General features: G+C 48.4%; 111 protein-coding genes and 2 pseudogenes (1 of these 113 only partly in view). 71 read left to right on the top strand and 42 right to left on the bottom strand.

The annotated features are described in order from the left end of the window. Positions 1-99 precede the first annotated feature (99 nt). The gene (locus tag ABIA61_RS18115) at positions 100-840 is read left to right on the top strand and encodes a metallophosphoesterase family protein (RefSeq protein ID WP_283653156.1); all 741 of its coding nucleotides are present in this window, start codon (positions 100-102) and stop codon (positions 838-840) included. Positions 841-892: 52 nt separating this feature from the next. Beyond that, entirely contained in the window at positions 893-1,516 is a 624-nt protein-coding gene (locus ABIA61_RS18110; protein ID WP_283653155.1) for a GNAT family N-acetyltransferase, read from the top strand. 182 nt (positions 1,517-1,698) lie between these two features. Here the strand turns inward: ABIA61_RS18110 and ABIA61_RS18105 are convergent, their stop codons facing one another. From ABIA61_RS18105 to ABIA61_RS18080, 6 genes and pseudogenes are all read right to left on the bottom strand, one after another. Further along, positions 1,699-2,586, bottom strand: a complete 888-nt coding sequence (locus ABIA61_RS18105; protein WP_404581099.1) for an NAD-dependent epimerase/dehydratase family protein — start codon at positions 2,584-2,586, stop codon at positions 1,699-1,701. Positions 2,587-2,782: 196 nt separating this feature from the next. Beyond that, positions 2,783-2,956: a hypothetical protein gene (locus ABIA61_RS18100; RefSeq protein ID WP_283653153.1), complete on the bottom strand. Its 174-nt coding sequence runs from the start codon at positions 2,954-2,956 to the stop codon at positions 2,783-2,785. A gap of 259 nt (positions 2,957-3,215) precedes the next feature. Further along, positions 3,216-3,704 carry a hypothetical protein gene (locus ABIA61_RS18095; protein WP_283653152.1) on the bottom strand — a complete coding sequence of 163 codons (489 nt, stop codon included), beginning with the start codon at positions 3,702-3,704 and terminating at the stop codon, positions 3,216-3,218. A 1-nt stretch (position 3,705) separates the two neighbouring features. Further along, a pseudogene (locus ABIA61_RS18090) lies at positions 3,706-6,815 on the bottom strand (contractile injection system protein, VgrG/Pvc8 family). 959 nt (positions 6,816-7,774) lie between these two features. Beyond that, the gene (locus ABIA61_RS18085; RefSeq protein ID WP_283653150.1) at positions 7,775-7,987 is read right to left on the bottom strand and encodes a helix-turn-helix domain-containing protein; all 213 of its coding nucleotides are present in this window, start codon (positions 7,985-7,987) and stop codon (positions 7,775-7,777) included. A gap of 34 nt (positions 7,988-8,021) precedes the next feature. After that, positions 8,022-8,237 (bottom strand): helix-turn-helix domain-containing protein, encoded by a 216-nt coding sequence (locus tag ABIA61_RS18080; RefSeq protein WP_283653149.1) that lies wholly within the window; start codon positions 8,235-8,237, stop codon positions 8,022-8,024. A 153-nt stretch (positions 8,238-8,390) separates the two neighbouring features. Between ABIA61_RS18080 and ABIA61_RS18075 the strand changes: the two genes are divergently transcribed. Then, positions 8,391-9,050 (top strand): hypothetical protein, encoded by a 660-nt coding sequence (locus tag ABIA61_RS18075; RefSeq protein WP_283653148.1) that lies wholly within the window; start codon positions 8,391-8,393, stop codon positions 9,048-9,050. Between the two features lie 270 nt (positions 9,051-9,320). Here ABIA61_RS18075 and ABIA61_RS18070 read toward each other — a convergent pair whose 3' ends face one another. The 3 genes from ABIA61_RS18070 to ABIA61_RS18060 form a co-directional block, all read right to left on the bottom strand. Then, a complete protein-coding gene (locus tag ABIA61_RS18070; protein ID WP_283653147.1) occupies positions 9,321-10,061 on the bottom strand; it encodes a GTP pyrophosphokinase in 741 nt (246 codons plus the stop codon). A gap of 114 nt (positions 10,062-10,175) precedes the next feature. Next, positions 10,176-10,985, bottom strand: a complete 810-nt coding sequence (locus tag ABIA61_RS18065; protein WP_283653146.1) for a histidinol-phosphatase — start codon at positions 10,983-10,985, stop codon at positions 10,176-10,178. Between the two features lie 60 nt (positions 10,986-11,045). After that, entirely contained in the window at positions 11,046-11,948 is a 903-nt protein-coding gene (locus ABIA61_RS18060) for a LysR family transcriptional regulator (protein ID WP_014277800.1), read from the bottom strand. Between the two features lie 427 nt (positions 11,949-12,375). Between ABIA61_RS18060 and ABIA61_RS18055 the strand changes: the two genes are divergently transcribed. From ABIA61_RS18055 to ABIA61_RS18035, 5 genes are all read left to right on the top strand, one after another. Next, a complete protein-coding gene (locus ABIA61_RS18055) occupies positions 12,376-12,834 on the top strand; it encodes a chemotaxis protein CheX (protein ID WP_283653145.1) in 459 nt (152 codons plus the stop codon). A gap of 39 nt (positions 12,835-12,873) precedes the next feature. Continuing rightward, entirely contained in the window at positions 12,874-13,653 is a 780-nt protein-coding gene (locus ABIA61_RS18050; protein ID WP_404581098.1) for an SDR family NAD(P)-dependent oxidoreductase, read from the top strand. Between the two features lie 155 nt (positions 13,654-13,808). After that, positions 13,809-15,200: a DEAD/DEAH box helicase gene (locus ABIA61_RS18045; protein WP_404581097.1), complete on the top strand. Its 1,392-nt coding sequence runs from the start codon at positions 13,809-13,811 to the stop codon at positions 15,198-15,200. Between the two features lie 18 nt (positions 15,201-15,218). Further along, positions 15,219-15,965, top strand: a complete 747-nt coding sequence (locus tag ABIA61_RS18040; protein ID WP_025685414.1) for an ABC transporter ATP-binding protein — start codon at positions 15,219-15,221, stop codon at positions 15,963-15,965. 2 nt (positions 15,966-15,967) lie between these two features. After that, complete coding sequence (locus ABIA61_RS18035) at positions 15,968-17,191, top strand: ABC transporter permease (RefSeq protein WP_404581095.1); 1,224 nt, start codon at positions 15,968-15,970, stop codon at positions 17,189-17,191. Between the two features lie 113 nt (positions 17,192-17,304). Here ABIA61_RS18035 and ABIA61_RS18030 read toward each other — a convergent pair whose 3' ends face one another. Beyond that, positions 17,305-17,430: a hypothetical protein gene (locus tag ABIA61_RS18030; RefSeq protein WP_014277794.1), complete on the bottom strand. Its 126-nt coding sequence runs from the start codon at positions 17,428-17,430 to the stop codon at positions 17,305-17,307. A gap of 149 nt (positions 17,431-17,579) precedes the next feature. Between ABIA61_RS18030 and ABIA61_RS18025 the strand changes: the two genes are divergently transcribed. Then, positions 17,580-18,890, top strand: coding sequence for an ATP-binding protein (locus ABIA61_RS18025; RefSeq protein ID WP_283653141.1), 1,311 nt, complete (start codon positions 17,580-17,582; stop codon positions 18,888-18,890). 138 nt (positions 18,891-19,028) lie between these two features. On the opposite strand, the gene ABIA61_RS18020 is transcribed toward ABIA61_RS18025, so the two are convergent. Next, positions 19,029-20,327 carry an aminotransferase class I/II-fold pyridoxal phosphate-dependent enzyme gene (locus tag ABIA61_RS18020; protein ID WP_404580073.1) on the bottom strand — a complete coding sequence of 433 codons (1,299 nt, stop codon included), beginning with the start codon at positions 20,325-20,327 and terminating at the stop codon, positions 19,029-19,031. 392 nt (positions 20,328-20,719) lie between these two features. Between ABIA61_RS18020 and ABIA61_RS18015 the strand changes: the two genes are divergently transcribed. Further along, entirely contained in the window at positions 20,720-21,505 is a 786-nt protein-coding gene (locus ABIA61_RS18015) for a helix-turn-helix domain-containing protein (protein WP_404519564.1), read from the top strand. Between the two features lie 170 nt (positions 21,506-21,675). Here the strand turns inward: ABIA61_RS18015 and asd are convergent, their stop codons facing one another. Both asd and ABIA61_RS18005 read right to left on the bottom strand, forming a co-directional pair. Further along, positions 21,676-22,473, bottom strand: coding sequence for an archaetidylserine decarboxylase (gene asd, locus ABIA61_RS18010; protein ID WP_283653139.1), 798 nt, complete (start codon positions 22,471-22,473; stop codon positions 21,676-21,678). Positions 22,474-22,561: 88 nt separating this feature from the next. After that, positions 22,562-23,689, bottom strand: a complete 1,128-nt coding sequence (locus tag ABIA61_RS18005) for a YheC/YheD family endospore coat-associated protein (RefSeq protein WP_404581094.1) — start codon at positions 23,687-23,689, stop codon at positions 22,562-22,564. Positions 23,690-23,912: 223 nt separating this feature from the next. Between ABIA61_RS18005 and ABIA61_RS18000 the strand changes: the two genes are divergently transcribed. Together ABIA61_RS18000 and ABIA61_RS17995 are read left to right on the top strand one after the other, a co-directional pair. Next, on the top strand, positions 23,913-25,073 hold the full coding sequence (locus tag ABIA61_RS18000; RefSeq protein ID WP_283653137.1) for a glycosyltransferase family 4 protein: 1,161 nt from the start codon (positions 23,913-23,915) through the stop codon (positions 25,071-25,073). 114 nt (positions 25,074-25,187) lie between these two features. Beyond that, complete coding sequence (locus ABIA61_RS17995; RefSeq protein ID WP_283653136.1) at positions 25,188-25,976, top strand: WIAG-tail domain; 789 nt, start codon at positions 25,188-25,190, stop codon at positions 25,974-25,976. Positions 25,977-26,140: 164 nt separating this feature from the next. Here ABIA61_RS17995 and ABIA61_RS17990 read toward each other — a convergent pair whose 3' ends face one another. From ABIA61_RS17990 to ABIA61_RS17980, 3 genes are all read right to left on the bottom strand, one after another. After that, the gene (locus ABIA61_RS17990; RefSeq protein WP_283653135.1) at positions 26,141-27,937 is read right to left on the bottom strand and encodes a M4 family metallopeptidase; all 1,797 of its coding nucleotides are present in this window, start codon (positions 27,935-27,937) and stop codon (positions 26,141-26,143) included. A 505-nt stretch (positions 27,938-28,442) separates the two neighbouring features. Next, positions 28,443-30,158, bottom strand: coding sequence for a M4 family metallopeptidase (locus ABIA61_RS17985; protein ID WP_283653134.1), 1,716 nt, complete (start codon positions 30,156-30,158; stop codon positions 28,443-28,445). Between the two features lie 537 nt (positions 30,159-30,695). Then, positions 30,696-32,471: a M4 family metallopeptidase gene (locus tag ABIA61_RS17980; RefSeq protein ID WP_283653133.1), complete on the bottom strand. Its 1,776-nt coding sequence runs from the start codon at positions 32,469-32,471 to the stop codon at positions 30,696-30,698. 563 nt (positions 32,472-33,034) lie between these two features. On the opposite strand from ABIA61_RS17980, the gene ABIA61_RS17975 reads away from it, so the two are divergent. From ABIA61_RS17975 to ABIA61_RS17890, 18 genes are all read left to right on the top strand, one after another. Then, positions 33,035-33,973 carry a glycosyltransferase family 2 protein gene (locus ABIA61_RS17975; protein WP_283653132.1) on the top strand — a complete coding sequence of 313 codons (939 nt, stop codon included), beginning with the start codon at positions 33,035-33,037 and terminating at the stop codon, positions 33,971-33,973. After that, a complete protein-coding gene (locus ABIA61_RS17970; protein WP_349361867.1) occupies positions 33,970-34,905 on the top strand; it encodes a glycosyltransferase family 2 protein in 936 nt (311 codons plus the stop codon). Before ABIA61_RS17975 ends, ABIA61_RS17970 begins: the two co-directional genes overlap by 4 nt. Further along, positions 34,902-35,702 (top strand): glycosyltransferase family 2 protein, encoded by an 801-nt coding sequence (locus tag ABIA61_RS17965; RefSeq protein WP_404581093.1) that lies wholly within the window; start codon positions 34,902-34,904, stop codon positions 35,700-35,702. Before ABIA61_RS17970 ends, ABIA61_RS17965 begins: the two co-directional genes overlap by 4 nt. Continuing rightward, positions 35,699-36,430, top strand: a complete 732-nt coding sequence (locus ABIA61_RS17960) for a sugar phosphate nucleotidyltransferase (RefSeq protein ID WP_283653130.1) — start codon at positions 35,699-35,701, stop codon at positions 36,428-36,430. The genes ABIA61_RS17965 and ABIA61_RS17960 overlap by 4 nt, the downstream gene beginning before the upstream one ends. Positions 36,431-36,502: 72 nt before the next feature. Then, a complete protein-coding gene (locus ABIA61_RS17955) occupies positions 36,503-37,984 on the top strand; it encodes a glycosyltransferase family 2 protein (protein ID WP_404581092.1) in 1,482 nt (493 codons plus the stop codon). Between the two features lie 119 nt (positions 37,985-38,103). Continuing rightward, entirely contained in the window at positions 38,104-38,391 is a 288-nt protein-coding gene (locus ABIA61_RS17950; RefSeq protein WP_025684990.1) for a hypothetical protein, read from the top strand. 29 nt (positions 38,392-38,420) lie between these two features. Continuing rightward, a complete protein-coding gene (locus tag ABIA61_RS17945; protein ID WP_137060081.1) occupies positions 38,421-38,753 on the top strand; it encodes an alpha-helical endospore appendage domain-containing protein in 333 nt (110 codons plus the stop codon). Further along, on the top strand, positions 38,753-39,037 hold the full coding sequence (locus ABIA61_RS17940; protein WP_283653128.1) for a hypothetical protein: 285 nt from the start codon (positions 38,753-38,755) through the stop codon (positions 39,035-39,037). The genes ABIA61_RS17945 and ABIA61_RS17940 overlap by 1 nt, the downstream gene beginning before the upstream one ends. 12 nt (positions 39,038-39,049) lie before the next feature. Then, entirely contained in the window at positions 39,050-39,409 is a 360-nt protein-coding gene (locus ABIA61_RS17935; protein WP_283653127.1) for a FliH/SctL family protein, read from the top strand. A gap of 181 nt (positions 39,410-39,590) precedes the next feature. Then, positions 39,591-40,682 (top strand): CgeB family protein, encoded by a 1,092-nt coding sequence (locus tag ABIA61_RS17930; RefSeq protein WP_283653126.1) that lies wholly within the window; start codon positions 39,591-39,593, stop codon positions 40,680-40,682. Positions 40,683-40,715: 33 nt separating this feature from the next. Next, positions 40,716-41,834: a CgeB family protein gene (locus ABIA61_RS17925; RefSeq protein WP_404581091.1), complete on the top strand. Its 1,119-nt coding sequence runs from the start codon at positions 40,716-40,718 to the stop codon at positions 41,832-41,834. A 60-nt stretch (positions 41,835-41,894) separates the two neighbouring features. Next, positions 41,895-43,574 (top strand): glycosyltransferase, encoded by a 1,680-nt coding sequence (locus tag ABIA61_RS17920; RefSeq protein ID WP_404581090.1) that lies wholly within the window; start codon positions 41,895-41,897, stop codon positions 43,572-43,574. Between the two features lie 123 nt (positions 43,575-43,697). Further along, complete coding sequence (gene wecB, locus ABIA61_RS17915) at positions 43,698-44,789, top strand: non-hydrolyzing UDP-N-acetylglucosamine 2-epimerase (RefSeq protein WP_404581089.1); 1,092 nt, start codon at positions 43,698-43,700, stop codon at positions 44,787-44,789. After that, positions 44,782-45,768, top strand: coding sequence for a polysaccharide biosynthesis protein (locus ABIA61_RS17910; protein WP_283653122.1), 987 nt, complete (start codon positions 44,782-44,784; stop codon positions 45,766-45,768). Before wecB ends, ABIA61_RS17910 begins: the two co-directional genes overlap by 8 nt. Further along, positions 45,765-46,622: a dTDP-4-dehydrorhamnose reductase family protein gene (locus tag ABIA61_RS17905; RefSeq protein WP_283653121.1), complete on the top strand. Its 858-nt coding sequence runs from the start codon at positions 45,765-45,767 to the stop codon at positions 46,620-46,622. The genes ABIA61_RS17910 and ABIA61_RS17905 overlap by 4 nt, the downstream gene beginning before the upstream one ends. Then, positions 46,580-47,608, top strand: coding sequence for an NAD-dependent epimerase/dehydratase family protein (locus tag ABIA61_RS17900; RefSeq protein WP_404519572.1), 1,029 nt, complete (start codon positions 46,580-46,582; stop codon positions 47,606-47,608). The genes ABIA61_RS17905 and ABIA61_RS17900 overlap by 43 nt, the downstream gene beginning before the upstream one ends. After that, positions 47,605-48,321 carry a glycosyltransferase gene (locus ABIA61_RS17895; RefSeq protein ID WP_283653119.1) on the top strand — a complete coding sequence of 239 codons (717 nt, stop codon included), beginning with the start codon at positions 47,605-47,607 and terminating at the stop codon, positions 48,319-48,321. The genes ABIA61_RS17900 and ABIA61_RS17895 overlap by 4 nt, the downstream gene beginning before the upstream one ends. Positions 48,322-48,350: 29 nt before the next feature. Continuing rightward, a complete protein-coding gene (locus ABIA61_RS17890) occupies positions 48,351-49,550 on the top strand; it encodes a glycosyltransferase family 2 protein (RefSeq protein ID WP_283653118.1) in 1,200 nt (399 codons plus the stop codon). On the opposite strand, the gene ABIA61_RS17885 is transcribed toward ABIA61_RS17890, so the two are convergent. Next, positions 49,547-49,903, bottom strand: a complete 357-nt coding sequence (locus ABIA61_RS17885; RefSeq protein ID WP_404529636.1) for a hypothetical protein — start codon at positions 49,901-49,903, stop codon at positions 49,547-49,549. The genes ABIA61_RS17890 and ABIA61_RS17885 overlap by 4 nt on opposite strands. A 346-nt stretch (positions 49,904-50,249) precedes the next feature. Here ABIA61_RS17885 and ABIA61_RS17880 point away from each other — a divergent pair, with 346 nt between their 5' ends. Both ABIA61_RS17880 and ABIA61_RS17875 read left to right on the top strand, forming a co-directional pair. Beyond that, the gene (locus ABIA61_RS17880; RefSeq protein WP_283653115.1) at positions 50,250-51,470 is read left to right on the top strand and encodes a glycosyltransferase family 4 protein; all 1,221 of its coding nucleotides are present in this window, start codon (positions 50,250-50,252) and stop codon (positions 51,468-51,470) included. Between the two features lie 22 nt (positions 51,471-51,492). Then, positions 51,493-51,666, top strand: a complete 174-nt coding sequence (locus ABIA61_RS17875; protein ID WP_283653114.1) for a hypothetical protein — start codon at positions 51,493-51,495, stop codon at positions 51,664-51,666. 132 nt (positions 51,667-51,798) lie between these two features. On the opposite strand, the gene ABIA61_RS17870 is transcribed toward ABIA61_RS17875, so the two are convergent. After that, on the bottom strand, positions 51,799-52,221 hold the full coding sequence (locus ABIA61_RS17870) for a hypothetical protein (RefSeq protein ID WP_283653113.1): 423 nt from the start codon (positions 52,219-52,221) through the stop codon (positions 51,799-51,801). A gap of 25 nt (positions 52,222-52,246) precedes the next feature. Further along, positions 52,247-52,594 (bottom strand): hypothetical protein, encoded by a 348-nt coding sequence (locus ABIA61_RS17865; RefSeq protein WP_283653112.1) that lies wholly within the window; start codon positions 52,592-52,594, stop codon positions 52,247-52,249. A 200-nt stretch (positions 52,595-52,794) separates the two neighbouring features. Here ABIA61_RS17865 and ABIA61_RS17860 point away from each other — a divergent pair, with 200 nt between their 5' ends. From ABIA61_RS17860 to ABIA61_RS17840, 5 genes are all read left to right on the top strand, one after another. After that, the gene (locus ABIA61_RS17860; protein ID WP_404519576.1) at positions 52,795-53,442 is read left to right on the top strand and encodes a DUF1796 family putative cysteine peptidase; all 648 of its coding nucleotides are present in this window, start codon (positions 52,795-52,797) and stop codon (positions 53,440-53,442) included. Positions 53,443-53,506: 64 nt separating this feature from the next. Continuing rightward, positions 53,507-54,061, top strand: coding sequence for a DUF1796 family putative cysteine peptidase (locus ABIA61_RS17855; RefSeq protein WP_404581123.1), 555 nt, complete (start codon positions 53,507-53,509; stop codon positions 54,059-54,061). Positions 54,062-54,187: 126 nt separating this feature from the next. Beyond that, positions 54,188-55,117: an NAD-dependent epimerase/dehydratase family protein gene (locus tag ABIA61_RS17850; protein ID WP_404581088.1), complete on the top strand. Its 930-nt coding sequence runs from the start codon at positions 54,188-54,190 to the stop codon at positions 55,115-55,117. Between the two features lie 142 nt (positions 55,118-55,259). After that, positions 55,260-56,024: a M15 family metallopeptidase gene (locus ABIA61_RS17845; RefSeq protein ID WP_283653108.1), complete on the top strand. Its 765-nt coding sequence runs from the start codon at positions 55,260-55,262 to the stop codon at positions 56,022-56,024. A gap of 100 nt (positions 56,025-56,124) precedes the next feature. Beyond that, positions 56,125-57,852, top strand: coding sequence for a methyl-accepting chemotaxis protein (locus tag ABIA61_RS17840; protein ID WP_283653107.1), 1,728 nt, complete (start codon positions 56,125-56,127; stop codon positions 57,850-57,852). Between the two features lie 97 nt (positions 57,853-57,949). Here the strand turns inward: ABIA61_RS17840 and ABIA61_RS17835 are convergent, their stop codons facing one another. From ABIA61_RS17835 to ABIA61_RS17810, 6 genes are all read right to left on the bottom strand, one after another. Next, positions 57,950-58,273 (bottom strand): PTS sugar transporter subunit IIB, encoded by a 324-nt coding sequence (locus ABIA61_RS17835; RefSeq protein ID WP_283653106.1) that lies wholly within the window; start codon positions 58,271-58,273, stop codon positions 57,950-57,952. Between the two features lie 30 nt (positions 58,274-58,303). Then, positions 58,304-59,740, bottom strand: coding sequence for a glycoside hydrolase family 1 protein (locus ABIA61_RS17830; protein WP_404519580.1), 1,437 nt, complete (start codon positions 59,738-59,740; stop codon positions 58,304-58,306). Continuing rightward, a complete protein-coding gene (gene uxuA, locus ABIA61_RS17825) occupies positions 59,733-60,791 on the bottom strand; it encodes a mannonate dehydratase (RefSeq protein ID WP_283656321.1) in 1,059 nt (352 codons plus the stop codon). The genes ABIA61_RS17830 and uxuA overlap by 8 nt, the downstream gene beginning before the upstream one ends. Before the next feature lie 90 nt (positions 60,792-60,881). Beyond that, positions 60,882-62,177 (bottom strand): PTS sugar transporter subunit IIC, encoded by a 1,296-nt coding sequence (locus ABIA61_RS17820; RefSeq protein ID WP_044645745.1) that lies wholly within the window; start codon positions 62,175-62,177, stop codon positions 60,882-60,884. An 18-nt stretch (positions 62,178-62,195) separates the two neighbouring features. Then, positions 62,196-62,564, bottom strand: coding sequence for a PTS lactose/cellobiose transporter subunit IIA (locus ABIA61_RS17815; protein ID WP_082067130.1), 369 nt, complete (start codon positions 62,562-62,564; stop codon positions 62,196-62,198). Between the two features lie 193 nt (positions 62,565-62,757). Then, positions 62,758-64,683, bottom strand: coding sequence for a BglG family transcription antiterminator (locus ABIA61_RS17810; protein ID WP_283653104.1), 1,926 nt, complete (start codon positions 64,681-64,683; stop codon positions 62,758-62,760). Between the two features lie 164 nt (positions 64,684-64,847). On the opposite strand from ABIA61_RS17810, the gene ABIA61_RS17805 reads away from it, so the two are divergent. From ABIA61_RS17805 to arsC, 3 genes are all read left to right on the top strand, one after another. Beyond that, entirely contained in the window at positions 64,848-65,198 is a 351-nt protein-coding gene (locus tag ABIA61_RS17805) for an ArsR/SmtB family transcription factor (protein ID WP_044645743.1), read from the top strand. Between the two features lie 112 nt (positions 65,199-65,310). After that, positions 65,311-66,606: an arsenic transporter gene (locus ABIA61_RS17800; protein ID WP_283653103.1), complete on the top strand. Its 1,296-nt coding sequence runs from the start codon at positions 65,311-65,313 to the stop codon at positions 66,604-66,606. A 26-nt stretch (positions 66,607-66,632) separates the two neighbouring features. After that, a complete protein-coding gene (arsC, locus tag ABIA61_RS17795) occupies positions 66,633-67,052 on the top strand; it encodes an arsenate reductase (thioredoxin) (RefSeq protein WP_404581086.1) in 420 nt (139 codons plus the stop codon). Positions 67,053-67,229: 177 nt separating this feature from the next. On the opposite strand, the gene ABIA61_RS17790 is transcribed toward arsC, so the two are convergent. Beyond that, positions 67,230-68,258, bottom strand: a complete 1,029-nt coding sequence (locus ABIA61_RS17790; RefSeq protein WP_283653102.1) for a LacI family DNA-binding transcriptional regulator — start codon at positions 68,256-68,258, stop codon at positions 67,230-67,232. 243 nt (positions 68,259-68,501) lie between these two features. On the opposite strand from ABIA61_RS17790, the gene ABIA61_RS17785 reads away from it, so the two are divergent. Both ABIA61_RS17785 and ABIA61_RS17780 read left to right on the top strand, forming a co-directional pair. Then, positions 68,502-69,782 (top strand): glycoside hydrolase family 140 protein, encoded by a 1,281-nt coding sequence (locus tag ABIA61_RS17785; protein ID WP_404519583.1) that lies wholly within the window; start codon positions 68,502-68,504, stop codon positions 69,780-69,782. A gap of 139 nt (positions 69,783-69,921) precedes the next feature. Beyond that, positions 69,922-71,772, top strand: a complete 1,851-nt coding sequence (locus ABIA61_RS17780) for a beta-glucoside-specific PTS transporter subunit IIABC (RefSeq protein WP_404581085.1) — start codon at positions 69,922-69,924, stop codon at positions 71,770-71,772. Positions 71,773-71,938: 166 nt separating this feature from the next. Here the strand turns inward: ABIA61_RS17780 and ABIA61_RS17775 are convergent, their stop codons facing one another. Continuing rightward, positions 71,939-72,973: a glycosyltransferase family 4 protein gene (locus ABIA61_RS17775; RefSeq protein WP_404519585.1), complete on the bottom strand. Its 1,035-nt coding sequence runs from the start codon at positions 72,971-72,973 to the stop codon at positions 71,939-71,941. Between the two features lie 489 nt (positions 72,974-73,462). Between ABIA61_RS17775 and ABIA61_RS17770 the strand changes: the two genes are divergently transcribed. From ABIA61_RS17770 to ABIA61_RS17755, 4 genes are read left to right on the top strand one after another with little or no spacing between them, the layout of a single operon-like run. Further along, positions 73,463-74,608 (top strand): ABC transporter ATP-binding protein, encoded by a 1,146-nt coding sequence (locus ABIA61_RS17770; protein WP_404581084.1) that lies wholly within the window; start codon positions 73,463-73,465, stop codon positions 74,606-74,608. Further along, entirely contained in the window at positions 74,605-75,327 is a 723-nt protein-coding gene (locus ABIA61_RS17765) for an ABC transporter permease (RefSeq protein WP_283653098.1), read from the top strand. The genes ABIA61_RS17770 and ABIA61_RS17765 overlap by 4 nt, the downstream gene beginning before the upstream one ends. 5 nt (positions 75,328-75,332) lie before the next feature. Beyond that, positions 75,333-76,724, top strand: a complete 1,392-nt coding sequence (locus ABIA61_RS17760; RefSeq protein WP_404581083.1) for a GldG family protein — start codon at positions 75,333-75,335, stop codon at positions 76,722-76,724. Beyond that, positions 76,721-77,662: a DUF4340 domain-containing protein gene (locus ABIA61_RS17755; RefSeq protein ID WP_283653096.1), complete on the top strand. Its 942-nt coding sequence runs from the start codon at positions 76,721-76,723 to the stop codon at positions 77,660-77,662. Before ABIA61_RS17760 ends, ABIA61_RS17755 begins: the two co-directional genes overlap by 4 nt. Positions 77,663-77,779: 117 nt before the next feature. Here ABIA61_RS17755 and ABIA61_RS17750 read toward each other — a convergent pair whose 3' ends face one another. After that, entirely contained in the window at positions 77,780-77,977 is a 198-nt protein-coding gene (locus ABIA61_RS17750; RefSeq protein ID WP_283656319.1) for a hypothetical protein, read from the bottom strand. A gap of 191 nt (positions 77,978-78,168) precedes the next feature. Between ABIA61_RS17750 and ABIA61_RS17745 the strand changes: the two genes are divergently transcribed. Together ABIA61_RS17745 and ABIA61_RS17740 are read left to right on the top strand one after the other, a co-directional pair. Further along, a complete protein-coding gene (locus ABIA61_RS17745) occupies positions 78,169-78,531 on the top strand; it encodes a sigma-70 family RNA polymerase sigma factor (RefSeq protein ID WP_283656318.1) in 363 nt (120 codons plus the stop codon). Between the two features lie 23 nt (positions 78,532-78,554). Further along, positions 78,555-78,686 (top strand): hypothetical protein, encoded by a 132-nt coding sequence (locus ABIA61_RS17740; RefSeq protein ID WP_252361499.1) that lies wholly within the window; start codon positions 78,555-78,557, stop codon positions 78,684-78,686. 111 nt (positions 78,687-78,797) lie between these two features. Here ABIA61_RS17740 and ABIA61_RS17735 read toward each other — a convergent pair whose 3' ends face one another. Next, entirely contained in the window at positions 78,798-80,375 is a 1,578-nt protein-coding gene (locus ABIA61_RS17735; RefSeq protein ID WP_404519592.1) for an esterase/lipase family protein, read from the bottom strand. Positions 80,376-80,569: 194 nt separating this feature from the next. Between ABIA61_RS17735 and ABIA61_RS17730 the strand changes: the two genes are divergently transcribed. Beyond that, positions 80,570-81,520, top strand: a complete 951-nt coding sequence (locus tag ABIA61_RS17730) for a YhcN/YlaJ family sporulation lipoprotein (RefSeq protein ID WP_283653094.1) — start codon at positions 80,570-80,572, stop codon at positions 81,518-81,520. A gap of 97 nt (positions 81,521-81,617) precedes the next feature. On the opposite strand, the gene nagA is transcribed toward ABIA61_RS17730, so the two are convergent. From nagA to ABIA61_RS17715, 3 genes are read right to left on the bottom strand one after another with little or no spacing between them, the layout of a single operon-like run. After that, positions 81,618-82,838 (bottom strand): N-acetylglucosamine-6-phosphate deacetylase, encoded by a 1,221-nt coding sequence (gene nagA / locus ABIA61_RS17725; protein WP_283653093.1) that lies wholly within the window; start codon positions 82,836-82,838, stop codon positions 81,618-81,620. Next, complete coding sequence (gene nagB / locus ABIA61_RS17720) at positions 82,835-83,563, bottom strand: glucosamine-6-phosphate deaminase (RefSeq protein ID WP_283653092.1); 729 nt, start codon at positions 83,561-83,563, stop codon at positions 82,835-82,837. Before nagB ends, nagA begins: the two co-directional genes overlap by 4 nt. A gap of 2 nt (positions 83,564-83,565) precedes the next feature. Continuing rightward, positions 83,566-84,432, bottom strand: a complete 867-nt coding sequence (locus tag ABIA61_RS17715; RefSeq protein WP_283653091.1) for a MurR/RpiR family transcriptional regulator — start codon at positions 84,430-84,432, stop codon at positions 83,566-83,568. A gap of 342 nt (positions 84,433-84,774) precedes the next feature. Between ABIA61_RS17715 and ABIA61_RS17710 the strand changes: the two genes are divergently transcribed. The 12 genes from ABIA61_RS17710 (at position 84,775) to ABIA61_RS17655 (ending at position 97,010) form a co-directional block, all read left to right on the top strand. Next, complete coding sequence (locus tag ABIA61_RS17710) at positions 84,775-85,053, top strand: phosphopantetheine-binding protein (RefSeq protein ID WP_014277736.1); 279 nt, start codon at positions 84,775-84,777, stop codon at positions 85,051-85,053. Positions 85,054-85,102: 49 nt separating this feature from the next. Next, on the top strand, positions 85,103-86,296 hold the full coding sequence (locus ABIA61_RS17705) for a radical SAM/SPASM domain-containing protein (RefSeq protein ID WP_283653090.1): 1,194 nt from the start codon (positions 85,103-85,105) through the stop codon (positions 86,294-86,296). A gap of 49 nt (positions 86,297-86,345) precedes the next feature. After that, a complete protein-coding gene (locus tag ABIA61_RS17700; RefSeq protein WP_283657287.1) occupies positions 86,346-87,722 on the top strand; it encodes a preATP grasp domain-containing protein in 1,377 nt (458 codons plus the stop codon). Positions 87,723-87,738: 16 nt separating this feature from the next. Continuing rightward, positions 87,739-87,984, top strand: a complete 246-nt coding sequence (locus ABIA61_RS17695; protein ID WP_283653087.1) for an acyl carrier protein — start codon at positions 87,739-87,741, stop codon at positions 87,982-87,984. Then, positions 87,977-89,107: a hypothetical protein gene (locus ABIA61_RS17690; RefSeq protein WP_283653086.1), complete on the top strand. Its 1,131-nt coding sequence runs from the start codon at positions 87,977-87,979 to the stop codon at positions 89,105-89,107. The genes ABIA61_RS17695 and ABIA61_RS17690 overlap by 8 nt, the downstream gene beginning before the upstream one ends. Positions 89,108-89,188: 81 nt before the next feature. Then, positions 89,189-90,181, top strand: coding sequence for an ABC transporter ATP-binding protein (locus ABIA61_RS17685; protein ID WP_283653085.1), 993 nt, complete (start codon positions 89,189-89,191; stop codon positions 90,179-90,181). Then, on the top strand, positions 90,171-90,977 hold the full coding sequence (locus ABIA61_RS17680; RefSeq protein WP_404581082.1) for an ABC transporter permease: 807 nt from the start codon (positions 90,171-90,173) through the stop codon (positions 90,975-90,977). The genes ABIA61_RS17685 and ABIA61_RS17680 overlap by 11 nt, the downstream gene beginning before the upstream one ends. 1 nt (position 90,978) lies before the next feature. Next, positions 90,979-91,791: an ABC transporter permease gene (locus tag ABIA61_RS17675; protein ID WP_283657284.1), complete on the top strand. Its 813-nt coding sequence runs from the start codon at positions 90,979-90,981 to the stop codon at positions 91,789-91,791. Positions 91,792-91,841: 50 nt separating this feature from the next. Further along, positions 91,842-93,377, top strand: coding sequence for a hypothetical protein (locus tag ABIA61_RS17670; protein ID WP_404581081.1), 1,536 nt, complete (start codon positions 91,842-91,844; stop codon positions 93,375-93,377). An 11-nt stretch (positions 93,378-93,388) separates the two neighbouring features. Continuing rightward, positions 93,389-94,549: a UDP-glucuronosyltransferase gene (locus ABIA61_RS17665; RefSeq protein WP_404580075.1), complete on the top strand. Its 1,161-nt coding sequence runs from the start codon at positions 93,389-93,391 to the stop codon at positions 94,547-94,549. Further along, entirely contained in the window at positions 94,546-95,592 is a 1,047-nt protein-coding gene (locus tag ABIA61_RS17660) for a Gfo/Idh/MocA family protein (RefSeq protein ID WP_283653078.1), read from the top strand. Before ABIA61_RS17665 ends, ABIA61_RS17660 begins: the two co-directional genes overlap by 4 nt. Positions 95,593-95,618: 26 nt before the next feature. Then, positions 95,619-97,010, top strand: coding sequence for a type III PLP-dependent enzyme domain-containing protein (locus ABIA61_RS17655; RefSeq protein ID WP_404581080.1), 1,392 nt, complete (start codon positions 95,619-95,621; stop codon positions 97,008-97,010). 117 nt (positions 97,011-97,127) lie between these two features. Here ABIA61_RS17655 and ABIA61_RS17650 read toward each other — a convergent pair whose 3' ends face one another. From ABIA61_RS17650 to efeO, 3 genes are read right to left on the bottom strand one after another with little or no spacing between them, the layout of a single operon-like run. Continuing rightward, positions 97,128-98,942, bottom strand: coding sequence for an FTR1 family iron permease (locus ABIA61_RS17650; RefSeq protein WP_404581079.1), 1,815 nt, complete (start codon positions 98,940-98,942; stop codon positions 97,128-97,130). 24 nt (positions 98,943-98,966) lie between these two features. Beyond that, positions 98,967-100,352 carry an iron uptake transporter deferrochelatase/peroxidase subunit gene (efeB, locus tag ABIA61_RS17645; protein WP_404581078.1) on the bottom strand — a complete coding sequence of 462 codons (1,386 nt, stop codon included), beginning with the start codon at positions 100,350-100,352 and terminating at the stop codon, positions 98,967-98,969. A gap of 4 nt (positions 100,353-100,356) precedes the next feature. Continuing rightward, positions 100,357-101,235: an iron uptake system protein EfeO gene (efeO, locus tag ABIA61_RS17640; protein ID WP_283653074.1), complete on the bottom strand. Its 879-nt coding sequence runs from the start codon at positions 101,233-101,235 to the stop codon at positions 100,357-100,359. Between the two features lie 304 nt (positions 101,236-101,539). Between efeO and ABIA61_RS17635 the strand changes: the two genes are divergently transcribed. From ABIA61_RS17635 to ABIA61_RS17625, 3 genes and pseudogenes are all read left to right on the top strand, one after another. Further along, positions 101,540-101,767 (top strand): helix-turn-helix domain-containing protein, encoded by a 228-nt coding sequence (locus ABIA61_RS17635; protein WP_007431813.1) that lies wholly within the window; start codon positions 101,540-101,542, stop codon positions 101,765-101,767. A 741-nt stretch (positions 101,768-102,508) separates the two neighbouring features. Beyond that, entirely contained in the window at positions 102,509-103,507 is a 999-nt protein-coding gene (locus ABIA61_RS17630; protein ID WP_044648317.1) for a virulence RhuM family protein, read from the top strand. Positions 103,508-103,538: 31 nt separating this feature from the next. After that, a pseudogene (locus ABIA61_RS17625) lies at positions 103,539-103,637 on the top strand (helix-turn-helix domain-containing protein); the annotation flags it as partial. A gap of 163 nt (positions 103,638-103,800) precedes the next feature. Here the strand turns inward: ABIA61_RS17625 and ABIA61_RS17620 are convergent. Further along, positions 103,801-104,049 carry a hypothetical protein gene (locus tag ABIA61_RS17620; RefSeq protein ID WP_404581077.1) on the bottom strand — a complete coding sequence of 83 codons (249 nt, stop codon included), beginning with the start codon at positions 104,047-104,049 and terminating at the stop codon, positions 103,801-103,803. Between the two features lie 459 nt (positions 104,050-104,508). Here ABIA61_RS17620 and ABIA61_RS17615 point away from each other — a divergent pair, with 459 nt between their 5' ends. Next, positions 104,509-104,898, top strand: coding sequence for a DUF5071 domain-containing protein (locus ABIA61_RS17615; protein ID WP_404529637.1), 390 nt, complete (start codon positions 104,509-104,511; stop codon positions 104,896-104,898). Between the two features lie 87 nt (positions 104,899-104,985). Here the strand turns inward: ABIA61_RS17615 and ABIA61_RS17610 are convergent, their stop codons facing one another. Beyond that, a complete protein-coding gene (locus tag ABIA61_RS17610) occupies positions 104,986-105,162 on the bottom strand; it encodes a hypothetical protein (RefSeq protein ID WP_161797194.1) in 177 nt (58 codons plus the stop codon). Positions 105,163-105,746: 584 nt separating this feature from the next. Here ABIA61_RS17610 and ABIA61_RS17605 point away from each other — a divergent pair. The 3 genes from ABIA61_RS17605 to ABIA61_RS17595 all read left to right on the top strand — a co-directional run bounded on the left by ABIA61_RS17605 (position 105,747) and on the right by ABIA61_RS17595 (position 107,341). Further along, positions 105,747-106,229 (top strand): hypothetical protein, encoded by a 483-nt coding sequence (locus ABIA61_RS17605; protein WP_044648314.1) that lies wholly within the window; start codon positions 105,747-105,749, stop codon positions 106,227-106,229. 136 nt (positions 106,230-106,365) lie between these two features. After that, positions 106,366-106,857: a hypothetical protein gene (locus ABIA61_RS17600; protein ID WP_137060035.1), complete on the top strand. Its 492-nt coding sequence runs from the start codon at positions 106,366-106,368 to the stop codon at positions 106,855-106,857. 106 nt (positions 106,858-106,963) lie between these two features. After that, positions 106,964-107,341 carry a hypothetical protein gene (locus ABIA61_RS17595; RefSeq protein ID WP_283653072.1) on the top strand — a complete coding sequence of 126 codons (378 nt, stop codon included), beginning with the start codon at positions 106,964-106,966 and terminating at the stop codon, positions 107,339-107,341. A 76-nt stretch (positions 107,342-107,417) separates the two neighbouring features. On the opposite strand, the gene ABIA61_RS17590 is transcribed toward ABIA61_RS17595, so the two are convergent. The 3 genes from ABIA61_RS17590 to ABIA61_RS17580 all read right to left on the bottom strand — a co-directional run bounded on the left by ABIA61_RS17590 (position 107,418) and on the right by ABIA61_RS17580 (position 111,172). Further along, positions 107,418-108,773, bottom strand: a complete 1,356-nt coding sequence (locus tag ABIA61_RS17590; protein WP_404519606.1) for a dipeptidase — start codon at positions 108,771-108,773, stop codon at positions 107,418-107,420. Between the two features lie 190 nt (positions 108,774-108,963). After that, positions 108,964-109,140: a YjfB family protein gene (locus ABIA61_RS17585; RefSeq protein ID WP_082067275.1), complete on the bottom strand. Its 177-nt coding sequence runs from the start codon at positions 109,138-109,140 to the stop codon at positions 108,964-108,966. 37 nt (positions 109,141-109,177) lie between these two features. Then, positions 109,178-111,172: a methyl-accepting chemotaxis protein gene (locus ABIA61_RS17580; RefSeq protein WP_404519607.1), complete on the bottom strand. Its 1,995-nt coding sequence runs from the start codon at positions 111,170-111,172 to the stop codon at positions 109,178-109,180. A 165-nt stretch (positions 111,173-111,337) separates the two neighbouring features. Here ABIA61_RS17580 and ABIA61_RS17575 point away from each other — a divergent pair, with 165 nt between their 5' ends. After that, positions 111,338-111,754 (top strand): hypothetical protein, encoded by a 417-nt coding sequence (locus ABIA61_RS17575; RefSeq protein ID WP_283653069.1) that lies wholly within the window; start codon positions 111,338-111,340, stop codon positions 111,752-111,754. A gap of 157 nt (positions 111,755-111,911) precedes the next feature. Here the strand turns inward: ABIA61_RS17575 and ABIA61_RS17570 are convergent, their stop codons facing one another. Together ABIA61_RS17570 and ABIA61_RS17565 are read right to left on the bottom strand one after the other, a co-directional pair. After that, positions 111,912-113,039 (bottom strand): SGNH/GDSL hydrolase family protein, encoded by a 1,128-nt coding sequence (locus ABIA61_RS17570; RefSeq protein ID WP_404519608.1) that lies wholly within the window; start codon positions 113,037-113,039, stop codon positions 111,912-111,914. Positions 113,040-113,263: 224 nt separating this feature from the next. Further along, complete coding sequence (locus tag ABIA61_RS17565; protein WP_283653067.1) at positions 113,264-113,977, bottom strand: GT-D fold domain-containing glycosyltransferase; 714 nt, start codon at positions 113,975-113,977, stop codon at positions 113,264-113,266. A gap of 216 nt (positions 113,978-114,193) precedes the next feature. On the opposite strand from ABIA61_RS17565, the gene ABIA61_RS17560 reads away from it, so the two are divergent. Together ABIA61_RS17560 and ABIA61_RS17555 are read left to right on the top strand one after the other, a co-directional pair. Then, positions 114,194-114,901 carry a glycosyltransferase family A protein gene (locus tag ABIA61_RS17560; protein WP_283653066.1) on the top strand — a complete coding sequence of 236 codons (708 nt, stop codon included), beginning with the start codon at positions 114,194-114,196 and terminating at the stop codon, positions 114,899-114,901. Between the two features lie 19 nt (positions 114,902-114,920). After that, positions 114,921-115,343, top strand: the 5' end (the start) of a protein-coding gene (locus ABIA61_RS17555) for a polysaccharide biosynthesis protein (RefSeq protein WP_404519610.1). Its footprint extends 558 nt past the window's final position; only the first 423 of its 981 coding nucleotides appear in the window; its start codon is at positions 114,921-114,923; the stop codon falls past the right edge of the window.

Raw genomic sequence — 115,343 nt, 5'->3', positions numbered from 1 at the left:
AGCATCGGCTTGTAACTACTATCAGGATTATTTAAAATCCTCACATAAAAAGGGTTTAGTGTAGTATGTAGCTGTTTCGGACAAAGGAGTGATATTCAGATGGATCGTATTGCTGTCATTTCAGATATACATGGCAACTGGCCTGCCTGCGAGGCGGTGCTGGAGGATATTGCTTCCCGAGGGATTAGTCGTGTGTTTTGTTTGGGCGATCTGATCGGCAAAGGGCCTAGCCCGTGCGAGGTTCTGGAGGCTGTCCGTCAACATTGCGAGGTGGTGGTGCGTGGCAATTGGGATGAGCTGGTTAGCATTACGGATGATCTCAATTTTAGCTGGCAAGCCGAGCGCCTGGGCACAGAACGGCTACAGTATTTGGCAGAGCTACCGTTTCATCATGATTTCAGGATGAGTGGACGTCGTATCCGTCTGGTGCATGCTTCGCCGCAAAGTGTATATCATCGCGTGCAGCCATGGGATGAGCCGGAGAAAAGACTCGCCATGTTCGACCCGTTGGCCGAGGAAAGTGGAGAAGTTGCTTTTGCCCCGGATGTCGTGGGGTATGGAGATGTGCATAATGCCTTTATACAGCATTTTCAGGGCAAAACGCTTTTTAATGTCGGCAGTGTTGGCAATCCGCTGGATGTAACTCAGGCTTCCTACTGCATTTTGGAGGGGAACATGGGAGAAGAGAGTCCTACCCCTTTTTCTATCCAGTTTGTACGTGTGCCTTATGATATTGAGCTGGCGGTGAGACAGGCTGAGGAAGCAGACGTACCTTCTTTGCCGTATTATATCCGTGAGTTGCGCACAGGCATTTACCGGGGAATTCAGGACCTGGATTGAGTGTGCAACCTATTCGCTGCAAAAAGCCAATCCATCCGCAGGAGGGATCATTGTGCTGACCAGAGAAATGCTTCGTTCAGGGTCAGGGCTACCGGAGCTTTATACCGACCGTGTCCGGTTGCGCCAGCTACAAGCAAGGGATTACCCCGCGCTGGAACGGATGCTGTCCGATCCATTGGTTATCCGGTATGTGAACCGGATTCGCAAGCCAGCCGATGCGCGGATGCGGCGTCTGGTAGCGCAAATCAGAGTAGCTGCGGATTCCCTGGATTCCCTGCATTTTGCGGTGGAATGGCAGGGGGGAAATACAGCAGCAAACAACGAACCTGGCGAACTTAATGAACTCAATGAACGCAGCCACTCGCCGCTGCTCGGTATCGCTTCATTCCAGCAATGGAATGAAAAAGCAGGGGAGGCGCAGCTAGGCTATATTTTGGACCGTCCTTTCTGGGGACAAGGGCTGGCTACAGAGGTCGTGGAGGAAATGCTGAGATTTGGTTTTGGTGCTTTAAAGCTCAAGCGGATCGAGGGTCGTTGCCAAGAGGATAATCAGGCTTCTGTGCGTGTGCTGATCAAAAATAAGATGCGCCAGCTGCGCACAATCAGTGCCTATGATCATTCAGGAGAAGTGCCGAGTGTATTGGTGTTCTCGATTACCCAAGGGGATTATGCATAGAAATGGAAAAGGAATACTTTGTTACAGAGATGAAATATAACTGCAAACTAACTCTAACACAGGACGGGTACAATACAGACATGACCCCCTTTTGAATAATATATGTTGCTGGGACCCGAAGCTTCGGGTCCTCTTTTTTTGTCTTGTTTTTATTGTAGCTACGTGCGATTTACAAGTTACTACTATGATTCATAGGTACAGTTCAGGTCGCTTATCAGCTCAGGAAGCCATTCGGTCAGGGAAAGAAAGGAGTACCCCTCTGATCGGGCTTTAGTTGTATCCATGTACCACGATTGTGTAATACCGAATGGAGACATATGCTCGTCCGTTGTTTTTTCTTGAATCACGGCTTGTTTTCCAGTTACCTGCTCAATGGTGGAAATGAGTTCTCCAATCTTCACAGTACCGTCGGAGCAAGCATTTACGGGTCCTGTCAAATGAGATTGACCAAGCCAAAGCAGAAAATCTGCGGCTTCATCAGAACGGATAAACGAGATGTGCGCTGCCGGATTCGGTATGCCTATTTTTATTCCATCACGAACATGCTCAATATGAAAATGAAGTCTTCTCGTATAATCATCTGTTCCTAATACAATCGGAAAACGAACAGCGGCAACCGGGAACGTAGCTTGTTGCATGAAAACCGCTTCTGCCTGCCGTTTAGCCTCCTGATATGTAAAATCGCCCTGTCTGCCTTTGCGAACCGGGTAAGCCTGAGGATCGAAGATACTCTCGGTCAGCACTTCTGGACCTGGATCGTAGACGGATAAGCTGGAGGTCAGAATATACCGTTTGGCTTTAGCATCAAAAATGCGGCACGCTTCTCTGGCTTCATCTGGAGAAAAGCAAATATTATCGTAGACAACATCCCAAACCTGCTCACCTACCGCCTCAGCCAACGCTTCCGCATCGTTACGATCTGCAATAATCCGCTGAACGCTCTCACCGAACGAATCGCTTGTTTGACCTCTCGTGAGGATCGTAACGTTGTTCTCGGAATCCTCCACCAGACGTTCCACCAGCCTTTTGCCAAAAAAGCGCGTTCCACCTAATACAAGTATCTTTCTCATTCATGAATCACTCCTTAAGGGATTGGTTTTATTAAGGTAGACGGAATAATGTTCTCAAAGGAAACGGAACGATGAAAGGATTATTTTTCTATAATAATAGTACAAGAAAGGGTTCCGCATGAAAAAAATAAGATGGTCGATGTCTCCATCCTCCAGCTTGCGTTTCCTGACTTAGTTGATAGCCTATGGCTTCTTCTCATTCAGATAACAGATGTTGGATATCCTCGTCTTGGTTAATCTTGAATTGATCCATTTTGGTGAATAGATACTCATCTTCTGATGAACAAGAAGATTGTTGCTCACTGGCTAATTCCAACTGATAAAAACGTTGGCGTAATGCTTCTTGAAACCAATCTGGCCATTTTGACATAGCGCATTTCCCCTCCCGTTGTTGAAGTGTGTGTATGTTAACTCTGATGGGGAGGGATGGCAAGTTATTGTTTTAGAGTATTGAGGTTATTTCTTCCTCCTTTGAGCTTGGGCATGCCAAAAAGCTCATTCCTCACTTAAGGTTCAAGTTTGGAATAAGCTTTTGAAAGCTTCTCAAGTGTTCTTGTCAAGTTTTTTAGAGTATGGTTGGTTGTATTGAATGATTCTTTGTTTTTTTAAAACTCACATTTTTTTGACCATTAGAAAATTAGTTTTGGATTTTTATAACACCAGTCTGGGTCATAGGGTTGGGATTTTAATTTCTGCATATCCTCCCAACTGTAAACCCAATCATAATCTGCAACCCAGAAATAATCATCTGAGTTTAATTTGAGGTATTCATAAATGAACCGGAATACTAACGCTTCAACACCATAAACATCCTCAATACATCCTACTTGGTATAGTTTATTATTAGAATCTAGGCCTACATCTTCGTTATAGTAAAAATTAAGATTTGGGTTATCCGTTGAATCCACATAAAAAATAAACGAATAATTATTTTCTCGTACCATTCTATCATTGATATTCAATGTTGTAGAAAGAAGTTGTCCATTATTTCCAAAATTTTTACTGTTATGAAAGTTCAGCATCACATCTGCATGAAAAGTAGAAATAATTGAATCAGCTAAAAGTCGCTCAGGCGAATATTTTTTTTTACTCATTAATATATAGGCTGACGTTCCCATTCTACTTTAAAACCTCCTTCAACTCATCTAATGAGTTAACAATAGTAACTCCTTTAGATTTAATGTTTTCTAGCATTATTTTGTGTTCAGGTCCTAGATTAGTCATAGGTTTATCAATATACAAAATAACATTTTTCTTATCGGGATTAAAGAAATAGTCCTGGTTTGTATGAGTCAACTTATTAAATTGGTCGTCCTTTACCGCTTTAATTGATGCTTTGACTTCGATAATCGCATCTTTTGTAACTACATCTAAGTCACCAGCAGCTTCACCATTATCTTTTAAAACTTTCTGTCCAAACCCTGTTACTTCTTTTTCTTTTCTTACAAAATCTGCAACCTTTGCCTCAGTTGCTTTACCAACGTTTGAACTATCTAGAGCATTATCAATATCCCGATTAATATTTTTCGGATGTTGGTCAACCCAAGTTAATTCATTACCAGCAGGGTTTGTATATTTCGTCTTATTTCCATCCTTAACTATGCGACCAACATTAGTAATTTTCCCCACTCCCTCAATCTCTATCTCTTTATTAGGCTTCAGATTTGAGAGTTGGGGTGACTCTGTTTTTTCATTTATGATTTTAGGGCCTGGATGAACAGGTTCTTTAACTGGTGAATTTAGTATGGTTTTCGGCTTGAAAAATGAACCGGCTCCCTCAACGATCGCTGCTACACTAATGATATTGGACCAATGGTCTGGTGACAAAGGATCTTCAGGTGTCACAGCTCCACGTATAGCCTCTGTTATTCCAAATGTACCAAAATTGATAGCGTCACTACCAGAGTTACCTTGATTACGTGCACGCTCCATATAGGCTTGATACAATCCTTTAGGTATACCAAATGACCAATAATCTAAAAATTCACCAATGGAGTTTCCTTGATTTTGGTACCTTACGTTATTAGCCTGCTCTATGCCTTTGTATAATTCAACTAGGCTGTTTGCTGATTTTTTAGATGCATGTGCCTGCTCCATGGCTATTTGGCCTTTTACCATCTCACCATTACCCGTATGATCTAGATAACGATCCCACAAGGACTTAGGCTCCTCAACTTGTGGTTTCGGTTGTTGTGCCATGTAGCTGTCATAATTTGCTCTCCAGCGTTGTCTCAATTCCACAGGAATCTGCTGATAGGCATGAGCCATAGCATTCGACTCTTTCAGCAGGTTCTGAACCAGCTCCAGTGGGCCTCCAGAATTCGCTACATGACGCGCACTCGTATATGCTTTTCCTAAAATCCACTTGCTATAGTAAGCTTGTTTAGCTTGCTCATGCTCATAATGACTAATCAGTCCCTCAAGGGCTAAACCAGCCAAATATTTCAACGGATGAACTCCGCTTCCTTTACCGCTTCCTCCAACTGTAGGAGTTCCTTTACTACGAATAGGGATGGCTCCAGTTGCTTGTAACACCGTTGCCGCCACTTTACCTGCTGGCCCACCAACAGTATTCAACATTACACTGGCTACGTTCCCAACTATGGGAATGGAGCCTAATAGCTTGGATACCATACCCAACAAAGCATTGGCCTGTTGAAGCGCTGCTGGAGTCGTAACTTTTGCTTTAGGAGTAGGGGCTTGGCTGCTCTTGGCTGTTACGGTTTGTGCGGCCTCATATGCTTTGATGCTCATTAACGGCGGTTCAGGGACAGGAGGGAGGTCAGCTACGAAAACAGGAGCTTTCACTGTACCTTCCTGATATATCACTGGAGCATGGGTATCCGTCTCACCATCCAGCACCATGCTGCTGGCTCCACCTTTTAGATAAAGGGCTGTTCCAGCTTCTAACGACAGTTCCTCACCTGCATCCAGCTTCACATGACCACCCTGAATCTGTACATCCCCCGGACTGTTGATGGTGATGCCACCATCTTCATTTAGTGTAATTGAAAATCCATACGAGGTGGAAAGGGTCAGTTCTTGCTCAGACATTTCTACGCCGCTACCTTGCACATGTTGCCAAGCCTTCACATTCGGCTGTCCATGAGCGTGGCGTTGTTGTCGGAGGGAATCCGTTACATAGGCATCCTGTTCGCGGTGTGTAGGCAGATACAGTTCTACTTGTTCCCCGATCTCAGGCATATCGTACCAACCGCTATGTTCTTCGGCCACATATCGAGTCGCCACGGGAAACCAGCAGGCTTTGGCAGGGTCTTGCTTCGGGTCGATGTCGAGTTGAAGCTGTACGAAATCCTGCTGTATCTTGAGCACCGTTCCTGTCAGCGAAATCCCGGTGGCCTGATCGTTTTCATACCGGGCATAGCGAATATTCTGTTCCGCTTGGAGATCATAACGAGTACGCAGTAATCCATCCGCTAACGTTGTCACTGCCCGAACCACGACCAACTCTTTGCCTTGTCCGATGGGTAACGTGATGAGATCTCCTAGCGCATAGTATTGCAGACTTTCAATTGTATAGGTGACATACGAGCCAGCACGTTGTTCTCCGGGCTTTTCTGCATCCAGCTCATGAAACGTTTTCCGTACCCGATAAAACACATCCCGTTCCACTTTGTGCTGTTTGCCTTCTGGCATCCCGAAGAAAACCTTGGGTGAGGCTGCGGTTACCTCTGGCACAAGTACGGAGCCAAAGCGGGAAGCAAGACGCTTTAAAAAAGCCCAATCCGTCTCCTCATATTGTAAAACAAAAGTATCCAGTTTGGCATAATTAGTTACGGTATCAATGGCGTCTCCCCATACTGATACTTTCGAACCATCGCGGTGACCAGATCATCATAGGTACGGTGAATATCCTGATAGGAACGTTTTTTCAGCTTGATATCCATCTGATACGAATGGGAAGCAGCCTTCAGTTCAAAGGTATATACTCCACGTGTGCAATTCACAGACATTTGCGTAACGATCCCGTGGAACAGTCTTCTCAGCGATTGTCCCTGATCATCCAATTGACGAATCACAATCGGCTCTTGCTCCATATTTTGTCCGATGCATGCGGCTCCCTGTTCTTCGGAGAGCATACCACTGATATGTAAAAAGGTATGATCGTTGATGGCACGTGTTATTTGAAGTTGTTCAATATGTTGTGGCTGAAAGGGACCATAAAAGCGTAGGCTTTCATATCCGATTCCATCTGACAATACGCTCAAGTGAGTTCATGACTCCTTTCTAAGATGTGATGGCTGATTACAAAAGTAAAGTGCAGCATTTTTAATTCGGGTCTGACGAATAGAAGAAATGGATGGATACAACTTTGAGTTAAGACCCATATGTATCACTGAGTTTGTTGGGTACAAAACGTTCTTATTCGGATACAGATGTTCCGAGTAAGCTTTCATTCAAGGTACAAAAGGGTAAGAGGTGATATTTATTAAACAGTCCAGCATATGTATTTATCGGTTAAAAGAGAGATTTAGTTTACAGAATGAGCCATTTATTGGTGTATTTACTATGTTAAATAATGGAATGTAGAAAGCTGATAGTAATTTTGGGCAATTGCCTTTCAAAGTCAAGAACATGGCTGATTTAATCGTGATCATGGATTCCGGTAAATTAATACAGGCTCATATGGAATCAGTGGGATCAATAGAAGTGAAGTGAAGGGAGAACGGGCATCATCTGGAAAAAGGGGTGTTGTGAGAAAGAGTGGCTTTTGATAGTGTAGGTAATATATATAATAAAAAGGAATATATCCCTTTTTATCGTCTCGACACATGTAGTAAAAAGGAAGAAAGTATCCTTGTTTAGATCTGGATGTGTTTACTTATTTTTCACTAACTTTACCGAAATATGATACTTGGTGGCGCCTGATGAGTATGTTTCGTTTTCTATTTTTGCTCAAGTAACGGAGGGCATGACGGGAGTGGATCTGGAAGAGATTTGTAAAAGATCAGAGCTATGCTTGCAATTAAGAAATGTGTTGAGTAGTATCCCGAAAAAGATTCTCATGCTTCAATGTCGAGCAATGCCATTTTAGGCTTGCTCGTTGCAATTTGAGTTTGAATAATCCTAAAGTAGTAATTTAATTGATTTAATAACACGCCTGCTTCTTCAATTACATCACACATGGAGTTTATTTAATCCTTCCAGTTATCCCTGTATAATTTCTCTACTCAGTCTCATCGAATTGCATTAATTCTGATATGTCCTTAATATCTAAAGCGATGGCGATCCTTGTTAGCATAGCTAAATTCACTTCTTCCCGAGCATTTCTGCATAATTCCGATACTGCAGCTTGCCGGACATTTGCCATTTTTGCTAATTGTAACTGAGTGATGCCTCTTTCTTTCATAACGTCTTTAAGTTTTATGATCAGTTCCATCTTAGATTTATCTCCTAACTTGAATTGAGAGCAATTAGTTTTCTTCTTCTAACTGGATTAATTCTGATAAATCCGTAATATTCAAAGCATGAGCAATTTTTTCGATTACGGGAAAGCTAATTTCTTGTCTTGCATTACGACACATGTCAGAAATCGTGGCTTGGCGGATTCCTGTTAATTGAGACAGCTTTGTCTGAGTGATCCCTTTATTTTTCATGACAATATGTAGCTTTAATTTAACCTTCAGCAAATCTAAAACCTCCGTTGACATTATACTATCCAAAGTATATACTAAGGAACGTATAATAATGATTTACATACTATTTATCTTAACAAGGGGATATGCATCATATCCTTGGCTTTACTATTGCCATTTTACCAAAAAGAACCGGGGGAAATACATATGACTACACTAGGAAACAAACTCAACAAACAGCACATTCTGGACATTGTTCGCATGGAACCAGTTTGGCCGCAAGAAGTGGGGAGCGATGACCAAGAGATACATTATTATCACATCACTGATGCTCTGAACCGTAAATGGCAAACGATTGGCTATAATGTCTCGGACGCTATTGAAGTGTTTGAGACAGGAAAGACTGATATGTGGACACGAATCATAAAGCCAGCCCCGTTTAACCCCAAATTGAGCACGAACGATCTCATTCAAATGTTTCATATCAGCCCCGAAGATGAGCACATCCGTAACGCTATGCAAATCATACTGAACTCGGTTGAAAGGCGCAATGAATTCATTGCCCGTTCTATTTATATTAACGAACAAGACACTTTTAATCTACTCTGCAATATGAAGGGTGAATATCTTCGGTATCATCAGCTTACAGACGAGGAATTTATGGACTTGTATGTTGCAAATCCTATTGAAGCCTTATCTGTATATTTTCTGGAGTCCGTAGACATCCATCTGTATTGGGAGTGGGCAGGGGTAGGAGGTACGTGTGAGAAGGCTATTCAATATAAACAGGAGGAACCTGAAATAACTTTGATTCAAGTGATTGAGAGGGCTGAGGACGAAGTCGACCGATATGTATCCGGTTATTAACTGTTTACTGAGGAGGAGTGCGTATGTACAGAACGGGAAGATTAATTAACGGCAAACTGTTTCTAAAGACACTTGGAGGTGATTGGATCAGCCTACAGATGCTTATTGATAATCAATTTTATAGAGGTGTCGAATATGCGTAAGCGTTCGCCTTTGCAATGGGATTCTATCCTTTAAAGGGCTTATACAAACCTGAGAATCCCGTTGCAACAGCGATCGTAAGATCAAATCATTCGCGTAGCGATGAAATCACTAACGAAGCCTGTCCAATTACTCTCCGAGCAGCTTCAAAAAGTTGGCTGGCACCGAAAATTGCTGATTATTAATGATAATCTTCCGAATCTCTTCAATAGAGTCTTCTTCACCTTGGGCGTCTTTAATCTCTTTAATTTCACGGTGGAGACGTTCCATTTGGAGGTCAAGCGCATTGGCTGAATCTGCCGCATTTTTTAATTCGCGTGTCAGGCTTTCAGGAACGGACTGGTTGTATTTATAAAAGATTTTATGCTCCAGACTGGCCCAGAAATCCATCGCAATCGTCCGAATTTGTACCTCTACGCAGACCAGCTCCTGGCAGTCGGACATGAATACAGGAACCTGGATCAACAGATGCAGACTTTGGTAACCGTTTGGTTTGGGATTTTTGATGTAATCCTTGACCTCCAGCACCTTCAAATCACTTTGTCTCTGTAACATGTCACTTACATCATAAATGTCCGAAATAAAAGAGCAGGTAATGCGTAGTCCCGCGATATCCTTAATGTTATCCTTGACGGCAGCAAGGGAAAGCTCACTATTTTTACGAAGCATTTTGTTCATGATGCTCTCAGGGGATTTGAGGCGCGATTTGGTATGCTCAATAGGGCTATAATCGTGCAACGCCTGAAATTCCTGCTTTAGTATTTCAATCTTGGTTTCCATTTCGTCGAGTGCAAATTTATAGATCAGCATAAAACGCGTGATATCGTGCTTTAGCTTTTTGATCTTGTCCATCGGGTCTTCCAGATACATATGTAATTCTCCTCACACATAGATGTCGTAAAATGTAAATAATATTTAAAATAATGGAGCCGTGCGGTTTAAGGTGGTTGGCAGCGAAGCGGCAATTCCCACCCTAAACAAATTTTAAAGCGGCACCGAAATTTTACGTTTTTGTTTAAAATAAACCCATTCGCGGAAGCCAATATCCTTCAGCATCGCCTTCACTTCGTCCCAATCATCGCCTACCCGAGCAGGTTTATGGGCATCTGAACCAAAAGTGACCTCTACGCCAAAATGATGCGCTCTTTCTAAAATAGGAACGGACGGGTACCATCCGCCACTGAGCTTGGTTTTGCCTGATGTGTTAATTTCAATGGCAACATCGGATTCTGCAATCACTTTCAAGGTTTCATCAATCGCTTCATCGGCAGGAATATCTGAGAAAGCCGGGAAATTCCCCTTCATCGCGTCGATATGACCCAAAATCTGAAACATACCGCTCCGCGCAGATTCCTGAATGAGTGCATAGTAAGCTTGTTTGACCTCGATTTTGCGTGCATCACTTACGTCATTCCAACGGCTACGATTAAAAATGCTGTCTCCCTCAACGTTGTGGATCGACCCAATGAGGTAGTCGAACGGATAAGGGGCCAGGGTGGAACGGTACAGTTCTGCAAAATCAGGAAAATAATCTGTTTCCAATCCGAGCAGCACGTCAATACGGCCTTCGTATTCCTTCTGTAGCTGCTGTACCTCTTCTACGTACTCGGCAAGCTGTGATTTCGCCATATAAATTTTCGGAAAAGCCTGATCCTGCTCGCTGCATAAGAAGGGGGAGTGGTCTGAAATACCAATTGCCTGTAAACCGGACTGAATGCCTGCTTCGATATAGTCCCGAATATTGCCGTCTGCATGACCGCAGCGGAAATGATGGGTGTGCAGATCAAATTTCATAGGATGTCGTCCTCTCGTATTTAAGGTTTGTATTTCGTATGGTGTTTCTAGCGGAGTGCGCTATTCAGAACTGATAAAATTGGTTTCCGGCATACCCTTTAGATCGCTTAGAAACTGCTGCATAGCGGAGTTCAGATATCGGCCGGATTTATAAATGACTCCCACCGGATGGCTAACCTCCAGCTCGGTAATCTGGATCATTTTCAATGTACCCGCACGTAGCTCGGGAGTGACCGACAGCCTGGATATAATGGCAGCGCCCAGATTGATCTCGACCATCCGTTTGACTTCCTCGCTGCTGGACAATTCGATCACGACATGAGGCACAATTTGGTGTTTTTTAAATACATCGTCCACGAATTTTCGTCCTACCGTATCGGGTGAGAGCAGAATAAGTGGAATTTCCCGAAGGGCTTCAATGGTAGCATGCGGTTGGGAGGCCAGCGGATGAGTGGGCGATACGACAAGCTCAAAGGAATCGTAATACAAAATCGAAGTGCTCAAATTTGGATTACGTTCGATCAAGTAACCGATGCCAACATCAATAAGCCCGTTTTCCACCTGTTGATAAATCATGGAGGAAGCCATGGATTGAATGGAGGTTTTGATGAGCGGGAATTGATCCTGAAAGTAGGAAAGTACACGTGGTAAAATTTGAATGGCGATGGACGTCGTAGTGCCCAGCGCAATATGACCCTGCGGCGTTTCGTTCAGATCGTACAATTTTTGTCGTAGTTCCTCGACAACACTCAAGATCCGCTCTGCATGTTCCAAAAAAACAGCCCCTCGGTCGGTCAGGGTGACGGGTTGGTTGCGGTCGATCAGAATGGTCTTGAACTCGTCCTCCAGACTTTTGATTTGGGCGGATACCGCCGGCTGCGTCAAATTGAGAAGTTCTCCGGCTTTGCGGAAGCTCATCGTTTTGGAAATCATGATAAGTGTTTCAAGTTGACTGATGTTCATGAAGTTCCTCCTCTCTTTTCTTAATTCTGTCGCAGCAGCACAGCCTGAGGATTTTTCACAAATCCACATGTGCATATGTAAAACCATCGTTATGCTTATTTCATTAAATTATAGGTTATTCGAGCGGGAAGGGCAATGAATCGAAGCAGAACACGGTGAAGTATGGTATATTGGAAAATAAAGACTAAAGTCCTGCTATACATCAAAAGTAACCCATTTGAATTCGATGGAAAGCAATGGAATAGGACATTATTCACATTTTTTGTGATTCGGCTATAAAAAATTGCTGGATAGCTGTCGATAAGTGATAGAGAGAGTATTTTACTGAAGGTTGATTCGTTATGCATCATTTTGAAAAATAAAATTCTAATTAAAATGGGACTTTTGTTGTGTGTCTAAAAGCCCATCGTAAAGGGGCGCAATGATCGTGAAGGCAGAAGTGATAAATCCTTTTTTGGAGTCGGCGCGGCGGGTCATTGAACAATTGATCCAAATCTCTCCCTCACCCGGCGATCTCGGTGTGAAAAATGTCGAGCTGGTGGAAGACCATATTTGGATTATGATCGGGATGACCGGACAGCTTAGCGGAAATATTGTGTTCGGCCTGAATGAACAGGTAGCGTTGCGCATGGTTTCGGCGATGATGGGCGGATTCGTTTTGACTGAAATTGATGAGATGGGCAAAAGCGCCATTTCGGAATTGGGCAATATGATCAGCGGTAATGCCAGCACGATTTTGTCCAATCAGGGGATTGTAGTCGACATTACGCCTCCGCAGGTCATGAAGTCGGAAAACTTGACCTCCTTCGTACCTCAGCGTGCCCTTTATATTCCGCTTACGATGGAAGGAATCGGTGAGCTGGATATTCAGGTGATGATCTCTTAATATTAAAGAAGCAGGTTTCTTTAATATGGAGGGATGACCATGAGTACATTGCAAAACAAGGTGGTTGTCATTACAGGGGCATCCAGTGGAATTGGCGCCCTTTGCGCACGGTTGCTGAGCGAAAAGGGCGCGATTCCTATTTTGACAGCGCGTTCGCAGGAACGGTTGGAGCAAGTGTCGGCGGGAATTAGCGGCAGGCATGAGCTGATCCCTCTGGATGTCACTCGTCAGGAGCAGGTAGAGGCCGTGGCTGCCCGTGTGATGGAGCAGTACGGACGGGTCGATATTTTGCTCAACAACGCAGGTTACGGGAAGTTTGAGTATTTTCATGAGACAGACCTGACAGAGTTTGAACAAATGATGGATGTGAACTATATGGGTGCTGTCCGTTGTATCAAGGCGTTTCTGCCGCAAATGACGGCAAGAGGTACAGGTCAGATCGTCAATGTGGCATCCATGGCGGGAAAAATCGGGACAGCCAAATCGTCCTCCTACACAGCAACGAAGCATGCGCTGCTAGGGTTCAGCAATGCGCTTCGGCAGGAGCTGCGCGGGAGCGGAGTTACGGTAACGACGATTAATCCCGGACCGATTGACACGCCGTTTTTTGACCTCGCTGATCCTTCGGGCGGATATGTCCGTAATGTAGGCTGGTTTATGCTAAAGCCGGACAAGGTGGCGCAGCACATCGTGAGAGCGATGGAGCTTCGCAAGGAGGAGGTTAATCTGCCACGGTGGATATCTCCTTTTCTCAAGCTGTATCAGCTTGCTCCCAGACTGACCGACAGGCTGGGCCATGGCGTGATGAACAAAAAATAAAGGATGTCCCGCAAGCCATGTGATGGTGGAGGGACATCTTTTTTTTGTTATTTCGTAGCAAAGGAGGGCGGGACTAAATATCTGCATTTGGTTGCAGGGCTGTTTTCGCATATAATGGAGAGTAACGAATTTACGTATAGGGGTTGGACCTTTTCATGACATTGAATTTTGAATCGCTCGGCGTTGAACAAGACCTGTTGACCAAGCTGGCTGAGCATGAGATTACGCAGCCTTCGCCAGTTCAGGCGCAGGCTATACCAGAAATGATCAAGGGCAGGCATGTATTGGCGCGTTCGCAGACCGGCACAGGGAAGACGCTGGCTTATTTGCTGCCGCTGCTGCAAGCCATTGACCCGCAGAAAAAGGCTACGCAAAAGCTGGTCCTGGCTCCCAGTCAGGAGCTGGCGATGCAAATTGTACGCGAAGGTCAGCGTTATGGGGAGCATCGCGGCATCCGTGTACTCGGCCTGATCGGTGGAGCGGCAGTCAAGCGCCAGATCGAGAAGCTGAAGGACCATCCGCAGCTTGTGGTTGGCACACCGGGACGTGTACGGGAACTTATCGCTTCCAAGAAGCTGAAAATGCACAACATTACAACCATCGTCATCGATGAGGTGGATCAGATGTTCCAGCTCGGGGGAGCAGGCGATGTCACGAACATCTTGGGCACTGCCCAGCGTGACCGTCAGTTAGTATTTTTGTCCGCGACGCTGAACGACGAAATTCAAGCGTTGGCAAAGCGGGAAATGCAGGATTACGTGGAAATCGGGATTGATCCTGACCAGAAGACGGCCAGCGGTTTGGAACACTACTACTTTGTATCCGAAGAACGGGATAAGGTGGACATGCTGCGCCGACTGGTGCGTCATTTTAATCCGAGAAAAGCACTGGTGTTCGTCAATACAACCAATGCCATCGGGGAGATTGAGGCCAAGCTCAAGCATATGGGACTGACTACAGCATCCCTGTACGGTGATGCGGACAAAGTTACACGTACCAACGTGCTGGCCCAGTTTCGTGCGGACAAGCTCAAGGTGCTGATTGCTTCCGATGTGGCAGCCCGTGGTCTGGATATTGAGGGACTGGAGATGGTGATCCATTTTGATCCGGCTACGGACAGTCAGGCTTATGTTCACCGTGCAGGACGGACCGGACGAATGGGACGTAAAGGATTGGTTGCGTCGGTTGTTACCGACCGTGAAACATTCATCATGCGTAAATTTTCCCGTGAACTGGGCATCGACATTGCGGAGCGTGCGTTGCACGGAGGCCGGGTTGTCGTGCCGCGTCCGGTGGATGCCAAGCGAGCGCCTGCAAGGCCATCCGAAGCCAGACCTACTTCTGACGGAGCACCAGTGGAAAGCCGCAAGGCACCTGCCCGCGGTGAGAACGGTCGTCCTGGCAGAACTGCGGCAAATAGCTCGGCTCCAGGCAAGAGCAAAGGAGCAGCTTTGTCCAAAGCAGGGAAAGCGCAGCGCGAGCGTGATCGTAAAAATAAGGGAGCACCAAGATGGCTGAAGGAAAAAGGGTCAAAACCGAACGGATAAGTGAGAAGAGGGGGAGCCATGGAACAACAGCCTGTATTGCAAATTAATGGACTGACAGGCGGATACAGCGCCAAGCGCCCGGTGCTGCACCAGATTTCTCTGGATGTAAAGCCGGGCGAAATGGTGGGGCTGATCGGTCTGAACGGAGCCGGGAAAAGTACGACGATGAAGCATATTTTGGGACTGATGACACCGCAGGCGGGAGAAATCCGCGTGCAGGGACATAAGCAGGCGGAAAATCCCGAGCAGTATCAGGGAGCCATTGCTTTTGTACCCGAGTCTCCAGAGCTGTATCCCGAAATGACCGTGATGGAGCATATGGAATTCACCGCCAGAGCGTATGGAGTCAGTGAAGCTGATTTCCGCACCCGCAGTGACCAAATGCTGGACTTGTTCCGTATGCGGGATAAGAGCGGAAGCATGTCGATGCATCTTTCCAAAGGGATGCGCCAGAAAGTGATGATTATGTGCGCATTTTTGGCGGGGCCGCCGCTGTATGTGATTGATGAGCCATTTTTGGGTCTGGACCCGCTCGGTATTCGTTCCCTGCTTGATTTTATGCTGGAAATGAAGCGCTCGGGCTCGTCCATTTTACTTAGTTCTCATATTTTGTCCACGATTGAAAATTATTGTGATCGTTTCATTGTGCTTCATCAGGGTGCCATCATTGCACAGGGCACGCTGGACGAAGTGACAGCACAGGCGGGTAAGCCGGGCATGCCGCTGGAAGATGCATTTTATGAGCTGGTACAGGGCAGGGAATGAGCATGGATTTGCAACGTATACATAAAGAAAGACGTGTTGCGTTCTGGGGACAAGTGCTGCCTTATCTCGGCTATGTCATTCAGAGCGGTCTGGCGGTCGTCTTCGGCTTTGCGCTGATTGCCTTTGCCGCATGGTACACGTCGTTGATTATGCATATCCCGCCGGATTTGCCCATCCGCTGGATTATGCTCATTGTAGCTGTTCCGGTCGCTCATGTGAGCTTCCGTACGTATTTGAATGAAGCCGATATCGTCTTCCTGCGTCCGCAGGAGTATGCGATGCACCAATATTTTAAGTCCAGCCGTATCCGTGGCGTAGTGTACAAAATATTCGGCCTGCTGTTGCTGCTTGTGATCGCGTGGCCGCTGTATATCCGCAGCGACACTGCGCCTAAGTCACTGCTGCTGACCATACTGCTGTTCGTGCTGCTGAAGCTGCTGTTCAGCTATGGCGGCTGGCAGGAGCTGCGCATGGTATCGCGCGGCGCGAGTATGGGGTATCGTCTGCTTCGCTGGGCGCTGGCAGTGCTGCTGGTAGCCGCATGGCTGTGGCAGCCTCCGCTGCGCAGCTTGCCGTTTATCATACTGGTAGGTGTGGTGTACGTGCTTGTCCTGCGTTTTCCGGTCAAACTGCTGGTGGCATGGGAAACCCTGATCCGCACAGAAGGTATTCAGGCTGCCCGTGTGATGCGTACCTTGGGCTGGTTTGTTGATGTGCCGGCCCTTACGCAGAGAGTGACTCCGCGTCGCTGGTTGTCCTGGTTGGGTGGTAACATACCGTGGGACAAAAGGGGAGCTTATCGTTACCTGCTGTTCAAGACCTTTGTGCGCACAGAGCCTGTGGGGATGGTGATACGACTGGGTATCCTCGGCCTGTTGATTATATGGATCACGCATACGAGCTGGATCGGTATCGCTGTGTATATATTTTTTATATTCCTGATCGGCGTGCAGATTACTTCGCTAAGGCAGTACCACAAGGATTCGCTATGGCTCCAGCTCTATCCGCTTCCTGCACATACCCGCCGCGCGTCTTTCCTGGACTTTGTTGTCCGGCTGCTGTTGCCGGTTGCGGTCGTCCTGTGGCTTCCTTTTTTGTTGAGAGGAACTGAAGGGATGATCTCCATGCTGCTTACGCTGGCTGGTGGAGTGTTGGTAGTATACCTGGTACGAGGCGCTCAGGCGAAGAAATGGCGCCTGGACGGTCAAGATGAAGAAGAAGTTTAATCCTGTGTGGATAAAGCAAAGGTTATTCCGCAAGCAGCAAGGGCTGTTTGCAGAATAACCTTTTTTCGTGGGAAGCTGCTATTTGTCAGCCGTGGGCGCAGATGTCCGTCTGCTTAAATGAAAATCGTTTTGCTGATGATCACTAACAAAATGAACAGCACCAGAATCGTTCCTGTGCTTGTGAATGCGCCGAAACCACCGTAACCACCGTAACCGCCTCTTGTTTCTTCTGCTCCCATGCTCATTCTCCTCTCGGTCATCGTGATGTAGGATACACCGTATATTATGAAGCGCATTTTCGTATTGCTTGGGCCAATGTGGAGGTACATTGCCGGATCGCCTTATTTTTTTCAACGGATAGGGGGGAATAGAGAGGAAAAGCCACGTTTTGTCGAGAATAGAAGAAGTATGTAATCATTATCACTTGGAAAGTGGGAACAACGAGATGCTGGCAGACAAGCTGCTCGTGAATATATTTCTGGTTTTTGTACCCTTGCTGGTGTATAGCACTTTATCGGATCATCGACATATGAAACATGCCCCATTGCTCATGGGAGGGGTGCTGGGTATCTCTTCTGTGCTTTGTCTTATTTTCTCGTATAGCTGGTATGGCTTGTTTTGGGATCTCCGATATGTTCCGCTGATCCTCTCCGTTTTATATTTTGGACCCGGAGCAGGACTGGTGAATATAACACTCATGGTGATGGCTCGCATTTATGTTGGACCTGATTCCATCGGGGTGGGGCTGATTAGCATGCTGCTATGTTATCTCGTACCTCTCTTGGTGAGAAAAAGATTTATGCAGCTCAAAGGTATGCTGCCCCGAGTGTGGATAAACTTGCTCATGAGTGTATGGATGAATGTGATTATGCTGGTTATTCTTATGATGCATTCCTGGGCCAACGGCAGACTGGATCAGGATGAAGCCGAGCTGTTCAAGGGGGTTCTCTGGTTTGCTATAATTCAATTTCTAAGTATCGGAGCCGCCTCTTGCTGGATGGAGTTTAGTCTGGAGCGGGAAGAGATGAGAAAAAAGATCAAATATGCTGAACGTCTCAATACGTTAGGGGAACTGGCCGCCTCCATGGCTCACGAAGTTCGAAATCCGTTGACAGTCGTTAAAGGGTTTCTGCAAATGGTTCAGTCAGGGCTGGAAGGGAAAAACCGCAGATATATGGCGCTGGCGCTGGCGGAGGTGGATCGGGCTGAAAGAATCATTAGCGACTATTTGAATTTATCCAAGCCGCAGATTGGGAAGACAGAGCTGATGGATCTGTCCGGCATGGTTCAACAGATTGTTCTGCTCCTGAAACCGATGGCGACCAAGCAAGGCGTAAGAATGCAGACGGAGCTAAGGAATGATATATATCTACATACGGATCGTAATCAACTGTTGCAGGCGTTAATTCATATCACGAAAAATGCGATTGAGGCTGCGGAAGATGGAGGCGAGGTAGACATAAAGCTGGCAGTTCAGGAAGAGAAGGCATGTCTGAATATCAAGGATACTGGAAAAGGCATGAGCCCGGAACATCTGGAGCGGGTAGGCACTTTGTTTTTTTCGACCAAAGAAGTAGGAACAGGGCTGGGAACAGCAGTCTCCTTTCGCATGATTGAAGCGATGAACGGCAGTATACGGTATGAGAGCGAGCCGGGAGCGGGTACGGAGGTTATCATTTTGCTGCCGCTGGCACAATAATCTTTGCTGGCTGCTGAGGGATAAGTGCTTCGAGTTGTGAATGAATCGTTCAGCAGGGGATATAAAAAAACGGTATGCCGCAACATCCGGCACACCGCTCCATCCAGCTATAACTCTAACCAGTCAGTACCGATTAGATTAGGCGTTCAATAAGTCTTGCACACCACGATACACAATGTCGTACAAGTCTTCCAGATATTCTTCCTCGATACAGGAGAACGCGATACGGAGATCATGCTCACCCAGCGCAATCGTTCCCACCCCATATTGCTCCAGCAGATGTGTGCGCAATTGTTCGGCGGATAAGCCGTTCAGCTTGAGACACATGAAATAACCCGAGTTGAAAGGATAGTAACTCCATACATCTCCGTATTTTCCGCTATCAAGTAACGCCTTGACCTTGTTGGCCCGGCCTTTCATGATTTGGAACTTTTCTTCCTTCTGTTGCTCAAAATCCGGTGATTTGAGAGCATCCAGCACGAAGGTTTGCGACGGGTGAGGGCCGCTGGAAATCGTTGCCCGTATAATTCCCAGTGTTTTTTGCTCCAGTGCGCTCAGCACGTCCTGATGTTCCGAAGCAAAGGTAATAAATCCGACACGGAAGCCCCAAACGAATTCTTCTTTGGTAGCTCCGTCAATTTTGACTGGTAAAATTCTTGGATGAAGTCCAGCCAACTGGCCGAATAGCGATTCATGCAGCGAATCCTCGAAGAACAGGCCAAAATAAGCGTCATCTGTCACAACTACAACATTGATGCCTGCTTCTGCTGCTTCCTGAATGGCAGCAACAATCGCTTTGCCTTCTTCGATTCCCGGTGTATAGCCGGTCGGGTTGTTCGGGAAGTTCAGCACAACGATGGCTTTGCCGTATTCCTTCTGCGCCAGCAGCGCTTCACGTAACCCCTCACTATTAAAACGTTGATCCTCTGTGAACAACGGGAAATTCACCAATCGTCCATGACGGCGAATACCGAAGGTCAGCTCATAATTTTCCCAGTTCTTGTCCGGATAAATGACAGCATCCCCTTCATCCGTAAACAGGTCGGCAACGATGCTCAATCCATGAGTCAGCGCGTTCGTAACCACCGGTAGGCCGTAGCTTTTTCCAGCGAGCGACGGGTTTTCCTTCAGCATTTTTTCCCGCCATACACTACGCAGTTCAGGCTTGCCCGCAGGGGGGGCATAAGGGTACAGGTCCTTGGGGCTGTATGCGGACAGCTTCTCCTGAATGACCCCCAAATGCATAGGGCCGCTGCCCTCGGTAGCAATACCAATCGTAGCGTTGTACTTCTTGGCAAGTTTCCCCGCCTCTGCGGATTGACTCAAAATTCCTTCTTTTGGGAAATAAATCTCTTTACCTAAAAGAGAAAGCATTTCATATACATGCTCGTTGCTTGCCTGAATGTTGCGGTTTAACTGCGCTGCCAGTGGATTCATTCCGGTTTCATCCTTCCAAGTCATTTTGATTACATATTATAGCATCACACACGGTAAGCGTCACGCAAAAGCGCTCCTGAAAAAGAAAAACGCTTTTCCTCCCTCAAGAGCATGGAAATGTCCACGGACCGGACGAGGTGTCACCTATTCCTTCGTTGCTGGAGATTGTCCTGATTTATGTGTTATCTATGATCCGACTGGATGCTTTGCTTGCGGAGCAGGCGAACGGCTGAATATACATGGGCTGATCTAACGAAGCTCTCCTGACCTGCTGGAGCATAAAACCTATGGGGAGGGAAGGCTTTATTTTTTGCGTAATGGCTGTTCTGCGCTTATATTATAATTTAACGGGATCAGGGACAACGAAAGAATAGCATAAGGAGGTGCAGATTTTGCTGGATACGTCTGCGTCATCGTTCATCCTGTTGTCCGCCTTTGCCAAAATTGTGTGCGAGCCGGGCTGGAAATGGCAGGTGCGTGAAAGGCCGATGCCAAACTATGATTTATTTTATGTATGGAGCGGTGAAGGAACGGTTGTATTGAACGGGGAGTCCTATCCGGTAAGCAAAGGAAGCTGCTTCCTGTTCAAGCCGGGGGATGATACCCGAGCTACACATAACCCGCAAAAGCCGCTAATACTTACCTATATTCATTTTGATCTTACCGAGCAGCCGGAGATCATACCTGCAAGCTATCGTATGCTGGAGGAAACGATCGAGGTGGAGCATATGCTTGCCAGGTACGTCCGTCTGCGCCTGGAACGTGCTTACGGGGCCGAGGAGGAGTGCAGGCTAATCCTGAAGCAGCTCATGATACATCTGCTGCGTGCCGACCGCAAGGAGCCGCAGGAGCGGTCGGCCAGCCACCAGCTCACCGAGGTCATCCGGGAAACGGCCAATTATGTGCGCCAGCATCCCGGGCTTCCTCATCGCGTCGAGGATTTGGCGGCACGGGCAGGGCTGTCACCGCGCTATTTTTCAATCAAATTCAAGGAGTTGCTGGGTGTTTCCGCTCAATCTCATATCATCAGCATGCGAATTGAGCGCGCACAGCATCTGTTACTACATGCCGGAATGAATGTGACTGAGGTGGCAGAGGCTTTGGGATACCGCGATATTTTTTTCTTCAGCCGCCAATTCAAGCAGTACACGGGGAAAAGTCCATCCGAGATCAGGTGAAGGAATGAGCGGGTGGACAGGCTGTAGCCAAGCGACGGAGCGGTGAACGTGTGGTTCTGAGCATATTTCCTATAACGAATAAAAAGATAAACACAAAAAAGGACCTGAGCAATGATGTCGGGTCCTTTATCATATATGTTGCTGTTGTCATGCTGTAACGGCAAACGTGCTTACACTTTGGGATCGTGCCGGAAGCAACCGAGACGCTGCCCCATTCTAACCACATCTCCCAGCTTCAGCGCAGGGTCAGGATCAAACGTGCCGTTTTCGGTCAGCAAAACGACGGTTGATCCAAACTCGAAATATGCGAGATCCTCGCCTTTTTCCCATGAGACAGCTTCATCATCGGTGTATTTGATGCTGCTTACATTCATCGCGCCAACCTTGACGACCGCCACCTCGCCGTATTCATGGGCTATGTACGTAATCTGCCGTTCATTGCGGCTCAGAACCGCTCTCATGTGCTGTAAGCCGAAGTCATTCACCGGATATACCTTGCCGCGCAAATGCTCCTTCTCCACCAGTGTACCGGATACCGGCGCATGAATACGATGATAATCGGTCGGGCTGAGATACAGCACAAAGGCATAGCCGTGCGTGTATTTCTCAAGACGCGGCGAACGGTTAAGCAACTCATCCAGCGTATAGTCCTGACCTTTGACATTCAAAATAGTGCCGGACGTAATTGGGCCAGTGAACGTAATCCGCGCATCCACCGGGCTGGTCATCACCTCGGCGTTCGTATCAATCGGGCGCATGCCCGCTTTTAATTTGCGTGTAAAATAGGCGTTCAGGGAACGGTATTCCTTCCATTCCTGTTCAGCCTCATGCGTCTGGATCTGGTACGTACGTATAAAGGTGGGGATAAAAAGTCGGCTTGCACCGCTTTGCGCGAAGGAACCCACAACCCGGCACACCCACTTGCGCGATGATAGCTCAGTCATGAGCCGCAGCCACTGTTTTGCCATTTCAGATCCCCCTTGTTCATTTCCGAGCCGTCTTGGCCGGAACATGTCCGGCCGCTCTGAATTATATTGACACAGAATGTGACGTAAATCAATACAGTGGACGGTCGAGTGAACGGGCAGTGTCCGCCGGGGGCATCCGTTCGAGAAGCCAACGTGCGTAAGCCATCGGCTTAGTGTACGTTTCTTTCCAGACATTGTTCATGCCCGCCTGGCTGAATCCGTAGCGCTGATCGCGACCGTTGCATTCGATAAAAACAATCTTGCCTTCTTGCGTAATGCCCAGGTCCAGACCGACATCGGCGAGCCGGCGAAGGTTTTGTGCCAGCCTATGGACGATTTGCAACGCGAGCCTTTCCAATTCATTCATTAGACGGGCTGCGTTCATTGGCTGAGCCGTTTGTACCTGTGACAGCACCTCTGGCAAGAAACGGGCTGAGCCACCCTGCGCCACATTGGAAACGAAGGTGTGGGAGGGAGCAATTTTGGCAAACATGCCCGTTACGCTCCAAATGCTGCCATATCCGCGTTGAACCGTCACGCGAATATCAAAAGGGCGGTTGTTATACAAAGCGAGCGGTAAAGTTTCCTGCACGATATGAGGACTATGCAACAGCCGCTTGTGCAGAAATGAAGGCAGTTCTCCAGCATGCAGGCGCAGTGTAGTCCAGCGATCGGGTACAGCGGGATGTGCGCATTGTAAAGTCCAGTCACTACGGGAATGTCTCAGGCGCATAATTCCTTTGCCGATGCTCCCGCTGCTTGGTTTGATGATGACATCTCCGGTCTGCTCCATCAAGGTACGAATCGAAGCCGGATTGCCTTGTAGCGTTCGCGGAAGATGGGGGTGCAGCAGAGGGTCTTCCTGCAATATCGCATGTATGTGGTCCTTACGGAAACGGTTTTGTTCATTAAAGATATAAATTCCGTTCTGCACCAGTCTGTTGATTTCACGGGCGTTTTCGTTTTGCCGATAGAGAGTCCGATTGTGGATGACCCGTGGCAACGGGAGAGTCATCTGCTGATAGCCGTTACCGTGTTTAACAAAAGCCCGGCATGTTCCGGTCGGTATATGAATTTCCTCCAAACGAAGAAAGCAGGGGATTAGCTCATGGCTCAACCCGGTGTCCACGTAATTGGCGAGTGATTCATATCCGGTCCTCATGGCGGGGATGCCCCGGTACGTTGCCGGGTTGAGCATGACGCCGACATGCAGCATGGGTATGTCCGCCCTTCCTTGTTGTGACTCCAACTGACAATTCAGTGGTTCTAGTCCATCATATGTATCAAAGATCGGCCAGGCATGGACGGTAGCCTTGCTGCTTGCCCAAAGTGAGGAGCCAGGCACCTTTCAGGCAGGGGGACGATATGATACACCATGAGTGTTGAAGAGAATTTGCAGGAGAGAGCTTGAATCAAAGAGGAAAGAAGGTGCAGGGCTGATGCAGAGGCCGAAGGTAGCAGTTATTACACCGGGCTCTTTTGTTATACCTTCGCCCCGCAGCAGCTCGGTGGAGCGGGTTATTGCCCATACGGTACCGCTGGCCAGCGATAAGCTTCAGGTACAGATATATGGCATACGGGGAGAAGAGGTACCGGATAACGCCGATGTGGACGGGGTGCCATGCATACGTTATAAGCAGGGGCCAAGTTATATTCCCGAGGTGATTGCTGACCTGAAAAGATGGTCACCTGCGGTGGTGGATGTACACAACCGCCCGGCTGCGGCATATGCGATTCACAACGCTTTGCCCGATAGCCGGGTCGTGCTAACTTTGCATTCGACCACTTTCATCCGGGAGCCGCACCTCAAACGGAAGGAAGTGGATCGATCTCTGCAGCCGATGGAGCGGATCATCGTGAACAGCGCCTACATGCGGGCAGCCGTGACCGCTGACAGCTCTGATGCTGTCAGGCAACGCATCGCTATAAATGAGCTGGGCATTCATCCCGGCGATTTCCTGCCGCGCTGGACCCCTGCGGCGGAAGCGGTCAGAGCGGCACGGCTGAACGATTTCGGCTGGGAAGGCCGTCGCATCGTACTCTACGCGGGCAGGCTGGTACCGGGTAAAGGCGTTCATCGGCTGCTCAAGGCCCTGCCGCGCATCGCCCGTACCTGCCCGGATGTGCTGCTGCTCATTGCGGGCAGCGCCTATTACGGGCAGGATCGCCTCACGCCTTACTCGGTGTCGCTGCATCGGCAGACGCGTAAGCTCAGGATGGGAAAGCACGTCAAGTTTCTCGACTATGTTCCCCATCCGGCATTGGCCTCGCTATATCAGTTGGCCGATGTGACCGTTGTTCCTTCGGTGAGAGATGAGGCCTTCGGGCTGGTCAATCTGGAGGCGATGGCCGCAGGCGTGCCCGTAGTTGCTTCCCATACAGGCGGCATTCCGGAGATTGTACGGCACGGGGAGACGGGCTGGCTTGTTTCGCCATCTCAGGGGGAGCAGGAAATGGCCGCTGCCGTCATCGGACTGCTTCAGCAGCCTGAATTGCGGCGGCGCATGGGAGAGGCCGGGCTTAACGAGGTGCGAAAACGATTTTTATGGCAGCATTCAGCACAGCGCTGGGCGCAAATCATGCTGGATTGCGTAACGTAGTGACATGAGCCCAGCTGTGAGCATAGGCTATCGTATAGGCATTAGCATAATTCCCAGCCGGGTGAATGAAGCGGAGCGACCGCTGGTTCACTCCTGTCCAAAGGAGCGTTCATTATGAACCATCGTATGAACCATAATAGTAAGGATAAAAGAACAGCGCGGCGTAACCCTTCCAACGCGGTTCCCTCCCCTCGAATAGACAAAAATAAAACGTCTTCCGTATCCGGCAAACCGATCCAGCGGGAAACGGCAAGTGTAAAGCCAATGGTGGATATCCATGCTCCAGCTCATGACCCTATCACTGTGGATGAAGCAGCATGGCGGAAGCATAAGCTTCCCAAGACACTGGAGGAAGCCATGCTGATGAACCGGGCGTCTGTACTGCTGCTGTCTGTGCCTGAGGCAGATACGGAACATAATACAGAAGAAGGCATATCGTCTATAGCATACAGAGGTCAGTCAGAGCAGGAATCGTTGCTGGATTGCTCCATTACCAGTATTCACATTGCTGAAGGCAGGCATCGCCTCAAGCAGCAGCGGGTAGCGTTGTCCGCTGACAAGCCTGCTGCTGCTTTTACGGATGATGACGAACCTCCGCTTAACGTGACTTATGATGACGGGCTTCTTCGTGAGCATACATTTAATTCAAGAGTGGCCTCAACACGGTTTGGCAGCATTCCTTTTTACATTCCCGCAGAAGCGGACAGGGATGATGTGAGCATTGTGTTTGAGCAGCCATTCCAGGATGTACGTTATGCAATCACAGGTAATGCGAGCATGCCTGGGGTAATAGTATCTGTAACGAATTGTCAGAGAGATTCGGCGGTGTTCACTGTGGAACGCAGACATGCAGGTTCGGTTTGTGAAGGTTTGATTCTGTGGATTGCAATCGGGCACGATTAAAAGACCTCTGCACAGGATTGCGAATTTGCATAAAACAAGAAAAAGGCGTCCCGATGAAGGGAAGCCGTATACATGAGGGGGAAGAGGGCACACTTGTAATGGTAATATCGCCCTCTTTTTGTACATCCTAAGTAGAGCCAGAAGATTGCTTGTTTAAGCTCAACTTATTTCACACCTACAGCGTCAAAGGACTTAATGGCAGAAATGACTGCTATTGAATTTTCACCATAGCTGTCCTTGGCTGCCTGAATAACGGCGGCGCGTGCAGTGGAGAAGTTAGAAGTGGAGGTCAGGTAATTAGTAAAGGCATTATAGTAAATATATACGGCTGCATCACGTCCGATTCCATCTACCTTGACACCATGAAAGGTACCGCCCTGTGCCAGTAGATAGTAGGCTTTATTAATAATACCGCTATTAATATGGGTCCCACCATAATCCTCGTTATTCGGGTCAGGATAAAAATTGCTGTAGTGATCTACCTGACCGTATTTGACAGGATCGGAAAGGGAGCGGATTGCGTCACCCTTAATTTTTGGTGTATAAGCGACTTTGCCAAAATCCCAGTTGGTACGCTCAATGTCGTTACCGATAATATCCGAGATGCTTTCACTCAGTGCGCCAGATTCAGCGAAATACACCAGCCCGGATGAATGCTCGGTCACGCCGTGAGTCAGCTCGTGAGCAACAATTTCAAGGTCGCTGCTGAAAGGGGCAAATAGCGTGCCGTCACCGTCTCCGTATAGCATATGGGTGCCGCCCCAGTGGGCATTATTGTAGTTCTTTTCCCCGTAATGGACTGCCGAGGCAATAGCCATGCCACGTCCGTCGATGCTGTCGCGTCCAAATTTTTCTTTATAATAATCATAGGTGCGAATGGCATAAGCATGGGCATCCACCGCAGCCGGATCTTTCCATACGTTATCTGTACTTGTATAAAGGGTGCCTGGAAGCGTCTCGGTATTGTGAACATTGTAAGTTAAGATGCCTTTACCACGAGTCGCATCCTTCAATTGGTACTTTTTACCGGAAGCTGTTGTTTCGAACGTTTTGGTATCCCCGAGTACACCACGACCTGTGCCGATTACTTCATTGAGGATGTCATACTTGAACACGATTTTGCCGTCATTGGCATCAATAAAGTAACGTGTGCGCAGTAAAGTAGGCTGCAAAATATTAACTTCCGTTACATAAACCAGACGTGTTGTGTCTCCATCGGGATAGATGTACAACTCTGCCTTAGGGTCCACGTTTGGTTCCAGATTGGCGATTTTGGCGATAGGTGCAGACGCAGGCTCTACCGCTTCCAATTTACTATTTTTCAGTTCAGCTTCTTTTTCCAGATCCAGCTTATCCTTGTCAATAGAGGGATATCCTTCGTTGTTAGATGCTTCTGCGTAGGTGTCTTTACTTACACTGCTAACGTCCTCGGAAGGTTCAGAAACGGTATTAGCAGAGGAAGAGAGAGATTGAACGCGTGTAGCTGCATCTTCATACGCAGTATATACGGCCTCAGTAGCGCTAATTTTTGGAGTTGTATTTTCTTTAGCGTCCGCTTGCTGATCTTCTGAAATGACAGCTCCCAGATAAGAAGTAATTTTACCAGCCTTATTCACATGGATCGTCTGTTCAGCTCCAAATACGGGGATGCCGTCCACATACTGTTTTAGGCGATAATGTTGCGTACCGAATTTATCACTGGTTCGATCCACGATCCGAAATTGCTCACGGGCACTGGTGCCGCTGTTGTCCATACTCATTAATTTTTTCTGTTGTCGATTTAAAAAGCTCCAGACCAGATTGTCACCTGATAGCGATGAAGGAGATTTCCAGTCTACCGTTTGAAATGTTGGCGTAAACTGAGTGGGCTCGGCAACAGAATTCTCCGCTGCGGATGCTCCGGGTGCTACTGCTCCTAATAGCATAGCTCCTCCAAGAAGTGAAACCCATACTTTTTTCATTAAATACTCACTCTCCCAAGTTAATGTGAGGATGAAAATCATCCTGTTGAATAGGCATTTTGCCATGTATGTAGGTCTTGTTGCTCCTTTGAAACGTAAAGATTATGGATAAGAATGCGAAGAGGATGGAAAGAAATTACCTTATGCAAAAAAATGGGGATTATTTTTTTTCCATTCTATCTTCTAAGCTTTGATATTAGCACAGAGATTGTCGAACGAGAAGATTTATCTTACAAATAACTCCAAAATGATTCGATAGTCCCAAAATATTAATTTTTTTGTCATAATTCGTCGAATAAATAGAAAATCATATAGTCGAACAGGCATCACGATGAAAAAAAGGGGCATCCCGTTGAACGGGACGCCATAGACTCAAGGAGGAAGGGGTACAGACTTACACTGCACCCCTATTTTTGGTCCGCTTATGAGCAGGATCAGATGATACCCACACAACAGGCTTCTGTCTACTGAATGAGGATCAATTGCGAGGAATACGGAATATGATTTACTTGATTCCTACAGCATCAAAGGATTGAATAGCGCTAGTTACTGCTAGCGAATCAGTACCATAGAAATCCTTGGCCGCCTGTATAACAGCAGCCCGCGCATTAGAGAAGTTGGAGGTAGAGGTCAAATAGTTCGTAAAGGCATTATAGTAGATGTATACAGCCGCTTCGCGTCCGATACCGGTTACCGTTACACCATGGGATGTACCGCCTTGTGCCAGCAAATAATAGGCTTTGTTGATAATACCGCTATTTGTATGGACTCCTCCTTCATCATCATTGTTAGGGTCAGGGTAAAAATTGGAATAGTGATCCGGCTGGCCATATTTTGCAGGGTCGGATAGAGAGCGCAGAGCGTCGCCCGGAATGTTAGGCGTATAAATGCCATCGCCAAGGAGCCAGTTGCTGCCATCCATATCATTACCCATAATATCTGAGAAGGCTTCATTCAGCGCACCTGATTCACCGTAATACTCCAGATTGGAGGTGAACTCTGTGACACCGTGGGTGAGTTCATGCCCCACGACATCGGGATCACCACTGAAAAAGGTAAATAATTTGCCGTCGCCGTCGCCGTATGTCATTTGAGAGCCGTTCCAGAAGGCGTTGTTATATTTTTTGCCGTAATGGACGGTCGAACGGATTTGCATGCCACGTCCATCAATGCTGTTGCGACCAAATTTATTTTTATAATAATCGTAGGTTCTAATAGCGTAGGCATGGGCATCAACAGCCGCCGGATCATCCCATACATTATCCGCATCCGTCAAAATCGTACCCGGCGTTGTCTGACGGTTGGCAGCGGTGTAGGTTACGATTCCATTACTGCGTGTCGAGTCTTTCAACTGATATCCGTTGCCGGAAGCTGTAGTCGTGAACGATTTCATTACACCATCCACGCCGCGGCCGTTGCCCGTTGCGTAGTTGAGGATGTCATACTGGAATACGATTTTTCCGTCTTTGGCATCAATAAAGTAGCGTGTACGCAAAGGTGCAGGCTCCAGAATATTAACCTCTGTCACATAAACCAGCCGTGTAGTCTCACCGTCAGGATAGATGTACAGTTCTGCATTAGGTTCTACACTTGGCTCCAGATTGGCGATTTTGGCAATGGAAATTTGTTCCGGGATGGATATTTCGTTGTTAGATGCTTCTCTGTAAGTGTCTTTACTTACACTGCCTTGATCCTGACTACCCTCAGTAACGTTATCGGTGACGGAAGGGTAGGATTGAATCCGTATAGCGGCTTCTTCATACGCGGTATAGACGGCCTGGGTAGCGCTAATTTTTGGAGTGGTGTCTTCAGTGGCATCTTGTTGTTGATCCTCCGAAATGACGGCGCCCAGATAAGAGGTGACTTTACCTGACTTATTCACATGGATGGTCTGCTCAGCTCCATATACGGGAACCCCGTTTACATATTGCTTCAATCGATAATGGTTTACACCGGATTTGTCGCTCGTGCGATCAATAATGCGAAATTGCTCACGGACACTGGTGCTGTCTGCACCTAGCAGCGTTTTCTTTTGTCGATTCAAATAACTCCATACAATATTGTCACCCGATACGGATGAAGGAGCCTTCCATTGTTCTGCGTGAAAGGTTGGTGTAAGCTGAGTAGGATCGGGAACAGAATTCTCCGCTGCTGAGGCACCAGGTGCTACAGCCCCTAATAACATAGCTCCTCCAAGAAGTGAAACCCATACTTTTTTCATTAAAAACCACTCTCCCCAAATTTAGGTCAGGATGATGTGCATCCTGTTTTGTTTTTTAGGCACGGCGCCATGTATGTAGGTCTTGCTGCTTTTTTAAAACGTGAAGATCATGAAAAAATAAACTTATGCAAAAAAACAAGTTTTATTTTTTTGTGATTAAATCGTCTTGGCTCTGATATTAGCACAGAGAATGTAGGACGAGAAGATGTATATTACAAATTACTCCAAAATGAGACTAAAGACCCTTATTTAGATTGTGTTTGTCTTATTTAGTCGAAATTGATCGAAAATAGTCTTGTTGAAGTGTAAATGATTCCGCAATGGCAATGGCCATAGCATACTGGTTTTAGAGCATCCGCTATGTAGACAAAAAAAGAGCGTCCCGCTGGGGGACGCCATATACATAAGGGGGAAGGGGCGCAGACTTGTACACTGCACCCCTATTTTTTCGTCCATTTTATGAGCTGGGTTGGATGACAGCTGCACAACGACAATGGTCTATGGACGAGGATGAATAAGAGGGATTGCAATTATGATTTAGTTAACTCCTACAGCGTCAAAAGATTTGGCGGCTGCGGTTGCTTGCGCTGAATTCGCACCGTAAAGGTCTTTTGCTGCCTGCACCACAGCGGCGCGTGTATTGGAGAAGTTGGAAGTAGAAGTCAGGTAGTTCGTAAAGGCACTATAGTAAATTTGGACAGCTGCGTCACGACCAATTCCACTTACAGTTACGTTATGGAAGGTACCACCTTGTGCCAACAGATAATATGCTTTATTAATAATGCCGCTGTTGGTATGAACGCCACCGTTATCAGAGCTGCCTTTATACAAGTTGGAATAGTGGTCTGGTTGATCGTACAGGGTAGGGTTAGACATAGAGCGCAGAGCATCACCCGCAATGCTTGGCGTATAAATATCATCGCCTACAAGCCAGTTTTTACGCTGGATGTCATTGCCGATGATGTCCGAGAAGGACTCGTTCAACGCACCGGATTCCCCGTAATAATCCAAATTCGAAGTATACTCTGTAACACCGTGCGTGAGTTCATGACCAACTACATCAGGATCACCACTGAAAGCGATAAATGTGGTACCGTCCCCGTCTCCATAAGTCATTTGGGAGCCGTTCCAGAAGGCGTTGTTGTAGCGGCTGCCGTAATGGACCGTCGAACGGAGTTGCAGGCCACGTCCGTCAATACTGTTGCGTCCGAATTTGTCCTTATAGTAATCATATGTTTTGGCCGCATAAGCATGAGCATCTACGCCGGCTGGATCATTCCAAACGTTATCGGCATCCGTCAGGAGCGTACCTGGAATGGTCTGACGATTGGAGGCCGTGTAGGTCACGATTCCGTTACCGCGTGTTGTGTCTTTTAACTGATAACTGCTTCCGGACTGCGTAGTGTTGAACGACTTGGTATCACCAAGCACACCTTTACCTGTGCCCGTCGCTTCATTAATGATGTCATACTGGAATACGATCTTGCCATCATTGGCATCAATGATGTAGCGTGTACGCAGCGGCGCAGGCTCCAAAATATTAACTTCTGTTACATAAACCAGACGCGTCGTATCGCCAGTAGGATAGAAGTACAGCTCAGCTTTAGGATCTACTTCAGGCTGTAAATTGGCGATTTTAGCGATGGAACTTTGTGCTTCTACAGCTTCAATTTTGCTGTCCTTCAAATCAGCAGCTTTTTCAAGACTCAGCTTGTCTTTATCAATATAGGTGGTTTGTTCGTTGTTAGCAGCTTCCGTGTAAGTGTCTTTACTTACACTGCTTTGCTCCTTAGCATCTTTAGAGATCGTATCGTCGAAGGAAGGGAGGGCTTGAATCCGTGTAGCGGCTTCTTCATAAGCGGTATATACGGCCTTGGTAGCGCTGATTTTCGGAGTTGTACCTTCCGTAGCTTCTTGCTGCTGATCCTCAGTAATCACGGCTCCCAGATAAGAGGTGACTTCACCAGACTTGTCCACATGAATTGTCTGTTCAGCTCCATATACGGGAATCCCGTTCACATACTGTTTCAGCCGATAATGACTTACACCAGATTTGTCGCTCGTGCGATCAATAATGCGAAATTGATCACGGACACTGGTGCTGTCCGCACCTAGCAGCGTTTTCTTTTGTCGATTCAAATAACTCCATACAATGTCATCACCTGATAACGATGAAGGGGCCTTCCATTGCTCGGCGTGGAAGGTTGGCGTAAGCTGATTTGGCTCCGAAACGGAACTTTCCGCAGATGCACCAGACGCTACCGACCCTAATAACATAGCTCCTCCAAGAAGCGAAACCCATACTTTTTTCATTAAAAATTCACTCTCCCCGGTTAATGTCAGGATGAAGACCATCCTGTTAAGAAATAGGCATTGCGCCATTTATGTAGGTCGTGTTGTCGTCTGGAACATGAAGAAAATGGAACGTGAAGAAGAAAAGCCGAAGTGTCTTTCATGGAAGCGTGTGTGAAAAGAGGGTATTGCATGTGAAGCGTACAGCCTGAAAAGGTGACAAACTCCTCCTTTCCTGTCATATAAGTGAAAGTGGAAAAAAGGCGGATAATGGAAAGAAGTTTACTTATGCAAAAAAAACAAATGCTGAATTTTTGAACTCCCATCATCTGGCTCTGATATTAGCACAGAGAATGACGAACGAGAAGATGTATGTCACAAATTTATCCAAAATGATTCTTTAGACCCTAATAACTGATTTATTCAATAGGATTAATAAGTTTTGTAAAATAAAGTCGAAAATTGCTTTGTCGAAAAGACTCCACGCTTGCCGTTACACACGGGTTTTAGAACGCATAGGTTATGTTGAACTGTCCTAATCATGCTGTCTATCCATACAGCAGCAAGGGAGGTGAGGCGGGAGCATGAGGAAGCAGACAAGATTTGGATTCAAGGCTCATCGCAGGCGGCATTCCAGTGCTAATAATCCCTACTCAAAGGTATGGCTGCCTGTACGAACGCCATCCGTGCATATCACCCCGTACCTTGTAACAAGAAGGGGACCAGGCACAGAAGCAGAAGCACAGACAGGTGAAGAACGGCCATCCGGTTCGTCTTCGGCGGGAAAACTGCTGGTATCCGTCATCATTCCGGCTATGAATGAGCAAAAAACGATCGGGGCTGTTGTCCGTGAGGCACGCCATGTTCATCCACACACCGAGGTCATCGTGGTCGAGAACGGATCAAGCGACAGGACGGCCAAGGCGGCAAAAGCGGCGGGCGCGCGAGTGCTTTCCTTTCCGCAACCCTTGGGGCATGATATTGGTCGCCGTATTGGAGCGGAAGCGGCTTCCGGGCAGGTACTGCTTTTTCTGGATGGTGATATCGTTATTCCCTGCGTCAGACTCAAGCCATTCATACAAGCTGTATGTGCGGGAGCGGATGTTGCACTGAATGATTATCATGGGCCAGTAGACCGTACGTCGGTGCATCCTGTGGTTGAAGCAAAGCATGTATTGAATATTTTGTCGAACCGTGCTGATTTAGGAGGGGCATCCATGACTGGAATTCCGCATGCCATAAGTCGAAAGGCCTTAAATAAAATAGGTCTAAAGTCCTTGGAAAAACCTCCGTTATTTCAGGCCATGACGATTACCTCCGGCTTGCGGGTGGTGACTGTTCGTGGAATAGCCGTGGGTAAAGTGAATGCGACCCGCAAAAAAATGAATGGCAGGGACCCGCTTGTGGATGTGGTCGTACAGGATCATCTTGACGCGATTGCCTGGCTTACATCACATTTGGGAACGCGTGCAGGATATACGGATTTGAAGCGCAAACGGATCAGAAACGAGGTGAGGCCGTGAGCAGAATGTATCGAAAAGGGAGGCGTGATGACCGAAGCCGGGGCATACGACGTGTACAGCGAAGACATGGAACGACGACTATGATGGATAGCCGCAGGGTGAGGAAACCCGCGCCCCGGCGGGGGAAAATGACCGAAGCAAATCCGCTGGAGGTACGGGCATTGCCCGGGGATATGCTGCTGCGGGGGACAGCCGCCGCAGTGGTCAGCGCCTGCAACGAGGAATCTACGATTGGTGGGGTGCTGAGCGAGCTGGAAAAGCTGCCTCTTACGGACATCATCGTCGTATTGAACGGTTGCACGGATGGCACGCGTTCTATAGTAGCGGAGCATCATCCGGGTGTGACTCTCGTCAGCGTGCCGACTCGGCTCGGGCATGATGTCGGACGGGCGGTAGGCGCACGTATGACGCAGGCTGAAATCGTATTGTTCGTAGACGGGGATCTGCCGATTCCTGCGTTTGACTTGCTGCCGTTCCTCTATGCAGTGGATCAAGGAACGGATGTGGCACTTAATGATCTGAGCAGACATTTGCCACCTTACTTCCGGCAGGACAGCGTGACCCGGTGCAAAGGGTTCCTGAACCGCGTGCTGCGCAGGCCGGATCTGGGAGCAAGCTCCTTGACCGCTGTGCCGCACGCGTTATCACGACGTTCGCTGGAGCTGCTCGGCCCTGCTATGCTCGCTGTTCCGCCGAAAGCCCACGCTATGGCGATACTGCACGGTATGAAGGTGACGGCAGTACATGCCGTAGACGTCATTGGAACAAACCGCAAGCGGACTATCAATATCGGCAAAGGGAATGCCATGGAGCAATTGATCGTCGGCGATCATGCGGAGGCACTGGCTGCGGTGTTTCAGGTAGCCGGAGCTTTCCCGTTGGGACCTGTTCCAACACGGGCCGACGTCGCTAAAGGGAGGAATGCACGATGAGTCTGACGAGCATTATTATTCCGACCTATAACGGTTTGCACCTGCTCAAGCCGTGTATTGAGGCGATTAGGACACATACGACAGATGTGCCTTATGAAATTATTGTTGCGGACAACGCTTCAAATGACGGAACGGATGATTTTTGTGAAGCCGAGCGGCTGATCAGCATCCGTCTCCCCGAAAACCGGGGTTTTCCGGCAGCTTGTAATCAAGGGCTTCGGCTGGCTTCGGGTGATCAGCTCATCATTTTGAATAATGATGTGACGGTTACACGGGGATGGTTATCCAATATGCTGGTTGCATTGCGGAGCCAAAGCACAGTGGGACTGGTGGGACCAGTGACGAATTATATTAGCGGTACTCAGCAGATTGACGGATTAGCAGGGGATCTGGATAGCTGTCTCCAGTTTGCAGAGCAGAATAATGCAAGTAATCCGTCCAGATGGCAGGAGGTCAAGCGGCTGGTCGGGTTTTGTCTGATGTTCCGGCGTGAGCTGATGGAACGGATCGGATTACTGGATGAACGGTTTAACCCCGGGCATTATGAGGATGACGATTATTGTCTGCGCGCACGTGTACATGGCTACAAGCTGTTGATGTGCAGTGACTGTTTTGTCTATCACCAGGGGAGTGCGAGCTTTTCACGCTCGGAATCTGCCTGGGTCGAAGAGTTGATTGAGCGGAATTATCGTTTGTTTATGGACAAATGGAACATAGACCCCAGAGCGTTTATTGAGACTGGAAATAGCGGAGCTTTAGGCACTGAACATGCTGTCGAAGGAGGAAGGAAGATATGAAAGGGGTTATTCTCGCAGGAGGAACCGGATCGCGCCTTCATCCGTTGACTTCATTACTCAACAAGCATCTGCTTCCGGTCGGCAAGTATCCCATGATCGTGTATGGTATCGAAAGACTGCGACAGGCGGGAATTACCGATATGCTTCTTATTATTGGCAAACAATCGGCCGGGCTGTACACCGATTTTCTGGGTAGTGGCAGCAATTATGGTGTCCAACTGACGTACCGGATTCAGGAAAAGGCGGGCGGCATTGCGGAAGCACTGGAACTGGCGAAAAGCTACATGGAGCCAGGAGAAAAATTCACTGTTTTGCTGGGTGATAATTTGTTCAAGGAAGATCTGGGACCTGTTATTGAACGGTTCGGGCAGCAGCCTCCGGGGAGCGCCAGAGTATTGTTAAAAAAGGTGGCAGATGCCCATCGCTACGGAGTACCCGTGTTTGATCCCGAGCGGCCGGAGAGCATTGCGCGGATTGAAGAAAAGCCGCAGCATCCCCAGTCCAGATATTGTGTAACTGGCATCTACATGTATGATACCACCGTGTTCGATAAGATCCGGCAAATTACGCCTTCGGCGCGTGGTGAGCTTGAAATCACGGATGTTAACAACTGTTATGCGGCTGAGGGCAAGCTTGAATACGATATTTTGCGGCGGTATTGGAGCGATGCGGGGACCTTCGATTCCCTTCAGGAAGCCGGGGCAAAAATGAAAGGGCTTCTGCCCTGATCTCAGCGATACACCATCCGGCCGGGCTAGGCATATAGTATGGACATAATGCCACCCGGAGGAGTGAACGGCATGAAACGCCTGAGTATAAAAAGGAAACACAGCAAGCGGCTCAGTAAGAAAGGCTATTGGGCGGGATATAAAAGGGGTCGGGAGCAAGGCAGCAGATTGGGCCAGGCTTCGTTCGGCAAAGTCTTTGAAGGCGTCAGTATTATCATTCCGTCCTATAATCAGCTTCATCGTCTTCGCACCTGTATTGATCGTATTGAGGAAAATACAAGCTGTCCGCATGAAATCATCGTGGTGGATTGCGGCTCAACGGACGGGACACGCACCTATCTGCTGCGTAAAAGCATCGCTGTGCGTTACGCGCTACTCCAAAAGGATATCCATTTGACAGGCAGCTTGAATCAGGGACTGATGATGGCGAAAGGCACGACCATTGTGGTGCTGGACCCAAATGCGCTGGTAACGCCAGACTGGCTGGATCGACTGCTAGAGTGCTTGCACAGTGATCCACGTATTGGTGTCGTCGGACCTGTAACGAACGGTCCGTTCGGAGAGCAACAGATTGAGGCACCTTATACGAACGAAAATGAAGCACGTCTTTTCGCCATTTCTCATAATGTTTCCAATCCGGCTGCATGGCGGGAAACCAAAAGCCTGGCCGGATTTTGTTTACTGCTGAGCAGAGAGACGCTGGAAAAGACGGGGTACTGGGACGAAGGCTGTCACAGCGGTCAGGAAGCAGATGCAGATTGGCTGCTGCGTGTACGCTTGTTGGGGACACGTCTGGCCATTGCGGGAGATGCTTTTATCCATTGCACAGAAAGTGATCGGGATACGGCTTATGCCTCTCCCCAGACGACCGGAGAAGGCGGTTTGATGGAGGAAAGCAGCCGGAACCGATCCTTTTTTGTACGAAAATGGGGGGGGGCGGATAAGCTGCTCCACAGCCTGAAATTCGGCACAGCAGCAGAGCTGGACAGCCAGATATCGCCAACCAAGGCCAGACACGTGTCGGCGGCAACCTTTTATCCCATTGGAGCGCTCGTTCAGGGACCGTCTGGTGCAATATATCGGCTGGAGCCGGGGGGAAGGCGGCTTCTGCATGGAGTCAGGGATGCAGGAGGCGAAGACGTTGCCCCGGTCAGGGTATCACAGCTTGATCTAATGGCGCTTCCGTTGGTGCCAAAGCCAGAGGTTACGATTCCCGGCGATTATGATCCTGTAAACGAGATTTCGCCTCCCGCATCCCTTGTGCCAGAGGAAGCTGTTCCGGTGCTGGCGGCTCCGGAACTGGAGAACATGCCCGTGTTGCCCACACTTAATATCCCGGCTCAACGCATACGATGGATTGAGGTCCTTTATGTCGAAGGCGGGCAACTGTATCAAATCGGGAACGGCTGGAAAAGATCGTTCCTTACCCCCTATGCCGCCATGAGCTGGCTGGCGGCTGATTACCGGATTCGGTTGGTGTCCCCCGGAGATTTGTCGGATTTGGCGGAGGAGCAGCCCATTATTGCGCCACCTGTGCTGCACGGGCATTTGTAATGATCGGAATAGGCGCTTTTAGGCGGAACCGACTACTCGTTGCGGCATACGCTGTAGTAGCGGAAAGCCCGTAGGCAATTCGTGCGTTCCGCACGGCGGAGCACATAAAGGAGGGGCTTATGCATAACCAGGTAGATGATTTGCTGATCCATATTTCGCACTCGCAGCAGCAGATGTCAAGGCTGTTGGATGCGGAACGGCAGGTGGTCGTGCGCATGTCGCAGATCATACATGAACTGCCGGACGAAGAGCCGCGTTTTGATGGAATTCCGGGCATTCTCGACAGCTCGGGACAAGTAAACAAAAGCATTGTTGCCTACTTGAACGGTATTGCCGATCTTCAGGAAGCAATGGCTGAAATGCTCGTTCGTGTCGTGAAAGAGACGGCATACCCGGACGAGGAGTAACGTACCAACCGAGGGCAGGGAGTGAACACATGAGTAGGGAAAAAGCAATGATTCATATGCTGGACGCAGCTTCCAAAATGCAATGGAATGTGTCCATGATCCTGGAGGCCAAGGCGGTAGAAGCCGAAAAAATGCGTAATTGGACGCTGAACCATCTGGAGCCTCACGCATTTGACACGGATGAAGAACAATTGGGACGGCCTTTGGAAATTCATGAGCAGATGGTGGAAATGCTGGAGGGTTTAACCCGGCTTCAAACCGGACTATGCAGTAATCTCAAGGCATTACTGGATCAGGATGAGCAGCAGGGTGGCGGATTGGAAGGGATGATGGGAGGAATGGGACCGGGGGATATGAGCTAATGAGTATGAGGCGCGAACGTGAGATCAAGCTGGATATGATGGAGTCCATTGCTACCAGCCAGCACGCCGTTGCTCGGATGCTGAGCAGTCTTGCGGACTTGACGCCCCATGCGGATATGTCCGCTACCCGTCTGGAGGAAACCATTCGTGTGCTCAGCAACTACCAGGGGAAAATCACGCAGATGTTGGCGGGCATACCATTAAGACGGCAGGTGTATGGTAAACCGACTCAGCCGTGGCTCCAACTGCCTGTTCCAAAAACGCAACAACGACGAGGAAACTAAGGAGGAATGAGAATGAGAATACGGTGGGAACGCGTTACGCGGGGAAAAGCCCGCAAAAGACGCAAAAGTACCCGGCGTTCGAGTATCCGAAGATTAAAGCTGAGAAGAAAACGTCTGCTTGCTTTAAGACGGCGTAAAAGAGGGCTTCACTCCGCCCGTAGAAGTCGTCCTCATCTGCGTCGGGAGAAAAAACCTCAGCCCACCCAGTCTACAGCTCCTGCAGCGGAAAATCCACAGCCCGAGCCTGTTGTGCTGGAGCATGATCCGCAGGCATTCCAGCAGGGATATGATGCTGCCTATAACGAGGGCTTCAATTCAGGCTTTGCCAAAGGCTACGAAGAAGGACACCAAGTCGCATACAAGGCCCAGTAAACCGTGAACATCATCTATTGTAACTGATCCCCCGAAGCTAACAGCCTCGGGGTTATTTGTTGTTTGGCAGATGGACGGGCAAACGCCAATTTTGTCCGGGCAGTGGCAGTCGTCCATGATGCGTTTGACCCCTCCGCATATAGTTTAGGAGTGACAGAAGTTTATTCTACAACAGGACAGGGTGAAGGATGTGAACGATCAACGAAGCGGGAATGAACGCGAAGCCTATCGATGTGGCTACCGGGAAGGACGCAGAATGGGGGGGTGCACGGCTGCTCTGTCACAGGTCGTGGCCACGGTGCCTGCTGTTCGCCATTTGAAAGTGCTGTATATCCCGCAAGGCTTCGCCGCAATAGACACAGGGGTACAAGAGGCATTAAGCCAAATATGCAGTGAATTCATCATCGGTACTCCTGCCAGAATGCTGGCTGACGCCGAAGCCCATCGACCCGAGCTCGTACTGGTCATGAACGGGCTGCATGTTTTTCCACCGGATCATTTGGAGCAGGTGCAGCAAATACGGGGCCTGGGTATTCGGACGGCCATATGGTTTGTAGATGATCCTTACTTTACGGAGGATACGGCGTTGATCTGCCAATCCTACGATGTTGTATTTACGCACGAGATGTCATGCCTGCCGTTTTATCGAGATCAGGGAGTGGCAAAGGTACATTATTTGCCGCTTGCTGCGTCAGCCCGGATCTTTTATCCCCAGCGGGTGGAGCGGGAGCACCAGCATGACATTTGCTTCATCGGGAATGCCTTCTGGAACCGCGTAAAGCTGTTTGACCACCTCGCTTCTTTTTTAGCGGATAAAAGGGTGCTGATCGTGGGTGGAAGCTGGGATCGGCTGACCCGTCGGGATGTGCTGGAACGATTTATCCGTCCAATCTTCATGGAGCCGGAGGAAACAGCCAAATATTATAACGGCTCCAAAATTGTTATCAATCTGCATCGTCCGACGGACCCCGGACTGGATAACCGGAATACACATCAGCTGTCGGCGGAGTCCATTAATCCCCGGACCTACGAAATTGCTGCCTGTGGCACGCTCCAGATGACGGACATTCGGAAGGATCTGAGCCGCTATTACCGACCGGGCTATGACATTGAAACCTTTGGTGGAGTAGAAGAGTTGAAGGTCAAGCTGGACTACTATCTCAAGCATGACTGGGAACGTGAACGCATGGCCTGGCGCGGGCTGCACACCACCATGCAAAAGCATCTGTACACAAATCGTATGGAAGAATTGCTGGACAAGGCGATGGCCTAAAGTAAACACCAAAAACAGTGAGGAGTGAAAGTGATGACGATATCTACGACAGGACCGTTTGACCCGGCCACAACTTCCTGGGAAAAGGGGAGAGCTGCGGGAATCAGTGACGGTTACGACGAAGGCTATTTGCGCGGACGCGCCAATGCGATTCTTACCCGGACGAAGGCGGTCTTTCCTTTTCGACAAATCCATGTACTGTATGTAGTCTCCGGTAAAGGTCTTCCCTATTCTCCACTGGATGAAGCGGTTATTACCACGTTGCAAAGTATGACGGCTCAGGTTACTGTAACCGACCCGCGTCAGCCCGTAGGTGGTATCGCTGCTCAGCTCCGTCCGAATCTGGTGCTGGCGCTGGATGGGATGGACCTTCCACTGGAGCAGGTGGAAGCGGTGCGTCAGTTGGGCATTCCGACCGCCATCTGGCTAACGGATGATCCCTATTACACGGACACGACGACCCAAATTGTCCCGCATTATGACCATGTGTTCACGCTAGAGCTGAATTGCATTGAAATGTACCGTCAGCTTGGCTGCCCATCTGTACATTACTTGCCCTTTGCGGCATTTCTGACTCAATATTTCCCGCTTAGCTCTCCCGCTTCTGTACGGCGTGAAATCGGGTTTACCGGCTCGGCCTACTGGAATCGCATCTATTTCTTTAATCCGATTATGCCGCAGCTCATGGCTCGTAATATTAAAATCAACGGAATCTGGTGGGATCGTCTCCCTGATTATCAATCGTACGGAGACAAAATCGAGATAGGCCGCTGGATGTCTCCGGTCGAGACGAATGATACGTATAATGGCAGCAAAATTGTCATTAATCTTCATCGTTCGCATCAGGATGATTCAGTGAATAACAATGCGCTGAAAATTCCGGGGGCGTCGCCGAATCCGCGCACGTTCGAAATTTCTGCCTGCGGCACCTTGCAACTGACCGACACACGGGATGATCTGGCTCGTTTTTACAAGCCGGGAGAAGAGATCGAGACGTACAGTTCCCAACAGGAGCTGCTGGAGAAGATTGAGTTTTATTTGACGCACGAAAAGGAACGCCGTGAGATTGCCTTGCGTGCTCTGGAACGGACACTGCGTGAGCACACGTATGGTCACCGGATTGACCAGCTGCTGTCGATCGTATTTCCATAATTCGGTTCATACGCCCGATGATTGCTATTTTAAAGGAGGTGAACTCCGATCAAACCGAAAATGATGCTATTCAGCCATGTCAGCAATGTCCGCAGCATTACGGGAGCGGAGAAGCTGTTATTGCAATTTTGTGTAGACATTCGTACGTACTTCGACTGCATTCTGGTGACGCCCGGTGAAGGGCGGCTGACCACGATTGCCCGCAAGCGCGGGATTACCGTCCAAATTCAGAACCTGCCCATGCTGCACGGCATGTATACCCCGTATGAGGGATTGGCGCAAGATGCGGAGAATTTGCGAAACCATGCTTCATACGCATCGTTGCTTCAGTTGCTACAGCAAGCGCGTCCAGATGTGGTGCTGGTCAATACCTGTGTGAACGTCATGCCCGCGATGGCTTCCCATGAGTCGAATATTCCAGTGGTCTGGAAAATAACCGAAGTCATTAACCAGAATGAGCATACACCTGTCTCGGTCTCCATCATCGAGCGTTACAGCCGATGGGTCATCGGTATTTCGCAAGCCGTCTTGCGGCCTTTGCACGGGGCGGGGCTGACACGTCCGCATACGGTGTTGTCTCCTTGTCGGGATATGGATATGCCGCCGCACAAAGAGCATGTACTGCAACGGAAACGCAAACGTGAAAAGCTGGGGTTGAAGGAATCGCATATCTGTATTGGTTATATTTCTTCCTTTATCTGCGAAGCCAAAGGACTGTTACCTTTTGTTCAAATGGCTCTGAAGCTGTGTGAAACGAATTCGAGCTGCCGCTTCTGGATCATCGGCAGCTCGGTGGACTCGGAATATTACGTGAAATGCGTTTCTTTAATCCGCAAATCCCGTTACAGCCGCCGATTCCAGTTCAGCTCATTTGAGGAATCTGTATCCACCGCATATAGCGCGATGGATATGGTTGTCATCCCGAGCATGGTGGAGGAAGGCTTTGGTCTGACGGCACTGGAGGGGCTGGTTTACGGAAAGCCGGTTGTGGCCTTTGCGCAGGGCGGACTGGTGGAGCTGATGGAGGCGACCGGAAATACTGAGTTTTTGGTAGAGCCGGGAAACAGCGATATGCTGGCTGAAAAAGTGGGCTATCTGCTCAATCATCCCGAGGAAGTGGAACGGATTGGTGTACGGAACCACAGCGCGGCTACACGTGTATACGGGTCTGATTCCTACCAAAACAACCTGCACGTCATGGCCAGCCAATGGGTGTGTCATGATCCGCAGTGGTTCCCGCTGATTCAGCAGCCGGGTGGTCCGGTATGGACGCGGGAGGGAGAAGGGCTACGTCAGGTCATCGCTATACCGGAGGCATGTACCAGCGCTATTCGAGAATTTCCCGAATCGCTGGTTGGCCAACTGCCTGTGCTCGGTTTGCCACCTATCGAGTATGCAGCCATTCCGGGCTTGCCACAGCCACCCCCTCCTTTACCGGAGCTACAGCCAGACCTGCATCATGGCAAGCGTGGCATTCGAGCGAGATGGCCAGCGGCCCGCAAGCAAAGCAGACCCCGCAAGCGCAAGGGTAAGAGCAACGCCAGCAGCAGGAGCTATCGCATTAACTGGTTTCCGCTGTCAGGGCTTCTGCCGAAATCCAAGTCCAGACAGAAACCCAGGTTGAAGCGGAAGCTCAAACGAAAACACAAGCTCAAGCCTGTGTCGAGGCGTCCGCATCCGCACAAGCGGAAGCGGCTAACGCTCAAGGCTGGACGCCACAAAAAACAACGGTCCGGGTGAAAGCACGCCGGACCGTTGAGGTGAACGTTTAGCTGGAGCACAGACAGTTTGCTGGATGGCTATCTCACGCATTAAACTCCACAGTTTAATGAAACAACGACAGCAAAGGTGGGTTCCAACACAATGAAAATATTGACCGTGCTCGGCACAAGACCGGAAATTATACGGCTCAGCCTGATCATTCCGAAGCTGGATCGCCATGCAGACCAGCATGTGCTTGTGCATACGGGCCAAAATTACACGGAAAGCCTGAGCGGGCAATTCTTCCGCGAACTGGGGCTGCGTGCCCCGGATTATGTGCTTCAGGAGAAGGCGGGAACGCTGGGCAAACAGTTGTCTGCCATGTACTCGCAGATGGAGGATATTTTAAACAAGGAGCGCCCGGATCATGTGCTGCTGCTCGGCGATACGAACAGCGCCCTGTGCGCCTTGCTTGCGGAACGTATGGGCTACCCGGTCGTGCATATGGAGGCGGGGAACCGCTGCTACGATCTGGATGTGCCGGAAGAGAAGAATCGCCGCGTCATTGACGCGATTTCTACGATTAATATGCCGTATACGGAGCAAAGCAAGCAGCATCTAATACGGGAAGGCTTTCCGAGCCAACAAATTGTATTGACTGGAAACCCGATTTACGAAGTGATGCAGCATTACGAGAAAGAGGTGTCCGGCAGCGACATTTTGAAGAAGCTGGGACTGTCGCCAGGGCAATATTTCCTGGTAACCGCCCACAGAGCCGAAAATGTCGACCATCCGCCACATTTGCTGGCTATTCTGGATGGCCTGAATCGGGTAGCACAGCAGTCCGGACAGCGGGTCATTTGCAGTATTCATCCTCGCACCGCCGCTCGTATCGCGAGCCATCCGCCGATCCAGCTTGATCCGCTGGTGGAATTCCATGAGCCGTTCGGTTTTTTTGACTTCGTACTGCTGGAGCGGCATGCCCGCTGCGCTTTGACGGACAGCGGCACCGTACAGGAGGAATGCTGCATCATGGGTGTGCCGACGGTCACGATGCGCCGGACGACGGAACGGCCGGAAACCGTAGATTGTGGCAGCAATATCGTGTCCGGGTTGGATGGAGAGGTTATAGCGAACGCAGTAGTCTTAATGACCGGGATGAAGCATAAGTGGCAGTGTCCCGCAGGTTATCTGGCGGAGGATGTGTCAGATAAGGTAGTCAAATTTTTGCTTGGAGGGAAACGGCATGTTTGAAAACCAACGTATCTTGGTTACCGGCGGTACCGGCTCCTGGGGGCATGAGCTGGTTGCCCAGCTACTGCCGCGTAACCCCAAAGAGGTCATTATCTTTTCGCGCGGAGAATCGAGTCAGGTTGCGATGAACAGGCAGTTTGAGGATGAACGACTTAGCTTCTGCATCGGGGATATTCGGGATAAGGATGCACTGGTTACCGCCTGTCAGGGTGTGGATTATGTATTTCATTTGGCGGCTCTCAAGCACGTACCTGTATGTGAAGATCAGCCCTATGAAGCACTAAAAACGAACGTGGTAGGCACCCAAAACGTGATCGAAGCCGCTGTCATCAATCAGGTCAAGAAAGTCATTTATATCTCCACTGACAAGGCTGCGAATCCATCCAATTTTTACGGGATGACCAAGGCGATTGGTGAAAAACTGATCGTCTACGCCAATCTGCTGAATAGCGATACACGATTTGTGACGGTGCGTGGCGGTAACGTATTGGGCACGAACGGAAGCGTGGTGCATCTGTTTCAAAGCCAGATTCGCCAAAAGGGTACCGTTTCGATCACGGATATGAACATGACCCGTTTTTTCCTGACCCTGCGTGATGCGATCAGCCTTCTGTTCAAAGCCTCGGTGGAAAGTGTAGGCGGGGAAATTTTCATCATGACCATGCCAACCTGCCGCATTGTGGATTTGGCAGAGGTGCTCATCGAGGATTCGGGCGTGGAGAATGTAGAAATTGTAGAAAAAGGTGTCCGTCCTGGCGAGAAAATTCATGAGATTTTAATGAGCGACTTTGAAAGTCTGACGACGGTCGTATACGACGAGCAATATTTAATCATTCTGCCAACGCTGAATATCCCTCAACTAAAGGATCGATATAAGCAATGCCCTCCAGTGTCGTTCAGCAGCTTTAGCTCAGAGTTCAATCTGATGTCTAAAGCGGAGATTCGAAGCATTCTCCAGAGCGGGGGGTTCATTAAATGAAGCTGCTTATTTTGGGCGGTAACGGCATGGCAGGCCATGTGCTGGTCGATTACTTTCAAAAGCAGGGCGGATATCATGTGTTCTACACCACGCGTGATCCCAAGAATAAAGGGGGTCTGCTGCTGGATGTGAATGACAGCTTTATGGTGGAGCAACTGGTGCGGAGTGTGCGACCTGACGTCATTATTAACGCGGTGGGTGTGCTAAACCAGTATGCCGGAGCGGATCAGATTACAGCATATCAAATTAACGGCCTGCTGCCGCACTTTCTCCAGCGGACGGCGGACAGAATCGGTGCTCGGTTCATTCATATCAGTACGGACTGTGTATTCGAGGGGACGCGGGTACCCGGTTTATATGCAGAAACGGATCAACCTGACGGGACAAGCGCCTATGCATTGACGAAAATACTCGGGGAAGTAAAGGCGCCGGGCCATCTGACGATTCGCACCTCCATTATCGGCCCGGAAATCCGGCCGGGGGGCATTGGTCTGCTGAACTGGTTCTTGCAGCAGAGTGGGGACGTTGACGGGTATCGCCGCGTCTTTTGGAACGGGGTTACAACACTGGAGCTGGCAAAGGCTATACAGGTGTTGATGAATGAGCCGCTAGATGGACTCATTCATCTGGTTCATCCTGAACCGATCAGCAAGTATGATCTGTTGCTGTTGTTCAAGGACATCTGGAAGAGGGAGGATATTCGGATCGTGCTGAAGGATGAGCCGGTTCAAGACCGGACACTTCGTTCTACCCGGGCCGATCTGCTCTACGATGTTCCTCACTACAGCATTATGCTGAAGGAGCTGCTGGAATGGACAGAAGCACAGCGGAACAACGTCGGCCCGTCATTGTAATTACCGGAGCGGCAGGCTATACCGGGATACACGCCTGCCGCCATTTTGCAAAGCTCGGCTGGAAGGTAGCGGCTCTGACCCGCACGGCTGCTTCCGCCCGGGAGCTGATCTTGCAGTTTAACGGTGATGAGAACGTCGGCGTAGATTCCGGCACCAGCTTTTACATCACGTCTTATGTATGCGATTTGCTCGACAAGGAGCGTCTTCGCGAAGTGATTGGCCAGATTGCGCCGGATTATGTGCTCCATCTGGGTGGAAAAAATTCGGTGCCCGAATCTTGGCGAAGCCCGCTGCTCTACATGGAATCCAATGTGCTGTCCACGCTGTATCTGCTGGATGCGCTGCGTCCTTTTCCAAAGGCCCGGATTGTCGTGGCGGGTTCCCGGCTAAAGGCAATTTTGCAGGCTCCGTATCATCCATCGCATCCATATAGTCTCAGCAAAAGCCTTCAAGAAGCAGTCGCCCTCTCCTGGAGCACGTTGTTTGACCAATCCGTCATGCTGGCAGAGCCTTGTAATCTGATTGGGCCGGGTCCATCCACTGGCTTTTGCGCATTGCTGGCGGGTCATATTATCCGTACGGAGCGCACGTACACGGAGCCAGCAACCGAATCAGCATGTGAGCCTTTGCCCGCACTCGAACCCGCACCGTTCCGGGTATCTTCCCGGCATGCGCAGCGTGATTTTCTCGATGTGCGCGATGCCGTCCGCGCATACGGTGTGCTGCTGGAGCAAGGGGTGTCGGGGCAGGTTTACCCGGTTTGCACAGGCCGCATCGTGGAGCTGGGAGATATCGTGGAACGTATGGTTGCAATGGCAGAGACACCTGTTGCCATCGAATGGGGGGACGCGGCAGAGTCAGCGTATATGGATGCATACCGGGCCAAGGAGCTGGAGGATATGGGATGGAGGCCGATCATACCGCTGGGGCAATCGCTGGAGGATATGATTCGATACCGCCGAGTCGGAAAGGAAGGAACGATATGAGACCGAGTGTAACGATCGTCATTCCATTTTATAACTGTGGATACGTGGATAAGGCTGTGCAAAGCGCATTGGAGCAAACCTATGGTCCGCTTGAAATTATTGTCGTTGATGACGGTTCCACGACACATACCGAAATGCTTCAGCCCTATCTTCCATATATATATTATTTGGGCAAATCCAATGGCGGAACAGCCAGCGCACTGAATCACGGCATCCGGCATGCCAGCGGCGAATATATTGCGTGGCTCAGCTCAGATGATATCTATCACAAGGACAAAATTAACAACCAGGTATCCTTTATGGTGGAACAGGGGGCATATATCTCTCACACCAATTTTAATCTTATCAATCAATACAGCCAAATCACGAACCCGCAGGCGGCAGCCGTATTTCCGTCCATACCGGAGTTTTGCCGTTTTTTCCAGCAAGGGAATCCGGTCAATGGATGCACTGTCATGTTCAAAAAGGAACTGTTTGCGCATATCGGTCTGTTCGATGAATTGCTGCCGTACACCCATGATCTGGATATGTGGTATCGAGTCATGTTGGCGGGTTACCCTTTCCCTTTTCTGAACGAAGCGTTGGTTAACTATCGCTGGCATGACGAAATGGGGACAAAAAAGCACTGGCCTGCCGTTGAACGGGAATACAACATAACTCAAGCGCGGTATCGAGATCGCTTCAGCCAGCTGTTGAACGGTTTATCCTCATGAATCCGGAAGTCTGTCAGGGGGAGATTGATATGGTAGATACGGGGGTTGTAATGCCGCTCTACAAACAGGATATCGGTTATCTACAAGCGGCGATTTCGTCCGTACTGGCCCAGAGCTACGGAGCGTTTCGTTTCATCATCGTTATTGACGGAGCGCCGGAAATGGTAGGACCGGCGTTCCATGCAGCAGGGGGGGACCCGCGTGTTCAGTTGATTATACTTCCTGAAAACAAAGGAGTATCACATGCTCTCAACCGGGGGTTCGACGAGTTGTTCGAAGATCCTGCGATCACATATGTGACCTGGGTATCCAGTGACAATGTTTATAATTCATTCTTTATTGAACGATTGCGGAGAGAGCTGGAGCAGGGGCCCGACTCGCTTGGCCTTGTATTCTCCACTTTCCGCCAGGTTGACGCTGGAGGAAACCCGTTGTATGACGAGCAGCATCAACAAGCGCTGATCCGATACCAGAGCCAGCCACATCACGAATTACTGAACGCCAGCATTGTTGGGGTTTCATTTATGTACAAAAGCCAATATGCCCGTCAGATCGGCGGCTATCGGTTGCAACCCGTGGAGGACTATGATTACTGGCTGCGACTGACCGAGAAGTGCAGCATGAAATTCATCCCGGAGGTCCTTATGGATTACCGGGTGGATTCCGCTTTTAGTGTATCGGCCAGCTTGCACAGCCAGAAGGAGCATCGACGCTGGCGGCACGCATTTCAAGTCGCCAAGCATGAGACGAGAGCGCGCCGGGGTATCCCGCTTGAAATGACCATTTTGATGCCCGTTACGGATATGACTCAGGCTGAGCCGTTGCTGGATCAGCTGCTGGAGCAGCATTACAGCAATTGCTTGGTGCGGTTGCTGGATCTTACGCCTGAACAGGGCGCCTCTTCCTTCCTGCCCATCATGCTCGACCCTCGCCTGATCGTAACTCCAAGACCGCGATATTCCATGAGGGAAGCGCTGATTCAGGCCATTGGGGAAACGGTGACCCGCTTTGTTGTATGCTACGGGGTTAAACCTTATATCGCCGTGACGGATTTGCTGTATCTGACGGATTTACTCCGCCCACTGCCGAATACCCACGTTTTTTCCTACTATACAGATGATCACTCTACCATAGGCAGCGGGCGGGAAGTCACCGCTGTACCGCCGGAATGGAATTACGTGTATTACACCCATCGATTGCATCAGGCGCTGGAACAGGGTCGCTTTTAGCTAACTGGAGACAGGGCCGCAATCGTGGTCAGCTCCGATTGAAGGACACGATGCTCCTGCACAACATTGCCAAACTGGTCCAGACCGAAGTTGGAAAGAACCACATTGGATGGAACAGCGGCGACCACGTTGTATTGCACTTCATAGGCAAGCACACCTTGTATAAAGAAGGTGCGTCGGGCAATGGAGTTTGCAGGTACGTTAACTGATGTTACGTACAAGGGGATCTTGGTATCCGGTACGAGCGAGAAAAAAATTTGTATGGTCACGGTTGCTGCGTTTACCGTATCCTCATTCACCAGATTCACAACGACATTGGAGCAGGCAGTACCAAAATCCCTAGTGTTTGTCATATATCCGGTTGTAAAAGCCAAAACAATCATCCTCTCGAATACAGAATATTGGAAAATCCCTGTAGGGATGCTTCTATACTATGAATCTACTGAATAGAAAGCTTGTATGGTTGTCAGGAGTCTGCGCATAAAATTTAACAGAGCTTCTGGTAACCAATAGTTCCTTTAATCCTAACGGGAACAGCCCCGGTTCCGGTTGTCACCATCGGTAATTTTATTGATGTGACCATCGTGCCCAATAACGGTTTCTTTGCGGTATGGACAGATGCACTGTCGGGCTCTCAGCAAATTTACGGAAGTAACGGAATGTAGCTTAGCGTACGAGACAGGAGGAGGTGAGGCTGTTGTGAAAATTTTGTTGGCTACCTACTGGCCGATCCCTCATTTGGGAGGCGTGTGGCCGTTTATGCTGCAAATTAAACGACGGCTGGAGCTGCTGGGTCACACCGTGGATTTGATGGGCAACGGACCGGATATACCCAAATACCATATTGTTTTTGAGAATAGGGAGCTGCTGAAGGATCAGTTGTTGCCCATGCTGAACACGAAGCTGAATGAGACGGTTGTACCTGTATTACATCAGGACTCCTGGGTGCAGACGGTGGAAAAAGACCGATACTGCATGGAACTGTCGGCGGCGTATTTTGGAGTTGAACAATACGATGTCATTCATACACAGGATGTCATTGCGACACGTGCCCTAAGCCGGGTCAAACGTAAAGATAGCGCATTGGTCGCCAATATTCACGGCTCGCTGGCCCGCGAAGTCATGATGGCGATGGAACGGGATCAAGAGCCGGGATATCGAGAGTTGTTGGTATGGAAATATTATTGGGCACTGGAGCACTATGGCGCTATATCCGCTGATATTACAATTACATCTACGGAATGGATGAAGCAGACGCTCATTCGTGAGTTTGAAGTGCCCGAGCAACAGATTGCTACTTTCCAATATGGTTTGGATACCGAACACTTCTGGGAGGTTTGCGCGAAGGGGACGGATGTCACACGACCTGAGGGGAAAAAGGTCATTATTTGTCCTTCACGGCTGGTATATATCAAAGGGCTGCACTACTTAATGAGTGCTCTTGGTTTGCTGAAAGATCGGCGCACAGATTGGGTGTGCTGGATTGTCGGAGAGGGAGACAAAAGGGAAGAACTTCAAACACAGGCTGATGAGCTGGGGCTGAGGGAAGAGGTAGTTTTTCTCGGACATCGTGAGGATGTGCCTGCCCTCTTGCAACTGGCGGATATTTTTGTTCATCCGAGTATACAAGATAATCAGCCATTTTCGGTTATGGAGGCGCAGGTTTCGGGGCTTCCGGCAGTGGTATCGGATGCAGGTGGACTCCCGGAAATGGTGGAGCATGAACATACTGGGCTGGTCTCCCCGGTTGGCGATGTGGAGGCGTTAGCAGCTCAATTGCAACATTTACTGGCTCAGGATGATGTGCGTATTGCTATGGGGAACCGAGCCAAAGCATGGGGAACCACGCAGTGGTCTCTGGATGTAATGATTGCACGACTCGTGGATATTTACGCGCAAGCGCTCAAGCAAGTACGTTGATTCGATAGTGAGGAGGGGGATCATGACTTTTCCTGTAGTTGGAGACTTGTACAACCGTATTTTTGAAATCGAGCAATCGCACCTGGATCTGGAGGTGGATTATGAAATATGGAATCGGATTAACACCTCTTTACCAGAACATTATAAGCTACCGGACGCGAACATACTGGAACGTCTGAAACAAGCCACGCGATGAGAGTGACAGTCGTCATTCTGAACCGAAACGTCCGTAATGCATATAAATATTCGACTGTTTCATTATATTTGGAGCAAGTGTAAAAGGCAGGCCGGGGCGTGATTCCCAGCCTGCCTTTTGGGCGATTACAGATCATGTTTCGTCCAGGTTTCCATCAACTGAATCATCGTAAACTGAGCCTTGGATCACGAGTGGACCGGTGACAACGGCCCGACGGTCAGCCGATTGCACAGTCAGGCAATAAACATATGGCGCTGTCTGTTCCACAGTTTCCTCATACCTTAGCTCGGCAAAGCCCTCCTGATAGCAGGAATCCTGCAACCAGTCCAGCACGGGACCCTGACCGTCGTTGCGACGCAGTCGGATAACCAGCTCTCCGATATCCCAGTTGAGCAGCGGATTTTCCCATGCCAAGGAGGCTTCAATGACAATACTTCCTTCAGACTCACTCGCAGGAATGATCAACGTAGATAGCACGCTCTCCTGTTCGGTGACCTGAAAAGGCAGCGCATGTGTGCCTGCTTCGGCTTTGTTTTGTACCGAGTATTTTAGCATACTTTCTTCCTCTCCTGTCCGTGTATTAGGGCGTCACGGTAAAATGACTGGCTGTACGCATAGCGACCACGTTCTCGTTCTCCACAAATTCAGCCAAAATAAATAACGTTTCTGGATTGCATATACTTGTGACCACCCGCAGGTAAAAAGGGTTTTGGGCTGTTTCCATATCTTTGAGCTGTACGACAGACCCGGCTTGGGGAGAAGTGCTCAGGCTAAGTAGTTGTCGTCGGAAAACGCCGCTATCATTTCCTATTTCCAACATTACATCGACAGGTCTCTTTTCACGATTGAACAGGGTCACATGACAGCTTTGTATACTGGCGCTGTGATAAGCGAGGTGATGATCAGCAGATAAAAGAAACACGGACATATGATGAAGCCTCCTTGAATTTCGTTAGGTTACCAGCCTTATATCATATGAAAAATGGCCGTGTCTGGACTGGATAGTTGTACGCCTTTTTTGACAAAATACGCGCCGGGGTCCAACCCTTTTAGCCGAGCTGGCATGTAATGTAGAGTGGAACAACCTGCGGCCTGAGGAAAGGGTCGCTTTAAAAAGGAGGCACGGCTATGAGACTTGCACAGCTGGCAGGGGAATATGATGCGGTCTTCAGTTTGGGGCAAAACTGCACGCCTGCCATTCAATTGGAAAAAAACCGCCTGCGGCCGTTTGCCGGAGTGCTGGACTGGATGATGTCTGACACGCTGTCCGATGTGAATCGCTTGCTGGAAAACCGGTTTGCCGGGTTTATGGATTTTCCCAATTTAAGTGTCGTTGGTACGAGCCAACTGAACTATATGGTCAGGGATATCGATTATAACGTGATCTCGGTACATGATTTCCCGCAGGAACGCAATACGTCCGCAGATCTGGCGACTTATCCAGAGTTCAGGGAGAAGATAGACCGCCGTATCGAACGTTTTTTTGCAAAAACGCAGAAGGCGCAGCACAGCTTGTTCGTCCGTATGCTGGGAACCTATGAAGAGGCAGAGGAACTGGAGCGCATCTTGTACGGCATGGTGGCGCATGAATTTCGACTGCTCATCGTGAACTGTTCGGGTGTAACAGAGCTGACTGAGGTCGACTGGCAGCTTCCAAATGTATGCGCGGTGGAAATGCCTTTTGCCGATGTATGGAATTATAAAAGTGATCCGCACTGGTGTACGCTTTTTCAGGGAATGTCCCTATCTTCGGAAAGGGGAGGACGGCGTGCTTGAGCGATTGCAGGGGGATTATGACGCTGTATTCAGCTTGGGAGGACATTGCCTGCCTTCCATTTAGCTGGATAAAAACGGACTGCGTCCATACGCGGGACCGCTGGACTGGATGATTTCCGGCAACTTGTCGCAGATCAGTCGCTTGCTGGATGCCCGTTTCGCCGGATTCATGGACTTTGCCAGCCTGCGTGTGACGGGGCATGATTACGGCGAGTATAACTTCATGGTCGAGGACGCGTCGTATGAAATTACAGCGGCACACCATTTTCCTGTTACCCTGAATACATCGGAGCAGCTGACTTCCTATCCTGCATTCAAAACGACGCTTGATCGCCGCATCGCACGTCTATTGGAGAAATCTGCGCTTGCATCCTGTTTGCTGCTGGTTCGTCTGGGGGGCAGTCGGGATCAGGCGGTAGAACTGCACACCGTATTGTCACAGATGATTACCCACGATTTTCGCTTGTTATTCGTGGATTATACAGGGGCTGCCGATGTGACGGAGCTGGATTGGGGGCTGGAGCAACTGGTTCCAGTGGCGCTGCCGCCTGAGGATATTTGGAGCGGGCAGGATGAGATGTGGCGCTTTATGCTGGCAAACGTCAGGCTACACGTCTGAGCAACTGGAAGGTACGTCTTAGATTGTCTTTGGTGTCTGTGCTTGTGCCTGCGCCAAGCTGTAGAGGGCCGCATAACATGATGGGAAAGGAAGAAACTTGCTTCGGTTCAAAAGGAGGGTGCGCTAGTGAAGGCTTTGGTCACCGGGGGAGCCGGATTTATTGGTTCCCATCTGGTGCGTGCGCTTGCTGATTCGGGCATCAGGGTGCATGTGCTGGATAATCTGACGACCGGGAATGTCGCAAATGTGGACCTGCGCGCGGTCATGCATATGGCGGATATCCGCAGCTCCGAGACCCGGACGCTGCTCATTCGGGAAAGCCCGGATATTGTATTTCACTTGGCGGCACAGGCCGATGTCCAGCAATCCATCCATCGACCGGATGAGGACGCAGATGTGAATGTGATGGGGACGATTCATCTGTTGCAGGCTTGTCATGAAGCCGGTGTATCCAAGCTGATATTCGCGTCCACATCCGGCGTATACGGTGAACTGCAAAAGCAATGTATTCAGGAAGACGATCCTGTGGAGCCGATTTCGGGCTACGGGCTTTCCAAGCTGACCGCAGAATCGTATATCCGTCTTTTTCATCGGTTATATGGCATGAATTACACGATTTTGCGTTACGGGAATGTGTATGGTCCCGGTCAGGCCGCGAAGGGAGAGGGCGGTGTAGTCGCTCTTTTTATGGATCGACTGAAAAAAGGGAGCCCCTTGCTCATTCACGGCGACGGAACGCAAACCCGCGATTTCGTGTACGTCAAGGATGTAGTCAGAGCGAATCTGGCGGCTATACGTGCAGCGGATCAGCGTACGGTACATGTGAGTACGGGACGAACCACGTCCATCAATCGGCTGGCCTACGATTTGCTGAAGCTGCACGGCTCGTCCGTTCGGCCCGTGTATTCAGCTGCGCGGGCGGGAGACATTCACCATAGCTGTCTTAGCAACGCAGTCGCGAGACATTGGCTTCGATGGGAGCCGCTATATGGCATCTCTGCCGGATTGAAGGAAACGTATGCGAGCAGTATTGGTTCAGGAAAAGAAGGCGTGTAGCGGGAAAGCGTGCGATTCAGGAAGGGGCTGGGGGCAGCCTCTTTTTTATGGATAGCCTGGCAGCTACTTATAGGAAAATATGTCCTCACCTGATACAATGGTCAGCAGTAAGCCAACCAGTTTCACAAAGGGGAGTCTGCCTATGTTGAAGAAGTCTTTAAGAAAAATCGGCATCGCACTGATTACATATGCATTATTGCTAAATGCAGGTCCTTTTTTCACCGTTGCTGCCGGAGCCTCGGACGTAACTGCGGATAGCAGTACAACGCAGAATTTGAACATTGAGAAGAAAAATAAATTGCCCAAGGGATTCGTGTATCTGGATGAAGTGATTCCTGCGGCGCAATATGAAATCCGCTATTATAGTGAAAATAACTTTGTTGGCAGACGGATTGATGGATATAAGAGGCCTTTTGCGATCATGACCCATACAGGTGCAGCGGCTTTAAAAGGGGTTAGCGATGATCTGGCAGCCAAAGGATATCTGTTGAAAGTATACGATGCCTATCGTCCGCAAAAAGCCGTGAATCATTTTGTCAGATGGTCGCAGGATAACGGTGATCTCAAAATGAAGCAGCAGTATTACCCGAAGCTGGATAAGCGCAAATTGTTCAAGCTGGGCTTCATCGCCAGGAAATCCGGCCATTCGCGGGGGAGCACCGTGGATTTGACGCTGGTGCACATCAAAACGGGGAAGACTGTCGATATGGGGAGTCCGTTTGATTTTTTCGGTGATATTTCCTATTACAACACGAAGCTGATCAGCAAGACACAGCAGGCGAACCGAAAAATCCTTAGGGATGCTATGGTGAAGCGTGGCTTCAAACCTTACAACAAGGAATGGTGGCACTTTACGCTGATGAAGGAGCCTTATGCTAAAACATACTTCAATTTTGATGTGGAATAGGAAATATGGGACGATTTAACTAAAAAGGATAGGCAGAAAGACATGTATAATATAAAATGATGTAAATACAAGTTGGATTATCCAAAGGAGCGTTGGCGGGTTGAACAGTCTGTTGTCACGTATGGTGTTGTTTTTTTCGGGCCTTATTGTAATCGGTGGAGCCATTCTGGGTTTTACCTTGTATCAATCTTCGAGCGAACTGGTGGAAAACTCCATGGGCCAGCAGGCCAAAGCGGTGGCCGAAAGGGCCGCAGCCATGATTAATGTGGACAAATACACAGACATTAAACCCGTTGCCGGGGGAGAGAATGCTTATTTTAATGAGCTGCGCGATCAGCTTAACGAGCTGAAGGAAGCTAACGGCTTCAAGTATTTATACACGCTGGGGAAAGTGGAAGACGGAGGCCAAGCGAGCTATGTGTACATCGTTGACGGCGTGGCTGCTTCCACCGCCAAAGAGGACTATTCGCCGCTGGGCACTCCCGAAAACAATGCGTACCCGGGGATGCTGCATACTTTGGAAACTGGGGAGGCTTCCATAGGCGATCTGACGAAGGATGAGTACGGAGCCACCGTCTCGGCTTATGTTCCGATTAAAGGCAAGGACGGCAGCATTACAGGAGTTGTCGGGGCAGATCTGGATGCTACAGAGGTATACAAATTAATGGAAACATCCAGAAGAACGATGCTGATCGTAGCTGCGATTGTGCTGGTGGTATGTATTCTGTTGGTCTTTGCACTAGCCAAATATTTGACTCGTCCGTTATTAAGGTTGACCAAAGATGTTGCCAAGGTTGGTGAAGGCGATCTTACGGTCGTTATTGATACGAATCGTAAGGATGAAATTGGCCGTCTGGCTTCGGCTTTTGGGGTCCTCGTAACGGATACAAGAACGGTAATTGAGGGCATTGGCAAAGGCTCGGACCAGATCCTGTCTTCATCCGGGGATGTGTACAATCATGCCCATGTTACAGCAGAAGCCAGTCGGGATATTTCCATACATATTAAAGAAGCTGCGGTGGGGGCAGAAACCCAGGTATTCCAGGCCATGGAGATGAATAAAGGCATGGAGGACATGACCTCCAGCATGCATCGAATTGCACAATCTGCTGCGATTGTAGCGGACTTATCGCAGGAAACTACCGAGAATGCTCATCAGGGTAATGAAGCCATTGTCAGGGCTGTGGATCAAATGAAATCCATTGTAGACTCTACAGCGGCGATGGCTACCGCCACCAAACAATTAGAGGAGCATTCCGTGGAAATCGGAGAGGTACTTTCCCTGATGACGGATATTGCCGGACAAACCAATCTCCTCGCGCTGAATGCAGCGATAGAAGCGGCTCGGGCCGGAGAGCATGGGCGTGGTTTTGCCGTGGTAGCCGAGCAGGTAAGGAAGCTGGCGACTCAATCCCAGTCGTCCTCGGCGGTTATCGCAGGCATCATCACCTCGGTTCAGCAACAGACTTCCGAGCTGTCCAAGCGGATGGAGGGAAGCGCCCTTGAAGCCAGGGTGGGAATGGACATTGTAAATGTGGCTGGACAATCCTTTGGCCATATTCATTCCGGTCTGGAACGGATCACGACACAATTGCAGGAGGTATCGGCTGCCTCGGAGGAGATCACTTCTGTTTCGGAGGAAGTCGCAGCTTCCGTGGACCAAATGGAGGGAATTTCACGGCATGCAGCCGAACACTTCCACCTGATTACAGAAGCCTCGGATGGGCAGCTAACCTCCATGGAAGGCGTCAGCCAATCGGCGGAGAGCCTGAAAGGGATGTCCGCCGAGCTACGCCAGTTGATTGGACGGTTTAAGGTGACGGGATAATCAATATCAATATGTATACCAATATACGGAAAGGCGGCAGCTTCCTGATGGGAGACTGCTGCCTTTTGCTATTCATCGAAAAATGTCTACATGTTCATTATGATTCGCCAGCCAGCTTCAAGGCTTGATCCAGCACGGCGGCACCGTTTGCTCTACCATAAGCGATCGTATCAATGACATCCACCGGGATGCCATAGGGAGCTGCAATTTCGGCAACCGGCTTTTTACGCATCCGTACTTGAGGACCAAGCAAAATAGCAATCACAGAATCTTTAATGCCTTCCAGCTCTTCCTTAATGGTACTTTCGGGGATGGCTTCGATGTTAAGCTCCATGGATCTGGCTGCTGCTTCTTTTTTCATCTTGGAAACCAGAATGGATGTGGACATACCCGCAGAGCAGGCCAGAATAATTTTTTTCATATTTGAACGCCTCCAGAAATTGATTTTTAATTATTTATACTCTTCATCCAGATCAGCAACAAACGAGCGTTCTTTGATGGCAGATTGATACCAGTAGCCGGACTTCTTCAAATGCCGACTTCGATCATTCTCCAGGTTAATTTCCACCAGTCCATAGCGATTTTTAAAAGCATTCATGGGAGAAACGTTGTCTGTAAAGGCCCACAGCATATAACCTGTACAGTTGGAGCCGGCTTCTACAGCCTGTAACGTGTAGCATAAATGCTCAGTTATAAAGTCAATGCGATAGTCGTCCTGAATGATGTGCTCCTCATTTTTGAAGACAACTTCATTTTCAATACCCATACCATTTTCCGCAACAAACCACTCGATATTGTTATATTCATTCTTGATACGCATTCCCATATCGTAAATGATCTTAGGATAAATCTCCCAGCCCCGTGACTTGTTCATTCTTTTACCCGGAAGATCAAAATGATCATAGTAGTAAGAGGGGTGGAAGGGAATGTTTTCATTCCACGCTTTACTCTGCGCTTTGACCCGGTGCGGATAATAGAGATTGATCCCGACGTAGTCAACGGTATGTTCCTTAATCACTGTTAGTTCTTCTGTGGTTGATTCAAATGCAATATCATGCTTGCTCATTAAGTCGAATAGCTCTTGCGGGTATTCGCCTTTAATAAGCGGGTCCAGAAATACTCGATTGTAAAATAAATCATACACATGTGCAGCATACTGGTCATGAGGGGCGCTGGATCGGGCATAGGTTACTTCAGGATTCAAAATAACGCCTATTTTAGCCCCGTTCTGATTATAGTTTTTGGTTTTGAAAAGTTGTACGCATTTCGCAGTAGCCAGCGTTTTATTATAATTCCATTGCATCCACTTCCGCGTATTTTGTTCATAGGGATAGCGAAGGGCATCCAGATAGACACGAGTCTGTACAACAATGGGCTCATTAAATGTAAACCAGTGTTTTACCCGATCTCCGTATCGTTCAAAAACCTTTTCTGCATATTTCACAAACAGTTCCACCACATGCTTGGAAGACCAGCCCTCATATTTGTCCAGCAAATAAGCGGGCACCTCGTAGTGCTCCAGACAAATCATGGGCTCGACCCCGCTGGCAATCAACTCGTCAATGACCCGGCTCATATAATCCGCATACGTTTCATCCACGACAACATTCTCATAATCCGTTAAGAAGCGGGACCAATTAATAGAAGTACGATAATGGGTCAGGCCAATCTGCTTCATCAGCGCAATATCCTCAGCGTAACGATTATAGAAGTCGGTTGCACCCGCAGGTCCATATCCATTGTGCCAGACATAGCGGTCATTTTTGTACCATTGGTCGAGAAATGAGTCCTGCCCTTCCTTTTTACCGCTCCAGCCCTCTGTCTGCCAGGCGGAAGCCGCAGCACCCATGATGAAATTCGACGGAATTTGTATCGTATGTTTAGCCATTACATGCTTCTCCTTTTCGTACTATAGATTCCCAAAGGCCCGTTAAGTAGGCCGCTCCCAATGCACGGTCATACAGTCCATAGCCGGGCTTTCCTTGTTCTCCCCAGATCATTCTCCCGTGGTCAGGTCTTACATACCCTTCAAACTGATGACGATGCAGGATATGAATCAGCTCCGCCATATCTATGCTACCCGATTCGGACAGATGCGCTGACTCTTCAAAATCACCGTTAGGATAACGTTTGACATTACGTAGATGAACAAAATGAATCCTTTTCTGCGCGGCGTATTTGTCTAGCATTCCGGGTAAATCATTGTCTGGTGAGCTGCCTAGCGAGCCACTGCAAAAGGTAATACCGTTATGCACGCTGGGCTGAAGCTCCAGCAGACGGTCAAAATCTGCTTCCTTGCTAAGAATACGCGGCAGACCCAGAACAGGCCATGGCGGATCATCTGGATGGATCGCCATTTTTACGCCGACCTCTTCGGCTACGGGAATTACTTCTGCCAGAAAATAAGCTAGATTCTCCCAGATTCCTTCGGCTTCCAGTTCTTTATACTGCTTCATTAAAGCAGGGAGTTCTTTCTTTGGATATGATAAATCCCAACCCGGAAGCGTAAAATCAGCAATGTTCGGCTCAATCTTTTTCAGTTCTTCCCCCGAGAAAGCCAATGTCAACGATCCGTCGGGAAGAGGCTTGTCAATGACGGTACGAAACCAGTCAAAGGCAGGCATGAAATTGTAGCAGACGACTTTTACCCTGGCATCACCCAGCCTTCTCAGCGTTTCTTTATAATTGGCAATATAGTTGTCCCTGGTGGGGAGTCCCAGCTTGATCGCTTCATGTACAGGAACGCTTTCCACGACTTCAAATGTAAGTCCCGCTTCCTCGATTTGCTGCTTGAGAGCAGTGATACGGTCCCAAGGCCATACCTCTCCAGGCGGAACGGTATAAACCGCGCTTACAATTCCTTTGATATAGGGGACATGCCGGATGTAAGAGAGTGGAATGGAATCCTGCTCGCCATACCACCGAAAAGTCATTTTCACCATGATCAGCTTCTTCCTTTAAAGTTGGCGTTAACCTGAATCCATTAAGAATACGCTTTCAATTGAATGATATATTTCTATAGTAGCGCATTATTCAGCCGTTCGCTTGTTGGCAATTTTGACGAACGGAAAATAGATGATAATCGCTACCACAATACAAATGATCTGGGTTACGACGGCGCCAATGCTTCCACCTGTAGACAGGTAGGCATTAATAATAGGCGGAGTAGTCCATGGAACCATGACGACGGCCTTACCTGCAAATCCAAGCAACGTCGAAAAGTAGCCAATCGTTCCTGTGATAAGCGGAGTAATAATGAAAGGGATAGCCATCAATGGATTCAACATAATCGGAAGTCCGAAAATGACAGGCTCGTTAATATTAAACAGGCCAGGTCCAAACGAAAGCTTGGTAATTTCCTTCATATCCTCGCGCTTGGAAGCAATCATAATACAAATCAAAAGGGCCAGCGTAATCCCTGAACCACCGATACTCATGTATACGTCCCAGAAAGGCATCGTAATAATGTTCGGAATCGGCAGTCCTTGCTCATAAGCAGTCATGTTGACGGTAATCGCTCCAAGCAGCAGGGGTTCACGAATCGGTTTTACCATTTGGTTCCCGTGAATGCCGATCACCCAGAAGATTTGCGCAACCAGCATCAGTACCAATATACCCGGCAGTCCTTGCACCACGGTCTCCAGAGGTTTTTGCACCACATTATAGACGGCATCATACAGGTAGAGACCTGTAAATTTATGAAAGAAGAATCCAAGCATCGAGAAGACAGTCACCGTAATGATGGTTGGAATGAGTGCCGAGAAAGAAACAGCCACATTGCTGGGAACACTTTCAGGCATTTTAATTTTTAGCTTATCGGACTTGCCCAGTTTGCTGTACAGCTCAACGGATAGAATGCTTATGAAAATACCTAAAAACAAGCTCTTGGTATCCGTAAACTGGCGGGCAATGACATCCGTTACTTTCTGCATTTCCCCGTTAACCATCAACTCAATCGTGGTCGGCGTCACAGATATAAAGCAGATTACAGCGAGTAGTCCTGGGAAGAGGTTTTTCTCCCCGTTAATTTTTCCTAGCTCCAGACCAATCATGAAAATAGCCAGGATGGTAAGGATATTCAAACTGGCATAGTTAATGCCTGAGAAAATCGGTTTGTACTCTGCCAGGAAGGAGAAAGGTTTAAAATGGGCCAGACCATTGACCGGGTCCATGACCATATTGGAAATCAGTACAGCAAAGGCACCGACAATGATGACAGGCATTAATGTGATAAAGGCTGATTTGATCGCTATAATATATTTAAAATTGTTGATTGCATTTGCCACTGATGTGAGGCCGTCGACTAGCTTGTTTTTGAAAGCCATGGGATAGTGCCCCTCCCTCTACGATTTTGGTACGAATTGATCAATACGTTCATACAGATCTACAAACTCTGAGGCCATATCTCGAATGGTGATAGCATTCATCAAATGATCTTGAGCATGTACCATCATGACCGACATCTCTGTTTTTTCACCCGCTGCTTCCTTATTGATGATTCTGGTTTGAATTTTGTGGGAGGACACCAGTTCTTTTTTAGCTGAGGCTAATTCTTCTTTGGCTTCCTGAAACTTTCCCGCCTTTGCAAGCTCAATCGCCTCCATGGCCGAGCTGCGTGCATTCCCAGCGTATAATATAATTTGGAATACAATTTCTGTATCATCCATGCCCTCCATACTCACGTCGTGCTCTGTAGTTTCATCATTATTCATGTTTTTTATCTCCCTTCAAAAGCTGCCTTCTTTAGTATTATAATTTGGAATCGCTTTCAATTTAACGCATAATTTTTCCGCTTCTTAACGGAAAAATCGTCTCTTCTAAATGACTTCTCCATCACCACAAAAAGGAGAGACCCCCGCCTTGCAGGCTTCAGGTTCCTCCTTTGCAATTACATATTGCTAATATTCAGCTATTTATATGCAGCACTTCTACAAATTCCGTGTACGTTTTGCAGCGGATAAGCTGCTGGACGAGCTTTTCATTATTTAAAATTTCAAGCAAAATATGATACATACTCTGTAAATCTTCTGATTTGGTGCGCTGTATGCAGAGCATACAAATAAACTGTACTGGCTTGCCATCCCAATCGATAGCTTTTTGTAATGTACAGATGGCCCAAAACGTGGAATCAGCGAAAGGTTCCATCGGATGCGGAATCGCGACAAAATTGCCAAATGATGTTGGGGAAACAGCTTCACGCTCTACCACAGATTGCAGCAGGGGGCCTTCCACAAGATCGGCTTCGTGTATTTTTGCGGCTATAAATTCAAGCACCTGGAGTTTGTTATCAAATTTCTGCTGAAGAAAAACCAATTTTTTTCGTACATACTGCACAGCAGGAAGTCTTGCCTCTGAGATTGCTTGTTCAATTTTAGTGATATCAGAACCGCCTAAAAATGTATTCACATGTATCATGGGTACAGAAAGCGGTTCTGAAATGGGGATCGTGCTAATGACAAAGTCCAGTGTATCCAACGGCATTTGTTTAAGCTTATAAAATTCAGTGGTTCCCACGATTTCCAACCTGGAACCGAAGACCGATTGAAGCTTATAATACAGCAACTTTGCGCTGCCGAGTCCAGAAGCACATACGATCATGCACTTTTTGGGTGCGCCTTCCATTTTCTTTCTTTCCATCGCGACTCCGATATGAATGGCTAAATACCCAATTTCATTTTCCTCGATGTGTATATGAAGTCGCTGCTTGATGACTTCCGCAGCAATGATACCTGCTTCAAAGGCAAGCGGGTAATTGGCTTTGATTTCATCCAGCATAGGATTCCGCAAATTCATTCCGTATTGATAACGGTTAATGACCGGTTTGAGGTGAAGACAAAAAGCAATCAGCAATTCCTTGTCGTTGTGAATGTTCATTTTCAACTGTTGATCAATTTGGTTTAGTATTTCAATAGTCAGTTCGTAGATATCTTTATCAATGATCTTTTTAATCTCTATTTCATCCAAATGGGCACTAACGACTGTCCTTACACCCAGCAGGTGCACAGCAATGTACGCAACTTCAACAAGTGGAAAGGAGTGCTTCATTTTTTGTTCTAAAGCAGATACGATTTCAGTCGCCACCATAAACTCTTTCTGCGCTTCAATTTTTTTCATTTCTTGAGGATAATACGAAACATACCTTTCTTCACGAATACGCTTACATGCAATAGCAATATGAATGACCAGATTGTTCAAAGCAATGTCCGACAACTGAATATCATTGAATTCAATGCGATCCAGAATCACTTCTCTTATCCATTCCATCTCTTCGTTAGAGATCAGAGGAGGGTGGGACATCTGCTGCTCGCCTATTTCATCTGTTCTACTGAATATATAGTCGGAAATGCAATAACGCAGCTTGGCCTCGTTACCTTTGACTCGAATACCATGATACGGTCTATTCTCCAGGGATAGTCCGTAGGTTGCCAGTAACTTGCGCAGTTCTTTGAGGTCATTCTGTAAAGTAGATCGACTAACATACAGGATCTCAGCTAAATCATCAAGTTTGATATATGCATTGGTGAGCAGCAGCTTTTTCATTAAAAAACGATTTCTCGCTTCAGAAGAATTCGCTAATGGATAGGGCACATTATTTTCATAATCCTTTAACTGCTTCAGCAGATGATGAAATTCTTGTTCGTCCCGAATCTCTAACTTGTAGCCCGATCCTTTGAGAGGTTTGACTGCTGCTCCATGCTTCGACAACAGCGCACCCAATTCCTTTAAATCCGTTCGTATGGTTCGAGAGGATACCTTCAATATATTTGCCAAGTGTTCTCCGTTGACCATCTGTTCTGCAACCAATATACGAAGAATATCAAAAATACGCAAAATGAGCCTCCTTCCATAGCAGTTCTGAAGAACAGTATACAACGGTAGATTGGTTATGAAAAAGTGAAAAATTTGATTATACGATTGTATTGAAAAAGAGTGGTGTTGAGTATACAATTAAGATATAAGCAAATGATTATATATAGAGAGAAGAGGTGATCATATTGGACCAACTGGCTTATGTAGCGGATCAATTAAAGCTATTGGGTGATAGAACACGGCTGACGATGCTCTCTTTGCTCCAAGAGAGGGAATGGTGTGTGTGCGAATTTGTCGAGATTTTTGATATTTCGCAACCGGGTATCAGCCAGCATCTAAGAAAGCTAAAGTCTCAAGGGATTGTAAAAGAAGCTCGACGCGGGCAGTGGGTGTACTATTCTCTCAATGTGGAGGACAAGCCTCATATTCAAGCGGTCCTTCAATGTATGCCAGATGAGAAGCAAATTTTGAAGCTTTTAAATAAAGAAGAACCAACCGCTGCTTGCGGACCTGATTCGAATTCCTGCTCCTGCTAAAGATTCGATGGAAAAGTTGCCTCTGTGAGCATGGAAAATGATGCCCAATATATAAGCATATGCTTATAAAATGATTTGATGTGATGATACATCTTGGATCGGAGGTTTGAACGTGTTATCGGTTTTCTTGTCATGCGCTATTTTCCTGTTAACTTTGACGCTGGTGATCTGGCAGCCCAAGAACCTGTCTATTGGATGGTCAGCCTCCGCAGGAGCAATTTTGGCTCTGCTTGTTGGCGTGGTTCATATTCAAGATGTGTGGGAAGTAACCCGAATCGTGTGGAATGCCACGCTGGCTTTTGTAGCTATTATTCTCATTTCATTGGTGCTGGATAAGATCGGACTATTTGAATGGGCCGCTTTACATATGGCGAGGGCTGCGCAGGGAAGCGGGGTCCGGCTGTTTATGTATGTGACTTTGCTGGGAGCGGTGGTAGCTGCTTTTTTTGCAAATGATGGTGCCGCTTTGATCCTGACTCCCATTGTGCTTGCGATGGTACGGGCGCTCAAGTTTGAAGAAACAAGGGTATTCCCTTTTATCATAGCCAGCGGCTTTATTGCAGATACGGCTTCGCTTCCGCTCGTCGTCAGCAATTTGGTTAACATCGTGACCGCCAATTTCTTCAACATTACATTTATGGAGTATGCAGGCCGCATGATTATTCCGAATTTTTTTTCTATAGCTGCGAGCATGTTAGTGCTGTATCTCTTTTTCCGTAAAAGCATTCCAGGGAAGTTTGATGTTGCTCATGTAACGGCTCCTGCTAAAGCGATTAAGGATGCGAAAATGTTCCGGCTTTCCTGGATCTTCCTGACCCTTCTGCTTGCAGGTTATCTGATCAGCGAATTTTTCAACATTCCAGTTTCGGTAATTGTGACAATCATTGCTGTTATTCTCTTATTTATTGCTCGTAAAAGTCCTGTGGTACCTGTAAAAGAAGTCATGAGAAGCGCGCCATGGGCCATCGTATTTTTCTCCATCGGGATGTACGTCGTAGTATACGGGTTGCGTAATGTGGGTTTGACAGATTTGCTAGCTCATCTTATTCAAGCGGCAGCAGACGAGGGGATGTTTGTGGCTACGATGGCTATGGGTTTTATGGCTGCCGTCATTTCGTCGGTGATGAACAACATGCCTACAGTCATGATTAATGCGCTGGCGATCCATGCTACGAACGCAACAGGAATGATCCGGGAGGCACTTGTTTACGCCAATGTAATCGGGTCGGATTTAGGGCCCAAGATGACACCCATTGGCTCCTTGGCTACGCTGCTCTGGCTGCATGTGCTTACTTCTAAAGGCATAAAGATTCGTTGGGGAACCTACTTCAAAACAGGTGTAATTCTGACCTTGCCTACGCTTTTTTTCACACTTTTGGGTTTGTATTTGTGGTTGACAATATTATGATTTAAACACTAAAGGAGACGATCATCATGGATAAAAAGACAATTTACTTCTTGTGTACTGGTAACTCTTGCCGTAGTCAGATAGCAGAAGGCTGGGCCAAAAAGGTTCTGGGCGATCACTGGAACGTATACAGCGCAGGCATTGAAGCACATGGACTGAACCCGAAAGCTGTACAGGCGATGCAGGAAGTGGATATTGATATTTCAGGGCAAACATCAGATATCATCAGCTCTGAACGGCTAAACTCCGCCGACTTGGTTGTGACCTTGTGCGGGGATGCAGCGGATAAATGTCCTGTTACGCCTCCTCATGTGCGCCGTGAGCACTGGGGTTTTGATGATCCAGCGAAAGCGCAGGGTACCGAAGAGGAAAAATGGGCCGTCTTCCAGCGTGTGCGTGATGAAATTGGGGTACGCATTCATAAGTTTGCTGAAACAGGAGAGTAAATAGGCAGGCCGCCTACCCGGCGGCTTTATTTTAGAATCATAGAACCCCTGTTCCACTTAAAATAATGGCGAGTATGATGAAGACCGCTCCTGTCCAGCTCACATAATCATATATCATGCTGAACCCTCCCTCTTGTTATCTTCTCTATCACCCCATTTAGTTTACCTTATCATAGGTCATTCTGAGGCTAAACAAGATTTTCTTTCAATAACCTCTGTATTCACCAGAACCTGAGTATGATGCTTCTGATCGTTGTTAAGTCTCTCCATAAGCAAGTTTACAGCAGTTCGGGCCAAAACCTCCTTTTTCACATGAATGGTTGTGAGTTCCGGGCTAATGACCTTAGCCTCATTAATATTATCAAACCCCATGATGGAAATTTGTTCAGGCACTCGAATGTTCGTTTCCTGAAACGTTTTAATGGCACTGATCGCCATATAATCATTTTCGCAAAATAGGGCCGAAGGAAGCTCATTCAATTCATGAATAGCTGTTTTGAAAGAGTCCTGTGACATCACAAGCATGGGATGCATATCAAATATAAGCCCATTTTCTATGGAAAGATTGTGCTCCTCTAAAGCCGCCATAAACCCTTCCTTTCGTTTTTTAAAGTTGAGGATTCTGGTACTGGATTGCACGTATCCTATTCGTCTGTGTCCAGACTGAATTAAGTATTGGCCTGCCTGATACCCGCCAAGATAGTTATTAATGGATACGAAACTGGCGTCGACGTGTTCAAAGCAGGTATCCAAAATCACAATATTGGTATGAATGGATTGTATAGAATGAATAATCTCGGAAGTTAAATTGGTGCCAAGCAGAAGTACGCCTGAAGAGGGCTGATCTTTTTCCAAAGCAGATAATTCTTCTTCGAGGTTATGGCTATCAAAAGACGAAAAAATTAGGGTATTTCCATGCTCTCTCACCTGATTAGTAATATGATGAATTAATTCATTGAAAAAGGGAAATGAATCATAATGTTCTGTTACGATGTCTGTATTTTTACATGCCACAAAGCGAATCACATGGTGATTTTTAATAGATTCCTTGTTGGACTTCATGGTACGTGGTTTATATCCATGCTCTTGTGCAATTTTTAGAATTTGCTCCTTTGTTTCTTCACTAACTCCGGGTTTGTTATTAAAAGCAAGGGAGACAGCAGATTTCGAAACACCTGCAAGCCTTGCAATATCATCAATTTTCAATGCAGAACCCCCTATTGAACTAAACTACATAAATTATATCATTATTCTACAAAAAAGTTTAGATTATAAACTAAACTAAACTAAAAAACATTGAACAGAAAAATGTTGACCTTTTATAAATGATGGTGTTAATATTCAATTGTAAAGCGCTTTAATTTAGTTTATTTTACGAATAAAACATATAATTTAGTTGTTTATTTAGTTTTGTTTAGGGGATGTTGTGAATTTGGCGAGAAAGGAAAGGTGATTCATTTGAGTTTAAACATTGCTGAAAATCAAAGAAGTTTTATCAAAGAGGGAAAACTCTTTTTTTATTTGGCAGATACGGTTTGGAGCGTATTTACCAACGCGACGTTGGAGGAGTGGAGCGATTACCTTGACTATCGGAAGATGCAGGGTTTCAATGTGTTGCAAATCAACATGCTTCAACAATGGGATGCAAGTGAATCGGATCTGAATCTACAGCCGTTTGCGTTACTGGAAAATGGAGACTTCGACTACCATACATTAAACGAAGCTTATTTTGATCGAGCGGAAGTCATGATAAAAATGGCTGTAGAGCGTGGATTTGTTCCGGCACTGGTTCTGTTGTGGTGTAACTACGTACCGGATACATGGGCTGAAATGTTCCAAAAGGGCAATAAAATGCCGTTTGAATGCATTGAACACTACGTAACGCACGTCGTAAACCGTTTTTCTCCATTTGATCCTATTTTTCTGATCAGTGGGGATAGTGATTTTCCAACTGAACGTGCCAATTCCTATTATTTAAAAGCACTGGATATTGTACACCAATTAAGCCCGGCAAGCTTAACTACGCTGCATATTCAAGGAAGATTGAGGGAAATTCCTCATGTCTTTGAGAAACACAAGGGTCTTGCATTCTATATGTATCAATCAGGACACAACTCCCAGTTTCAACATGTAGCCCACGAGATTGCTCAACATTTCTATCATAAGTCGGATATACGGCCTGTAATTAACGGGGAGCCATGTTATGAACAAATTAGTTACAGCCGCAATGTGTATGGCAGATATACTGCATTGGATGCCAGAAAAGCAGCATGGCAGAGTCTCCTTGCAGGTGGGGGAGCAGGAGTAACATACGGAGCGCACGGAATTTGGAGCTGGCATAAAAAAGGGAAGAAATTCGGCATCGTAGAAGGGGAAGGCTTTGATAGCCCCTATGATTGGAGAACGGCATTGCGTTTTGAAGGTGCATGGGATTATTCATTTATTAAATATCTGTTTGAAATGTATAAGCTTGTTGGCATTAGGCCGCTGGATATTGTTCTAAATAAGACAGAAGAGATTAGAGCCGCCGGAAACGAGAATACCGTAGTTTTGTATATTCCGGTTAACACAAAGGTGCGGTTAAGCATCAATGTGCAGGATTACAAGTTTACAACGATTGATTTAGCGGGAAAACGTTTTGCCCAAACAGAGGTGTACATCCAGGATGGTCAATCCATTATAGACATGCATAGTTTTGAAAGTGATGTTGTGATCATCGGGACAAAATAAAACAAAAGACGAACATGATGGCAGCTATGATCGTGGGTAAGCTTGCAGGCGGTATAAGCGTCATAATTGTCGCAGTTATTGCACATCCGACGATCACAAAAAAGAAAATAGAAAGCGCATCCAAGAAGGAGTGAACATGATGGATCATAAAAAAACAGCCGAAGAAGTATTAAGTTCAGTGGGAGGAAGCGAAAATGTAAACAGTGTAATTCACTGCGTCACTCGATTGAGATTTAAGCTGAAGGATCATCAATTACCAGATAAAGAAAAAATCAAGCAGATTGACGGTGTCATTACCGTCGTAGAAAGCGGCGGTCAATTCCAGGTAGTTATCGGTAATGAGGTCTCAAAGGTATATGAAGCTCTTTTGGAGACGATGGGAGTAAAGCCGAATCAAGCGAGTCAAGAAGAGCAAAACAATGAGAAATCCAGTTTATTCTCCCGATTTGTCGATGTAATTTCAGGCGTGTTCATGCCCGTTGTTGGTGTGCTCGCCGCTGTGGGGATTCTAAAAGGACTTTTGGCTTTATGCACATCCCTGGGCTGGATGACGGATCAGATGGGCACGTATAAAATTTTATATGCGACAGCAGACGCTATGTTTTATTTCTTTCCGGTTATTTTAGGGTTTTCAGCAGGTAAAAAATTTGGAGGAAACCCGTACCTGTCTGCTGTTTTGGGAGCCGCCTTGGTATATCCGACCATTACTTCCGCCTTTACGGATAAAACGGCGCTGTCCTTTTTGACCATACCTGTCGTTCTGATTAATTATACTTCTTCTGTTATACCTATCATTATTGGAGCATTGTTGGCAGCTAAGGTCGAAAAATTTATAAGTAAGTATGCACCTGCCTCCATTAAAATGTTCATTGTGCCTTTTCTGACTTTGGTCATCATATCACCGATTGTTTTTCTGGTTGTCGGGCCGATAGCAACTATAGTCAGCGATGGGTTAGCTAAAGGCTCCATGTGGATTTACCAGTTAAGTCCGGCTGTAGCTGGTCTCGTTCTGGCCGGGTTCTGGCAGGCCATTATTATCTTCGGTCTGCATTGGGCATTTATTCCAATCCTCCTGAATAATGTAGTTACGAACGGGTTTGATCCGATTAACGGTATGTTGTTCTGTACTACTTTTGCTCAAACCGGTGCGGCCTTTGCCATTGCTTTGAAATCACGTGACCCTAAATTAAAACCTATTGCCACTTCTGCTTCAATTGCGGGTTTGATGGGAGTTACGGAACCAGCTATTTACGGTGTTACGCTACCTGCCAAAAAGCCGTTTATTTTAGCTTCCATTGCCGCAGGTATAGGGGGAGCCGCAGCAGGTTTGCTGGGATCCACGGCATATGGTTTTGCCTCAGGCGGCGTTTTCGGTATTCCTCTGTTCATTAATCCAAAAGGTATAGATGCAGGTTTCATCGGCTTTATCATATCTTTGGTTGTGGCTTTTGTACTCGCATTTATCCTGACCTATCTTTTCGGCTATAAAAATGCTAAACCTGCTTCTGAGATTAAGGTTGCAGATGAAAGCAAAGAGGAGGAAAAAGCGGTATTCAGTCCTTTAAGCGGGGAATTGATTCCTTTAACCGCAGTAAAAGATGAAGCGTTCTCCAGTGGTGCGATGGGTCAGGGCGCGGCTATTATTCCAAGAGACGGGGTAGCCTACGCGCCGTTTAACGGAACTGTTGTTACCGTTTTCAAAACAAAACATGCGATTGGGCTTATTTCTGAGGATGGTGTTGAACTGCTCATTCACATTGGAATAAATACGGTCAGCCTGAAAGGAAAGCATTTCACTTCTTTTGTGTCTGAAGGAGATACCATTCAAAAAGGAGACAAGCTGGTTGAATTTGATCCCGAGGCTATAGCAGATGAAGGATATGATATCACCACATCCGTCATTGTAACTAATACAGCCGTGTACACAGATATCATAATGGAAGCTACAACAGTTATTCATGCTGGAGACCAATTATTAAAGATTAGATAGATTCCGAACAGTAGTGATAAAAAAAGAAAGTCATAATGCTGACGATGGCCCGTGTGTAAAAAGGGATGTCGTCAGCTATTATTTTTGGGGGATAATGGTTTCTGTATCGTCTTGGAGACCTGCCCTACTTTAAGCTGCTGGAGTAATTCTTCATTAAAATAATAGCTTACCCCACGCCCAGCGCGCCCATCATTTGCCGGAAGGATTGCACATATTTATCCGGTGCTAACAGGTCGACGACCCTTGTCAGCCCCTTCTGGCGAATGGATTCGCGGTCGGGCGCGTTGTTCATCAGATCCAGTCCCTCCAATATCGCCTGCAAGATATCTCCTTGCGCATAAAATTTACCCGTTACGTTGTGATCGATGAAGGCTCGCACCCCGTCAGAATCAGAGCTGAGCACGGGACAGCGGCAAGCCATGGCCTCAGCTACGGCGTATCCAAATCCCTCTACCAGTGAAGTGGACAACAGATACCCTCCCGAATCGCCAATCATGGAGTAATACAGAGGCATTTTAGCATGGGGCACGTTGTTGAAACGTTCTACAATGGAGGACAAGCCAAGCTGTGTAACCATGCTCTCGAATTGTACCTTATCCTCTGGCTGCGAAAGGGTATTATCATAGAACATCCAGATGCGAAGATCCGGGCGGTTTTGCAGCATCCAGTAAGAGATATCGATAAAATGCCTCCAGTTTTTGTTCGGCTCCAGTCGCCCAACCCATGCAATGACCGGATTGACCGGAGGAGTGTTAGGTACATAATTAAATACGCTGGTATCCAGTACATTTGGAAACACGTAACGCTTAAGCCACGGACACATGCTGGAAAATAGTTCGACCAGATGCGTAGTGGTGGGTAGCAGTACTGCATTGGCGTATCTTTGAAGAAACGGTGTGGCTTCGCCTACTACCAATGCAGCCTCCACGTGCGGACCGAAGCCCTGTGATTCATAGATTAGCACACCCTGATAGCCCAACATGCGCAGTTTTGCGAGCATCTGGTAATCCGACGAGACAATGATGGCATCGTAACGGTGAGTGTGTATCAGACTAGAAATATCTCCCTCGGAAGAAGTCGTAAACACGGGTATATCTCCATGCAAGTTTTGCATCCCCGTACCCTGCTGATAGTAGAGAAGATGGCATTCAATCCCATCCTGGCTAAGCACCTTGCAGCGTTGGCGGTTCAAGGTTTCCACGCCGCCGCTGGGTATATAAAAGGTAAATAGGACTTTGATCTCAATAACCCCCTTCAGCCAATCGAAAGTTTCTTATATACCAAGGTATTCCAGCAAAAGGACAGGGTGTGGGTATCTATGGAAGCCTAGATGGAATCAGCATAAAATTGTGGCTGATGCGGGGATGCAAATGAATGTTAGAGCGAACCGTACAAGTTAACGAGTGTAAAAGTACATTCATTCGTTCACATTTTAGACATATTATTTTAAGCTTATATTTAAGTGACTTTAAGCTGGAGTTATATGTGTGGGATTAACATTAGAGTTTAAAAGTGTTGCATGAGGTGCAGATGAGGCCGCTCCGCGAAGGATTTGAGCTTTCGATCAGGCGAGCGCTAGCGCTTCTCCAGCTTCAAAACCTCCGCTACGCAACATTTTGGATGTGTGAGAAGGGAATAGAGCCGTTTGGACGAATGGGTAGTTTACAGTGAAAGACTATGACTTTGCAATATGATAAAAGAAAGGGTGAAGCGTGTGCTCAAGGTGCAGCAGGTGAGCAAGTGGTACGAGGGCAACCGGGGCGTACATAAGCTGGATTTTGAAATGCAGCGTGGCGAGATTGTCGGGTTTCTGGGGCCTAATGGTGCAGGCAAAACGACGACGATGCGCATGATTACAGGGTATCTCCAGCCGAATGAGGGAGTGATTACGATTGATGGCATACCGATTCAGGAGCAGGGCAGACAGGCTCGTTCCAAAATCGGTTATTTGCCGGAAACGCCCCCTCTGTATGGAGATATGTCCGTTCGATCCTACTTAAAGTTTGTGGCAAGCATTCGAGATGTACCTGCGAGAGAACAAAAGCTGCGCATTTCTGAGATGATTTCCCGGCTTGGGCTGAACGGGCGTGAAAAGCAACTGGTACGCAGTTTGTCCAAAGGGTATAAGCAGCGTTTGGGACTGGCGGGGGCAATTATTCATAACCCGGATTTGCTGGTGCTGGATGAGCCGACCTCAGGTTTGGACCCGAATCAGATTCTCGAAATCCGCCAGCTCATTCAGGAGATTGGAGAAAATCATACGGTGCTGCTCAGCACACATATTTTGCCCGAGGTGGACGCCTTGTGTAATCGGGTTCTTATCATCCATGAGGGTGAGTTGGTGCTGGATGGACGGCCTGAGGCGCTCGGCGGTTCGATGGAAGACGGATTTAAGGTAAAAGTAGAGGTCAAAGGCAGCCGTGAGCAGGTGCTGAACGTTCTTAGCGGTTGGGGGAAAGTAGAGGTGGAGCTATTAACATCTGGCCTGTCTCAAGCTGACACGAAGCAGACTGCAACTGAGGAAGATTTGACCGGATGCTTACTGACAGGCGCTTCCAGTGAGGATTTCCGCGAGGAGCTTTTTTATGTGCTGTCTGGTGCGAAGCTTCCGATTTTGGAGTTGAAAAAAGAAAGCCTCAGCTTGGAAAATATATTCCAGCAGTTAACGACTCGCGAGTCGAAAACAGGTCAGGCAGATCAAGTGAATGTAGTGGAACAAGTCGAGCATTCGACGGAAAATGAAATCTCCGCAGATGTTACGGAGGACAGTGAGGAGGCTGCGTCCAGCAACGACAAGGACGGGCAAAACAAAAGTACAGGAGGTGAACGGCCATGAGGCGTTTGTTCGCGGTCTGTCAAAAAGAGCTTCAAGCCTATCTATGGACGCCGACAACGTATTTTGCGCTTGCGGTGTACATGCTGCTGACGGGGTTGCTCTTTTACACAAATTTTGTCATGTATCAGCCAAGCATCTTGGATTATCGGCTGGTACTCGGTGATACGCTGTCCATGCTGGTGTTTGTCGTCCCACTGCTCACGATGAGGCTGGTTGCGGAGGAATTCAGGCAGGGTACGGATGAGCTGTTACTTACCTCGCCTGTGAGTGTGACGGAAATGATTGTGGGTAAATTTTTGGCGTCGCTGGGCATGCTGCTCATTTTGGTGCTGTGCAGCCTGGCATATCCGGTCGTAATGTCCTTTTACGGGGCGTTGGACTGGACACTGGTATTTACGTCTGTGATCGGTCTGTTTATGCTGGGTGCAGCCATGATGGCCATTGGTCTGTTCGCTTCGACGCTTTCGCAGCATCAGATGATGTCCGCGGTCGTCAGCTTTATTATTTTGCTTGTATTTTGGATGCTGGATTCGTTTGGTGGACAAACAGGCGCGTCTGCGGCATTGCAGCAATGGCTGGAGCCTTTTTCACTAACCGCACGGTTTGACAGCTTCACCAAAGGATTGCTGAACGGAGCCGATGTGCTGTATTACGTGACGGTGGCGGGGCTCTTTTTGTTATTCAGCATTCAGGTGGTCGAACGGAAACGGTGGAGGTGATGAACATGAAAAAATGGCTGGGTCATACAAACAGTGTGGTATTGTCGGTTGCTGCTGTAGGTATTTTTATTTTGCTGACGTTGTTTCTGCGTTCGCTGGGAGGCTTTCAGCTAGATTTGACGGCAGGCAAACAGTATACGTTGTCTGATCAGACATTGACGGCCATTCAGGGAGTGAAGGAAGACGTGCGTCTGATTGCTTTTACCGTATCGACTTCGCAAAATCAAAAGCTGAACCGGGACGTTACGGATATGCTGAGGGAATACGCCAAGCGTAACAGCAAGCTCAAGGTCGAGCAATATGATCTGAATCAGGAGCCGCTGCTGGCCAAGGAATACGGTGTCACCGAAGCATCCATCGTGCTGGTTCAGGGTGAGAAGAAACGTGTTATTGATATAGGTAGTCTGTTTACACAGGCACAGGGAAGTAGCGAGGGGGCGTACCAGTTTACAGGGGAAGAAAAGCTGACCAGCGGACTGCTGGGGCTATCGTCTACCCGCCAGGGAAAAGCCGTTTTCCTGACCGGACATGAGGAAATCCCTTTGTCCCAAATGACCGGATTGAGCAATTCACTGGCGCAGGATAATGTGAAAACAGAAGAAGTGCAGCTCAATCAGGCGGGTAGCGTGCCTAAAGATGCATCGGTGCTGGCTATTGTTGGGCCGCAACGGGATATCAGCGCGACGGAGCTGAAAAGCATTCGCACCTATTTGGAGGGTGGTGGAAAGCTGTTTCTGGCGTTGGGCTTTCATCCGAACATGCAATCGGACTGGAAAAACCTTGACGCACTGGCGGCTGATTACGGTGTGAAGGATACACATGCGATCGTGGTGGATCAGGAGCAGACGAATACGCTTGGACCTCTGTTTACAGTGCCTACCTTTGGCAGTCATGCGATTACGGAAAAGCTGGCTGCGTCCAATCTGTACCCGGTGCTTTCGCTGTCCATTGCTCTGCAAGCGGGGGAGCAGAAGAATGGGAAGACTACGGCCTTGCTCAAATCTTCTGCCGCCAGCTATGGCGAAACGAATATTCAGGGGCTGCTGAACAACGAAACACAGAAGGATGACAAGGACCCGCAGGGGCCGCTTGATCTGGGTTACGCGGTAGATGGCAAGGACGGCAAGCCTAAGGCAATTATTCTCGGAACGTCGGCCCTTCTGAGCGACACCGAGATCAGCACTGGAGGCAATCGGGATTTTGTGCTGAACAGTCTGAATTATGTACAGGAACAATCTGACGGGCTTACCATTCGTCCTCGTCAGGAGCAGGATTATAAGGTGGTTTATTTGACTCCTGCGCAAGCGAAGACTATATTGACCCTATCCGTGATCGGATTGCCGTTGTTGTTCGCGGCAGCCGGAATCTTATTATGGTGGAGGCGAAGAAGAGCATGAGAAAATGGATACCCACAGTGCTGCTGTTAGTTGTATTGGGAGCGGGTATAGTCTATGCCAAGAGCCAAAACTTTTTTCGTGAACAAGCTCCTGCTGCTCGCCAGCTGGTCCAGCTTACGCAGGGGGATATTACGTCTTTCGCTATAATGGGGAAGGACGGCAAGCCAGTGGAGCTTAACCAACGTGATGGCAAATGGAGCATGAGCAAGCCGCAGTCTTATCCGTTAAACGGTTATACGATAGACAATTGGTTAGCCGCTATTCAAAACGTGAAGCTCGGTGAGGTGGTGGAGTCTTCTCCAAAAGACGTAGCCAAATACGGAATCAGCGCCACCAACAACCAAATTCAGATCAAGACCAAGGATGGAAGCGAGCATACCTTTGCTTTTGGCGAAACGTTGCCTTCCGGAGATGCTGCTTATGTGCTGTCAGATAAAACAGAGGTAGCTTCCGTACCTGTGGATACCCTTTCCGGGTTGTTACTGGGTGCAGCCGATTTTACGGATACGACGCCGTTTGACTGGGATGATGACAAGCTGGGCGGACTGGAGTGGGAAGGCCAGTCTGCGTCTTGGATGCTTAAGTCATCCGGTGACGGGGGAACCGGGGAAAGCTCTTCCACAGCTTGGACGCTGAATGGAAAGTCGGTAACCAGTGATACGGCGACCTCCTTATCGCAGCAAATCAAAAATCTGGCCAGCAGCCAGTCCTTGCGTAAAGCCTCCGAGCTAAACCAACCTGTTCACCGCTTTACGCTGAGCGTATCGCTGGGCAAGCAGGATGAGTCGCAGCAGGTGTATCAGGGCTGGATGGTGAACGGTGAACCGGATATCGTATGGGTCGTGCCTCCGCAAAGCAATTGGGCGTATGGTCTGTCGGCATCTGACGTGAAGCGTATTGAACAGGCTGGACATGACCAGGCTCAAACTGGAAAATGATCATCTGAACACGAGCTTGGAGCATGATCAGATCCGCAATCAAACAAATTTTCCGGTATGAAACAAACAAAGAGGCTCCATCGGCGAGGATCGTCGGTTGGAGCTTCTTTGTGTTCGTTATTCATCAGGCTTGCTGCCTTTGGAAGAATGACGGTTCCCATCGTTTAATTCCTTAATGACCTCAATCAGCTCATGGAGCGAGAGATCCAGCTTATCCAGTTTTTCTTCCATGGTGTGCAGGATGTGCCGCAACAAAATAAAGCAAAGACCTGCCGGAAAGCCTACGTTGGTTATGATAGAAAGAGCATCATCCATCTGCAATGGTTTCCCTCCTTTTTAGCCGTATATAAAGGAAGGTAAATCAAAAGAACCGTATACAACCGACCTAAAAAATAGTATAATAAATAAGAACAAATGTTCTTATTTGGTTGTGAAATGTGTTCTCAAATTACCCTATAATATGAGGATTTCGAAAAGCCAAATCCAAAGAGAAAGGGTGGTTTATGATGAATCAATCTCAGCTAACATTGGTTGAACAATATCGTAAGAAGCTGTATCGCATTGCATGGAGAATCCAGTATCGTGCCCGGGTACAAACCAATCATGAATTTGTCATGGAAAAGAACGAAGCCGTCGCTACTCCATCTTTTACAGACTCTGCAAACTCTAAAATGTACATTCTACAGCTCATTAACTCTCTACCATCTGAGATCGGAAAAGCCATCATCTTTGACCTTTACATACTAGACAAAACCGAAGCACAGATTGCAAGAGAGCTGAAGCTATCCCAACAGGCGGTGAATAAATGGAAAAAGAAAATGCTGCGTCAATTATCTCAGATGCTGAGTTCATCAAACTGCTCAAATTAGCACGAAACGGAGATCAGGAAGCTATGAGCAGTATACTTCATCTGTTCGAGGAAGATATTCAGAAAACCAGTCGGTATATCCGAATGTCCCGGGAAGATGCCGTCCAAAGTATTGTGACTGATTTTATAGAAGATTTGAAGCGTGACGATATTTGAAGTGATTAAACCGGATGCCATTATTATGATACAGAAAAGAAAAGGTGCAGGCTTTTGAGGGCCTACACCTTTTTGTTTTAGTGAATGATATAAATGATTGCGTGGGGGAGTTTAATCAACATACTTATTCCCGTCAGCGTCAATATAAATGGACTGAACAGCTGTACGGCGGTATGGATAGCCTGCCTCTGTAGTTCCCTCGATTTCATAGGTTACGGAATAAATGCCGGGCTTGTCCGCTTTGGACAGCTCGATTTGTCCGGTGGGGTTAACCGCTTTTTGTTGTACCGTCAGATCTGTGGACGCAGGAGTAATTCCTTGCTGTGGATCACCGTAATATTGAACCTGATACGTGACTTGTGTAACGCTTTTAGGGGAATCCTGTGGTTGCAGATTCAGCTTCGGACCTACGGCATTCAGATTATATTTCAGCTCAGGAACCTGAGCGGCCTGATAACGGGCGATCAGGAGATACGCTCCTTTATCAGGAATCGTGACGTTCAGTTTATAGATGCCCGGTTTTGGATTTTTGATGACTGCATTATGATGCCAGGCACCAGCAAAAATTTCGTCATCATAACCTGCTTTCAGATTAACGATCTCGCTGGTACCGTCAGGCTTGGTCAGCTCAAGTTTACTTACACGTTTATCGCTGATCCAGTCCAAATCAATGGATTTGACGCCATTTTCAACGGTGAGGATTTCGGAGGCTTTTCCGTTATAGTCTCCGCCGCGGATAAAGTATGAATTGTCGATCTCGCTATAGGTGGATGTTAAAGCGGAAGCACGCAAGGAAGATGCTGCTGAAAGTGCTTCAGTTTCCTGATTCAATGCTGGAGTGTTTGCTTGGAGGTAAGGTTGGATCAGGGAGAAGACATAAGAGCCGGTACGAACTTTGGCATGATCCCAGGGGCCGACTTTAACTACACGTCCACCGGGAAGCTTGGCATTGTCGACTGCGACTACTCCATCATTTTTGCCAAAGGATGAAAGATAAAGTCCGCCCAGTATGTAGGAAGCGCTTCCGTCAGACCAGTTATCACCAGCAAACGTGAAGAATGGAATTGTAGTCGCGTTGCTGAGTGCATCGGTCTTGGATCGGAAATACTTCATATAAGATGTCTGTAAAGTGGAGGTGCCTGGATTTTGTGAGCCGACAATATCTGCCAGCCATCCGGCCCAGCTACTGTAAGCAAGATCTGCAAGCTGTGAGCCATGGTGGGGACTGCTGAGGGTGATCACACGTTGTACATAGGGAGCGGCTCCGTTATATGCAAGAGCGGTTTGAGTATCCACTCCACCTTTGCTGTGGGCAATGATGATGAGTTTTTTTCCAAAGTGATTACTAATGACCTTGATTTTGTCGGCTAAAAGCTTACCATTGTCCCACATATCCTGTGATGTGCCATTTGCATCGTACAGATTAACGGTGGCCGTCTGGTATCCGGCGTCACGTGCGCGCTGAAGCATGTCGTTATTATTCTTCCAGACTTCCGCGCTGCTGTTCAAACCATGTACAAATAATAGTGCGGGCTTGGCAGGATCCACGCGATTAGGTGGTGGGCCTTCTGCCCAGCTTCCTCCAGGATCTTTCGGGGGTTGGGGTGTAGTGGAGCCTGCAAAAGCGCCGACAGGGACAAGAGTGACGGATAACAAAAAAATGAGCATCAAAACGGTGATCTTTTTCAAACTGAAAATCCTCCTTTGTAAAATAAAGTATTTTTCAACCTTATTATACATGCCATCTTGTGGTAAATCATCAATTGTATTTCATATTTACATTAAAAATTTATTTATTTAGTCATTTTTTAGTCAGGATAGCCCTGAGAATCATAGCGCATCCTAATCTCGTCACACATTTTATATGTATGGAGGATGAGTTCATGCCAGGGACTAAGAAGGTAATCAGTTTAACGATTTCTGCTGCTTTGCTCGCCAGTATGGCTGCTTTGACAGGGTGTGGGACTGCGAATCATAATGTCCGCACGAACACTACCCGCTATAACGCGCAAAGTACACATCATATGGATGGTGTGAACCGTTTCGGAGTTAAGTCCAATGGTATGGACGGGATGCGTTTAAACCAAAATGCCAATGGAACTGGACACCAAATTGGTAATCTGCAAGTCGATCGCAATTTGTCCAAACGTATATCCGAGTTGCCGGATGTAAAATCTGCGACAGTGCTGGTCGGTAACCGTAATGCTTATGTAGCGGTTTCCTTGAAGGACCAAGCCAACGGAACCGGTGTAGGTACTTCAAGCGTTAAAGGTACTAAGCATCCCATGAATACACATGGCATGACTACGTATGGGGTGGATGGTACAAGAGGCAACTATACCACCGATGGCATAGCGCCGGGAATTACGGACAATGGAATGAGCCGACCCGTAACACCTCCGCGTCGTGGTGACGGATTGTACGGCACGATGGGTACTGGTTCTTATGGTATGATTCGTGGCTTGGCGGACGGTACCCGCACGGATATCGGACGCACGGATGGCACCACAGTGGAAGGCGCAAGAACTGCGTATGAGCCTAGTACGTTGACCGAAGCCGTCAAAAGTCGCATCGCCAACAAGGTAAAGCAATTTGCACCTTCGATTGAACAGGTGTATGTATCGGCTAACCCCGATTTTGTAAAGCATACCACTGACTTTACACGCAGTGTGCAAAACGGTCATCCGATCAAAGGAATGAGTGCCCAATTGGCGGATATCATCCAACGGGTATTCCCGACTCCTGCTGCTGGTGCAACTCATCCAACAGATGGATCAACAACCGCACCAACTCGTCCACAAAATTATACCCCTGCACCTATGAATCATCGCTAATTCACCACATATGTGTGTAATGCCAAAGAAAGAGCTATCCATCTCGGCGAAATCGCTGAGGGATAGCTCTTTGGTTTAGGGGAATCATAAGAAGAAATTATCTTCGTATTCCTTTAATCCATACGCCTTGCAGCTTTAAGTCCGCATCCAGTAACAGAACGTCTGCTTGTTTGCCTGCTGCAAGCGAACCTGTTCGATGCGCAATGTTCAGGGACTTAGCCGGATTCAGGCTGGCGGCTTGTGATGCCTGGGGAATGGTCAGACCCACATGACGAACCAGATATTGGAAGCCTTCAATCATCGTCAGCGTGCTTCCTGCCAGAGTCACGCCATCCTCCAGCCGTGCCACACCGCTCTGCACGATTACTGGTAAATCACCGAGTGTGTAATGCCCGTCCTCCAGTCCGGTGGCAGACATAGCATCGGTGATAAGAATAAGATTGTGCTCCCGTTTCAGCTTGGCGAGCAGGGAGACCGCTGCCGGATGCACGTGGATACCGTCCGCAATCACCTCCGCTTCAATGCGCGGATCGGTAAGCACGGCTCCGGCGGCTCCCGGCTTGCGGTGATGCAGCGGAGTCATGGCATTGAACGTATGCACCGCATGGTTCAGGCCCGCCGCCGCTGCGCGTTCCACCTCTTCATACGTGGCATCCGTATGACCGAGAGCCGCAGTAATGTTATGGCTGCGCAGCCAGGCAATCAGCTCTAGCGCGCCTTCCCGCTCTGGTGCAAGCGTCAACTGGCGGACAAGGCCCGGATAGCGCTGCTCCCATTCCTTCGCCCAGGCCAGATTCGGCAGTTGAATATGCTCCGGGTTTTGCGCTCCCGGCCAGTTCGGGCTAATAAACGGCCCTTCCAGATGTACGCCCTCCAGTTGTGCATAGGGCATAGGCTGCGCCATATAGGCGTAAACCTCACTTAGCACCTGGTCGATTCGCTTTTTTGGTGCGGTCATGGTGGTAGCCAGCATGGCGGTCGTTCCTTGTGAGCCGTGAAAAGAGGTAATCGTATCCAGTACCTGCGGATCGGCGTCCATAAAGTCCTCTCCGTTACCGCCGTGAACATGAATATCAATAAAGCCCGGCAGCAGGTAGCCGCTTTCCAATCGCATGATGTTTGCCCCCACCGCTGCCCCATCACCCTGATTTTCCACTACTGCTGCAATTAGATCAGCAGGCAAATCATCCTCTGCACCAGCATATACGATGGATTGCCCCTCAATTGCGACAACCCCTTTTTCAATCATGTGATCCCCAATAACGACTTGTCCATACAGTAGTTGGGTTAAATCAAAAATCGTTTCATCCGAGTTCAATTCAACCAGCCTCCCGCTTCCTGATCCAGTAAAATCAGCACGTTGGGATGACATTGCAGCAGGGAAGCCGGGCATTTTGTGGTTACAGGTCCGGTGAAAGCCTGCTTTACAATGTCTGCCTTATCCGCGCCAAAAGCTACCAGTATAATTTGCTTCGCCTTCAGAATCGTGCCTACCCCCATTGTGACTGCTTGCTTGGGTACATCATCTATATTGCCAAAAAATCGGGCATTCGCTGTACGCGTCCTCTCTTCCAAATCTACCACATGTGTGGCTCCGGTCAGGCCGTGCCCGGGTTCATTAAAACCGATATGACCGTTGTGACCAATGCCGAGCAATTGGAGATCCACGGGTCCATGATCTAGCATTGCCTGCTCGTGGGCCGCACATTCTGCTGCCAGATCAGCCGCATTACCGTCAGGTACGCGTGTATGGGCAAGAGGAATGTCGATATGCTGAAACAAGTGCTCATTCATAAAGCTGCGGTAGCTCTGCGGATGTTCCGGGGGAAGACCAACGTATTCATCGAGATTCACGGAGTAGGCTCGTGCAAAGCTCACCTGTCCCTTACGGTACATTTCTACAAGATGACGGTAAATGCCGATAGGTGTACTTCCGGTAGCAAGCCCAAGCATGGCTTGAGGCTTGTTCAGCAGTAAACTGGCGATCACAGCGGCAGCGGTAGCATTCAGGTCTTCACGGCTGTTCAAAATACGTATGTTCATCTTTAGTGGCCCCCTGGTTGTTTTTTGAGCTTGCTTACTTGCTGATACGAACCTTCCAGTCTCGGAATATATTTGTCAAAATCCGCGCTGACCATACCTGTAAACAGGATATCTATGATATGAAGCTGGGCAATGCGGGACGCCATATCTCCACGCCGCATCCCTTCTTCCAGCGAGGAGGAAAATAGCGCAATATCCGCAACACCTGCCAGCGTGTTATTTCCGAAGGAGGTCAGGGATAATGTTCTGGCTCCCTGTTCCTGTGCACAGCGCAGAGCCGCGATGGTTTCCTGTGTTTCCCCCGAATAGGAGACGGCAAAGGCGACATCTCCCGGCCCAAGCGAGGAGGCAGAGGTAATCTGCATGTGCGAGTCCGCGAAGGCGGTACTATTTTTGCCAATTCGAATGAGCTTTTGATAAAAATCCTGCGCCACAATCGAGGAAGTCGCCATGCCGTACAGATCAATGCGGCTTGTGGCGGACAGCCATGCAATCGCCTGCTCCAGCTTGCTGAAATCCAGCAGTCGGGTCGTGTCCGCAATAGATGCGGTATGATTCGCCTCTATAGCTTCCACGATACGAGAGAGCGAATTTCCGGCGACGATGTCCTGATAGGAGGCTTCACCGTCACTATTAGAACGGGGCAGCTCGGCGGCCAGCTTCATTTTGAAATCGGGATAGCCTTTAAAATGAAGTGATTTGCAAAACCGCGTAACGGTCGCCGGACTCACACCACAACGCTCCGCCAGCTCCCGAATGCCCAGATGCAGCACATCTCCCGGAGATTGCAGAATGGATTCCGCCAGCTTGCGCTCTTGGACGGGAAGCTGCTCCAATCTGTGGGTTAAGGTATGAAGAATGGGGGACATGAGCTGCGCTCCTTTGGCTGTAGAGTATTTTACATGAAAATAAATATCGTAAAAATAAACATTAAAAAGAAAATTATTTTCATATCTATTGTAAAATAATCCTGTCGCACTTGCAAGCAAGATGTGAGCTAGATTTTACGAAAAAAAGATAGCGAAAATTGTAGAAAAAAACACACATTAATTTACATATTGTGCGATATATTTACAAAATCACCTATTGACTTGTCTCTTCCATGGAGGAGTATAATTGAATAAAGTTCCAGTGTAGGAATTTTTCGAGGAGCTTTGCAGATGGCATTGTCGGGCGGAACGAATAGGATCATTCACAAGGAGGAGTTTGCTATGCAAAGCCAAGTGATTGAAATGATCAGCGCGGTCAAGGAAGATCCTGAGCTGGTCGGTAAGCTGGATGGACATTCGGACATTATTCATGATGCAGGACTGGATTCGTTACAGTTGGTTCATTTCATGCTGCAAGTGGAGGATGCGTTTGACGTGGAAATTGATTTTGATTCCTTTGAGCTGGAGCATTTGAGCTCGGTAGATGCGTTTTGCAGCTACATTCAGGGGATCAGCGATGCGGAAAAAGCGCCGCACCCGGAGGGAATGGAGACAGTCTGACGTACAGCTTGGTACATGTGCCTGAAAATCCATTAAACGAGGTGTTAGCATGCAGCCCAAAAGCAATGTGCTGATTGATGAGAAAGCGTTCAAGCTCATTAAGCGCAACCTGAAAAACGCTTCTGTATCTTACCGTAACGCAACACAAGACCCTGCCTTCAAAACGGACATGCCCCAGACGATCGGCATTAAGCTGACCAACCGCTGCAACCTGAGATGTACGCACTGCTTTGAATGGAACGAGGAAGGCTATCATCATCAAATGGACAAAGAAGAGCAAAACATGGATCTTGCCCCGGATATGCTTCGGCAAATTTTGAGCGAGACGAAGGAGGCCAAGTCCCGGCTGTATATGTGGGGCGGAGAGCCGATGTTTCATCGGCGTTTTGACGAAATTTTGGACGTGCTGGCCGAAGATCGGCGCGAAATGACCTTTTGTACCAATGGACTGCTCATTGATAAATATTTGGACCGGATTTTGGATTTATCTGAAAATCTGGAGCTGTTAATAGCGATTGAAGGCTTTGAAAGAGAACATGATCTGATTCGCGGTAAAGGCACCTTTCAAAAAACGATGCGGCAGATGGATAAGCTGATTGAACTGCGTGACCAGGGATTGTACAAGGGACGGGTGACCGTCCATGCCGTCATTAACGATAACATGATCGGACGGATGTACGAGTTTCTGCAAATGCTGGAGGACAAGAGGCTGGATCTGGTGCTGCTGACGTTCCCCTGGTACATTTCCAAAGAGACTTCCCTCAAAATGGATGACTATTTTACACAAAACTTTTCTTGGCTCCGACAACTGGAGGAAAAAAATATTAGTAGCTGGCATGCTTTCAAATATAAAATCAACCCGGATAACATCGATCCTTTGATGCAGGAGCTACAGCGGATTAATGAGCGGACGTGGAACATTCGTGTGCGCTATCAGCCCGGTCTGGACTATGAGGAAATCGACAAATTTATACATGGCGAGGAAATGGTCAGTCGCTGCTCCAATCATTGCCTGGCGCTCACCTCCAGAACGGATATTTTGCCGGACGGAAAGGTGATGCCTTGCAAATTTTTTAGCGAATTCACGATTGGAAGCTTGCGAGAGCACAGTCTGAAGGAAATCTGGAATTCGGATGCGTATGAGAAAACACGCCAAACGATTAATCACGAAGGATTAACGCCGGTGTGCTCCAAATGCAGCGTATTGTATCTGCACGGAGCTGGCTCCCTGAAATATATTTAGTTTCGATCGCAGTTGTTTCTTACTGGATGGAAGAGAGGGATGACAGGACGTGACGACTAAAACCATTAACCTTGTGGAAGCGCTTGCCCATGAACGCGATCATGGAGTCCTGATTTGGCTGTTTAATATTGGCGCAGAGCAGGTATGGCATCCGTCCCCCCGTAAGGGGGGGATGGTAGATCGTGATGAACAGCAGGTGGTAAATCGGATGGAGGAAATGAATCTTCTGTTGTGCCGAAGTCAGGATGTGATCGTGCTGCGAGAACAGCCGGATCAGGCTTTTCTGGACATGCTTCAGCGGTTGGGCTTTAGCCTGCCGCGTATTGAGGTGCCGGAGCCGACTGATCCGTTAACGCCGATTTCGGAGCTGGTGCTGGCGGACGAGGCACTTTTGGCACGGCTGCGAGTGGTTGCGGAAGCAGGCCACAGTAGTAGCCGTGCCAAAGCGTGGCTCGTTCCGTATGCGGTTACCCCGCAGGAGGAAGCGATTGCGGAGCGCTGTGGACTGGAACTGATCGGCGCTCCGTCCTCCGTCAGCGCTCGGGTGAATGATAAAATATTCAGCCGCCTGACTGCGCAAAAGCTCGGTTTTGCCGTCAGTGAGGGAGCCGTATGCGCGGACGAAGCGGCGATCCGCAGGGAGTGCGGCAGACTGGACGACTTGTCGGACGGGCCTGTGAAGCTGATCATCAAGCAGCCGCATGGCGCATCGGGACAAGGTATGTATATGCTGGACGAGCTGTCCAAGCTGGATACGCTGCTAAGTGTGATGAAACGCTTTGGCGGCTCGTCCCCTTCTTCGGGAGGCTGGCTGGTGGAGCGCTGGCATAACAAGCAGATGGATCTGAACTACCAGCTCTGTATTGACGAGGGCGGTGGGGTGACAATGTTTTCGCTGAAAAGGCAAAATGTGGACGGCACGGTGTACACCGGGTCCCGCGTTCCGGCTGAGCTTGGCGCTGCGCTGGAAGAAGAAGTGAGACGCTGCGCTTACCAGTTGGGAACGTATCTGTATTCCATCGGTTATACAGGCATGGCTTCCATTGACGGCTTTGTCGATGAAGGAGGCTTGCTGGTTCCGGTGATCGAGATTAACGGCAGGTTTACCCTGTCTACCTATATTTCGTTCCTGTCTTCGGTCTTGGGAGAGCAGCATAAAACGCTGTCCCGCTACTACCGCAACGTTACCGCCACACCGCTGACCTACAGCCGCTTGTGCGGCTTGCTCGCAGAGGAAGGCTTGCTCTACACGCCCGAACGCCCCGAAGGGGTGTTTGTTTATACAGCAGGTACGTTGTCCGGTACTCCGGTGAAGCGGGGGTATGTGAATCGGATTTTCACGCTTATTATGGCAGATAGCTGGCAGGAAGCCGAAGCCTATGCGCACAGGCTGGAAGATGTCATTGCGGGATTGGCAAGCTCATAATCGGGAGGAATTTAGGATGAAAACAGATGTGTACCATGTAGTACCTTTGCTGGAAAAGGTATTGAAGCTGGCTCCAGGTGAACTGGAACAATTGACGCCGGAGCAAGATTTGCGAACCTTGGGGCTGAATTCCCTATCCGCTGTTGAATTGATTGTAGAGCTGGAAAATGAGCTGGATATTACGATGGAGGACGACGATCTGGTGCTGGAGCATCTTTCCACACTTCGAGGTATTGAACGTCTGCTGGGCAAATATGCATAAGGGGGCGGCAGAGATCAAGCCTATGCAGGTATCCGGCATGGAGGATGTTCATGACTCCGTTGTCGATTACGCTGCTGAAGAAATTATAGATGCTCCTCCAGGCAAGCACTGTGTATATTCATCCCTGCGCACCTCGCTGCGGCGGTATGGCGTGAACATGGCGGAATCCGAGCTGTTCATGCTGTGCGGCAGTATGTGCGCGGAATATAGCGGAGATTTGAAGCGCTTCGGTCCCGAGAAATATCCGGAGCAGCTTCAGGAAATGGCAGCCAGCGGCGGTCCGGTGATTCGGGTGGAGCCGTGGATTGTTGGTGTAAGCGATGAAACCGACCTGCTGCGGGCGCTGACATCAGGCTACGGTACGATGCTGCACACATCGAGTACCGCTTTAACCTACCACGACGTGTATGTGAAAAATTACCCAAGGGGCCATGTCATTGAGCTGTCTGGACTGGACTTGCAGGAGCGAACAGCACAGGTAAATGACAGCTTCCTGCTGGATTCTTCGGGCCATGCCATGACTTACGTCGGTTCGGCCCGGCTCGACGACCTGATGCAGGGCATTATTGAATATGCCTGGGTGGTGGAACAGCCCGCGCCGCTTTCGCCAGGCGAATTGCATGCAGCGTGTGCATACCATATTCGTCAATATGTGACTGGACATGAAGCGGTCTGGAGAGGTGTACCTTCGTCCAATGACCTGGGAAATAACCCCGGAAATGTCGCAGTTGGCAAACAGGTCAAGCGGGGAGATGAGGGATACCGGGCCTTTGTCGAGGACTTCCGCCTGCTGACAGACATGGAGGATGCGGACTTCCGTACGTACTGCCATGAAATCTATTACAATCTGCGTTTGGGCAGTGCCCTTCATCTGACCGATTACACAGCGGATTATTGCATGCTGCATGAAGCCACATTGGGACCGCGAGCGCAGCATGTGATGGAACTGGCGCAGTCATTGAATGCGGAATGGCATAAGCTCAATCTGCATATTTACAAAACAGGTCTTCAACTGCGCAAGCATCGGATGCCTGACATTAGCGACCGCGCCCTCGGCCTGATTGACAAACAGCGGCATATGCTGGAGGAATTGATGATTTTAGCCGAGCAAGCAGCCGAGTAGTTCAGGCATAACGTATCAGGCAAATCGTATCAGGAATGCTCAACAAGGTGTCACGGACAGATGAAAGAGGAGGAGAATTGAATGCCGTCCATTACATTGAATCAATTGTCGAAAACGTTTACGTACTATAAAAAGGAGCCGGGCGTGCGCAAATCATTACAAAACCTGTTCAGGCGGGAAAAGCTGACCAAGGAGGCCGTACGGGATGTCAGCTTCACCATTGAGGAAGGTGAAATCGTCGGGTTTCTCGGCCCGAACGGGGCGGGCAAAACAACGACGCTCAAAATGCTGTCCGGCATTCTTCATCCCAGTGAGGGGGAGGCATCTGTACTTGGTTTTACCCCGTGGAAGCGGCAAAAGGAGTTTAAACGGCAGTTTTCCATCGTGATGGGACAGAAAAACCAGCTCTGGTGGGATTTGCCCGCAAGCGAGTCGTTCGAGCTGAACAAGCTTATTTACGAAATAGATGAAAGTCGTTACAAAGAGGCGCTGGACGAGCTGGTTACCTTGCTTGGGGTGGAGGAACAGCTTCATGTTCAGGTTCGGCGATTATCTCTTGGCGAGCGTATGAAAATGGAGCTGATTGCCGCGCTCCTGCATCGTCCACGGGTCATTTTGCTGGACGAGCCGACCATTGGACTGGATCTGGTTTCTCAGCGGCGCATTCGCGAGTTTTTCAAAGCCTATAACCGCACACACCGGACGACCATCCTGCTGACAAGCCATTACATGAAGGATATTGAGGACTTGTGCAGCAGATCCATCATTATCAGCGGGGGAAGACTGGTGTATGACGGGGATTTGAACAAGGTGAATGAGGTGATCGGCGCCCGCAAGTTGCTCAAGGTTCGACTGGAGACCCCTGTGCCTAACCTGACGTTGGCGGGACTTGGCAAGCTGCGCTCCAACTCGGAGCTGGAGGCGGTATTTGAGCTGGATGCAGAAGATACTCTGACCTGGTCCAAAAAGATTTTGGATGCGCTGCCTGTCGTTGATTTTACGATTGAGGACGTCCCGTTGGAAGAGGGGATAGCCAATTTGTACGATGGAGGCAGGCTAGCTGATGCGAAATAACAAATATATGAAGGTGCTCCAGCTTGGCATGCAAAACGAAATGGAATACCGGGCCAATTACTGGCTCCAGATGGCGGGGTTCATGCTGCCGATCATGACGCAAATTTTTCTCTGGCTTGCGGTATTCGGTTCTTCGGGACAAGCAAGGGTGCTGGGCTACTCTTTGCCGGAAATGCTGGTGTATGTAGTCATGGCAGGGGTAACCGGTAAGCTGATCGCTACGGGTTTTGAATACGAAATTGCTACAGACATCAAAGAAGGCGGACTGGCCAAATTCATGGTGCAGCCTGTACACTATTTTGCTTACCGTTTTTGTCGGTTTATTGGAGGCAAGGCGGTACAGTCCGCAGTAGTGCTGCTGGCGGCTGCGATTTTGCTGCTGTGCCTTAGCCTGGAAGGTCAAATCAGCTTCAGGCTGTCGTATATCCTGCTTTACATATTGGCGTTGCCGGGGGCGCTGGTGCTCAATTTTGTGGTCTATTATGCGCTGAGCGGCATAGCCTTTTGGGTGACGGAATCGGGGGGACTATTTTACACGTTGTCGCTCGTCATTTATGTAGCTAGTGGCACTGTGTTTCCGCTGACGATTTTTGGAGACGTTTTGGCCCGCATGTTCAGTTTGCTCCCGTTTAGCTACACCGTATTTTTTCCGGTGAACGCATTAACGGGCAAGCTGACCATGCTGGAAGCCGCTGAAGGCATTGGCGTGCAATGGCTCTGGATTGTAGTGCTGGCGGCCATATCGCGCCGGGTGTGGCAAGCCGGGGTCAAACGCTTTGTCTCGGTAGGAGGTTAACATGAAAAATGTTTTCCGAAATGCTGGACGTTATATCCGACTGTACTGGAAGTTCGTCCAGTTTTCCGTCATGTCGCAGATGGAATACCGCATTAATTTCATTACTGCTTTTCTGGTCGAAACCGCTTATTTGCTCATCAAGCTGCTGTACGCCTCGGTTCCATACCGGGCCGGAACGGATATTAACGGCTGGTCTCCTGACGCGGTGCTGTTATATATCGGCGTATTTACGATGATGAGCGGTTTTTACAGCGGCTTGTTCTACAGCAATTTTACAAGTCTGCCTGACAAAATCCGTACCGGTTCATTGGATGTGCTCATGACCAAGCCGGTGTCCCTGCAATTTATGGTGACGCTGCGGCAATTTGAGCTGGGCTACACCATTCCAAACGTAGTCGGCGGCGGAATCATGACGGGCATTGGCTGGTATAAACTCGGTCTGCCGTTTAACTTTGAAACGGTCGGGGGCTTTTCTGTGTTGCTCGGTTGCGGGGTGTTGACGGCCTATTCCGTGTTTTTGCTGCCCCAACTGCTAGCCTTCTGGATCATCCGCACGAACGGGGTGACAGAACTATCCAACAGCATTTTCGATACGAACCATGTGCCGATGGCGGTGTATAGTAATCTGATCCAGCGTATCGGCTTGTTCGTGCTTCCGGTGTTTGTGATTTGTAATTTTCCACCGATGTTTATTCTGGGCAAAATGGAACCCGGCTTGATCATATGGGCATTCCTCGCCCCGATCTGGCTACTGGCGGTGATCCGCTTTATATGGCAGTTTGCCTTGCGCGATTATACAAGTGCAAGCCAGTAGCGCTACCGTAATAGCAGGCTAATAACGAAGCAGGAAAGGAAGCGAATCATATGAATGCGACACCGAACCAGCGTCATTTGTATATGGGAACGTTCGAAGCGGAGGTTTACTGGCGGGATGCCCAGTTAGCTTCCTTGCCCGCCATTCCTGACCGGGCTTCTTCTGCGATTGTGGCGGCAATGGATGAGCTGCTGTTCAGCTTTTGCCAGCCGGGAGACGCGTTGTTGACCCGCTATGCTATTTCGCCTGTGCATCGTCAGTATATCGCGCAGTTGGGCTTTCGCCCGGCTGTAAATGAACGGGATTTGACTGACGGAACGGAGCAGGCGGGGAATGTGTCGGCGGCTTCCGTTTTTGAACTGCTGGGCAGTCGCAAGGCCGATACCAGTACGGGGTTTCCGCAACTGGAGGGATGTGTGCTTAGCCCGTTTGCGGGTTTGCCTCATGTGGAGGAGGCCGCACGCGCTTGGGGTATTACGCTGCATCAACCGCCGCTGGAAACGATCCGCAAGGTGAATGCCAAAACCTATTCTTCTGATTTAAAACGCAGTCTTGGACTGCGCCATCCCGGCTATATTGTGACTTCGTTTGCGGATGTAGCTGAGGCGGGACGCAAGCTGCTGCGGGATGGAAGCTTTTTAATCAAGGATGATTTTGGCGTATCCGGCAAAGGAAACCTGCACATTACCTCAACACAGATGCTGGACCGAATTGTATCGTATTTACGTGGGCAGGAACGAAAAGGCAAACGGGTACTGTTCCTCCTGGAGCCTTTCTTGGAGAAGGAGCAGGATTTTTCATGCCAATTTACGATTGGTGATAACGGAAGTGTCGATATCCTGTCTGTGCAGTGGCTGGCTAACACCCAATTCGCCTATCGGGAATCGTTGTCGCCGGATGAGGCTTTTATGGAGCGGCTGGAGCGTGAGGGCTATTTTCGCTTAATGCAGGATGTAGGGAAGCAACTGTATCAGGACGGTTATTACGGCGACGTCTGCATTGACTCGATGACACTTCGCGGCGGGAAGCTGGAGCCTATTATCGAAATTAACGCCCGTAAATCCATGAGTCTGATCAAGCACCAATTGGACACCTTTTTGGCTGGGAAAAATATGCGTGGCACGTTGACGAATTATTCGTTGTCCCATGACGGCAGTTTGTCCTATGAAGAATTGCTGGAAGGGCTGGAATGTGAAGGACTGCTGTTCACAGGCGAAAGTGAAGAAGGCGTCATGCCGCTGGGCGCCAATACGCTGTATGTGAACACGGGCGGACGAGATGGCGAAAACAGGAATACAGGTGATAAAAGCACGCCAAGCAGAAATACAACAGAGCGCGGGGGCAGGTCATCTGCCAAGCAGGTTCGTGTTAGCGGGATTAGCAGTGGTGACGGTCTTTCCGTGTCTGGTGGGCCTGAAGGCGTAGCGAATATCCAAGGTAAAGAAGGGGCAACTGGAAGTGAGCGGGCACGTGGAAAAGGTCGTCTTTATTTGGAACTGGTTGCCGCGGGTGATAAGGAAAAAATGCGTCTGACTACGAAGCTGGAGCATTTTTTGGCGGAGCATCATTTTACAGTGCTGAATTAAACGGGAGGCGTATGAGCATGAGTATGCACAAGAGTATGAAGGTAACGATTTTGTGTTCCGGTTTCGGATTGGGCTTTTATACTCCCGGCTTGCTGATGCAAGCGGGTCTTCGCAGGTTGGGTGTGGAGACGGCGATTCACGTATTTGAAAATGTACTGCCTGAGTCGGCCCGTCTCAAGGTGGACAAAAGCCGCAAAGCTTACCATGATAATTTCGCTGTAGCCTTAATGTCACAGAAGGTTCCGCAGGATATGCGCAATTCGCTTGATCTCGCTGCCATGGAAGTGCTGCTGACCCGATGGATGGAGGAAGATCGGCGGCATTTTATATGCTTGTCCGGCCATTGGATGTATGTGCTGGAGGAGTATCGCAAGCGCAGGGAGCCGGGATCGGTACATGTGGACATTGTATATATGGACTCGACGCCTTCTCCTTCATGGAAAAATCTGGCCAAGCATAACCCGAACTTTGCCGATGGGTGTGGAGAAATGACATTTTTTGAAAATGACCCAAATAGAGTCAGCCACTATATTGATGTCCCGGCTGTAGAGCATGTTCCCTTTGAGGCCCGGAAATCCCGCTTGTTTGTGCACGGCGGCGGTTGGGGTATGGGCACGTACCGTGAAAAGGTCGGACGGCTGGAAGAGGCGGGTTGGGAGCTGGATTTGCTGCTGTATGATCAGGACCAGCCGGATGAGCAGCGGGACGGTATACGTTATTTCCGGATGGACCCGCAGTGGAGAACATGGAAGCGGAATGAAGCCGGGGAGCATACTTTTCCGCCTTTCGGTGAGGTGAAGGCTGGCGAGGAGACGTTGTATGAGGCCGGGCCGGATTACCATAGCATGCTGGACCAGGCATGTCATGTCCAGGCCATTGTCAGCAAGCCCGGCGGGGGTAGTCTGACAGATTCGTTCGCCACAGCCACTCCACTCATTATGCTGGAGCCGTTCGGTGTGCATGAAATGCATAATGCGGATCTGTGGGAACGGCTGGGACTGGGGATACGGTACGATACGTGGATGCAAATCTATGGTGGCAGCGCTGAGATTCTGGAGGACATGCACCGGAGGATCGTGGAGCTACGTAGTCAGACACCACGCTATGTGGAGTCATATGTGAGGAACGTCCAGGTGCAAGTAAACTCAGCGGGATTGGAGAAGGGGTCATGAACACCGCCGCAGCGGCGCAAGAGCCTGCGGTACGTGATATCCGTTTTGGCCTCATTGGCTGTTCAGCCATTGCCCCTCGTGCGCTGCTGGAGCCGATCCGTTACGTTGCGGGGGCCCGTGTAACCGCGCTTGCGAACCGGACCGTTGCCAAGGCAGGAGATTTGGCGGACCGTTTTGGCGTTAGTGTCGTTTATCGGCATGCCGAGGATATGCTGATCGACCCGGAGATTGACGCCGTGTATATTGCGCTGAGTAACGATCTGCATGCGGAGTGGATCGGTAAAGCATTACAGGCTCACAAACATGTGCTTGTGGAGAAGCCGTTATGTCTGAATACGGCGGAGCTGGCTCCCCTGGAAGCGGCAGTCGGGCAGAGCAGCGCTCACCTGCTGGAAGGAGTCATGGTGCAGCATCATCCTTGGCAGCGCGAGCTGCGCAATATCGTGGATTCCGGTCGCTATGGTTGTTTGCGCTCCATAGCGACCAGCCTGTGCATTCCCGCAAAGGACGGGCATGCGGAGAATTACAGATCCCGACCCGAGCAGGGCGGGGGATGCTTTTGGGATTTGGGCGTGTATTGGCTCCAGTTTCTTCAGGCAGTCGTTGGACTGGAGCAGGCGGAGTTCCGCAGTCAATCGGATTTCGACGGTCCTAACGGCTGTGACTGGACATTTCGTGCACAGGCCCGCTATCCGGGGGGATTGGAGGCATCCGCCCTCTTTTCATTCGAGCGGCCATACCGCTGCGCTCATGTATTAACCTTTGATTCGGCGGTAGTTACTTTGCAGGACTGCTTTCGGGCGAATCTGGGCTTTTATAAAATAACGCTCAAGACGAAAATAACGAAGGATACAATGATAGACTCCAAAATCAAAACCGTTTTCGAGCCCATGAACTATTACGTCAATCAGTTGGACACGTTCTGCGATATCATCCGGGGAGTCGCGGAGCCTATTCCGTTCCACGAGGCCGCCGAGCGCGTCAGATTGCTGGCAGCTATTCATGAGGCCGCCCGTTCAGGCCAGACGATCTATGCGGAATAGGAAGAAGAAGGGGGGAGATTCAGCAGATGGATAAAAAGGACGAAGCCTTGCTGGAACGCTTCGGCGAACATCCGACGCCATTTTATTATTACGATGGCGACGCGCTACATGCTCATGTCAGCTCGCTGCTATCCCGGCTGCACCCGGCTGTGCGTGTGCATTACGCACTCAAGGCCAATGGCAACGTAGCCTTGGCGGGATTGCTTCGCACGTTAGGCTGTGGCGTCGAAATCGCTTCGGCCGGGGAAATGTTTGTCGCGATGGAGGCCGGGTATGCCCCAGAAGATGTGTTGTACGCCGGGCCGGGAAAAACGGTAGCCGAACTGAGTGAGGCGGTAGCCTGTGGAATCGGCTGCATTCATGTCGAGTCGGTGCGGGAGCTGCGCTTGCTGGAGGATATTGCTGCCCGAGCAGGCTTGTTTGTCCGCGCTGCGGTTCGTGTGAATCCCGATAACGATTTGTCGGGATCGACGATCAAAATGGGTGGCGTTCCTCGTCCCTTTGGTGTGGACGAGGGGCAGTTGGATCACTTTTTTACGGTGCTGGAAGATTGCCCACATGTATATTTCCAGGGCATTCAGGTGTATACAGGCACGCAAATGCTGAAAGCGGATCAGATTTTAGCTTCATTCTCGAATACCCTTCAATTGGCAGAACGCATACAGGATCAGTATGGTGTGGCGATGCATACGGTAAATTTGGGCGGCGGATTTGGCGTTCCTTATTTTACTCATGAGCAGCCGTTGGATATGGGGCAAGTGATTGATGGACTGAACGCAATGGCCGAGCAGACTCGATCCCGTCTGCCAGGTGTTATGCTGATCATCGAAAGCGGCAGATATCTGGTTGCTCAGGCAGGAATGTATGTCTGTCGGGCGTTGTATACGAAGGAATCCAAGGGAGAGAAGTTCGTTGTAGCTGATGGCGGTATGAACCATTATGCCTCGGCTGCCTTTCGAGGACGTCGGATTAGGGACAACTATCCGGTGCGAATTATGCGCGGGCAAGGAGAGGGACAGGAAGTGGCGATTCAGATAGGGCAGGGGAAGGACATTCCTGTTCAAGAGGCTGCTGCTGTCGAGCTAAAATTAGGGAAGGCCGCAGACCGGATAGGGGAGCTTCAGCCAGAAGCAACCGTGGATCTGGAAACCGTGAGCATTGTCGGACCGCTTTGTACACCCGAGGATTGTCTTGTGAAAAAAGCGCAGCTTCCTCCGATTCAGGAGGGTGATTATATTGTCATTCCGAATGCAGGAGCTTATGGACTAAGCTATAGTCCGGTGCATTTTCTGGGACATGCTACGCCGGCGGAGCTGCTGGATTTTCGCGGTGAGGTACACGTGATTCGTGAGCACGGTGACCGTACAGACTTGCTCCATCACCAGCGTATGATTCCGTTGCTGGAGGATATTTTCTGATCATAAAAGTCAGCACTCCTTCTCGTGACTAAAAAAACGCCAAAACCGTCGGAGCCGATAGAGATCGGACCTGCGTTTTGACGTTTTTTTGCAATTATATGTGTTGTGGCTTGGATTTTAGCGTTGCTTGGAGCTGCGCATTTCCTGACGTACAAGCTGCCACACCATGAAGATCAGCACAGCGACCTGTGGGATAAACGTTTCCCAAGTAGGATACATGCCCAGCCAGCTAATGGATGGCAACGAAGAGGCCGTGTGCCCCGGAAGCTTGCCAGCCACCTGAAGCGAATGAATACTTTCGCCCAGAAACCGGAATACGAGATAGTAAATCAGTACAGTGGCTGTCAGGAAAAAGGCGCGAATCGGCAACCGTACGCTAAACTTGATAATCGCCAATGCCAGCACAGCCAGCACGACAGTTGCCGAGCCAATACCAATCAGCAATTGAGAGGTTTCGATGGCCGGGGCCATACCGATATAAAAGATAGCCGTCTCGGCGCCTTCACGCAAAATCGCGAGCGCAGAAACGGCGAACAGCGACCACAGGCTACCACGCGCCAGCGCGTTGTCTACGCTGTTCTCGACAAAGCGGTTCCACGCGTCAGCATTGGATTTGGTATGCAGCCAGTTACCGACGGTCAGCATAAGCACAACCGCGACCAGTCCAGTCACACCCTCCAGCAGCTCACGCATGCTGCCCGATGTGGCGGCCGCGACCAGTGTGGTGAACAGCACCGCCAGGATTCCGCTCAGCACCAGCCCCGTTCCGGCACCAGCCCATATCCAGCGACCAGCCACAGCTTCGCCGCTTTTTTTGGCATACGCCAGCAGAGCCGCAAGCACCAGAATGGCTTCCAGCCCCTCACGCAGCAAAATCAGTGCCGCATCCCAAGCGGTGTAGGAACGTTCTTCCGTCAACGGACGGAGCCTTTCCAGCATCTGATCAAGGGTTTGGATGGCTTTGACTGTGTTCGGTGGAGAAGACAGCAGATAACCGGAAGTCTCGGTCATTTCATTTTCAATCGCGGTATAGGACGCCGGATCGGAAATTTGCACATGTCCTTCAACCGAAGGCCACAGGGCGATGAACCGCCCTACCTTGTCAGCCGCTTGCTCAGGCTGATTGGCTGTCGCATCCTGCCGTGCGAATTCGAGGAGCTTGACCGCATCACTTAGCGAGACTACTGAGCCATTAGCCGTGTTGTTTGCAACAGCTTCTTGACCCGTATTCACCAACTTGCCTTGACTGTAATCCGACAACAAAGCCGTTAGTTCCTGCATTTCCTTGAGAGCCTGCTCTTGTCGTATTGGCTCGGCTTGCATGGAGATGCGAATCAGGCTAATTTTAGTTTCCAGCGCACTGTATACCGGAAAATTGTCCGAACGAATCGGTGTCTCCACCTGATACCATGCTTTTACGATCCGGTCGTAATCAGCGCGGGCCGCAGTCCAGTCGCCTTTTTGCATGGCAGCCAGACTGCCCTTCGCCATGGGGAGCAGCTTTTCCGCTGCTTTGGCTCCAGCCGGGGCGGGTTTGTCGCCTTCCGCAGCAGTCACAAATTCGTTGACCGAACGAGCTAGCACGGACAGTGCAGCTTTCGCTGGTTCTCCGCCGCCGCTGGCAAGCGCCTGCTCTGCATCCGTGAGAGCCTTGTCCACCGCTGCGATATGGGCTGCATCACCGCCGTTTGTTTTGGCAGCTTCCCACAGCGTACGGAATTCTTTGACGTCCCTGGAGGCTTCCGTCCATTGGGATTGTCCCGCCTCCACCAGTGCGCCACCCACCACAGGCATGAGCTGATCATTGGAAGCAGCTTTGGTATCTGTTTGTGCGAAAGCGACCGACCCGGAGCCGGATATGAACGGAGTTGCTGTCAGCAGCAGAGCCACCAGCAGAAACACCCATCCCAAGCTTTTATTGCGCCGATTCATATAAATCCCCTTCCTGGCCTGCTGCTAAAATAACGTATCCCCGATGTAGCCGCCTTGCGATACACCCGGGAAGCAGGCGAACACCGCACTGCCTTTGTGTACAATATATTCGTTCAGCTTGTCATTGCGCGCAAGCTTCTCCTGAATGTGGACGAACTGCTTGAATAGATCACGTTGGTAGCTGATGAACAGCAACCCGGCATCGAGCTGTCCTGTTTGCTTGTCCAATCCGCTCGAATAAGAATAAGACCGCCGCAAAATATTAATGCTCCCGTCCCCATGAGCCAATGCAACATGAGAGGTGGGGGGCGTGATCGGCTTGCCTTCCGGACTTGTGGCCGCCAGATCAAGCTTGTCGAACTCCTTGGCCTTGCCCAGTGGGGCCCCGCTGCTGCGATGGCGTCCGAAGGTATCCTCCTGGTCGCCCAGTGTCGAGCGATCCCATACCTCTACCCGCATGCGTACACGCCGCACAGCCATATAGCTGCCGCCGCCCATCCACGCAGGACCGTCACTCGCCTGTGTCCATACCAGTCGGTTCATCTCATCAGCCTTGGAGGTATCCGGGTTCCCCGTACCGTCCTTGAAGCCGAGCAAATTCCGCGGCGTGCTTCCCGCCGGATCGGCCTGTGCTGTCCGCTGGAAGCCTTCCTGTGTCCAGCGAAGCACCGCCGTTCCTCTGGCAATACGCGCCAAATTACGCAGGGCATGGAAAGCTACCTGCAAATCATTGGCGCATACCTGCACCCCGATATCGCCACCGCACCATTGATCGTCCAGCGCATCTCCTTGAAAACGGGGCAGCTCACGAAGTCCGGCAGGTTTAAGCCCTGCCAGACCGTAGCGCCCATCAAAAAAGGACGGACCTACACCAAAGGTAATCGTCGTCCGTGACGGCGATAACCCCGCCGCTTCGCCCGTATCGGACGGAGGCAGGTTGAGGTTTTCGTTATCGTTGCCGATCAGCGCGCCGGAAGTCATCGTAGCGGTGGCTTCTGTCCAGGCTTTAAACAGGCTGCGTACCCGTTCCTTGTCGCTCGTCGTCAGATCGAAGGCGGCGAAGCAGATGAAATCCTGTGCCGGAGTCACAATACCCGCCTGATGCTTCCCGTAAAAAGGAACCACATCCTTGGTATCCGCTTCCGTCATCATGCTTTCAAGCCGTTGGCTGGCTGTCAGCACAGCCCCCACGCCACCGCCGCCGAGCAGGAGACCCAGTCCCCCGACTCCGGCCAGCTTCAATAGATCCCGGCGTGATACAGATTTACTCTTTCCTGACAGCACATCATTTTCTAGCAGAACATCCTCTGACTTAGCATCCTTTTTGACCAGATCAACCTGTTCTTCACGGGAATCTGTACGCTGCTGCGGTTCCTGTCTCGTTTCCTTTTGCCGCTTGAAGCCTTTCATATCGTTACACTCCTAACAATTTTCCCATTTGGGACAACGGCTCTGCCAGGGCATCGAGGTTTTGGCTCAGCTTTTTAATTTCTTCCGGTTTCAGCTTCGTATAAGATACATAGCCTTCGCCTTTCTTGAAAGGAGCCAATTCTTTCTGCAATGCCTCAAAGCGCTCGCCAATTTGCGTTTCCAACGCTGCATCTTTTTGGTTCAGGTCTGTTTTCAAAATCTCATATATTTTTTGTGCGCCCTCTACATTGGCTGCAAAGTCGTACAAATCCGTATGGGAATACCGTTCCTCTTCACCCGTCACCTTGGAGGTGGATACTTCGTTCAGCAGCTCGACTGCACCCGTTACCATCAGACTGGCGTCAATGTTGACCGTCTCCACCTTGGCACGCAGCAGCTTTGCATCACTCAACAGGCGGTCGGAAAACTCGTCCAACCCTTTGGTGGTGTTTTCTTCCCATAATGTCTTTTCAATCCGGTGGAAACCGCGCCAATCTGCTGCATCTACATCACCGTCACGCGCATCAATATTCGGGTCAAGATCGCCCAGCGCTTCTGCAATCGGTTCAATCCGTTCATAGTACATACGTGCAGGAGCATACAGCGCCTTGGCTTTGTCCAGCTCGCCAGCTTTGACCGCGTTCGTGAATTCTTCTGTCTTTTTCACAAACGTATCGCATTGCTCTATGGCATAGGCACGGTAAGCGGCCACCGCTTGATCAAAATTGGGGGCAGAGGCCGCAGGAGTCGTTGACTGTGTAGTTGCTCCCACATCTTTGGTCGTTGCAGCAGGCTGCTGAGTAGCAGTTCCGGTTTGGCCGCAACCTGCGAACAGAATAGAAGAAACCAGCACTCCGGCCGGTACAGCGTAACGTAATTTCATAATTAATGAACACCCTTTCTGGCCAAGCGGCCATGAACAATAGTCTGTTGCGCGATATCTATATGTATCATTATTTTGATAATGATTATCAGTCGCGGTTTTTCTTATCATAAGGCTGCCCCATATGCCTGTCAATACATAAAATTAGACGCAGAGTCTAACGATTCTGCAAAGGCTGAAAATAAGTGCCTAGGCCCATTTTTATCCGCATATTGAACCATACCTAAGCACGTGACATAAAATGTGTTGACTGTATCCCTTAACCTTGTTACACCACACAAAACCCGAGCAAGGAGGGGTGAAATTGACGAAGGGTAACGACCACAAAAACAAGTTTTTGTTAACTCACCGTGAACGTGAAGTATTTGAACTGCTTGTGCAGGACAAAACAACACGTGACATCGCCGGACAACTATTTATTAGTGAGAAGACGGTGCGTAACCATATTTCCAACGTAATGCAGAAACTGAACGTAAAAGGTCGTTCACAGGCGGTCGTGGAATTAATCAGGCTTGGCGAATTAAAAATCTGACCTCTTGTTCCTTGCGGGGTGCAAAGTCTTCTCGATGATCCTTCAAAAGTGAAGGCTGGTCGGGAAGGCTTTTGTTTTTTTAAAAATGCATAAAATATATTTCATTTCTAAAAAATACAATTATTGGGCAAACATAGCTGCGACAAGATTAGCGGCAATAACGTAACAGCATAGGATGGCAATAAAATAGCACTTCCTACAATTATGATGTGATGGATCGTCGTGCTTCCGTTGCTAATGCCAAAGGTGAGGCGAAATATAACCAAAAGTGAAGAGAATTTAACGAACTGGGACAGGTTATTAAAATAACTGATGAGAAAAATCAGGTAAGTAAACAAGTAGTATGACTAATTGGAAATCGAACTAAGCTGAGGGAGCCATTTGGCAGCGAAATCTCTTATACCTTTGATGACCTTAATCGGTTAACGTCAGCGGGAACAGAGTCTTCATCTCCAGATGCCAAATATACGTATTACAAAAATGGTCTACTGGATCAAACGGTTTCATTAAGCGGTTTGAACCGTTTGAACCACCGATTCTTAGTGCTGAGATTGGAAACTTCGTTAAGTAAATTGGAGTGAAAAAGCTTTAAATGGCTGTGACATATGTTAAATATAGATAAAAAAAGGGCGAGGATTGTAAAATAGGAGACTTTATTGTCAATGTGTTTACTTCGAATATGATAAAATAAGAACGTATGATTCCGTAAGCGTTAGTTGGGGAGGAGTGGGAGTTGAGAAATTGGACAATCGTACAGATATCTTAATATACCAGACAGAAGATGGGAATACCAAAATAGACGTGAAACTGGAGAACGGCAACGTTTGGATGACTCAGAAGGCAATTGCAGAGTTATATCAGACTACGTCTCAAAACATTACGCTTCACATTAAACACATCTATGGAGAAAATGAACTAGCTTTTGATGCAACTTGTAAGGAATACTTACAAGTTCAAATTGAAGGTTCAAGAGAAATAAAACGCAAGGTCAAGCATTACAATCTTGAAATGATTATTGCTGTCGGGTATCGTGTCCGCTCGCACAGAGGCACGCAGTTCAGGCGGTGGGCAACCGAGCGGCTTAATGAGTACCTTGTCAAAGGCTTTACAATGGACGATGAGCGTTTGAAAGATATGCGTCACTTTGGACAAGACTACTTCGATGAATTGCTCCAGCGTATTCGCGACATCCGTGCATCGGAGAAAAGGTTCTATCGCAAGATTACGGATATCTACGCCTTATCGGTTGATTATGACCCCCATTCCAGTGTGTCCAAAGAGTTTTTCGCTACTGTACAAAACAAACTTCATTTTGCCGTCCATGGTCATACCGCGGCAGAGCTGATTGCCGAGCGAGCAAGCGCTGATAAAGGCAATATGGGATTAACGAGCTGGAAAGGCGATAAAGTAAGGAAGAGCGATATAACCGTAGCCAAGAACTATTTGACCGATAAAGAAATACAAACGTTGAATCGCATCGTAACGATGTATCTGGACTATGCGGAAGATCAGGCGGAACGTCAATCCCCGATGTATATGAAGGACTGGACCCAGAAGCTGGACTCATTCCTGAAATTCAATGAGCGAGATATTCTGATAAATGCAGGAAGTATTTCGCAAGAGATTGCAGAGAAGTTGGCGACAGCAGAGTACGACAAATACAATCGACAAAGATTGGTTATGGACACAAGTGATGATTTTGATGAATTTATCAAACAAAATCAATTGGATAAAAAGTAGTGCCCTTTTACCTTAACAACAAACTTGGTGTGTTTCAAACCCCATCGCGAATGTAATGCAGAAACTGAACGTAAAAGGTCGTTCACAGGCGGTCGTGGAATTAATCAGGCTTGGCGAATTAAAAATCTGACCTCTTGTTCCTTGCGGGGTGCAAAGTCTTCTCGATGATCCTTCAAAAGTGAAGGCTGGTCGAGAAGGCTTTTGTTTTGTAGGATGACCTTGCCAAGTGAGTCAACTTAAAAACAAGCGATTGTCGCAGAAAAAGACATTCGCTTGTTTTGATCATTTGTAGTTTAAAAATCATAATCCAGAAGCTGTTCCTGACAGTTAGCTATTCTTGATAACTCCGATTTGGGATAGCCAAGTCGTTTTGTTTTTGCGCTGCACATCCAGCAGGAACAATGAATTTTCCCTTTGGAGAATACACCGTCGAATTTGACGACCCATCCCCGGTGTGCTGAAAGTCGTTTCTTACGCTGAATAACCCGCTTTCTGTGATGTCTAAAATAGGCTTGATTACGTTTTTTTCGGTTAGGCTTCATTACCATCACGCTCCCTTGGGCAAAGGCTCAGCCCGCAGGAGAAACCAAGGGTATAATCAATACTTCTACGGGCTGAGCGTGATGGTAATCTGATTTATATGATTAGGCATGAGTCACCTGCTTGGAGTTATTTTAAAGGTGAAAGTGGGAAGTGGATCCCAGAAAAAAATTATTCAACGACTTGTACATCGGTTCGACTGGTATGAAAGACATACAACTCACGTGTATGGTACAGCTTTTTATACTCTTAGTCCATTAATATCACAGTGATAGCTGCAATGAGGATTCAGTGAAAACCGTTCACGGCTATTCGTTTTAATAATTTAGTAAAAAGATATGATCTGTTTTTTTAATTACTGAGTGCGTGCTTCAAAATGTATTTCCAATGTAATGCAGAAACTGAACCAAAAAGATTAATCATAGATGTTTGGGGAATAACCAGGTAAAGGAGGCCACATGGTGAATCCTCACGATCTTATCCCTAAACATAAGTCGGATTTTGATAGCATTAATCAATTGAAATTGTGCAGTAAGGCAGAAATTCGACCCATCATTCCTGAGCTTTTTACCTGGTTACAAGACAGTAATTGGCCCATTTCAGCGGAAGTAAGAAATATTTTGTTCCAGTTCGATATGGAGCTAATCCCAGTCATCCGGCAAATATTAAATTCAAACGATAGTTCGTGGAAGTATTTCGTGCTTATACATTTTTGTAAGCAGCTTCCTAATGCTTTACTTGGAAAGCTAACATACGAACTAAATAGGCTCAGCACTAATCCGAGTGAAAACGATAAATTGGAAGAGGTCGATCAGATTGCGCAGGAGATGCTAAGAACATTTTACAGATAAAAATATTTTTATGTGTTTTCAAATACCTGATTAATTACGTTACCAAAAATCCTTGGGCGCTTATACACTCAAGGATTTTTGGTGTTTCTATTTTATAAGTTTAATGAGTTGAATTTGAGATTTTTTGGGCAGAGAATCGGAGTGTTCATATACACTGATCAAATAACTGACAACATCATTTTCATTACTCAAACCTAACTCTGTTTTTATAGATTGTAATTTTTCTTTTATATCTTCATACACCATAACACTTTTTCTTTCCAAAATGGATTCGCCTCCCTAAGAGAAAATATATCACACGAATGAATTCAAAAAACGAAAATGGTCTTTGGAAATTATTTTTACTCTATAAAATGAAAAGCCAGTATCTCTGGTACGCTCAACTCCCTAATGAAGAATTCATCAAAATGTATGTTGCGAACCTGGTGGTACATATGAAAAGGCTATTGAGTATAAGCGGGAGCACTTACTCTGGCAAGGTGACGAAAAAAACGATTACACCGCTGAAACATGTAGGAATTTGTACAAAAGTGTTGTAATATATAAGGAAGGAAGAAACTACCATTAGCTTATCCGCCAACTCGCATGAATGATTAATGTAGAAGACTGTACCACAAAGTGATAAAAAGATAAAAATGCATCTTGTGATAGTCTAAGGAGGCGAGTATAGATCCCTGCGAAATCAGTGCTCAGGATATAGACAAAATGGAAGACAGCTCGGGTTTTGAGTTATACTTGTATTAAAAGGATCACAAGGCAGAAAAGCTCGTTGCTTCAGGTAGCAGTAAGTAGCTTTTGCTTAGGTCTACCTGTGGTATATTCTTGATCGGAGGTGAACGGGGAGACATATGACACAAAACGAACATTTGATGACCTATACGCTGAACAGCGGTATAAAGGGAACAGTCGACCTATCCAGTAAGCAGGTTCAGGAATGGATAAAAGCATATCGAATTGGCAGCAAGTTTGTAACGGTAGTTGGTAAACAGTATTTTGGTTTGAATCCTGAATTGGTAGCAGATTTTAAGGTACATAATGAATACTCGGAGCAGCGGGATCATATATCCATGATACAGCCTGCGGTGGTAAGTAAAGCTGTAGACGTAGACCCGTTGGCAGAGGCGTACAGTCAGTATAAAACGTTAATTCAGGTAGAGTGCAAATGCGGAGCTTCCTATATAGAAGAGTCGCCGCATAAAAGGACCAAGTGGTCATGCAAGGAATGCAATAACATTGTGTTCCTGGATCGCAAAAAGGGTATGGTGGATACGGAAAAAGGCAAGGCGTGGTATATGACCAACAAATACTATGTGGAAAGACAAAGCAACTGACCTAGGTCAGTTGCTTTTATTCTATATGTGCATTCCCTGAGCTTTATAAATCAGCTATAACCTTTTGCCAAATAATAAAATTGATGTTTTTTGCGCTTTGTAGTACATTATCAAGTGTATTATAAGGAGGCTTCTCATGTACGGACATAGACAAGATGATACTTTATACATCATGACTTACACATTAAATAGCGGTATCAAGGGCACAGTGCCTTTGTCTAATCAACAGATACAGGAATGGCTTGAGTGTTACAGAATTGGCAAGAAATTTGTAACCGAGATTGGCAAAGAGTACTTTGGGCTACATGCGGAACTGGTGGCTGATTTTAAAGTTCATAATCAGTATTCAAGCTATCAGGAAGTCATTATCCCGGTTCAACAGCCGGATACAGGCTTGAAGGAGCTGTCCCAAGCTTACAAATCAACAGAAACCTTGATCAAAGTAGATTGCAAATGCGGTACCTCGTATGTAACGGAATCTCCCTTTAAGCGGACCAAGTGGTATTGCACCAAATGCCGGGAAATTGTTTTTCTCGATAACAAAAAGGGAATGGTCGACACTTCCAGAGGCAAGGCTCATTATATGACCAATAAGTATTTTGTGGAACGGGAAACAACTGGCGTATAAGCCGGTTGTTTTTTTGTATATGATGGAAGCATACCGATAAAAAGATAACGATAGTCAGGTGGTGAACGTCATCCGGGAAAATTATACGAACGGCGCAAGGAATCGCATGAGGACGAATAATGTGTACATAAACGAAACGCTTCAACTGGAACAAATCATAAGTGACCTGCGGGTGATGGGCTATGTGGCTTTTCATCATCATCCGCAAATTACAGGTGAGCTTGAAGAATTGAAAAAGCAACTATTGTCGTTTTTTCAGCATCATCATGTTTTGTGGATTGAGCTTGACCCGCTAACGCAATATGCGGTGGTGAACAACATGGGGAAGGCCACGGTGTTGAAACTTATGGGTCGGAAAATGAACCCGCTGCGTGATCTGAGAGCGAACGCTGCTTTGGCCGGGCAACCGCTTCACGAGTTGGATCGGGAAATAGAACGGTTGAATCGGCTGGTTCGTCTGTTGCGCTACACCCGTTTTTCTTAGGCGACGGCAGCCAATGTAAAAAAGCATTCACGAAGCATGGTTGATCACATGCCGTGAATGCTTTTTTGGTATCAGCTTACACAGATTTCAAAAATTCCACAATGGTCAGCAGACCCTTATCAAAATTTTCCAAATTAAAATGCTCATTCGGCGCGTGTAAGTTCTCATCCGGCAAGCCGAAGCCCATCAGTACGACTGGAGCGGTTAGCACACGCGAGAAGGTTTCCACGATTGGGATGGAGCCGCCGTCCTTGGTAAACAGGGCGCGTACACCATATACCTTTCCAAAAGCATCTGCCGCTGCTTGCAGAAATGCGTGTGACGGGTCGATGTTAAAGGCGTTTGCTTTTTCACCCTGCTGGATGTTCAGCGTGGCACCTGTCGGAACATGGGCGCGCAGATGGCGCTCGATTTTGTCCAGAATGTCCTGCGGATTCTGGTTGGCAACCAGACGGCACGTAATTTTGGCGTGAGCTTCCTTCGGAATGACCGTCTTCGTGCCTTCGCCCTGGAAGCCGCCATACACGCCGTTCAGCTCCAGCGTTGGACGTGCCCCGACACGCTCGACGAAGCTGAATCCTTCTTCGCCGTAGAGGGAATCAAGCGCAAGATCCTTTTGCAGCTTGCTCTCATTAAAATCTTGCTTCACGAACTCTGCTCTCATCTCAGCCGATAGCGGCGCGACATCGTCGTAGAAACCGTCGATGCTGACGCGTCCCTTGTCGTCATGCAGCGTTGCCAGCAAGGATACTAGGGCATGCAACGCGTTTGGCACACCCCCGCCAAAGGAGCCGGAATGCAGATCCGTATTGGCAGTGTGGATCGCAACTTCCAGTGAGCACAATCCCCGCAGACCTGTGCAAATCGCAGGCTTGCCTTTTTCGATCAGGGAGGTGTCGGATACCAGTACAGCGTCGGCAGCCAGACGGTCTGCACCTGTCTGCAAAAATTCAAGCAGGCTCGGGCTGGACACTTCTTCCTCGCCCTCGATGCAAAATTTGATGTTCAGCGGCAGCTTGCCTTCCTGCTTCAAAATGGCTTCGACCGCCTTAATGTGCAAGAATACCTGACCCTTATCATCTGTAGCTCCGCGCGCATACAGCTTTCCGTCACGGATCGACGGCTCGAACGGTGGAGTTTCCCACAGATGAAGCGGGTCGACTGGCTGTACATCATAGTGACCGTACACGAGGATTGTCGGTTTACCGGGTGCGTGCAGATAATCCGCATACACCAGCGGATGGCCTTTAGTCGGAATGATTTCAACGTTTTCCAATCCGGCAGACGTCAGTTTGGCGGCAAGCCAATCGGCTGCTTTGTTAATGTCTCCTTTATGCTCGGATAATGCGGAAATACTCGGAATGGACAACCAATCCTTCAGCTCATCAAGCTGCTGCTCTCTGACCTTTTCGAAATATGCGGAATAACTCATGATTTATGTATCCTCCTCTTTCATTGTGCGGTTTTTGCTCTATCCTCCGAACCAAGGCCGTGGACGATATGTATAGTTTACTACGTTTTGCGCTGAACGAAAAATCGCGATGGTAGATGTGTTAAAAAAATAGGCGATCTGCTCCGGTCCGTTTAGAACCGAACAGATCGCCCGTCGAATAGCGGTGAAGCTACGCCCGAAGGTCCAGTTGACCTCCGAGATGAGGCTGTACGCTTTTTTCCATCATCTGGATCAGTGCTTGTCCCTGTTCACCAGCTTGATCCTTAGCCATACCCAATACTTTCACGCTCACGGCTTGCGCCAAGCTGGCCTGGCTCATACCTGTTGATAATGCTGCGATATCCATGTTTTCATTCCTCCTTTGTCGTGAAGACTCTTACTATTTATCGGTCAGAACTGTTATTTGTTTCATCCAATTGGAACTGTGCCAGCAAATCTTGGAGCTGTTCTGCCAGACGGGTTAAATCTGCGGCAGAGGAACCGATCTCTTCCATGGAGGCGAGCTGTTCCTCTGCGGCCGCAGATACCGTCTCGGTATGGGATGCGGCTTCTTCGGCAATACGTGTAATTTCCTCCATACTGCCGACCACTGCACTTGTTCCTTGTGCTACTCCTGCTGTAGAAGCTGAGACGTTGTCAAGCTGCTTCGCCGATTTAACGATCGCTCTACGAATTCGGGAGAAGGAGCGGCCGGACAGATCCACGGAATTAATGCCTTCGCTTACGCGCTCTTTGGCAGATTCCATCGAGGTCAGGGCCTCGGATACGCCGTTTTGAATCCCTTGAATTTGCTCACGGATCTGTTGTGCCGAATGAGCTGAGTTTTCCGCTAGCTTGCGGACTTCAGTCGCTACAACTGCAAAGCCTTTACCATGCTCTCCGGCGCGTGCTGCTTCAATAGAAGCGTTCAGGGCGAGCAGGTTGGTCTGGCTGGCGATTTCGGTAATGACCGTGACAATCGTTCCGATTCGTCCGGATCGTTCACTCAATGCGCCAATAATCGTATCCAGCTCTTCCACTGTTGTGCGAATGCCGTCAATGGAGACGACACTATTGCCGATATGTTCACTGCCTGTATCCGACGCCTGAATGGCCTGAGAAGAGAACGTGGTCATTTCAGTCATGGCCTCGGTCATAGCCGCGATATCTGTTGACATACCTGACACACGATCCTGATTTTCTTTGGCATTGTTGGCTTGTCTTTCGCTGCCTGCGGCCACATCCTGAATGGCTTCGGTCACATGTTCAATCGCGCGGGTTGTTTGTTCTGCACCTGCGGCGAGCTCTTGCGAGGAGGCTGACAGATTGCCTGTCATGGCTTGGATTTCTTTGATCATGTTACGCAGGCTATCCACCGTTTTTTGAAAATATCTCGATAAGTCGCCGATTTCATCTGTGCTGTTCGTAGCGACATTGATGGAAAGATTGCCTTGGCTGATAGCATCCATAGAATTACGCAATCTTTGGATCGGTTTGAGTATACTGCTGATTAGCCACAGCGCCAGCACACCGATGACGATAGCTGAAATGACCAGCACCACGATGGTCGTGATGAGGATCGGTTTGGCGGAAGCATTTGTTTCCGACTTGTCCATCGTTCCAGCAATTTTCCAGCCGGTCAGAGCGTTAGTTTTAAAAATCAGGTTTTTGGCTACGCCATCCAGTTTGTAATTAAAGCTGCCTTCCTTGGAGGTGAACAGTTGTGGCAACATTTCTCCCAATTTCGTACTTCCGCTGACTTCTGTCGGGTGAGTAACGATACGCTTGGTGTTATCCAATATCATGACATAACCTTGCTGCCCGATTTTTAAATTCGTAATTTCCTTTAAATTATTCAGGTTCAGGGAAAGACCGAGAACACCGCTATTGTCAGGAAGCGTACGTGAAATATACACAACGGCGACCTTAGCTGTATTGAGTCCGACAGGGCTGATTACGGTTTGTCCGGGTTTCTCCATGGCCTGTTTGTACCACGGACGCTCACGAGGATCGTTTGTGGAGCCTACGGCTTTGCCAATAATGAGTTTTCCTTCAGGAGTTCCTACGAACATATCGAGGGCTTCCGCATGCATTTTCAAATAGATTTGCAGCTCCGTCAGGAGTGCTGCATCTGCTTCTGGAGTGTTGTCACTGGCCGTCATCGTAGTAGCGTAATATTCGATATCTGCAATTTTGGCTTGAATCGTCTGGGTGACTGCGCGGTCGGCTGCGGTAACGCTAGTCGTCGCACTGTCCATTAATTGCTGGTCTGTCTGGTTATACGCTGCCTGATAAGAAAAAGAGCTGACAATAATACTAGGAACAAGCATGACCAGCAAGAATGCTGCTGTTAATTTCTTACGTAGTGTTAATGTTTTCAGTCGTTTCAGTTGTTTCATCAAACCCCCTGCTTTCTATCTACATATTCATTTCTAGTGCTTATATCATATGTATTTACTATCGGTTATTTTAAGCTGAATTGATAGATTTATTGCTAATTTGTCCAAGTCGCTTAAGAATTTCTCGCATATCATGGAGTATCTTGCAATTTGGAGGGATAAGCAATGGGTTTTTTTCTGGATATGAGAAGTTCAACAAATTCATCAAAATCAGGTGAGGGTCCCGATGTCCAGCTGGGTCCTGAACCGGAGCGGTTTGGTTTGATTACCCTGCGAACTTTTCTTGTACCGGGTCCGATTGTGACCTTTAGCGGTTCCATAGGTCTGATTGGTGAACTTGGTGATACGTATGCGGTTGAAATCGTACGTGGCACCGACTACGATCCGAGCGATGTTATTTACCGGGCAGAGGGTGTACTTGGCGTCACAGGAGCCACTGAAACGCAAGCTTTTAATGCACAGGATCTTTCCGCGCCATGGGCGATACAAACAGTGTATTCCTCTTATATTTCTGGGGTATCGACGACCGTACGTAACGGTCCAGAGGTATTTACTGGCATCGCTTCGACTCCTTTTTTCTAAATATATCAGACGAGTATTTCTTTATTAAGAATTTGCCTCCTGTTTATGGTTCTCCTATGATTGTCAACAACACCCAGAACACAAATATCCTGGGTGTTGTGATGTTATGTTTACTTCAAGAGAGTGGTTCAACAGAGTTGATTCTGCTTCCTGGATTCTAATTCTTTAAAATTTCTCGCAAATACCCTGTCAACTCATTTGCCGCTTTGGTATGGGCGAGAAGCCCTGGATGGCTGCGAGACCCTAACGTTTCTTCCGTCGTGTTAGGCAGTTGGAACACGGACACATTCCGATCCCTCGTTCTTTTCTTGTACGCGTCTACCGCCCGGTAGATCGCTGGCATCATCGGAGTACCAAGCATCCCATAGGCCCACACAATATGGGCAGCAGGATTACAGGTCCGAAGCTTGACAAGGAAATTTTCGGTAGCGTTTTCAAAAGCTTGTAAATCTTCTTCATTGAATGTCCCGTCCTCGTTCAAGCGTTGCTTGTACACTTTCCCGCTTGCTGGGTCCGTCCATGCGGGAGAATAGAAGGCTCCCCCGTCATTAGTCCCCAAATTCACCACGACCACATCCGGCTGCCATGAGGTAAAATCATGATCGGAAAATGCCCCTAATGCTTCATTTCTCTCTCCGCTGAGCACACCACATATCTGCTCATAATATGCTGGTATGTTTGCATGCGGATTATTATCCCAACTCGTTAGGACACCCCATCCGCTTTGTGACAATACTCGGTAATCGGCATTCAGTGCTTCGGCAGTTATGGCTGTATAATTATGTAGTGCCGTGAACAACATGGGAACCCAGTCTGTCTCCTCCTTTGCTCCAATCGTTCCTTCTCCCGAGGTAATGCTGTCACCGATAAATTCCACCTTGTAAGGCTTATCTGTGACCGGCAGCAATTCTCCGTCAACCTTCAGGGCATGAATTTGCAACAAGATGCGCGAGTCAAAACTCATAGGCTGGACATCCTTGACCACCCGGACATTTTTAACCATGTCAGGATTCATTCCTCTCAAAAGACAAATCCAATGCCGTCCTGCGGTCACCATCAAGCGACTCATCGGGGCACCATTGATGACAATACTGATCCAGTGCTCATACACCTGGTAATCGGCCTCAATTTCAATCCACAGCTCCGAGCCCTTGATATTCAATTCAATGCCGCTGCCTGTCCAAAACAGAGTTAGTGGTGTAAGTGTTTGCGTAGTTCGACCATGAACCTTTACATGCTTAGCTTTTGTAAGTGGATATGTCTTCAATTTCTTGTTATGTGTCATTTACGATATCCTCCTCGTGATCTCCAATTTAATGCTAGTTTCTATAATATTGTAAAATAAGTGACATGAAATCTCAAAGTCTATTTTTAAGCTAGCAAGGTTTCAAGGCTTTATTTAGATATTCCATGCGACCACGTACTTTAGGACGGTTTGTGATAGCTAAAAGCACCAGCAAATCTTGAATTTGCTAGTGCTTTTTTGATATGAGAAGCAGAGGCTATCCATTAATTCGCTTTGCCGAACATTACGATATTAATTGCCTTGCCGAAGTCTATACCTACTTTGCCAGTTAGTTCTGCCGTTTTTTGCGCCAGTACGACCGCATTGACCCCGCAGGAGAATAGCGCAATATCAAAGTCATCTTTATGCGCTGCGATCCACTGGAGCGTTTTATCCATTTGTTCATATTGATGAAATGCAAGCGTGTGCGGGATATGCAGCTGATACGGCTCGGCTTCAAGGACGGGCTTCACTTCGGCGGCTGTACGGGTGACGAGCAGGATGCGCCGATTTTTAAGCATGTCCCAGAAAGCGGGTGTCTCAGCCAAATACCGGTTCAGGCAGGCATGGCAGGTCAGCGCAGGAGAGAGGCTGTAATGGTTAAAAACCTGGTCGGTCAGCTCCCGCTTCATATAGGACGGTGCTTTGATAGATTCGTCATCATAAGGCAGGATGCCAGCAATATCGACTTTGCGTACCGCCTCGGCTACCGAATCTCGCAATTTCGTATTCGGTAGAAACAATCCTTTTTGCCCGAGATTGGCTTTGACTGCCCAACGTTCCTGCAACACCTTTTCCATCGGCCAGACGGTATCCTGAGACAAAATCAAATTTTCACCATCCCCAATCCGAATGAGCGAGAAGGGCTGCTGTTGATCCAGTGCCAACTTCAAATGATTCAATACCTCGTCAATCTCCAGATACTTTGGCTTAGTCATATCATGCTTCCTCCCTGTCTATCCTTCTTCTTCAGCTTTTAGAATGGTGCAAAAAACTCTGTATTCTATCATATGTCGAAAGCGGCAAGGTTTTTGTATGATCAGCTATTCTTTTTGGATTCTACCTATTTATTGAAAGAGTTGATGCATTTGTACGTGCCGTTTCCCCGGCGGTTTCATAACTTGTGAGGAGACGGTTGAAAGGGAGGAAGATGAATGAATCGCAAGATTGTGATTGAAATTAATTTTAATAACTACGGGATGAATCCCAATCGGCTGACACGTGAGTGGATCAGCGAGCGGCTGGATGTATTCAGAACCTTTACGCTGCGCAGCTTGCTCAGTCAGACGAATGCGGATTTCTTGTCTGTCGTCAAGCTGGCGGGAGGATGCAGTGACATCGTGGAGGATGAATTAGCCAAGCGTGAGCCGATTCCCGACCATATCCGCTTTGGTACCAGCATCGAAAGCAAGCGCCGCATTAATGCGTATATCGAAGGCGCGGACGAACTGCTTATTGCGCGAATTGATTCCGACGATTTGTATCATCAATCGTTTGTGCAGCAGTTGCATGATTACGAATTTCAGCCGGATACGGTCGCGTTGGTGAACCAGATGGGTTACCTGTGGGATGCCGTAGAAGGTCAGATGGCACCGGTATTTCACCGTTCGCCTTCTTTTTATGTGTTTCGCTATCGAGTGGAGGATTTTCTGAACGATTACCGTGTCGCCATTCCTGGGAAGGGTACGCACGGATATGTAACGGAGCTGCCGCATGAGGTCATTCCGCTTCGCAACTATGTGAACGTCATCCATGCCGCAAATACTTCTGTAAAAAAAGTGCCAGCGAAGGATCGGCTGACAGAGGATGACATGAAGGCTGTGCTGGCTGAATTTCTGGGGACGGGCACTGTCAATTCGTAACGGTCAGGAGGAGATTATATTGTTCAAAGGCAAAAAACTGCTGGTGACCGGAGGAACGGGATCTTGGGGGCAACGTCTAACGGCGGAATTACTCAAGGAAGGACCAGCGGAAATTCGTATTTTTTCACGCGGTGAATTTGCACAGATTGCTATGCAGCGTCAATTCCAGTCTGATCCCCGGTTGAATTTTGTTATAGGTGATATTCGGGATCTTCAGGCATTACAAGAGGCATGTCGCGGGGTGGACTATGTGTTCCATCTGGCGGCGTTGAAGCATGTCCCCGTGTGCGAGAGACAGCCAGAAGAGGCTTTCAAGACGAACGTATACGGTACGCAAAATGTAATCCGGGCCAGCATTGAGCAGGGAGTCGCCAAGGTTATTGACGTCTCTACCGACAAGGCAGTAGACCCGGTGAATGTATATGGCATGACGAAGGCGATT

It is taken from the genome of Paenibacillus sp. RC21, from assembly GCF_044907935.1.
Classification (GTDB): Bacteria; Bacillota; Bacilli; order Paenibacillales; family Paenibacillaceae; genus Paenibacillus; species Paenibacillus terrae_A.
The sequence above is the reverse complement of the archived record's forward strand: the minus strand, read 5'-3'. Positions and strand labels throughout refer to the sequence as shown.

Excerpts from the sequence above, each read along its gene's own strand:
- ABIA61_RS18115 (WP_283653156.1), top strand. The coding sequence starts at position 100 with ATGGATCGTATTGCTGTCATTTCAGATATACATGGCAACTGGCCTGCC.
- ABIA61_RS18105 (WP_404581099.1), bottom strand. The coding sequence starts at position 2,586 with ATGAGAAAGATACTTGTATTAGGTGGAACGCGCTTTTTTGGCAAAAGG.
- ABIA61_RS18100 (WP_283653153.1), bottom strand. The coding sequence starts at position 2,956 with ATGTCAAAATGGCCAGATTGGTTTCAAGAAGCATTACGCCAACGTTTT.
- ABIA61_RS18095 (WP_283653152.1), bottom strand. The coding sequence starts at position 3,704 with ATGGGAACGTCAGCCTATATATTAATGAGTAAAAAAAAATATTCGCCT.
- ABIA61_RS18085 (WP_283653150.1), bottom strand. The coding sequence starts at position 7,987 with ATGGAACTGATCATAAAACTTAAAGACGTTATGAAAGAAAGAGGCATC.
- ABIA61_RS18075 (WP_283653148.1), top strand. The coding sequence starts at position 8,391 with ATGACTACACTAGGAAACAAACTCAACAAACAGCACATTCTGGACATT.
- ABIA61_RS18070 (WP_283653147.1), bottom strand. The coding sequence starts at position 10,061 with ATGTATCTGGAAGACCCGATGGACAAGATCAAAAAGCTAAAGCACGAT.
- ABIA61_RS18065 (WP_283653146.1), bottom strand. The coding sequence starts at position 10,985 with ATGAAATTTGATCTGCACACCCATCATTTCCGCTGCGGTCATGCAGAC.
- ABIA61_RS18060 (WP_014277800.1), bottom strand. The coding sequence starts at position 11,948 with ATGAACATCAGTCAACTTGAAACACTTATCATGATTTCCAAAACGATG.
- ABIA61_RS18050 (WP_404581098.1), top strand. The coding sequence starts at position 12,874 with ATGAGTACATTGCAAAACAAGGTGGTTGTCATTACAGGGGCATCCAGT.
- ABIA61_RS18045 (WP_404581097.1), top strand. The coding sequence starts at position 13,809 with ATGACATTGAATTTTGAATCGCTCGGCGTTGAACAAGACCTGTTGACC.
- ABIA61_RS18040 (WP_025685414.1), top strand. The coding sequence starts at position 15,219 with ATGGAACAACAGCCTGTATTGCAAATTAATGGACTGACAGGCGGATAC.
- ABIA61_RS18035 (WP_404581095.1), top strand. The coding sequence starts at position 15,968 with ATGGATTTGCAACGTATACATAAAGAAAGACGTGTTGCGTTCTGGGGA.
- ABIA61_RS18030 (WP_014277794.1), bottom strand. The coding sequence starts at position 17,430 with ATGGGAGCAGAAGAAACAAGAGGCGGTTACGGTGGTTACGGTGGTTTC.
- ABIA61_RS18020 (WP_404580073.1), bottom strand. The coding sequence starts at position 20,327 with ATGAATCCACTGGCAGCGCAGTTAAACCGCAACATTCAGGCAAGCAAC.
- asd (WP_283653139.1), bottom strand. The coding sequence starts at position 22,473 with ATGGCAAAACAGTGGCTGCGGCTCATGACTGAGCTATCATCGCGCAAG.
- ABIA61_RS18005 (WP_404581094.1), bottom strand. The coding sequence starts at position 23,689 with ATGCTGCATGTCGGCGTCATGCTCAACCCGGCAACGTACCGGGGCATC.
- ABIA61_RS18000 (WP_283653137.1), top strand. The coding sequence starts at position 23,913 with ATGCAGAGGCCGAAGGTAGCAGTTATTACACCGGGCTCTTTTGTTATA.
- ABIA61_RS17995 (WP_283653136.1), top strand. The coding sequence starts at position 25,188 with ATGAACCATCGTATGAACCATAATAGTAAGGATAAAAGAACAGCGCGG.
- ABIA61_RS17990 (WP_283653135.1), bottom strand. The coding sequence starts at position 27,937 with ATGAAAAAAGTATGGGTTTCACTTCTTGGAGGAGCTATGCTATTAGGA.
- ABIA61_RS17985 (WP_283653134.1), bottom strand. The coding sequence starts at position 30,158 with ATGAAAAAAGTATGGGTTTCACTTCTTGGAGGAGCTATGTTATTAGGG.
- ABIA61_RS17980 (WP_283653133.1), bottom strand. The coding sequence starts at position 32,471 with ATGAAAAAAGTATGGGTTTCGCTTCTTGGAGGAGCTATGTTATTAGGG.
- ABIA61_RS17975 (WP_283653132.1), top strand. The coding sequence starts at position 33,035 with ATGAGGAAGCAGACAAGATTTGGATTCAAGGCTCATCGCAGGCGGCAT.
- ABIA61_RS17965 (WP_404581093.1), top strand. The coding sequence starts at position 34,902 with ATGAGTCTGACGAGCATTATTATTCCGACCTATAACGGTTTGCACCTG.
- ABIA61_RS17960 (WP_283653130.1), top strand. The coding sequence starts at position 35,699 with ATGAAAGGGGTTATTCTCGCAGGAGGAACCGGATCGCGCCTTCATCCG.
- ABIA61_RS17955 (WP_404581092.1), top strand. The coding sequence starts at position 36,503 with ATGAAACGCCTGAGTATAAAAAGGAAACACAGCAAGCGGCTCAGTAAG.
- ABIA61_RS17950 (WP_025684990.1), top strand. The coding sequence starts at position 38,104 with ATGCATAACCAGGTAGATGATTTGCTGATCCATATTTCGCACTCGCAG.
- ABIA61_RS17945 (WP_137060081.1), top strand. The coding sequence starts at position 38,421 with ATGAGTAGGGAAAAAGCAATGATTCATATGCTGGACGCAGCTTCCAAA.
- ABIA61_RS17940 (WP_283653128.1), top strand. The coding sequence starts at position 38,753 with ATGAGTATGAGGCGCGAACGTGAGATCAAGCTGGATATGATGGAGTCC.
- ABIA61_RS17935 (WP_283653127.1), top strand. The coding sequence starts at position 39,050 with ATGAGAATACGGTGGGAACGCGTTACGCGGGGAAAAGCCCGCAAAAGA.
- ABIA61_RS17925 (WP_404581091.1), top strand. The coding sequence starts at position 40,716 with ATGACGATATCTACGACAGGACCGTTTGACCCGGCCACAACTTCCTGG.
- ABIA61_RS17920 (WP_404581090.1), top strand. The coding sequence starts at position 41,895 with ATGATGCTATTCAGCCATGTCAGCAATGTCCGCAGCATTACGGGAGCG.
- wecB (WP_404581089.1), top strand. The coding sequence starts at position 43,698 with ATGAAAATATTGACCGTGCTCGGCACAAGACCGGAAATTATACGGCTC.
- ABIA61_RS17910 (WP_283653122.1), top strand. The coding sequence starts at position 44,782 with ATGTTTGAAAACCAACGTATCTTGGTTACCGGCGGTACCGGCTCCTGG.
- ABIA61_RS17905 (WP_283653121.1), top strand. The coding sequence starts at position 45,765 with ATGAAGCTGCTTATTTTGGGCGGTAACGGCATGGCAGGCCATGTGCTG.
- ABIA61_RS17900 (WP_404519572.1), top strand. The coding sequence starts at position 46,580 with ATGGACAGAAGCACAGCGGAACAACGTCGGCCCGTCATTGTAATTACC.
- ABIA61_RS17895 (WP_283653119.1), top strand. The coding sequence starts at position 47,605 with ATGAGACCGAGTGTAACGATCGTCATTCCATTTTATAACTGTGGATAC.
- ABIA61_RS17890 (WP_283653118.1), top strand. The coding sequence starts at position 48,351 with ATGGTAGATACGGGGGTTGTAATGCCGCTCTACAAACAGGATATCGGT.
- ABIA61_RS17885 (WP_404529636.1), bottom strand. The coding sequence starts at position 49,903 with ATGACAAACACTAGGGATTTTGGTACTGCCTGCTCCAATGTCGTTGTG.
- ABIA61_RS17875 (WP_283653114.1), top strand. The coding sequence starts at position 51,493 with ATGACTTTTCCTGTAGTTGGAGACTTGTACAACCGTATTTTTGAAATC.
- ABIA61_RS17870 (WP_283653113.1), bottom strand. The coding sequence starts at position 52,221 with ATGCTAAAATACTCGGTACAAAACAAAGCCGAAGCAGGCACACATGCG.
- ABIA61_RS17865 (WP_283653112.1), bottom strand. The coding sequence starts at position 52,594 with ATGTCCGTGTTTCTTTTATCTGCTGATCATCACCTCGCTTATCACAGC.
- ABIA61_RS17860 (WP_404519576.1), top strand. The coding sequence starts at position 52,795 with ATGAGACTTGCACAGCTGGCAGGGGAATATGATGCGGTCTTCAGTTTG.
- ABIA61_RS17845 (WP_283653108.1), top strand. The coding sequence starts at position 55,260 with ATGTTGAAGAAGTCTTTAAGAAAAATCGGCATCGCACTGATTACATAT.
- ABIA61_RS17835 (WP_283653106.1), bottom strand. The coding sequence starts at position 58,273 with ATGAAAAAAATTATTCTGGCCTGCTCTGCGGGTATGTCCACATCCATT.
- ABIA61_RS17830 (WP_404519580.1), bottom strand. The coding sequence starts at position 59,740 with ATGGCTAAACATACGATACAAATTCCGTCGAATTTCATCATGGGTGCT.
- ABIA61_RS17820 (WP_044645745.1), bottom strand. The coding sequence starts at position 62,177 with ATGGCTTTCAAAAACAAGCTAGTCGACGGCCTCACATCAGTGGCAAAT.
- ABIA61_RS17815 (WP_082067130.1), bottom strand. The coding sequence starts at position 62,564 with ATGAATAATGATGAAACTACAGAGCACGACGTGAGTATGGAGGGCATG.
- arsC (WP_404581086.1), top strand. The coding sequence starts at position 66,633 with ATGGATAAAAAGACAATTTACTTCTTGTGTACTGGTAACTCTTGCCGT.
- ABIA61_RS17780 (WP_404581085.1), top strand. The coding sequence starts at position 69,922 with ATGGATCATAAAAAAACAGCCGAAGAAGTATTAAGTTCAGTGGGAGGA.
- ABIA61_RS17770 (WP_404581084.1), top strand. The coding sequence starts at position 73,463 with ATGATAAAAGAAAGGGTGAAGCGTGTGCTCAAGGTGCAGCAGGTGAGC.
- ABIA61_RS17765 (WP_283653098.1), top strand. The coding sequence starts at position 74,605 with ATGAGGCGTTTGTTCGCGGTCTGTCAAAAAGAGCTTCAAGCCTATCTA.
- ABIA61_RS17760 (WP_404581083.1), top strand. The coding sequence starts at position 75,333 with ATGAAAAAATGGCTGGGTCATACAAACAGTGTGGTATTGTCGGTTGCT.
- ABIA61_RS17755 (WP_283653096.1), top strand. The coding sequence starts at position 76,721 with ATGAGAAAATGGATACCCACAGTGCTGCTGTTAGTTGTATTGGGAGCG.
- ABIA61_RS17750 (WP_283656319.1), bottom strand. The coding sequence starts at position 77,977 with ATGGATGATGCTCTTTCTATCATAACCAACGTAGGCTTTCCGGCAGGT.
- ABIA61_RS17745 (WP_283656318.1), top strand. The coding sequence starts at position 78,169 with ATGAATCAATCTCAGCTAACATTGGTTGAACAATATCGTAAGAAGCTG.
- ABIA61_RS17740 (WP_252361499.1), top strand. The coding sequence starts at position 78,555 with ATGAGCAGTATACTTCATCTGTTCGAGGAAGATATTCAGAAAACCAGT.
- ABIA61_RS17730 (WP_283653094.1), top strand. The coding sequence starts at position 80,570 with ATGCCAGGGACTAAGAAGGTAATCAGTTTAACGATTTCTGCTGCTTTG.
- nagB (WP_283653092.1), bottom strand. The coding sequence starts at position 83,563 with ATGAACATACGTATTTTGAACAGCCGTGAAGACCTGAATGCTACCGCT.
- ABIA61_RS17715 (WP_283653091.1), bottom strand. The coding sequence starts at position 84,432 with ATGTCCCCCATTCTTCATACCTTAACCCACAGATTGGAGCAGCTTCCC.
- ABIA61_RS17710 (WP_014277736.1), top strand. The coding sequence starts at position 84,775 with ATGCAAAGCCAAGTGATTGAAATGATCAGCGCGGTCAAGGAAGATCCT.
- ABIA61_RS17705 (WP_283653090.1), top strand. The coding sequence starts at position 85,103 with ATGCAGCCCAAAAGCAATGTGCTGATTGATGAGAAAGCGTTCAAGCTC.
- ABIA61_RS17695 (WP_283653087.1), top strand. The coding sequence starts at position 87,739 with ATGAAAACAGATGTGTACCATGTAGTACCTTTGCTGGAAAAGGTATTG.
- ABIA61_RS17690 (WP_283653086.1), top strand. The coding sequence starts at position 87,977 with ATGCATAAGGGGGCGGCAGAGATCAAGCCTATGCAGGTATCCGGCATG.
- ABIA61_RS17685 (WP_283653085.1), top strand. The coding sequence starts at position 89,189 with ATGCCGTCCATTACATTGAATCAATTGTCGAAAACGTTTACGTACTAT.
- ABIA61_RS17680 (WP_404581082.1), top strand. The coding sequence starts at position 90,171 with ATGCGAAATAACAAATATATGAAGGTGCTCCAGCTTGGCATGCAAAAC.
- ABIA61_RS17675 (WP_283657284.1), top strand. The coding sequence starts at position 90,979 with ATGAAAAATGTTTTCCGAAATGCTGGACGTTATATCCGACTGTACTGG.
- ABIA61_RS17670 (WP_404581081.1), top strand. The coding sequence starts at position 91,842 with ATGAATGCGACACCGAACCAGCGTCATTTGTATATGGGAACGTTCGAA.
- ABIA61_RS17665 (WP_404580075.1), top strand. The coding sequence starts at position 93,389 with ATGAGCATGAGTATGCACAAGAGTATGAAGGTAACGATTTTGTGTTCC.
- ABIA61_RS17660 (WP_283653078.1), top strand. The coding sequence starts at position 94,546 with ATGAACACCGCCGCAGCGGCGCAAGAGCCTGCGGTACGTGATATCCGT.
- ABIA61_RS17655 (WP_404581080.1), top strand. The coding sequence starts at position 95,619 with ATGGATAAAAAGGACGAAGCCTTGCTGGAACGCTTCGGCGAACATCCG.
- ABIA61_RS17650 (WP_404581079.1), bottom strand. The coding sequence starts at position 98,942 with ATGAATCGGCGCAATAAAAGCTTGGGATGGGTGTTTCTGCTGGTGGCT.
- efeB (WP_404581078.1), bottom strand. The coding sequence starts at position 100,352 with ATGAAAGGCTTCAAGCGGCAAAAGGAAACGAGACAGGAACCGCAGCAG.
- efeO (WP_283653074.1), bottom strand. The coding sequence starts at position 101,235 with ATGAAATTACGTTACGCTGTACCGGCCGGAGTGCTGGTTTCTTCTATT.
- ABIA61_RS17620 (WP_404581077.1), bottom strand. The coding sequence starts at position 104,049 with ATGAAGCCTAACCGAAAAAAACGTAATCAAGCCTATTTTAGACATCAC.
- ABIA61_RS17605 (WP_044648314.1), top strand. The coding sequence starts at position 105,747 with ATGACACAAAACGAACATTTGATGACCTATACGCTGAACAGCGGTATA.
- ABIA61_RS17600 (WP_137060035.1), top strand. The coding sequence starts at position 106,366 with ATGTACGGACATAGACAAGATGATACTTTATACATCATGACTTACACA.
- ABIA61_RS17595 (WP_283653072.1), top strand. The coding sequence starts at position 106,964 with ATGAGGACGAATAATGTGTACATAAACGAAACGCTTCAACTGGAACAA.
- ABIA61_RS17590 (WP_404519606.1), bottom strand. The coding sequence starts at position 108,773 with ATGAGTTATTCCGCATATTTCGAAAAGGTCAGAGAGCAGCAGCTTGAT.
- ABIA61_RS17585 (WP_082067275.1), bottom strand. The coding sequence starts at position 109,140 with ATGGATATCGCAGCATTATCAACAGGTATGAGCCAGGCCAGCTTGGCG.
- ABIA61_RS17580 (WP_404519607.1), bottom strand. The coding sequence starts at position 111,172 with ATGAAACAACTGAAACGACTGAAAACATTAACACTACGTAAGAAATTA.
- ABIA61_RS17575 (WP_283653069.1), top strand. The coding sequence starts at position 111,338 with ATGGGTTTTTTTCTGGATATGAGAAGTTCAACAAATTCATCAAAATCA.
- ABIA61_RS17570 (WP_404519608.1), bottom strand. The coding sequence starts at position 113,039 with ATGACACATAACAAGAAATTGAAGACATATCCACTTACAAAAGCTAAG.
- ABIA61_RS17565 (WP_283653067.1), bottom strand. The coding sequence starts at position 113,977 with ATGACTAAGCCAAAGTATCTGGAGATTGACGAGGTATTGAATCATTTG.
- ABIA61_RS17560 (WP_283653066.1), top strand. The coding sequence starts at position 114,194 with ATGAATCGCAAGATTGTGATTGAAATTAATTTTAATAACTACGGGATG.